This window comes from Nocardiopsis listeri NBRC 13360, assembly GCF_001570765.1.
In the GTDB taxonomy this organism is placed as follows: Bacteria; Actinomycetota; Actinomycetes; order Streptosporangiales; family Streptosporangiaceae; genus Nocardiopsis; species Nocardiopsis listeri.
The window spans coordinates 1-104,875 of sequence record NZ_BCSH01000023.1 but is presented as its reverse complement, the minus strand read 5'-3'; the positions used below and the strand labels follow the sequence as shown (position 1 = coordinate 104,875).

The 104,875-nt window shown below is 68.0% G+C and carries 84 protein-coding genes, 3 tRNA genes and 5 pseudogenes; 36 read left to right on the top strand and 56 right to left on the bottom strand.

Features of this window, described 5'->3' with window-relative positions:
- The first annotated feature begins 206 nt into the window (after nt 1-206).
- Nucleotides 207-956, top strand: a complete 750-nt coding sequence (locus NLI01S_RS08870) for an SDR family oxidoreductase (protein WP_067602107.1) — start codon at nt 207-209, stop codon at nt 954-956.
- 48 nt (nt 957-1,004) lie between these two features.
- Here NLI01S_RS08870 and NLI01S_RS08865 read toward each other — a convergent pair whose 3' ends face one another.
- From NLI01S_RS08865 to NLI01S_RS08790, 16 genes are all read right to left on the bottom strand, one after another.
- Nucleotides 1,005-1,892: an alpha/beta hydrolase fold domain-containing protein gene (locus NLI01S_RS08865; protein ID WP_190318401.1), complete on the bottom strand. Its 888-nt coding sequence runs from the start codon at nt 1,890-1,892 to the stop codon at nt 1,005-1,007.
- A gap of 159 nt (nt 1,893-2,051) precedes the next feature.
- On the bottom strand, nt 2,052-3,176 hold the full coding sequence (proB, locus tag NLI01S_RS08860) for a glutamate 5-kinase (protein ID WP_190318405.1): 1,125 nt from the start codon (nt 3,174-3,176) through the stop codon (nt 2,052-2,054).
- A 137-nt stretch (nt 3,177-3,313) separates the two neighbouring features.
- Nucleotides 3,314-4,678, bottom strand: a complete 1,365-nt coding sequence (obgE, locus tag NLI01S_RS08855) for a GTPase ObgE (RefSeq protein WP_067602104.1) — start codon at nt 4,676-4,678, stop codon at nt 3,314-3,316.
- 159 nt (nt 4,679-4,837) lie between these two features.
- Nucleotides 4,838-5,095, bottom strand: coding sequence for a 50S ribosomal protein L27 (rpmA, locus tag NLI01S_RS08850; RefSeq protein WP_067602101.1), 258 nt, complete (start codon nt 5,093-5,095; stop codon nt 4,838-4,840).
- A gap of 13 nt (nt 5,096-5,108) precedes the next feature.
- The gene (gene rplU, locus NLI01S_RS08845; RefSeq protein ID WP_067602098.1) at nt 5,109-5,420 is read right to left on the bottom strand and encodes a 50S ribosomal protein L21; all 312 of its coding nucleotides are present in this window, start codon (nt 5,418-5,420) and stop codon (nt 5,109-5,111) included.
- A 273-nt stretch (nt 5,421-5,693) separates the two neighbouring features.
- Nucleotides 5,694-8,861, bottom strand: a complete 3,168-nt coding sequence (locus tag NLI01S_RS08840; RefSeq protein ID WP_067602094.1) for an Rne/Rng family ribonuclease — start codon at nt 8,859-8,861, stop codon at nt 5,694-5,696.
- 163 nt (nt 8,862-9,024) lie between these two features.
- The gene (locus tag NLI01S_RS08835; RefSeq protein ID WP_067602092.1) at nt 9,025-9,804 is read right to left on the bottom strand and encodes a TIGR03936 family radical SAM-associated protein; all 780 of its coding nucleotides are present in this window, start codon (nt 9,802-9,804) and stop codon (nt 9,025-9,027) included.
- 644 nt (nt 9,805-10,448) lie between these two features.
- Complete coding sequence (locus NLI01S_RS08830) at nt 10,449-12,386, bottom strand: TIGR03960 family B12-binding radical SAM protein (protein ID WP_067602090.1); 1,938 nt, start codon at nt 12,384-12,386, stop codon at nt 10,449-10,451.
- Between the two features lie 189 nt (nt 12,387-12,575).
- Complete coding sequence (gene rodA / locus NLI01S_RS08825; RefSeq protein WP_067602087.1) at nt 12,576-13,754, bottom strand: rod shape-determining protein RodA; 1,179 nt, start codon at nt 13,752-13,754, stop codon at nt 12,576-12,578.
- Nucleotides 13,754-15,859, bottom strand: a complete 2,106-nt coding sequence (gene mrdA / locus NLI01S_RS08820; RefSeq protein ID WP_067602084.1) for a penicillin-binding protein 2 — start codon at nt 15,857-15,859, stop codon at nt 13,754-13,756. The genes rodA and mrdA overlap by 1 nt, the downstream gene beginning before the upstream one ends.
- Nucleotides 15,860-15,863: 4 nt before the next feature.
- On the bottom strand, nt 15,864-16,424 hold the full coding sequence (mreD, locus tag NLI01S_RS08815; protein WP_067602081.1) for a rod shape-determining protein MreD: 561 nt from the start codon (nt 16,422-16,424) through the stop codon (nt 15,864-15,866).
- Nucleotides 16,421-17,320 (bottom strand): rod shape-determining protein MreC, encoded by a 900-nt coding sequence (gene mreC, locus NLI01S_RS08810; protein ID WP_067602078.1) that lies wholly within the window; start codon nt 17,318-17,320, stop codon nt 16,421-16,423. Before mreC ends, mreD begins: the two co-directional genes overlap by 4 nt.
- Nucleotide 17,321: 1 nt before the next feature.
- The gene (locus NLI01S_RS08805; protein WP_067602075.1) at nt 17,322-18,356 is read right to left on the bottom strand and encodes a rod shape-determining protein; all 1,035 of its coding nucleotides are present in this window, start codon (nt 18,354-18,356) and stop codon (nt 17,322-17,324) included.
- A 254-nt stretch (nt 18,357-18,610) separates the two neighbouring features.
- Nucleotides 18,611-19,015, bottom strand: coding sequence for a nucleoside-diphosphate kinase (gene ndk / locus NLI01S_RS08800; protein ID WP_067602072.1), 405 nt, complete (start codon nt 19,013-19,015; stop codon nt 18,611-18,613).
- Nucleotides 19,016-19,173: 158 nt separating this feature from the next.
- The gene (locus tag NLI01S_RS08795) at nt 19,174-19,578 is read right to left on the bottom strand and encodes a DUF4233 domain-containing protein (protein WP_067602069.1); all 405 of its coding nucleotides are present in this window, start codon (nt 19,576-19,578) and stop codon (nt 19,174-19,176) included.
- A 34-nt stretch (nt 19,579-19,612) separates the two neighbouring features.
- Nucleotides 19,613-20,962, bottom strand: a complete 1,350-nt coding sequence (locus NLI01S_RS08790; RefSeq protein ID WP_067602066.1) for a bifunctional folylpolyglutamate synthase/dihydrofolate synthase — start codon at nt 20,960-20,962, stop codon at nt 19,613-19,615.
- A 111-nt stretch (nt 20,963-21,073) separates the two neighbouring features.
- Between NLI01S_RS08790 and NLI01S_RS08785 the strand changes: the two genes are divergently transcribed.
- Together NLI01S_RS08785 and NLI01S_RS08780 are read left to right on the top strand one after the other, a co-directional pair.
- Complete coding sequence (locus NLI01S_RS08785; protein ID WP_067602063.1) at nt 21,074-22,318, top strand: hypothetical protein; 1,245 nt, start codon at nt 21,074-21,076, stop codon at nt 22,316-22,318.
- Between the two features lie 150 nt (nt 22,319-22,468).
- Nucleotides 22,469-23,341 carry a hypothetical protein gene (locus tag NLI01S_RS08780; RefSeq protein ID WP_067602060.1) on the top strand — a complete coding sequence of 291 codons (873 nt, stop codon included), beginning with the start codon at nt 22,469-22,471 and terminating at the stop codon, nt 23,339-23,341.
- A 76-nt stretch (nt 23,342-23,417) separates the two neighbouring features.
- Here the strand turns inward: NLI01S_RS08780 and NLI01S_RS08775 are convergent, their stop codons facing one another.
- Together NLI01S_RS08775 and NLI01S_RS08770 are read right to left on the bottom strand one after the other, a co-directional pair.
- Complete coding sequence (locus tag NLI01S_RS08775) at nt 23,418-24,824, bottom strand: LVIVD repeat-containing protein (RefSeq protein ID WP_067602057.1); 1,407 nt, start codon at nt 24,822-24,824, stop codon at nt 23,418-23,420.
- A 131-nt stretch (nt 24,825-24,955) separates the two neighbouring features.
- The gene (locus NLI01S_RS08770) at nt 24,956-26,365 is read right to left on the bottom strand and encodes an LVIVD repeat-containing protein (protein WP_067602054.1); all 1,410 of its coding nucleotides are present in this window, start codon (nt 26,363-26,365) and stop codon (nt 24,956-24,958) included.
- 363 nt (nt 26,366-26,728) lie between these two features.
- Here NLI01S_RS08770 and NLI01S_RS08765 point away from each other — a divergent pair, with 363 nt between their 5' ends.
- On the top strand, nt 26,729-27,439 hold the full coding sequence (locus tag NLI01S_RS08765; RefSeq protein ID WP_067602051.1) for a DUF305 domain-containing protein: 711 nt from the start codon (nt 26,729-26,731) through the stop codon (nt 27,437-27,439).
- A gap of 132 nt (nt 27,440-27,571) precedes the next feature.
- Here the strand turns inward: NLI01S_RS08765 and clpX are convergent, their stop codons facing one another.
- From clpX to NLI01S_RS08740, 5 genes are all read right to left on the bottom strand, one after another.
- Nucleotides 27,572-28,849: an ATP-dependent Clp protease ATP-binding subunit ClpX gene (gene clpX, locus NLI01S_RS08760; protein ID WP_067602048.1), complete on the bottom strand. Its 1,278-nt coding sequence runs from the start codon at nt 28,847-28,849 to the stop codon at nt 27,572-27,574.
- 294 nt (nt 28,850-29,143) lie between these two features.
- Entirely contained in the window at nt 29,144-29,800 is a 657-nt protein-coding gene (locus tag NLI01S_RS08755) for an ATP-dependent Clp protease proteolytic subunit (protein WP_067602046.1), read from the bottom strand.
- Nucleotides 29,801-29,860: 60 nt separating this feature from the next.
- The gene (locus NLI01S_RS08750; RefSeq protein ID WP_067602127.1) at nt 29,861-30,409 is read right to left on the bottom strand and encodes a ClpP family protease; all 549 of its coding nucleotides are present in this window, start codon (nt 30,407-30,409) and stop codon (nt 29,861-29,863) included.
- 287 nt (nt 30,410-30,696) lie between these two features.
- Nucleotides 30,697-32,163, bottom strand: a complete 1,467-nt coding sequence (gene tig / locus NLI01S_RS08745) for a trigger factor (protein ID WP_067602043.1) — start codon at nt 32,161-32,163, stop codon at nt 30,697-30,699.
- 227 nt (nt 32,164-32,390) lie between these two features.
- Nucleotides 32,391-32,465, bottom strand: a tRNA-Pro gene (locus NLI01S_RS08740).
- Between the two features lie 117 nt (nt 32,466-32,582).
- Between NLI01S_RS08740 and NLI01S_RS08735 the strand changes: the two genes are divergently transcribed.
- Nucleotides 32,583-32,656: transfer RNA gene (locus NLI01S_RS08735), tRNA-Gly, on the top strand.
- Nucleotides 32,657-32,817: 161 nt separating this feature from the next.
- Here the strand turns inward: NLI01S_RS08735 and NLI01S_RS08730 are convergent.
- Nucleotides 32,818-33,084, bottom strand: coding sequence for a hypothetical protein (locus NLI01S_RS08730; RefSeq protein WP_067602040.1), 267 nt, complete (start codon nt 33,082-33,084; stop codon nt 32,818-32,820).
- 227 nt (nt 33,085-33,311) lie between these two features.
- Here NLI01S_RS08730 and NLI01S_RS08725 point away from each other — a divergent pair, with 227 nt between their 5' ends.
- Both NLI01S_RS08725 and NLI01S_RS08720 read left to right on the top strand, forming a co-directional pair.
- On the top strand, nt 33,312-33,821 hold the full coding sequence (locus tag NLI01S_RS08725; RefSeq protein ID WP_067602037.1) for an adenylyltransferase/cytidyltransferase family protein: 510 nt from the start codon (nt 33,312-33,314) through the stop codon (nt 33,819-33,821).
- Nucleotides 33,822-33,927: 106 nt separating this feature from the next.
- Nucleotides 33,928-35,790 carry an ABC transporter ATP-binding protein gene (locus tag NLI01S_RS08720; RefSeq protein ID WP_067602034.1) on the top strand — a complete coding sequence of 621 codons (1,863 nt, stop codon included), beginning with the start codon at nt 33,928-33,930 and terminating at the stop codon, nt 35,788-35,790.
- Between the two features lie 36 nt (nt 35,791-35,826).
- On the opposite strand, the gene NLI01S_RS08715 is transcribed toward NLI01S_RS08720, so the two are convergent.
- From NLI01S_RS08715 to NLI01S_RS08685, 9 genes are all read right to left on the bottom strand, one after another.
- Entirely contained in the window at nt 35,827-36,339 is a 513-nt protein-coding gene (locus NLI01S_RS08715; RefSeq protein WP_190318400.1) for a (2Fe-2S) ferredoxin domain-containing protein, read from the bottom strand.
- A 204-nt stretch (nt 36,340-36,543) separates the two neighbouring features.
- Nucleotides 36,544-36,810, bottom strand: a complete 267-nt coding sequence (locus NLI01S_RS08710; protein WP_067602124.1) for an Rv0909 family putative TA system antitoxin — start codon at nt 36,808-36,810, stop codon at nt 36,544-36,546.
- Between the two features lie 142 nt (nt 36,811-36,952).
- A complete protein-coding gene (mgtE, locus tag NLI01S_RS08705; RefSeq protein WP_067602028.1) occupies nt 36,953-38,293 on the bottom strand; it encodes a magnesium transporter in 1,341 nt (446 codons plus the stop codon).
- Between the two features lie 272 nt (nt 38,294-38,565).
- On the bottom strand, nt 38,566-39,669 hold the full coding sequence (locus tag NLI01S_RS08700; RefSeq protein ID WP_067602025.1) for a PP2C family protein-serine/threonine phosphatase: 1,104 nt from the start codon (nt 39,667-39,669) through the stop codon (nt 38,566-38,568).
- 489 nt (nt 39,670-40,158) lie between these two features.
- Nucleotides 40,159-40,626, bottom strand: coding sequence for a ribose-5-phosphate isomerase (locus NLI01S_RS08695; RefSeq protein WP_067602022.1), 468 nt, complete (start codon nt 40,624-40,626; stop codon nt 40,159-40,161).
- Between the two features lie 109 nt (nt 40,627-40,735).
- Entirely contained in the window at nt 40,736-40,882 is a 147-nt protein-coding gene (locus NLI01S_RS25990; RefSeq protein ID WP_190318399.1) for a hypothetical protein, read from the bottom strand.
- Nucleotides 40,883-41,031: 149 nt separating this feature from the next.
- Entirely contained in the window at nt 41,032-42,453 is a 1,422-nt protein-coding gene (locus tag NLI01S_RS08690) for an aldehyde dehydrogenase family protein (RefSeq protein WP_067602020.1), read from the bottom strand.
- A gap of 121 nt (nt 42,454-42,574) precedes the next feature.
- Entirely contained in the window at nt 42,575-42,730 is a 156-nt protein-coding gene (locus NLI01S_RS25985) for a hypothetical protein (RefSeq protein WP_190318398.1), read from the bottom strand.
- An 18-nt stretch (nt 42,731-42,748) separates the two neighbouring features.
- On the bottom strand, nt 42,749-43,381 hold the full coding sequence (locus NLI01S_RS08685) for a DsbA family oxidoreductase (RefSeq protein WP_067602017.1): 633 nt from the start codon (nt 43,379-43,381) through the stop codon (nt 42,749-42,751).
- A 224-nt stretch (nt 43,382-43,605) separates the two neighbouring features.
- Between NLI01S_RS08685 and pepN the strand changes: the two genes are divergently transcribed.
- Nucleotides 43,606-46,146 carry an aminopeptidase N gene (gene pepN / locus NLI01S_RS08680; protein ID WP_067602014.1) on the top strand — a complete coding sequence of 847 codons (2,541 nt, stop codon included), beginning with the start codon at nt 43,606-43,608 and terminating at the stop codon, nt 46,144-46,146.
- Nucleotides 46,147-46,460: 314 nt separating this feature from the next.
- Here the strand turns inward: pepN and malQ are convergent, their stop codons facing one another.
- The gene (malQ, locus tag NLI01S_RS08675; RefSeq protein WP_067602011.1) at nt 46,461-48,494 is read right to left on the bottom strand and encodes a 4-alpha-glucanotransferase; all 2,034 of its coding nucleotides are present in this window, start codon (nt 48,492-48,494) and stop codon (nt 46,461-46,463) included.
- 198 nt (nt 48,495-48,692) lie between these two features.
- Between malQ and NLI01S_RS08670 the strand changes: the two genes are divergently transcribed.
- The gene (locus NLI01S_RS08670) at nt 48,693-50,066 is read left to right on the top strand and encodes an MFS transporter (RefSeq protein WP_067602008.1); all 1,374 of its coding nucleotides are present in this window, start codon (nt 48,693-48,695) and stop codon (nt 50,064-50,066) included.
- Here NLI01S_RS08670 and NLI01S_RS08665 read toward each other — a convergent pair.
- Nucleotides 49,963-51,402, bottom strand: a complete 1,440-nt coding sequence (locus NLI01S_RS08665; protein ID WP_084392410.1) for an amidase — start codon at nt 51,400-51,402, stop codon at nt 49,963-49,965. The two genes, NLI01S_RS08670 and NLI01S_RS08665, sit on opposite strands and share 104 nt — an antisense overlap.
- Before the next feature lie 211 nt (nt 51,403-51,613).
- Here NLI01S_RS08665 and NLI01S_RS08660 point away from each other — a divergent pair, with 211 nt between their 5' ends.
- Together NLI01S_RS08660 and ilvD are read left to right on the top strand one after the other, a co-directional pair.
- Complete coding sequence (locus tag NLI01S_RS08660; protein WP_067602002.1) at nt 51,614-52,396, top strand: nuclease-related domain-containing protein; 783 nt, start codon at nt 51,614-51,616, stop codon at nt 52,394-52,396.
- Between the two features lie 277 nt (nt 52,397-52,673).
- Nucleotides 52,674-54,536 (top strand): dihydroxy-acid dehydratase, encoded by a 1,863-nt coding sequence (gene ilvD / locus NLI01S_RS08655; protein WP_084392409.1) that lies wholly within the window; start codon nt 52,674-52,676, stop codon nt 54,534-54,536.
- 140 nt (nt 54,537-54,676) lie between these two features.
- On the opposite strand, the gene NLI01S_RS08650 is transcribed toward ilvD, so the two are convergent.
- Nucleotides 54,677-54,883 carry an FmdB family zinc ribbon protein gene (locus NLI01S_RS08650; protein ID WP_067601998.1) on the bottom strand — a complete coding sequence of 69 codons (207 nt, stop codon included), beginning with the start codon at nt 54,881-54,883 and terminating at the stop codon, nt 54,677-54,679.
- Between the two features lie 158 nt (nt 54,884-55,041).
- The gene (locus tag NLI01S_RS08645; protein WP_067601995.1) at nt 55,042-55,542 is read right to left on the bottom strand and encodes an HNH endonuclease; all 501 of its coding nucleotides are present in this window, start codon (nt 55,540-55,542) and stop codon (nt 55,042-55,044) included.
- Nucleotides 55,543-55,920: 378 nt separating this feature from the next.
- Here NLI01S_RS08645 and NLI01S_RS08640 point away from each other — a divergent pair, with 378 nt between their 5' ends.
- A complete protein-coding gene (locus NLI01S_RS08640) occupies nt 55,921-58,017 on the top strand; it encodes a prolyl oligopeptidase family serine peptidase (RefSeq protein ID WP_067601992.1) in 2,097 nt (698 codons plus the stop codon).
- A gap of 175 nt (nt 58,018-58,192) precedes the next feature.
- Nucleotides 58,193-58,624 carry an acyl-CoA thioesterase gene (locus tag NLI01S_RS08635; protein ID WP_067601989.1) on the top strand — a complete coding sequence of 144 codons (432 nt, stop codon included), beginning with the start codon at nt 58,193-58,195 and terminating at the stop codon, nt 58,622-58,624.
- A 9-nt stretch (nt 58,625-58,633) separates the two neighbouring features.
- Here the strand turns inward: NLI01S_RS08635 and NLI01S_RS08630 are convergent, their stop codons facing one another.
- The 8 genes and pseudogenes from NLI01S_RS08630 to cobT all read right to left on the bottom strand — a co-directional run bounded on the left by NLI01S_RS08630 (nt 58,634) and on the right by cobT (nt 72,771).
- Complete coding sequence (locus NLI01S_RS08630; RefSeq protein WP_223809170.1) at nt 58,634-59,185, bottom strand: globin; 552 nt, start codon at nt 59,183-59,185, stop codon at nt 58,634-58,636.
- A gap of 170 nt (nt 59,186-59,355) precedes the next feature.
- The gene (gene ettA / locus NLI01S_RS08625; RefSeq protein WP_067601986.1) at nt 59,356-61,020 is read right to left on the bottom strand and encodes an energy-dependent translational throttle protein EttA; all 1,665 of its coding nucleotides are present in this window, start codon (nt 61,018-61,020) and stop codon (nt 59,356-59,358) included.
- Between the two features lie 100 nt (nt 61,021-61,120).
- Nucleotides 61,121-62,320 (bottom strand): DUF4192 domain-containing protein, encoded by a 1,200-nt coding sequence (locus tag NLI01S_RS08620; RefSeq protein ID WP_157090988.1) that lies wholly within the window; start codon nt 62,318-62,320, stop codon nt 61,121-61,123.
- A gap of 89 nt (nt 62,321-62,409) precedes the next feature.
- Nucleotides 62,410-63,759, bottom strand: a pseudogene (locus NLI01S_RS08615) (GGDEF domain-containing protein).
- A gap of 400 nt (nt 63,760-64,159) precedes the next feature.
- Complete coding sequence (locus NLI01S_RS08610; RefSeq protein WP_067601981.1) at nt 64,160-66,802, bottom strand: GTPase; 2,643 nt, start codon at nt 66,800-66,802, stop codon at nt 64,160-64,162.
- Nucleotides 66,799-68,691, bottom strand: a complete 1,893-nt coding sequence (locus tag NLI01S_RS08605; RefSeq protein WP_067601978.1) for a GTPase — start codon at nt 68,689-68,691, stop codon at nt 66,799-66,801. The genes NLI01S_RS08610 and NLI01S_RS08605 overlap by 4 nt, the downstream gene beginning before the upstream one ends.
- Before the next feature lie 72 nt (nt 68,692-68,763).
- Complete coding sequence (gene cobA / locus NLI01S_RS08600; RefSeq protein WP_067601975.1) at nt 68,764-70,044, bottom strand: uroporphyrinogen-III C-methyltransferase; 1,281 nt, start codon at nt 70,042-70,044, stop codon at nt 68,764-68,766.
- A 261-nt stretch (nt 70,045-70,305) separates the two neighbouring features.
- A complete protein-coding gene (cobT, locus tag NLI01S_RS08595; protein WP_067601972.1) occupies nt 70,306-72,771 on the bottom strand; it encodes a nicotinate-nucleotide--dimethylbenzimidazole phosphoribosyltransferase in 2,466 nt (821 codons plus the stop codon).
- A gap of 624 nt (nt 72,772-73,395) precedes the next feature.
- Here cobT and NLI01S_RS08590 point away from each other — a divergent pair.
- Both NLI01S_RS08590 and NLI01S_RS08585 read left to right on the top strand, forming a co-directional pair.
- On the top strand, nt 73,396-74,511 hold the full coding sequence (locus NLI01S_RS08590; RefSeq protein WP_067601969.1) for a peptidoglycan recognition protein family protein: 1,116 nt from the start codon (nt 73,396-73,398) through the stop codon (nt 74,509-74,511).
- A gap of 167 nt (nt 74,512-74,678) precedes the next feature.
- The gene (locus NLI01S_RS08585; protein WP_067601966.1) at nt 74,679-75,263 is read left to right on the top strand and encodes a GNAT family N-acetyltransferase; all 585 of its coding nucleotides are present in this window, start codon (nt 74,679-74,681) and stop codon (nt 75,261-75,263) included.
- A gap of 58 nt (nt 75,264-75,321) precedes the next feature.
- On the opposite strand, the gene NLI01S_RS08580 is transcribed toward NLI01S_RS08585, so the two are convergent.
- Nucleotides 75,322-75,609, bottom strand: coding sequence for a DUF6504 family protein (locus NLI01S_RS08580; protein ID WP_067601963.1), 288 nt, complete (start codon nt 75,607-75,609; stop codon nt 75,322-75,324).
- 465 nt (nt 75,610-76,074) lie between these two features.
- On the opposite strand from NLI01S_RS08580, the gene NLI01S_RS08575 reads away from it, so the two are divergent.
- Both NLI01S_RS08575 and NLI01S_RS08570 read left to right on the top strand, forming a co-directional pair.
- On the top strand, nt 76,075-78,258 hold the full coding sequence (locus NLI01S_RS08575) for a serine/threonine-protein kinase (protein ID WP_067601960.1): 2,184 nt from the start codon (nt 76,075-76,077) through the stop codon (nt 78,256-78,258).
- 106 nt (nt 78,259-78,364) lie between these two features.
- A complete protein-coding gene (locus tag NLI01S_RS08570) occupies nt 78,365-79,330 on the top strand; it encodes a quinone oxidoreductase family protein (RefSeq protein ID WP_067601957.1) in 966 nt (321 codons plus the stop codon).
- A 75-nt stretch (nt 79,331-79,405) separates the two neighbouring features.
- On the opposite strand, the gene NLI01S_RS08565 is transcribed toward NLI01S_RS08570, so the two are convergent.
- The 3 genes from NLI01S_RS08565 to NLI01S_RS08555 form a co-directional block, all read right to left on the bottom strand.
- Nucleotides 79,406-80,488, bottom strand: a complete 1,083-nt coding sequence (locus NLI01S_RS08565; protein ID WP_067601955.1) for an SPFH domain-containing protein — start codon at nt 80,486-80,488, stop codon at nt 79,406-79,408.
- A gap of 70 nt (nt 80,489-80,558) precedes the next feature.
- Nucleotides 80,559-81,062: an NfeD family protein gene (locus tag NLI01S_RS08560; protein WP_067601952.1), complete on the bottom strand. Its 504-nt coding sequence runs from the start codon at nt 81,060-81,062 to the stop codon at nt 80,559-80,561.
- A gap of 153 nt (nt 81,063-81,215) precedes the next feature.
- Nucleotides 81,216-84,101, bottom strand: coding sequence for a penicillin acylase family protein (locus tag NLI01S_RS08555; RefSeq protein ID WP_190318403.1), 2,886 nt, complete (start codon nt 84,099-84,101; stop codon nt 81,216-81,218).
- A 340-nt stretch (nt 84,102-84,441) separates the two neighbouring features.
- Here NLI01S_RS08555 and NLI01S_RS08550 point away from each other — a divergent pair, with 340 nt between their 5' ends.
- Complete coding sequence (locus tag NLI01S_RS08550; RefSeq protein ID WP_067601946.1) at nt 84,442-84,951, top strand: hypothetical protein; 510 nt, start codon at nt 84,442-84,444, stop codon at nt 84,949-84,951.
- Nucleotides 84,952-85,259: 308 nt separating this feature from the next.
- Here NLI01S_RS08550 and NLI01S_RS26290 read toward each other — a convergent pair.
- Together NLI01S_RS26290 and NLI01S_RS08540 are read right to left on the bottom strand one after the other, a co-directional pair.
- Nucleotides 85,260-85,752: pseudogene (locus NLI01S_RS26290) on the bottom strand (nucleotide-binding protein); the annotation flags it as partial.
- A complete protein-coding gene (locus NLI01S_RS08540; RefSeq protein ID WP_067602115.1) occupies nt 85,709-86,611 on the bottom strand; it encodes a cobalamin biosynthesis protein in 903 nt (300 codons plus the stop codon). The gene NLI01S_RS08540 and the pseudogene NLI01S_RS26290, both read right to left, overlap by 44 nt.
- Nucleotides 86,612-87,119: 508 nt before the next feature.
- Here NLI01S_RS08540 and NLI01S_RS08535 point away from each other — a divergent pair.
- A tRNA-Arg gene (locus tag NLI01S_RS08535) sits at nt 87,120-87,195 on the top strand.
- 502 nt (nt 87,196-87,697) lie between these two features.
- Here NLI01S_RS08535 and NLI01S_RS08530 read toward each other — a convergent pair.
- Nucleotides 87,698-88,567: a hypothetical protein gene (locus tag NLI01S_RS08530; RefSeq protein WP_157090987.1), complete on the bottom strand. Its 870-nt coding sequence runs from the start codon at nt 88,565-88,567 to the stop codon at nt 87,698-87,700.
- Between the two features lie 155 nt (nt 88,568-88,722).
- Here NLI01S_RS08530 and NLI01S_RS08525 point away from each other — a divergent pair, with 155 nt between their 5' ends.
- The 9 genes and pseudogenes from NLI01S_RS08525 (at nt 88,723) to NLI01S_RS08500 (ending at nt 94,288) form a co-directional block, all read left to right on the top strand.
- Entirely contained in the window at nt 88,723-89,874 is a 1,152-nt protein-coding gene (locus NLI01S_RS08525; RefSeq protein ID WP_190318402.1) for an IS701 family transposase, read from the top strand.
- Nucleotides 89,871-90,038 (top strand): hypothetical protein, encoded by a 168-nt coding sequence (locus NLI01S_RS25650; protein ID WP_157090986.1) that lies wholly within the window; start codon nt 89,871-89,873, stop codon nt 90,036-90,038. The genes NLI01S_RS08525 and NLI01S_RS25650 overlap by 4 nt, the downstream gene beginning before the upstream one ends.
- A gap of 79 nt (nt 90,039-90,117) precedes the next feature.
- Nucleotides 90,118-90,282, top strand: a pseudogene (locus tag NLI01S_RS26285) (transposase); the annotation flags it as partial.
- Between the two features lie 82 nt (nt 90,283-90,364).
- Nucleotides 90,365-90,586, top strand: a pseudogene (locus NLI01S_RS26280) (transposase); the annotation flags it as partial.
- Between the two features lie 302 nt (nt 90,587-90,888).
- Nucleotides 90,889-91,164: pseudogene (locus NLI01S_RS08515) on the top strand (phage tail tube protein); the annotation flags it as partial.
- Nucleotides 91,165-91,183: 19 nt separating this feature from the next.
- A complete protein-coding gene (locus NLI01S_RS25150) occupies nt 91,184-91,885 on the top strand; it encodes a phage tail assembly protein T (protein ID WP_084392402.1) in 702 nt (233 codons plus the stop codon).
- Nucleotides 91,886-91,956: 71 nt separating this feature from the next.
- On the top strand, nt 91,957-92,934 hold the full coding sequence (locus tag NLI01S_RS25645; protein WP_157090985.1) for a hypothetical protein: 978 nt from the start codon (nt 91,957-91,959) through the stop codon (nt 92,932-92,934).
- A gap of 123 nt (nt 92,935-93,057) precedes the next feature.
- Nucleotides 93,058-93,864 carry an arsenate-mycothiol transferase ArsC gene (locus NLI01S_RS08505; RefSeq protein WP_223809169.1) on the top strand — a complete coding sequence of 269 codons (807 nt, stop codon included), beginning with the start codon at nt 93,058-93,060 and terminating at the stop codon, nt 93,862-93,864.
- A gap of 13 nt (nt 93,865-93,877) precedes the next feature.
- On the top strand, nt 93,878-94,288 hold the full coding sequence (locus NLI01S_RS08500) for an arsenate reductase ArsC (protein WP_067601935.1): 411 nt from the start codon (nt 93,878-93,880) through the stop codon (nt 94,286-94,288).
- A 244-nt stretch (nt 94,289-94,532) separates the two neighbouring features.
- On the opposite strand, the gene NLI01S_RS08495 is transcribed toward NLI01S_RS08500, so the two are convergent.
- The 3 genes from NLI01S_RS08495 to NLI01S_RS08485 all read right to left on the bottom strand — a co-directional run bounded on the left by NLI01S_RS08495 (nt 94,533) and on the right by NLI01S_RS08485 (nt 97,420).
- Nucleotides 94,533-95,765 carry a tyrosine-type recombinase/integrase gene (locus NLI01S_RS08495; protein WP_223809168.1) on the bottom strand — a complete coding sequence of 411 codons (1,233 nt, stop codon included), beginning with the start codon at nt 95,763-95,765 and terminating at the stop codon, nt 94,533-94,535.
- A 294-nt stretch (nt 95,766-96,059) separates the two neighbouring features.
- Nucleotides 96,060-97,136 (bottom strand): ACR3 family arsenite efflux transporter, encoded by a 1,077-nt coding sequence (gene arsB, locus NLI01S_RS08490; RefSeq protein ID WP_067601929.1) that lies wholly within the window; start codon nt 97,134-97,136, stop codon nt 96,060-96,062.
- Nucleotides 97,136-97,420: an ArsR/SmtB family transcription factor gene (locus NLI01S_RS08485; RefSeq protein ID WP_223809167.1), complete on the bottom strand. Its 285-nt coding sequence runs from the start codon at nt 97,418-97,420 to the stop codon at nt 97,136-97,138. Before NLI01S_RS08485 ends, arsB begins: the two co-directional genes overlap by 1 nt.
- 123 nt (nt 97,421-97,543) lie before the next feature.
- Between NLI01S_RS08485 and NLI01S_RS08480 the strand changes: the two genes are divergently transcribed.
- Complete coding sequence (locus tag NLI01S_RS08480) at nt 97,544-97,963, top strand: arsenate reductase ArsC (RefSeq protein ID WP_067602109.1); 420 nt, start codon at nt 97,544-97,546, stop codon at nt 97,961-97,963.
- Nucleotides 97,964-98,291: 328 nt separating this feature from the next.
- Here the strand turns inward: NLI01S_RS08480 and NLI01S_RS08475 are convergent, their stop codons facing one another.
- The gene (locus tag NLI01S_RS08475) at nt 98,292-99,188 is read right to left on the bottom strand and encodes a helix-turn-helix domain-containing GNAT family N-acetyltransferase (protein ID WP_067601923.1); all 897 of its coding nucleotides are present in this window, start codon (nt 99,186-99,188) and stop codon (nt 98,292-98,294) included.
- A gap of 93 nt (nt 99,189-99,281) precedes the next feature.
- Between NLI01S_RS08475 and NLI01S_RS08470 the strand changes: the two genes are divergently transcribed.
- The 7 genes from NLI01S_RS08470 to NLI01S_RS25140 all read left to right on the top strand — a co-directional run bounded on the left by NLI01S_RS08470 (nt 99,282) and on the right by NLI01S_RS25140 (nt 104,859).
- Complete coding sequence (locus tag NLI01S_RS08470; protein WP_067601920.1) at nt 99,282-100,739, top strand: FAD-dependent oxidoreductase; 1,458 nt, start codon at nt 99,282-99,284, stop codon at nt 100,737-100,739.
- 576 nt (nt 100,740-101,315) lie between these two features.
- On the top strand, nt 101,316-101,642 hold the full coding sequence (locus tag NLI01S_RS08460) for a hypothetical protein (RefSeq protein WP_067601917.1): 327 nt from the start codon (nt 101,316-101,318) through the stop codon (nt 101,640-101,642).
- A 24-nt stretch (nt 101,643-101,666) separates the two neighbouring features.
- A complete protein-coding gene (locus NLI01S_RS08455; protein ID WP_307600856.1) occupies nt 101,667-103,085 on the top strand; it encodes an alpha/beta hydrolase in 1,419 nt (472 codons plus the stop codon).
- Nucleotides 103,021-103,308 carry an alpha/beta hydrolase gene (locus NLI01S_RS26670; protein WP_307600895.1) on the top strand — a complete coding sequence of 96 codons (288 nt, stop codon included), beginning with the start codon at nt 103,021-103,023 and terminating at the stop codon, nt 103,306-103,308. The genes NLI01S_RS08455 and NLI01S_RS26670 overlap by 65 nt, the downstream gene beginning before the upstream one ends.
- A 100-nt stretch (nt 103,309-103,408) precedes the next feature.
- Nucleotides 103,409-103,822 carry a hypothetical protein gene (locus tag NLI01S_RS25145; RefSeq protein WP_190318397.1) on the top strand — a complete coding sequence of 138 codons (414 nt, stop codon included), beginning with the start codon at nt 103,409-103,411 and terminating at the stop codon, nt 103,820-103,822.
- 61 nt (nt 103,823-103,883) lie between these two features.
- On the top strand, nt 103,884-104,345 hold the full coding sequence (locus NLI01S_RS08450; RefSeq protein ID WP_190318396.1) for a hypothetical protein: 462 nt from the start codon (nt 103,884-103,886) through the stop codon (nt 104,343-104,345).
- A gap of 100 nt (nt 104,346-104,445) precedes the next feature.
- Nucleotides 104,446-104,859, top strand: a complete 414-nt coding sequence (locus NLI01S_RS25140; RefSeq protein ID WP_223809166.1) for a hypothetical protein — start codon at nt 104,446-104,448, stop codon at nt 104,857-104,859.
- The last annotated feature ends 16 nt before the right edge of the window (nt 104,860-104,875 follow it).

The window sequence follows — 104,875 nt, the reverse complement described above, 5'->3', positions numbered from 1 at the left end:
GAGGCGTATCGGGCGGTCGTGGTCACTCGGGGGGATCCGACTCCGGCAGGACACGCGGGACGCGGACGCGGTGGCCCGCCTCGGTCGCGCCACCGACCCGGATCGTAGTGTCGACGCCATGGACTCGGCCCGCCCCCGGTGCTCGACATCGCGTGGAAGCTCGACCGGGGCGGATCCACCACCAAGAGCGGCACGGAGAAACGCACATGAGCAAGGGAACGATCCTGATCACCGGGGCATCAGCGGGCCTGGGCGCGGAGATGGCACGCCGGTTCGCCTCCCTCGGCTACGACCTGGGCCTGTGCGCCCGGCGCACGGAGAGGATGGACTCGCTCAGGGACGAGATCGTGACCGCGTGTCCCGACCGCCGGGTGGTGCTCAAGGCACTGGACGTCACCGACGACGAGGCGGTCTTCCGGGTCTTCGGGGAGTTCGCGGCCGAGTTCGGCACGGTGGACCGGGTCATCGTCAACGCGGGGCTGGGCAAGGGTGCCGCGCTCGGCAGTGGCCGCTACGACGCCAACCGGCGGACGGCCATGACCAACTTCGTGGGGGCGCTGGCCCAGTCGGAGGCAGCCATGGAGATCTTCCGTGCGCAGGGCCACGGCCACCTGGTACTGATCTCCTCGATGTCGGCCCTGCGCGGCATGCGCAAGGCCATGACCGTCTACGCCGCCACCAAGGCGGGTGTGGCCGCCATCGCCGAGGGTCTGCGTTCCGAGCGCGTCCCCGGTCTGGACGTGTCGGTCATCTATCCGGGCTACATCCGCTCGGAGATGAACGAGCACGTTCGACAGAAGACCAGGTTCATGGTGGAGACCGAGGTGGGCGTGCGTTCCATGGTGGCCGCCATCGAGAAGCGCAGGGTCAAGGCGTACGTCCCCGCGTGGCCATGGGTGCCGATCGGTTTCCTGATGAAGCGCCTGCCCTTGCCCGTGGTCAGGAGGCTGTCCTGAGCGACGGCCACGGCGCCCCGCCCACCGAACGCTTCCCCCGAGGGTGTTTCAGAGTTCCTCGACGGTCCGCATGATCCGCGCCCGCGCCTGACCCCCTTCGGGGATGGGGAGCAACGGGTGGATGTGGAGCGCCCCCTCCTCCTCGAACAGACGTACCTCTCCCCCGGCCCGGGTCACCTGCTCGTACAACCGGCGGGTGTCGGGCCAGAGCAGGTCGCGGGTGCCGATGTACAGGTCCATGGGCGGTAGGCCCGCCACCGGCCCATAGATGGGGCTCAGCCGGGGTTCGGTCAGGTCGTCGCCGCCCGCCCACTCCTTGGCGGCCTCCAGGAGCCCGACCGGGTTGAGCCAGGGGTCGGCCCCCTCCACCTCCAGGATGTCGGGGTTGGACATCGTCAGGTCGAGCCAAGGAGAGATCAGGACCAATCTCGTCGGGGCGGGCAGGGCGATCTCCGGCAGGGTCTGTGCCAGGGCCAGGGCGAGCCCTCCGCCCGCGGAGTCCCCGGCCAGCAACGTGCGCGTCGGATCGACGTCCACCAGCAGCTCCCGGTACACCTCGTGCAGGAACCCGAAGGCCTCCCGGTAGGTGTGTTCGGGGGCCAGCCCGTAGATCGGCACCTCCACCCGGCACCCGGCGTCGACCATGCGCGAGATCAGGACCCCGTGCCAGCCGGAGATCTCGCTGACGTAGGTGCCGCCGTGCAGGTACAGCACGGCCTTCTCCGGTTCCCTCACGCCGCGGGGACGCACGGTGAAGGTGGAGAAGCCACCGACCCGTCGACGCGTGATCCAGTGCCGTCGGGTGAGCCAGTGCGGAGCGGACGGTTCTTCCTTGGGCTCGTTCATCCACTCACGAGCGCCCTCCACCGATCCCATGGGGCCCTTGCGCGCCACCCGCAACCCCAACGCCAACAGGTGGGTCACCAGACTCGACATGGGTGTCACCCTCCTCAGGACATCTTGCCCCGACCCTTTCACGGACCGACGACGGTATTTGGAAGGGGCGTACACGGCAGGAAGAGATCTCGGGCACTTCGATCCGACCCCGCAGAGGAGCACCGGGTCGTCGGCCCCACGGCTCCGCACGGTCCCGCTCTAGAGCACCACGAGGTCGTCGCGGTGGACCAGCTCGCGTTCGTAAGTGGGTCCCATCTCACGGGCCAACCACCGAGTGGAGCGACCCATCAGGTCGGGGACCTCGGCGGCGTCGTAGTTGACCAGCCCCCGAGCGACCAGGGCGCCCGACTCGTCGCGCAGATCGACCGGATCGCCGGCGCTGAACTCGCCGTGCGCCTTGACCACACCGGCGGGCAGCAACGACGCCTTCTCCTCTACCACCGCCTTCACCGCTCCCGGGTCCAGGACCAGGCTCCCCCGACCGGCGGTGGCGTGCGCCAGCCACAACTGGCGAGCGGAGGGGCGGCGGCCGTCGGCCGGAGCGAAGAACGTGCCCACCCTCGCCCCCTCCAGGGCGGCCCGTGCGTTGGTCGCCGAGGTCAGCACGGTGTGCACTCCGGCCTCGGTGGCGATGCGCGCCGAGTCCACCTTGGTGACCATGCCACCGGTACCGACACCGCGTTTTCCGCTGCTGCCGATGTCGATGCCGTCGAGGTCCGCCCGGCTACGGACCAGGTGGACCACCGAGGTTCCCTCGTCGGCCGGGTTCCCGTCGTAGAGGGCGTCCACGTCCGAGAGCAGTACGAGCGCGTCGGCGCGCATCAGGTGGGCGACCAGGGCGGCCAGGCGGTCGTTGTCGCCGAATCGGATCTCGTGGGTGGCCACGGTGTCGTTCTCGTTGACGATCGGCACGGCACCGATGTCGAGCAGTCGGCGCAGGGTCCGCTGGGCGTTGCGGTGCTGCACGCGCCGCATCATGTCCTCGACGGTGAGCAGGACCTGGGCCGCGGTGAGTCCGTGTCCGGCGAGTTCGGCGGTGTAGGAGGCCACCAACAGCCCCTGGCCGACACTGGCGGCGGCCTGCTGGGAGGCCAGGTCACGAGGGCGCCGGGCCATGCCCAACGGGCTCATTCCGGCCGCGACCGCGCCGGAGGAGACCAGGATCACCTCCTGGCCGAGGGCGCGGCGCGCGGCCAGTACCTCGACCAGGTCCCGGATACGGCCGGCGTCGATGAGTCCGTCGGGGGTGGTCAACGAGGAGGACCCCACCTTGACCACGACCCTGCGGGCCTGGGCCACGGAACGGCGACCGGCCGCCTCCATGGGTTCGACGTGTTGGTTCGGGGTGTCTGGGCTGTGCACCACGAGGGACTTTCCATCCGTGGCACGGCGCCCCTCCGGACGCCGTGCGCTTGCCTGTATGGGTTCGGCTGGTGTGGAGCGGTCGGTCCCCGCGCGGGTCAGCCCAGCCGGGCGTCGGTGCCGCGCGGGCCGGACGGGACGACCTCGGCGTCGAGCGAGTCGTCCCAGTCGAAGACCACCGAGTCCTCTTCTGTGCCGATGCGCACCTCGGCCCCCTGTGTGGCGCCGGCCTTGGCCAGTGCCGCCTCGATACCGAGCCGGTTGAGTCGTTCGGCCAGGTAGCCGACGGCCTCGTCGTTGGAGAAGTCGGTCTGGCGCACCCAACGGGCCGGCTTGTCGCCACGCACCCGGAAGGTGTTGTTCCCCAGCGGGACCACCTCGAAGGGCGTGTCACCGATGAGCTTGGGCCGCAGCACGATGCGGGTGGGCTCGGCCGCCGGTTCGCTCTGTCGCGCGGCGGCGACCTGCTCACCGAGGGCGTAGGAGAGTTCGCGCAGGCCCTCACGGGAGGCCGCGGACAGCTCCATGACCTTGTAGCCGCGCTCCTCCAGCATGGGACGGACCATGTCGGCGAGCTCGCGGGCGTCGGGCACGTCCACCTTGTTCAGAGCGACCACGCGCGGCCGGTCGGACAGGTCGACCCCGGTCTGTTCCCCGTAGGCGGCCAGTTCGGCCTCCAGGGCCTCCAGGTCGGTGACCGGGTCACGGCCGGGCTCGAAGGTGGCGCAGTCCAGCACGTGCAACAGGGTGGAGCAACGCTCGATGTGGCGCAGGAACTCCAAGCCCAGGCCCTTGCCGTCGCTGGCGCCGGGGATGAGCCCGGGCACGTCGGCGATGACGTACTGGACCGTGCCCGCCTCCACCACGCCCAGGTTCGGGATGAGGGTGGTGAACGGATAGTCGGCGATCTTGGGCCGGGCCGCGGACATGGCCGCGATCAGCGAGGACTTACCGGCGCTGGGGAAGCCCACCAGACCCACGTCGGCGATGGTCTTCATCTCCAGGCGCACGTCGACGGCCTCCCCCTCCTCACCCTTGAGGGCGAAGCCGGGGGCCTTGCGCTTCTTGGAGGCCAGCGCGGCGTTACCGAGACCGCCGTTGCCGCCCTGGGCCAGCACCAGACGGGTTCCGTGACCCACCAGGTCGGCGATGACCTCGCCGTCCGTCCTGGTGACCACGGTGCCGTCGGGCACGGTCAGGACCATGTGCTCGCCGTTGGCCCCGGCCCGGTGACCGCCCTGGCCGGGCGTCCCGTTCTCAGCGGTGCGGTGCGGTCTGCGCTGGTAGTCCAGCAGGGTCGCGGTCTGGGTGTCGACCTCCAGGACGATGTCGCCGCCCCGGCCGCCGTTCCCACCGTCCGGTCCACCCAGCGGTTTGAACTTCTCACGGTGCACGGAGGCGCAGCCATGCCCGCCGTTCCCGGCCTTGACGTGCAAGACCGCCTCGTCGACGAAGTCAGGCATTGCTCTCCCCGTAACTCGTGGGGCCACCGCCTCCTGGCGGGGCCGTGATGCGACGTGCCACCCGCGCTATGCGCCGTCCGCAAAGGGACTCCTTAGTGACAACGCGAAGGGCGGGCCAGTGTTCCCTGGCCCGCCCCGAAGAAACCGTCGCGGCTCGACCTAGACGGCGGCCGGGACGATGTTCACGGCCTTGCGGCCGCGGAAGTTACCGAACTTGACCTCACCGTCGACCAGGGCGAACAGCGTGTCGTCGCCACCGCGACCCACGTTGGCGCCCGGGTGGAACTTGGTGCCCCGCTGGCGAATGAGGATCTCGCCGGCGGAAACGGCCTGGCCACCGAAGCGCTTCACGCCGAGGCGCTGGGCATTCGAGTCGCGACCGTTCTTAGTGGACGAAGCGCCCTTCTTGCTTGCCATTTCTCCAGGCCTCCTACTTCGCCGCGATACCGGTAACGCGCACCTGGGTGTGCTTCTGGCGGTGACCCTGGCGCTTCTTGTAACCGGTCTTGTTCTTGTACTTCATGATGTTGATCTTGGGGCCCTTGGTCTCACCGAGGACCTCGGCGGTGACCGTGTAGCCGCTCAGCTTGTTCGCCTCGCTGACCACGTTGTCACCGTCGACCACAAGGATGGGCTGCCACGTAAGGGTGGCACCGGTCTCCTCGGGGACCCTGTCGATGTTCAGGACGTCGTCGACAGACACCTTCTCCTGTCGGCCGCCCGCTCGCACGATCGCGTACACCGGGGAACTCTCTTCCTGCTCGCTCAACGAAAAATGCGCTCACTGATGACCGTGATGCCACGATCCACGAATCGCCTGTAGCGGGGCGTGGGGATCTGAGGGAAACAAACCCACCTGGTGGAGAGCACTGCGGTCTCGGGGCGCGCGAACACTTGGGGCGCGCCGACGCACCGTCCATCAGATTACCATTGCCCTGGTACAGACCCGCACAGTCGGTCCGGTCCGGACCCGGTCGTCACCGGATCCGGACCGAATTCTCATCCCGCCTCGACCTCAGTCCGCGTCGACGGCGGAACCACCGGCCGGTGAGGTCACCGTCGTCTTGGTCCGCCGGGTGCGGCGACGCTTGGGCCGTTCGGTGGCGCCTTCGGCGTCATCGTCGGCGGGACTCGGGGTGGCGTCGGCCGATTCGGACTCGTCGCCGTCCGCCGTCGCCCGCTCACCCTCACCGCCGTCGGCCTCTGCGGCCTTGCGGGTGGTGGTGCGCCGGCGGGTCCTCTTGGCCGGGGCCTCGGCGACCTCGGCAGAAGCCTCCTGCGTCTCGGCGGCGGCACCGGCCTCCTGGGGAGCCTCCGCGGTCTCCTCGGCGGCCTTCTTCGCCTTGGACGCGCGCTTGCGGGTCCTCTTTACGGGGGTCTCCTCGGCCGTCCCGTCCGAACCCGCGGTGTCGTCCTGGTCGGCGTTCACGGTCGGCTCGCCGGTCTCCGCCACCGTGTCGGTCTGCTCGCCCTTGGCGGCCTTACGGCTCCGAGTGCGCCTGGCGGGCTTGTCGTCCTTCCCCGCGGTGTCCTCGGCGACCTCGGTGGGACGGTCGACCTGATCGTCCTCGGCCGCGGGCCGTTCGGCCTTCTCGTCCTTGGCGGGCTGCTCGGACTTCTCCGACCTGTCGCCCTTGTCGCCGGATGCGTCGGACGCGGACTCGGAGTCCCCCTTGCCCTTCTTCTTCTTGCGACCGTTGCCGTTGCCGTTACCGTTGCCACCGCCGTTGCCGCCGCCCTTGTTCTCCACCGGCTCGGAGGAGATCACCAGGCCACGGCCGTTGCAGTGGTCACAGTTGTGCGAGAACGCCTCCAGCAGCCCCTGGCCGACCCTCTTACGAGTCATCTGGACCAGTCCGAGCGAAGTGACCTCGGCCACCTGATGCTTGGTGCGGTCCCGGGACAGGCACTCCAGCATCCGACGCAGCACCAGGTCACGGTTGGATTCCAGCACCATGTCGATGAAGTCGATGACGATGATGCCGCCGATGTCGCGCAGCCGCAGCTGGCGGACGATCTCCTCGGCCGCTTCGAGGTTGTTCTTGGTGACCGTCTCTTCGAGGTTGCCGCCCTGACCGGTGAACTTGCCGGTGTTGACGTCGACCACGGTCATGGCCTCGGTCCGGTCGATGATCAGCGAACCACCGCTGGGCAGCCACACCTTGCGCTCGAGGCCCTTGTTGATCTGCTCGTCGATCCGGTACGCGGAGAAGACGTCCCGGTCCTCGGTCCAGTGCGAGAGCCGCTCGGCGAGGTGGGGCGCCACGTAGTCGACGTACTCGTGGACGGTGTTCCAGGCCTCGTCACCGGAGACGACCAGACTGGAGAAGTCCTCGTTGAACACGTCACGGACGACCCGGATCGTCAGGTCCGGCTCGCTGTTGAGCAGGGACGGGGAGCTCGCCGACTTGGACTTGCGCTTGATGGAGTCCCACTGCTTGGCCAGGCGCGTGATGTCGCGCTCCAGCTCCTCCTCGCTGGCGCCCTCGGCCGCGGTGCGCACGATCACGCCGGCGCCGGAGGGCATCACCTTCTTGAGGATCTGCTTGAGGCGGGCACGCTCCTTGTCGGGGAGCTTGCGGCTGATACCGGTCATCGAACCACCGGGCACGTACACCAGGTAGCGGCCGGGCAGACTGATCTGGCTGGTCAGGCGGGCGCCCTTGTGCCCGACCGGGTCCTTGGTGACCTGCACCAGGACGGACTGGCCGGACTTGAGCACCGATTCGATCCGCTTGGGCTGCCCCTCCAGACCGAAGGAGTCCCAGTTGACCTCACCCGCGTACAGGACGGCGTTGCGGCCCTTGCCGATGTCGACGAAGGCGGCCTCCATCGACGGCAGCACGTTCTGCACTCGGCCCAGGTACACGTTGCCCACGTAGGAGCGGTGCGTGGCACGGTCGACGTAGTGCTCGACGAGGACGTCGTCCTCCAGGGTGGCGATCTGGGTGCGGTCGCCGATGTTGCGGATCACCAGGTCGCGCTTGACCGCCTCACGGCGGGCCAGGAACTCCGACTCGGTGACGATCGGGGCGCGGCGTCGGCCCTGCTCGCGACCTTCGCGGCGGCGCTGCTTCTTGGCCTCCAGGCGTGTGGAACCGCGGACCGCCTGGACCTCGTCCTCGATGGGACGTTCCTGGCGGGGCTCGCGCACCTTGACCACGGTGTTGGGCGGGTCGTCCGAGGTGCTCTCGCCGCTTCCGGACGAACCGGAGCCCGAACCGGAGCGACGGCGACGCCGACGGCGCCGACGGCTCCCCCCGTTCTCACCCTCGTCGTCGGAGTCGTCATCGGAGTCGGCGGACGACTCGTCGTGTCCTTTGTCGTCCCCGGCGTCGGAACCCTTGGTGTCCTTGTGGCGCTCTTTGTCGGTGTCCTCGACGGAGTCGAAGTCCTCACCACCGTTGTCCTCGGGCCCGCGTGACCGACCACGGCCACGACCGCCCCGGCGACGGCGCCGGCGGCTGGGACGCTCCTCGGAGCCGGTCTCCTCCGCAGGGGCCTGAGCCTCGCTCTCGGAGTCCTCGTCGGGCTCCTCTTCCTCGACCCGGACGACCTTGCGGGTCTTGGCCGGGACGTTCTGCTGAGCGACCGGAGGTTGGAAGAGCATGCCTCCGGGCGGGGAGAAGAGGGAGCCGGAGGTGCCGGGGGTGTTCTCCTCGGTCTCCTCTTCCTCGACCGCTTCCGGGGCGGGTGCCTCGACGGTCCTGGGTGCGCGCGAGCGCGCTCGGGAGCGGGTGCGTCCGCGGGGGGCGCTTTCCTCGGCGCCGCCCTTCCCGTCATCGCCGGAGTTCCCCCTGGGGGCGTTCTTGTCGGCCGAACCGCGGGAAGCGTCGTCGTCCTCGGAGGCCACCCGGGTGCGTCGACCACCGGTGGCGGCGGGGACGTCCGCGGGCCGGCCCGCGGCACGGACCGTGCGCCTGCGCACCGGCGTGGGCGAAGAGGTCTTGACCGTTCCGCCCTCACCCGAACCGGCGAGCTTGGTGCTCGGCGTGGTCGGTGGCGTGAAGACGTCGTCGGGTTCGGGGGGTGGTCCGGCGGCGCGGCGAGCACCCTTGGTGGGCGCGGGCGTGGTCACCCGAACCCCGCCGTTCCCCACCGGGGGTGTCCCCACCGTGTCCTCGGTTGTTTCAGTTGTACCCGCGGTGCCGTCGGCACCGCTCTTGGGCTCGTTGTCGAGCATCCGGGCGGTCTCCCGTCAAAGTTCTCGGGCGCGCCGTCGGGCCGCGTACGGTCCGACGCTGCGGCTCACGAGAACTGTCGTCGCTGTGTCGGCGCCGGCGGCACCAGGGTGTCGCCGGGGCAAAGTCCTGTGGTTTCGCCCATGTACCCCGCGTTGGGATCGCTCATGGGCGCGATCCCGTCATGGACGACGGCCGTGGTGCTCGGGTGCGTCGATCATTCGTCTCATCGTGTGCGGACCCGGTGCTCTTTGTGGTGTGAGCTTCGGGTCGGTCCGCGTCGAACGGGTCGGCGATCGCACCTGTCACCTCGTCCAGCGGCCCCTGCGCCAGCCGGGTCATCGTGGGTGATGACGGCGGCGCGAGGTCGGCCACGTGGCGAAGGCCGGTCAATACGTCGTCTGGTCGGACAGCAGGTGTCGTGTGCCGTACGACCATTCGAAGTATGGCATATGTCGTGTGTCGCTCCCCTGGGGCGCGCCCATGGAGACCGTCGCACACGTCGATATCGAGTACGGCCGAGCGGATGTCGAAGCGGCGTCGGCCCTTCTTCGTCATCCGTTCCACCTCGACGCTTTCGGCGGCCAGAAAGTCGGCCACCGCCTTGGCGGCGTCGCCGGGGTCGACGTCCGTCATCTCCACGCGCCATACGGAGGCCTGGAGCCGGTCGGCCAGGCCCGTCATCCGAGCCTCGACGACCTCGAGCACGTCGATCCCGTCGGGCATGGCCGCGTCGATCGCGTCCCTGACCTGATCGGGTCGGCACTCCTCGGCCATGGTGAGCTCGAGATACTCCGCCTCACTGGCGACCCCTGTGGGAGCCGCACCCGTGTAGGAGATCTTGGGATGTGGTGAGAAACCGGCGGAGAACGCCACGGGTAGGGAGGCCCTGCGTAGAGCTCTCTCCAAGGCCCGGGCGATGTCACGGTGACTCGCGAATCGCATGCGTCCGCGTTTGGCGTAGCGGACTCGGAGTCGTTGGCCGGGTTTGGCGGTGGAGGGTGAGGTGGTGCCCTCGTGTGCGGGGGGCAGCTCAACTCCTTTCCTCATGCCCCCTCTGTGCGGGCCGTCGGTGGCGACCCGAAAGGGGCTGTTCCTCGTCCTGTTCAGCGTACGGTGCGCCGTGGTGCACATGCGCCGGCAGGACTGCACGTACCGGTTCCTGCCCCGTTGACCTGGAATCGAAAAGTCTCGAACAGATCCCGAGGGGTCCTTCGAACCGGCGTCCACCACCTGAACACGGAGGGCCGGAAAAAAAATCCAAAGAAAACCCGCAACCGATGGCAACCCACCGGCACCCCCGCGAGTCTTACTTTACGTACGGCCCGGCGCGAGCGGGGCGCCGGGCCGTACACCTTCCTCCCCGGGCGTTCCGGCCTCACGCAAGCGCGACACGGACACAGCGAACGCGAGCGCGCCGCAGGACGAAGACACCCGGAGCGCGAATTTTACTCTTCCACCCCAGGACACACCAGTGCCCTGGGGTTCTTTGTGTCCACCCCGCGCACACGGTCCTTCGTCACCTCCCACGCGAGCGCACCGGAGTCCTGAGACGGTGCTCCGTGCGCCCGCATCACACCAGGGGCAGGTCAGAGCACGGTCAGTGGCAGCGTCGGACGCCCCTCGGCCGCGTCGTTGATCTGGATCTCGGTGCCCATACTGGGGCACACTCCGCAGGCATAGCAGGGGGTCCAGCGGCAGTCGTCGATCTCCAGCGACTCCTCGCCGTGCAGGGAGTCCTGCCAGTCCTGCCAGAGCCAGGACCGATCCAGCCCGGCGTCCAGGTGGTCCCAGGGCAGGACCTCGTCTTCGTCCCGGTCTCGGGTGGTGAACCAGTCCAGGTCCACCCCGGTACCGGCGAGGCCGACCTCGGCCGCCTTCTCCCAACGGTCATAGGAGAAGTGCTCGCTCCAGCCGTCGAAGCGGCCGCCCTCCTCCCAGACCTGTTCCACGATCCGACCCACACGGCGATCGCCGCGGGAGAGCAGTCCCTCGATGATCGATGGTCGGCCCTCGTGGTAGCGCAGACCGATCGACCTACCGTACTTGCGATCACCGCGCAGTCGGTCCCGCAGCTTGCGCAGCCTGGCGTCCACGTCCTCGTGGGAGGTCTGGCCGACCCACTGGAACGGTGTCTGCGGCTTGGGCACGAACCCACCGATGGAGACCGTGCAGCGGATGTCCTTGCGCCCGGTCACCTCTCGCCCGGTCCGAATGACCTCGGTGGCCAGGTCCGCGATGGCCAGGACGTCCTCGTCCTCCTCGGTGGGCAGCCCGCACATGAAGTACAGCTTCACCTGTCGCCACCCGGCCGCGTAGGCGGCGGTGACGGTACGGATGAGGTCCTCTTCGGTGACCATCTTGTTGATCACCCGGCGCATGCGTTCGCTGCCGCCCTCGGGTGCGAAGGTCAACCCGGAACGGCGGCCATTGCGCGTGAGTTCGTTGGCCAGGTCGATGTTGAAGGCGTCGACCCGGGTGGAGGGCAGCGACAGACCGGTGTTGGTGCCCTCGTACTCGTCGGCGAGGTTCTTGGCGATGTCACCGATCTCGCTGTGGTCGGCGCTGGACAGCGAGAGCAGGCCGACCTCTTGGAAGCCGGAGTTGCGCACGCCCTCCTTCACCATCTTCTGGACGGTGTCCTGGTTGCGCTCGCGTACCGGGCGGGTGATCATCCCGGCCTGGCAGAAGCGGCAGCCTCGGGTGCAGCCGCGGAAGATCTCCACGCTGTAGCGCTCGTGCACGGACTCGGCCGTGGGCACGATGGGGTTCCTGGGATAGGGCCACTCGTCCAGGTCCATCACGGTGTGCTTTTGCACCGTGCCCGGGACCCCCGGCCGGTTCGGAGTGTAGGCGGCGATCCGGCCGTCGTCGTGGTAGCCCACGTCGTAGAAGCGTGGGACGTACACCCCGCCGGTGGCGGCCAGGCGCAACAGCAGTCCGTCGCGCCCACCCGGTGCGCCCTCCTCCTTGAACTCCCGGATGATCTCGGTGACGGCCAGGGTGATCTCCTCGCCATCGCCCAGCACCACGGCGTCCAAGAAGTCCGCGATGGGTTCGGGGTTGAAGGCCGCGTGCCCGCCGGCCAACACGATCGGGTCGTCCTCGGTGCGGTCGGCGGAGCGGCGTGGGATACCGGCCAGGTCCAGCGCGGTGAGCATGTTGGTGTAGCCCATCTCGCTGGCGAAGCTCAGTCCGAGCACGTCGAAGGCGCGTACGGGGCGGTGACCGTCGACCGTGAACTGCGGGATGCCGTGTTCGCGCATCAGCCCCTCCATGTCCGACCAGACGGCGTAGGCGCGCTCGGCCAGGACCCCCTCGCGTTCGTTGAGGATCTCGTACAGGATCTGCACGCCCTGGTTGGGTACGCCCACCTCGTAGGCGTCCGGGTACATCAGCGCCCAACGGACCCGGGTTTCGTCCCACTCCTTGACCACGGAGTTGAGCTCACCGCCCACGTACTGGATGGGTTTGCTCACCCGATTCAGCAGGGGTTCGATACGCGGGAAGAGACTTTCGACGGACATGGTGTGGGCCTTCGATCGGCGGACATCGTGTCTGCCCGGCTCCTGGCCGGATACCCGCGGGCCGGTATCGCCCACGCGCGGTGGATCTCCCAGGTTACCGCCGAAGGGGGCTTCCGGCCGGTTATCCACAGGGCCTTTCGTCCGGGCCCCTTTCGGATGCGCCCCTGACGGGGCCCGGACCGGACGGGCTCAGTACTCGAAACCGCGGTCGCGGGAGTTGACGCCCAACACCAGCCCCAGGGCGAGCATGTTCGCCATGATCGCGGTGCCGCCGTAGGAGACGAACGGCAGTGGAAGGCCGGTCACGGGCACCACGCCCAGGCACATGCCGATGTTGATCAGGCCCTGGAACGCGAACCAGGCGGCCACTCCCACGCACAGCATCCGTGGGTAGGGCAGGTCGCACCCCAGGGCGATCCGCAGGATCCGCCAGATGACCACGCCCATCAGCACGATGATCGCGGCGGCCCCGACGAACCCGAGTTCCTCCCCCGCCACGGTGAAGATGAAGTCGGTGTGCTGTTCGGGTACGAACCGGCCGTGGGTCTGTTCACCCTGGAACAGGCCGGTGCCATCGAATCCGCCGGACCCCACCGCGATGAGGGCCTGCGCGGAGTTGTATCCCGAGCCCTGCGGGTCGGCGGCCGGGTCCATCAGGGTGGCGATGCGGTCGACCTGGTAGGGCTCCAGCAACTCGAACCACCACACGGCGAACGCACCGGCGGCCCCGACGGCGAGCATGCTCCCCACCCACACCAGGGGCGCCCTCGACAGGGTGAGCATTCCGAGGAAGGTCGCGCACAGCACCAGGGTGGTGCCAAGGTCGGGTTGGAGCATGACCAGGGCGAGCGGGATCGCCACGACCAGCACGCACAGCAGCACGTCGCGGCTCATCGGCCGGGTCTCGCCGTCCCGGGGTTCACCCAGGAAGGTGGCCAGGACCAGGATCAGCCCGATCTTGGCGAGTTCGCTGGGCTGGAACTGGAACCCGGCGATCACGAGCCAACCACGCGACCCGTTGATGACCGCACCCAACGGGGTGAGCACCAGGACCAGGGCGATGACCGTCACCGCGTAGACGATGGGCGCGTAGGCACGCACCGTCCGATAGTCGATCGTCGCCACGACCAGGCACACCACCCACGCCACCGCCAGGTGGACCAGATGGCGCAGGAGCGCGTCCATGGAGTCACGGGGGTCTCCCCCGTCACCCGGCAGGGTCGCCGACCACACCAGCAGCGCCCCGATGGCTCCCAGGAAGAGCACCGAGAGAACGAGGACCCAGTCGAGGCGTCGAGCGCTCCCCGCGGCGGTGGCGGCGGTGCGGCCGAGGTTCCGTTGCCGAGACGTTCCGCTGTAGGTGTCCATCAGGGCTCCAGCGGGTCGATGGAACCGTCCGAACGAACGGCGGGCAGGTCGGAGTGGGGCTCCCCACCGGGAAGCAACTCCTCGCCGTCCCCGAGTCCGTAGATGGCCTTGTAGATCTCACTCGCGATGGGCGCGGCGGTCTCGCCACCGGTACCGCCCTGGGAGACCAGGACGGCCACCGCGTACTGCGGGTCGTCGGCCGGGGCGTAAGAGGCGAACCAGGACGACACCTGACGCTGTTCGGCGTCGGCGCTACCGGTCTTGCCCGCCACGGACACCTTGTCCTGCGGGAAGTCACCGAAGGCGCCGCCACCGGTACCGGTCTTGGTCACCTCGGTCAGAGCATCCTGCAGGTAGCGGAGAGTCTCCTCGCTGACCGGGAGCTCTCCCTTGACCGTCGGTTCGATGGGCTCCACGTCCGATCCGTCCGCGGCGACCAGGGCCTTGGCCACGCGCGGCTCGTACAGGGTGCCGCCGTTGGCGATGGCGGCGTAGGCGGAGGCCAGCTGCAACGGGCTGACCAGGACGTCACCCTGACCGATGGAGAAGTTGACGGCCTCGTTGGCGCGCCACTCGAAACCCTGGACGCAGTGCTCGTGCGCGAGCCGCTGGAGGTAGGAGGCGTGCGACGGGTTGGTCTCGGCGATGTCCGGGTACCCCTCGTCGGCCCGGGCGCAGTTCGCCTCCCGGGTCTCCTCCCAGAAGGTGCGCTTCCACTCACGGTCCGGGACACGGCCACCGGTCTCGTAGGGCAGGTCCACCCCGGTGGGCGAACCGAATCCGTAACCGCGGGCCATCTCGGCCATGGCCTCCTTGGGCTCTCCGTCGGGATGCAGGCCACCGTCCTGTTGCCACATCTGGTAGCCGAAGTTGTAGAAGACGGTGTTGCAGGACTTGACGATGGCCTGTTTCAGGGAGATGCTCCCCTGTCCGGCGCCCGCGTAGTTCTCGTAGCTCTGCCCCGCCAGGTTGACCGAGCCGGGGCAGGCGTAGCTATCGTGCAGCGAGTAGCCGTTCTCGGCCGCCGCCGACATCGACGACACCTTGAAGGTGGAGCCGGGCGGGTAGGTGCCCTGGACCGCTCGGGACAGCAGGGGTTCACCCGCCTCCTCGCTGAGGATCTCGTCGAAGGTCTCCTGGTCGATACCGCCCTGCCAGATGCTCGGATCGTAGGTGGGCAGGCTCGCCATGGCGACGACTCCGCCGTTGGTGACGTCGAGGACCACGGCGGCGCCGGAGTCGGCCCGGTACTTGGGTCGTGCGCCCGCCATGCCCTCCGCGAGCGCCTTCTCGGCGGCCTTTTGCACTTCGACGTCCATGTGGGTGACGATGTGGCGGCCGGCCACGGGCAGTTCGTCGGAGATCACGTCCATGACCTCACCGTGGTTGTTCACCCCGAGGGTGCGCAGACCAGCGGTGCCGCGCAGTTCCTGGTCGTAGATGGCCTCCAGACCGTCCCGGCCCACCTGGTCGATACCGGTGAAGCGGGTGCGCAATTCCTCGCGTGCGTCGAGTTCCTCCTGCGTGACGGGCTGGAGGTAGCCGAGCATCTGTCCGGCGTGCTCACCCTGCGGGTATTCCCGCACGGCTTGGGCCTGGGCGGTGATGCCGGGGAAGTCCTCGGCGCTCTCCATGATCTGCAGCGCCACCGCCCCTTCGATCCCCTCGGCGAGGGTGACGGGCTGGTAGGGCGAACCGGGCCAGCAGGGACGCTCGACCTCGGGGCTGCACAACCGTACGCGCTGCTGGAGTTCCTTCACGGGGACGTCCAGGACCTCGGCCAGGTCCGTCAGGACCTTCTCGCCCCCGTCCTCCATCGCCTGGAGCTCGTGGTAGTCGGCGGAGACGACGAGTTCGGTGCGGTTGTTGACCAGGGGTCGCCCTGCCGAGTCCAGGATCTGGCCTCGGGTGGCCGGCACCACCAACTGCTGGTGATGGTTGGCCACCGCGAGCTCGCGGTAGTGGTCGGCCATGGGCACCTGCAGGTACCAAAGACGACCCACCAGGGCGGCGAACATGATCAGCACCATGAACTGAACGAAGAGCAGACCGACCCTACCGAGTTTGGGGCCGGGGAGCGTGGGGTCGATCGGTGGCTTGCGCACGACGTCACCACCTGCCCGCGGAGATCGGCCCCTGGATGGTCGCGAAGTCGTCCTCGGCGAGCAGCGATCGCACGGCGAGGACGGGCAGGGTCACCAGCGGAGCGACCAGGGTGGTGGCCAGGGTACCGATGCCGACGTTGACGGCCACCGCGCCGACGGTCACGTGCGCATCGCCCATGACCAGCCCGATGAACGCGTATCCGAGTCCCACACCGAGGGACGCCACGGCCACGACGCCGAGGGCGGCCCACCGGGAGAGCCGACCTCCGCCGGAACCGCCCAGGCCGGTGTTGGCGTGCAACAGACTCACCACGTAGGCGGCCACGCACAACATCAGGGCGTATCGGCCCATGGGGTGTTCGGCGGGTGGCAGGACGTCCATGGCCAGCCCGGCCGCGAAACCGCAACCGGCCGCCGTGGCGGGGCTCGTGGTCAGGGCGACCGCCACCACGGTGGCCAGTACCAGGTCGGGACCCGGCCCCCAGTCGAACGGGAGCCGGTTGACGATGGTGGCCTGGACGAGCACCGCGACGGCCACCATGAGCAGGGTTACGACGGGCCTCACTGGTCTCCCTCCGGGTCGGACTCGGGCGGCAGGACGGAGTCGCGTGGGTCCTCGGCGGGGCCCTTGACGACCACTCCCACCACATCCAGGGCGGAGAAGTCCACCGCCGGGGTGATACGGGCGATACGGCTGAGCGCGCCGGGCGCCACCTGCACCTCGTCAACGGTTCCGATGGGTACCCCTGGCACGAAGGGCGCGCCTTCGAGCGAGCCGAGGGTGACCACCCGGTCACCCTGGTCGATGGGCGCCTCCATGTCGAAGAGCTCCAACGTCATGTCGGCATCGGGACCGCCGGGGACGCTGCCCCCGGTGATCGCGCCGATCTTGCGGGAGGCCTCCAGGCGTGCGCCCACCGAGGAGTTGACGTCGGTGGCGAGTTTGACGGTGGCGGTGCGCGGCCCCGCATCGGTGACGCGACCCACCAGGCCGTCGCCGTTGACCACGGTCATGTCCGGCTCGACACCGGAATCCGTGCCGATGTCCAGGGTCGCGGTGTGGGCGTAGCCACGTGCGGTGGTGCGGGTGACCGCCTGGGCCGCAACGACCTCGTAGGCGCCCCGCCCGGACAGGTGCAGCATGTCATCGAGCTTCTCGGCACGGTGACCGTCGAGCCGGGCGGCCTGGAGTTCGGACTCCAGTTCGGCGTTGGCCTCCTCGAGTTCGGTGATGCGGTCGGCCGCCTCCGGGCCCGCGCTGAGTCCCTCGTAGACGCGGGTGAACGGTCCGGAGACCAGACCGACACCGGCGGCGGTGGGTGCGAAGACCAGCTCGCCACCGTTGCGGGCGATCGAGGTGACCGGGTCACTGCCGGGACGCGCGTCGACGACCAGCAGGACCAGAGCGACCGCGACCAGCACGGCGAGTACCAGCCGGGACCGCGTGGTGTCGCTCAACATGTCAGCGCCGCCGTTCCGGAACGAGGACCTGGTGGAGGCGCTCGTAGTTCTCCACGCAGGTGCCGGAGCCGATGGCGACCGAGTCGAGCGCGTTCTCGGCGACGTGGATGGGCATCCCGGTCTCGTGGAGAAGCCGCTCGTCCAGGCCGCGCAGCATCGCGCCACCCCCGGTCACGGCGACACCGCGGTCCATGATGTCGCCGGACAGTTCCGGCGGGCACTTATCGAGACTGGTGCGGACCGCGTCGATGATCGCGATGACCGGTTCCTCGATGGCCTGGCGCACGTCCGACTCGGACATGACGATGGTCTTGGGCAGGCCGCTGACGAGGTCGCGCCCGCGTACCTCGGCGTGCAGCTCCTCCGCACCGGTCGGGTAGGCGGAGCCGATGGCCACCTTGAGCTCTTCGGCGGTGCGCTCCCCGATCATCAGGGAGTACTCCTTCTTCACGAAGGTCGCGATGGCCTGGTCGAGTTCGTCGCCGCCCACCCGGATGGACTGGGAGGTGACGATGCCGCCCATCGAGATGACGGCGACCTCGGTGGTACCACCGCCGATGTCGACGACCATGTTGCCGGTGGGCTCGTGTACGGGCAGCCCGGCGCCGATCGCGGCGGCCATGGGCTCCTCGATGATGTAGACCCGACGGGCCCCCGCCTGGTAGCCGGCCTCCTTGACGGCCCGGTGCTCGACGGAGGTGATTCCGCTGGGCACGGCGACGATGATGCGGGGCTTGGCGAAGTGGCGGCGGCGGTGGATCTTCTGGATGAAGTAGCGCAGCATCCGCTCGGTGACCTCGAAGTCGGCGATGACGCCGTCCTTGAGCGGTCTGATGGCGGTGATGTTGGCGGGCGTGCGACCGATCATCTGCTTGGCCTCGATACCGACCGCCACGATCTTTCCGCTCGAGGTGTTGAGTGCGACCACAGACGGCTCGTTCAGCACGATTCCGCGCCCGCGCACGTACACCAACGTGTTGGCGGTACCCAGGTCGACGGCCATGTCCCGGCCGAGAAATGCAAGGTTGTTCGGCATGTAACGTCCTCAGAGGCGCCGTACGGGCGTGGAAACGTGGGCGACCATAGGTAGTCGTTCCGACACGTTATGTACGCAGTCCCCCGTATCGTAACCCTGGGCACTTGTCTCGTTACGCAAACACACCGAATTGTTGTTTCCACGCCGGAACATGGCGCGAAGAACGCCACCGAACGCCCCGGAAACGACGAACGCGCCCCCGAAGGGACGCGTCGCGTCGATACTCGTCGTCCACGAGGGACGCGCCGGAACCCTTACAGGTCCGGGAAGAAGAGCTTGATCTCGCGCTCGGCCGAGTAGGTCGAATCCGAACCGTGCACGATGTTCTGCTGCACCTCCAGGGCGAAGTCGCCACGGATGGTGCCCGGGGACGCCGTCACCGGGTCCGTGGCACCGGCCAGGGCGCGGAAGGCCTCGATGGCACGCTCACCTTCGACCACCATGGCGACCAACGGTCCACCGGTGATGAAGTCGACCAGCGACTCGAAGAACGGACGCGTGGCGTGCTCCTCGTAGTGCGTCTTGGCGGTGTCGGCATCGAGCGTGCGCAGCTCCATGGCGGCCAGGTTCAGGCCCTTGCGCTCGATACGCGAGATGACCTCACCGACGATGTTGCGGCGGACACCGTCCGGCTTGATGAGAACGAGAGTGCGCTCCACGTGCGTTTCAACTCCTCACTGGACCCCCGCGCGGCACAGGCGGGGCCGGGCCCTCGGCGAGGTCGCGCGCGGTGGGGTGTACGGGTGTGCGTCCGGGACCGGCGGTTGGGGAGAGGCCCGCTCGACGCGGCTCCTGGCCCGCCCGGACGTGCGTCACACTATCGCGTTTGCGGCCCCGACGACGCGGTGCTCACGTCCTCACCACCGGAAGCGTCCTCGCCGGCCACGGACTCCGCGCGCGCGGCGTGGGCCGCCCGAGTCTCGTCGACCCGACGGCCCAGGATCACCGCGATCACCCACAGGGACACGAACACGACCGCGACCAACAGCGCGCCGCTGACCATGAACGAGCTGAACAGGAAGGCGGCTTGCAGGGCCCAGGACGCGTAGTGCGCCCAGGTGTGCCTTTGCAACCCGGACAGCAGCAGCGCGGCCACGGCCATGCCACCCCACACCCCGCCGGCGATGGACGGGTCCACCCCTTCCAACTGGATGGCGATGGGAATCGCCAGGCCGATCACTATGGCCTCGAACACGAGCACTACGGCACAGACCACGCGCATGGTGTTTCCCTTCGTAGGAGGATCGTGTCGCCCGCTACCCGCCGGCGCCGCGCAACAGGTGCACGACGTCTCCGGAGGTGACCACGGAACCGGTGACCAGCACGCCGACCCCACCGAACTCGCCTTCCGCCTCGGCCAGGCCCACGGCCCGGTCGATGGCGTCGTCGAGTCGGGGAGCCACGTGCACCCGGTCCTCACCGAAGATCTCTTCGGCGAGCGCGGCCAGCCTCTCCGGTTCGAGGGAACGCGGCGAGGAGTTACGGGTGACGACGATCTCGTCGAGCAGTGGTTCCAGGGGATCCAGAATCCCCTCGACGTCCTTGTCGGCCATGATGGCCACCACACCGATCAGCCGGGAGAAGGCGAAGGCCTCCTCGACGGCGGCGACGGTGGCGATCATCCCGGCCGGATTGTGCGCGGCGTCGGCGATGACGGTCGGGCTGGTGCGCACGACCTCCAGACGCCCGGGTGCTTCCAGCCCCGCCAGAGCCTCGGCCACGATCATGGGATCGAGCCCGATGGCGTCCTCGGCGGCGGAGAAGGCTTCGACGGCGGCGATGGCGACGGCGGCGTTGCCGGCCTGGTACTCGCCGAACAGCGGCAGGAAGAGGTTGTCGTAGGTCCCGGTGAGACCCTTGACGACGATCTGCTGACCTCCGACGGCCACCTCACGGGAGGTCACCCCGAACTCCAGGCCCTCGCGCGCGACGGTCGCACCGACCTCGGCCGCGTGCCGGAGCAGGACCTCCGCGGCGGGCAACGGCTGCTGCGCGACCACGGCGAGGGAGTCGGGTTTGATGATGCCCGCCTTCTCCTCGGCGATGCCGTCGAGGGTGTCGGGCAGGTAGTCGGTGTGGTCGATTCCGATGGGTGTCACCACCGCGACGTCTCCGTCGACGACGTTGGTGGCGTCCCAGGTCCCGCCCATGCCCACCTCCACCACGGCGACGTCCACGGGGGCGTCGGCGAAGACGGCGTAAGCCATGACGGTGAGGATCTCGAAGAACGACAGAGGGGCGTCGTTCATCGAGTCGGCCATCTCGATGTAGGGGTGGATGTCGTCGTAGGCCTCGACGAACCGCTCCTGGGAGATGGGCTCGCCGTCCACGACGATGCGTTCGCGTATCGTCCGCAGGTGCGGGCTGGTGTAGCGGCCCGCGCGCAGGCCTCGTCCACGCATCAAGGCGTCGATCATGCGTGCCGTGGACGTCTTGCCGTTGGTCCCGGTGACGTGGATGACCCGGAAGTTGCGCTGCGGGTCGCCCAAGAGGTCGAGGACTGTACGGACCCGGTCCAGGCGTGGATCGATGTCGGTCTCCGGGGCGCGGGAAAGGATCTGCGCGGTGACCTCGGCGTAGCGCTCATGGGCGCCCTGGCCGCTCACAGGGTCTCGTTGGTCGGGGTGTACACCCGCGTCAGTGTACGCGGCCTCACCTGGGTCCGGGCTCCGGGTCGGTCGTGCTAAGCCCGATGTCACCGAGACCATACTTGGAGCATGCCAAGCCTTGACCCCTTCTTCTCCGAGTGGGCCGGCCGCACCCCGGGACAGGCTCGGAGCCTGGACCGGGCGGCCGCCCTGCTGACGGCCCTGGACCTGCACGACGAGCGCACCCCGGTGCTGGGGGTGGTGGGTTCCAAGGGCAAGGGGAGCACGGCGACCGTGGCCGCGGCGACCCTGTCCGCCGCGGGGGCGCGCACGGTCCTGGTGACCGGGCCGAGCTTCCGGGGGTACCGCGAACGCGTGCGGGTGGACGGGACCTCCGTCACCGACACCGAACTGGACGGCTTGGGCGCGGAGATCGAGAACGCCCGGAAGACTCTCCCCGAACACGACGGCTACCTGGCACCGAGCGGGTTGTTCCTGGTGGCGGGACTACTCAAGGCGCGTGAGATCGGCGCCGACGTCTGCGTCCTGGAGGCCGGCATGGGCGGTCACCGAGACGAACTGCGTCTGGTCGGCCCCGAGGTCGTGGCGCTCGGCATGGTCTTCGCCGAACACCTGGGTGTCCTCGGCGACACCGTGACCGAGATCGCCCGGGAGAAGACCCGGGTGGCCGGTGAGCGCACCCGGGCCCTGGTCTGCCTGCCGCAGAGCCCCGAGGTCTCCCCCGTCGTCGAACGGACCCTGTCGGAGGTCACCGCCGATCGTGTCCTCCCCGAGATCGTCGACCCGGAGCTCCCCGGTTCAGAGCCACCTCCGGCCCTGCGTCCCCCGGGCCTGTCGGCCGCCTCGGGCGTCCTGGGCGTGGCCGCGGGGACCCGCGCGCTCGAACTCCTGGGGCACGTGCCCGCCCCCATCGACCGTCTGCACCATGTGCTGGGAACCCTGAACCTGCCCGCTCGGCTGTCCGAGCACCCCGTGCCCGGTGACGCGACCGCCCGCGTCCTGGTGGACTCGGCCATCGACCGCGTGGGGGTGAGGACCGCCCTGGAGCGGGGCCGCGTCCTCTGGGGCGGTGTCGACCACGTGCTGCTGTGCCTGCCGGACCACAAGGACGTCTCCGGCGCCATCGGTGCCCTCGGTGGCACGCCGGTCACCGCCGTGCGCCTGCCCGAGGCCCACCTGCGCTTCGAGCACGACCTGCCCGCCCACTGGGACCGGGTCGACGCCGAGAGACTCACCCCGGACTTCGTGGCCTCGCTCGGCGATCGCGTCCTGGCCCTGGGCACCGTGTACTTCACCGGCCGGATGATGGAGGTCTTGGACGCCCCCACCGACCGCCTCTTCGACCCCCGCTGACCTCGGGTTCCGGTCACGCCCGTATTCGTCGATTTCTCGAAAACACCGACTCGGCCCCGGAAATCACGGCATGCTCACTCTTGGTAACTCCTCACAGGTCGGAATGTCTTCAAGGCGTTGTTCGACCGTGTCCGAACCCCAGGAACCCGCATGCCCACACGAGAACACGAAATTCCTCTGTGGTTGGTACAGAACCAGCCCGCTATGGCCCCCGCGCTGTTGGAGTCCCTCGGTTTCGAGGTCCCACGACACACCGAAGTGCTCAACACCAGTTCGGCACTGACCAACTGCGATCCCAAGGAGTTCAACAGCGACGGTGCCGTGGTACTACGTGATGGCTCCAAGAACGTCATGGCGGTGGTGGTCGAGCGTCAAAACGGCCACGACTCGGACAAACGGCAAAGTTGGCCCGCCTATCTGGTCACCCTCCATGTTCGATTGAAATGCCCCGCCATGTTGCTGGTCCTGTGCCCGAGTGACGCCATGGCCCGCTGGAGCGCCGCGCCCATCCGGACGGGACATCCGGGCTTCGATCTCGTACCGCTCACGATCGGGCCGAGCCGGATGCCCAAGATCACCGATGAACAACAGGCTCGGCTCCTCCCGGAGCTGAGTGTGTTGTCGGCCCACGCTCATGGCAACAGCGATCCCGGGATGCTCAAGGTGGTGGTGGAGGCGCTGAACTCCACGGCCGCGACGAACCGAACGTTTTACTATGACTACGTGCTGTCCGGTCTCAACGAGGCCGCTCGGAAGGAGTTGGAGGGCTTGATGGCGGTGGGAACCTACGAGTGGCAGAGTGACTTCGCCCGCGAGTACGTCGGAATCGGCCGAGAGGAAGGCCGAGAGGAAGGCGCCGCCTTGGGGGTGGCGCGGAGCGTGATCGCCGTCCTCGAAACCCGGGGGCTCGCTCCCTCCTCAGAAGTCCGTGAACGGGTCGAGGCCTGCACCGACCTACAGACCCTCGACCAGTGGCTCCGTGCGGCGATGAAGGTGGATCGGCCCGAGGACCTCTTCGACTGACGTCTTCGAACACACCCTGACACGGGCGCGGGGTGGGGGACGTTCCCCCACCCCGCGTCTTCGTCTCGTCAGCGGATCAGCGGCCGGGTCGGTAGCTCGGTTGGGTCTGCGGGTTGAACTCGTCGTAGGTGACGCGTTCGGCCGGGCGCAGGCGCGGGTCGGTCAGCTCCAGGACGTCCAGGCCCCGGCGCATGTCCGAGGAGTAGACGTGGCCGTTGTAGTAGTAGGCCGACCAGGAGCTGCCGTTCTCGATATCGGGGTCGATACGGTCGTCCGGGTCCCAGTGGCCGATCTCGCGGGGGTTCTTCGGGTCGTTGAAGTCGATCACCGAGACACCGCCCTGGTACCAGGCCTGCACGAAGTAGTTCTGGCCGGGCACCGGGATCAGGGAACCGTTGTGCGCCACGCACACCTGCTCGTCGCCCTGGTGGCGTTCCAGCTTGTAGTAGGACTCGAAGTCCAAGGTCGCGTCGGCGCCCTCTCCGTCCAGGGTGTAGATGGCGTTCGCGCCGCGTTCCGGGCCGATCTCCTCGGTGCAGGTGGCCGCGCCACCGCCGCCGAGCTCGTCGGTGAAGATCACCGTACCGGCGTCGTTGGTGAAGGTCGCCGAGTGCCAGAACGCGAAGTTCTCGTCCTGGACGACCTCGGTCACGACCGGTTCGACCGGGTCGGAGATGTCCATGAGCACGCCGTCGCCCATGCAGGCGCCCGCGGCCAGGTCCTTCTCCGGGTAGGCGGTGATGTCATGGCAGCCCTCGGTGGGACGTAGCAGGCCGTCCTGGTCGTGGTTGCCGCCGTCGGGGAAGAGCACGGGTTCGTTGACGAGCGCGGCCGAGGCCGGGTCGTCCAGCGGTACCTCGATGACGGAGATCTTGTCGTGCGGCGGCTGACAGTTCGGGAACTCCTCGGCCGGGGCGTAGGAGGACACGTACACGTACTCGCGTTCGTCGTCGCCGGGCACGAGGGTGAGGGTGTGCGACCCGCAGTCGGTGCGCACGGCCGCCACGTACTGGGGATTCGCCTTGTCGGAGATGTCGAAGACGCGCACGCCCTCGAAACCGTCCGGGTCGGTCACCGGGACCGCGGGGGCACCGCACTCGTCGCTCGCGTTGGGGTAGTCCACGGCGAAGTACACCAGGTCGCCACTGACCGACAGGTCCCCCTGGCCACCCGGGCACAGGACCTCGGAGACGATCTGCGGATCGGACGGCTCGGAGACGTCGTAGATGACGAACCCGTCGTAGTTGCCACCGATGACGTGGTCGCCGGTGAAGGCCAGGTCCGAGTTGGTGTTGCTGACCGCCTCGGGCTTGGGCAGGTTGGCGATGTGCTCGACGTTCTCGCTGGTGACGTCCTCGGAGGGCGGTGCGTCGGCCTGGGCGCTCGCCGGGCCGAGCAGCCCTGCGAGCAGGGTCGCCGCCGCGGTGAGTGCGACGACGGTCGACCGTCGAACTCCTCCGAGTCTCGGGGAAGCTGCGGGCATGCTTTCTCCTGTTGGTCGCATAGAGGGCGGGGGCTGTATGCGGCGGGGCCGCGGCGTTCGCCGCGGCCCCTGGTCCTCCCGTTTGCCCTGGCTCCCCAGGAGGAGCCACCGGGAGGGATTCGTGGGGTCGGTCAGCGGCCGGGTCGGTAACTCGGCTGCGACTGGGGGTTGAACTCGTCGTAGGTGACGCGTTCGGCGGAGCGCAGACGCGGGTCGTCGATCTTCAGGACGTCGAGCCCACGGGTGATGTCGGAGGAGTACACGTAGCCGTTGTAGTAGTACGCCGACCAGGAGCCACCCAGGACGAGCTGATCGTCGTCGATCGGGTCACGGTCGAAGTGGCCGATCTCGCGGGCGTTCTTCGGGTCGTTGAAGTCGATCACCGAGACACCGCCCTGGTACCAGGCCTGCACGAAGAAGTCCTGACCCGGGACCGGGATGAGCGAGCCGTTGTGGGCGACGCAGTTCTCGGTGGCGGTCTGCACGCGCGGGAGCTTGTAGTAGCTCTCGAAGGTGAGTTCGGGATCGACGTCGGTGCCGCCGATGGTGTAGATGGCGTTGGCGCCGCGCTCCTGCCCGTACTCCTCTGTACAGATGGCGCCGCCGCCACCGCCGAGCTCGTCGGTGAAGATCACCGTGCTCGCGTCATTGGTGAAGGTCGCCGAGTGCCAGAACGCGAAGTTCTCGTCCTGGACGACGTCGGTCACCACCGGGTGGGCCGGATCGGAGGTGTCCATGAGGATGCCGTCGCCCATACAGGCGCCCGCGGCCAGGTCGATCTCCGGGTAGGCGGTGATGTCGTGGCAACCGGTGGTGCTGGTGTTACCGCCGTCGGGGAACAGGATCGGCTCGTTGACCAGGGCGGCTTCGGACGGTACGTCGATGGGGATCTCGACGATGGAGATCTTGTCGTGCGGCGGCTGACAGTTCGGGAAGTTCGCGTTGGGCGAGTAGGAGGACACATACACGTAGTCGTGTTCGCCGTCCTCGCCCGGGACGAGGGTGTGGGTGTGCGACCCACAGTCGGTGGCCACGGCCGCCACGTACTCGGGGGCGGCCTTGTCGGAGATGTCGAACACTCGAATGCCCTCGAACCCGTCAGGGTCACTGGTGGTCACGGCCGGCGCGCCGCACTCGTCGCTCGCGCGCGGGTAGTCGACGGAGAAGTACACCAGGTCGCCGCTGACCGACAGGTCGCCCTGGCCACCCGGACACAGGACCTCGGAGACGACCTCGGGGGCCTCCGGCTCGGAGATGTCGTAGACGACGAAGCCGTTGTAGTTGCCACCGATGGCGTAGTCGCCGGTGAAGGCCAGGTCCGAGTTGTAGTCGTCCATGGCCTCGGACTTGGGGAGGTTGGCCACGTGGGTGACGTTGGGACTGGTATCGGCGTCGCTTTCGAAGGGGGCGGTGTCGGCGGCCGCACCGGCGGGGCCGAGGAGGCCCACGGTCAGGAGCGCGGCGGCGGTGAGGGCGACACCGGTGAGTGCTCTGCGGTGAAGCGGGCGTCCTGCACGGGGGTGGGTGGGGGATGACGCCATGTGTACTCCTGATTCCTAATGGAGCGAAACAGAAAGAACGTACACAGTTCAACATCAATATGCATAGAGGGAAACAAAGGAAATATAGGTCTTAACAGTTCGAAGGCGCGGTACCACGGGCCTCTCCGACGGTGACATCCCCCTGCCCTCTGGGACACACGACCGTGGCCCTCAGGGCATCCCCACGAATCCGCCGCCCTCGCCTCCGCCCGACGGCGGACACCGGGAGACGGCCGGACGAACACCGATTCCGCACTGGACAGAACACCCACGGAGTGAGTAGAAAACCCGCAGGATGTCGCATACCACCGACACCGGCGGTCCCCACCCGGCCCGTCCGTCCACCCCCTTGGAGGAGACCACGTGCGTCGCCTGGCACTCGCCGCCGGAACCGTCCTCGTCCTACTCGCCGCCCCGGCCTGCAACGCGGACGACGACGGACAGTCCGCCAACGTCATCGCTCCCGGCGCCCCCGGAGAGTCCTCCACCCCCGCGACCGCCGAGGAGATCGCCGCGCTCGCCGAGGAACAGGGGCACAACGAAGCCGACGTCACCTATCTGGTGATGATGATCGAACACCATTCCCAGGCCCTGGAGATGACCGACCTGGTCCCGGACCGTTACCGGCGCGACGGCGTCGAACGCATCGCCGACCGCATCGCCGCCGCCCAGGAGCCCGAGATCTCAGCGATGGAGAGCTGGCTGGAGGAGAACGTCTTCGGTCCGGCCCGGGACAACCCCGCTCACCAGAACTTCTGTGGCTTGGAGGGCGAGGGCGGCCACCACTCGGAGGGCGAGGACGTACCCCTCTGTGATCTGGAGGTCGACCACGACGACATGCGGGGCATGGTCTCCGATGAGGACATGCGACGGCTCACCGACGCCGAGGGCGACGAGTTCGACCGCCTGTTCGTGGAATTGATGACCGCCCATCACGAGGGCGCGGTGGCCATGGCCGTGGACGTCCTCTCCCATGGACACGACCAGACCGTGATGCGAATGGCCAACGACCTCATCGCCGAGCAGAACACTGAGATCGCCCGCATGGAGTCGGTCCTGGAGGACGAGGACTGATCCTCCCGGGACCGCACACCTCCCCCGGGGCGGCCCGGGCCCCAGGCGGTCGCACACACGACGGGGCGCCCTCGCTCGAAGGCGAGGGCGCCCCTTGTCGTGCAGGAGCGGTTCAGGGCCGCACGGGATCGATCAGGCCGACTTCTCCTGACGATCGTCGTCCTCCGGCTTGCGGCGCGGGACGATCGTCGGATTCACGTGCTGCTCCACCGACTCGCGCGTGATGATCACCTGGCCGACGTCCTCCCGGCTGGGCACCTCGTACATCACCGAGAGCAGGACCTCCTCGATGATGGCGCGCAGACCACGGGCACCGGTACCGCGGATGATGCCCTGCTCGGCGATGGCCTCCAACGCGTCCTGGGTGAACTCCAGCTCCACGTTGTCCAGCTCGAACAGCCGCTGGTACTGCTTGACCAGGGCGTTGCGCGGTTCGGTGAGGATCTGGATCAGCGCGGCCTTGTCCAGGTTGTGCACGCTGGTGATCACCGGCAGACGACCGATGAACTCCGGGATCATCCCGAACTTGAGCAGGTCCTCCGGCATGACCTCGCCGAACAGCGCCCGCTCCGAGTCCTCGGTCTTGGGCCGCAGCACGGCGTTGAAGCCCATGCCCTGCTGCCCGGTACGGGACTCGATGAGCTGCTCCAGCCCGGCGAAGGCGCCACCACAGATGAACAGCACGTTGGTGGTGTCGATCTGGATGAACTCCTGGTGCGGGTGCTTGCGGCCACCCTGCGGCGGAACACTCGCGGTGGTGCCCTCCAGGATCTTCAGCAGCGCCTGCTGCACACCCTCCCCGGAAACGTCCCGGGTGATCGACGGGTTCTCGCTCTTACGGGCGACCTTGTCGACCTCGTCGATGTAGATGATCCCGGTCTCGGCCTTCTTGACGTCGTAGTCCGCGGCCTGGATCAGCTTCAGGAGAATGTTCTCGACGTCCTCGCCGACGTAACCGGCCTCGGTCAGCGCCGTGGCGTCGGCGATGGCGAAGGGAACGTTCAGGATCTTGGCGAGGGTCTGCGCCAGCAGGGTCTTGCCCGAACCGGTCGGACCCAGCAACAGGATGTTGGACTTGGCGATCTCCACGTCCTCGTCACCGGGACGGTCACCCTCGGAACGGACCCGCTTGTAGTGGTTGTACACCGCCACCGACAGGGCCTTCTTCGCCTGCTCCTGACCGATCACGTAGGAGTCGAGGAAGTCGAAGATCTCCCGCGGCTTGGGAAGGGAATCCCACGTGAGCTCGGTGGCGTCGGCGAGTTCCTCTTCGATGATCTCGTTGCACAGATCGATGCACTCATCGCAGATGTATACGCCGGGGCCCGCGATGAGCTTTTTCACCTGCTTCTGGCTCTTACCGCAGAATGAGCACTTCAGCAGGTCCCCGCCGTCGCCGATGCGTGCCACCCAGCCACTCCTCAAAACTAAGGCCGCCCCGCCCCCGACGCGTTTCGCGTCGGACGGCACGGAAGCGAACTCCCGTGAATCTTCCGTCCACGACCGACCGGTCACGAACGGGGCGATCTGTGTGTCGCTCCCCGCCAGGGTAAGCGAAAAACCGGACCGGCTTCACCACCGGGTTGTTCCAGGCGGGTCCCGAACCGGTCCGGCGCATGCTTTACAAGGCCGGAGAACCCCTACCGGAACACCCACGCGAATGCGTGGAGTCCGGTTCGGCTCGGGGTTTCTCCGGCGAGTGCCCTACTTCTGGGAAGCCTTGCGGTAGGGCAACACGAAGTCGATGAGACCGTACTCGACGGCCTCCTCCGCGGTGAGGATCTTGTCGCGCTCGATGTCCTTGGACACCTGCTCGGGCGAGCGACCCGTGTGATTGGCCAGGGTCGTCTCCAGCTGCTGCCGGATCCGGGTGATCTCGTTGGCCTGGATCTCGATGTCACTGGCCTGGCCGTGCATGCCCTCGGTGGCGGGCTGGTGGATCATCATGCGGGCGTTGGGCAGCGCGCCGCGCTTGCCCTTGGTGCCGCCCGCCAGCAGGATCGCGGCGGCCGACGCGGCCTGTCCGATGCACACCGTCTGGATGTCGGGGCGCACGAACTGCATGGTGTCGTAGATCGCCATGAGGGAGGTGAAGGAACCACCCGGCGAATTGATGTACATCTGGATGTCCCGCTCGGAGTCGAGCTGCTCCAAGGTGATGAGCTGGGCCATCAAGTCGTTCGCGGAGACATCGTCGATCTGCACGCCGACGAAGATGATCCGCTCCTCGAAGAGCTTGTTGTACGGATTCATCTCCTTGACGCCGTACGACGTGCGCTCCACGTAGGACGGCAGCACGTAGCGGCTCTGGGGAGCCATCGAGGCCGCGCCGCCGATCAGACTGGGGTTGAACTCGGTCATTTCACGCCTTCCACGCACTACGCCGATCCATGGACTGGGTCAGGACAGCACTGAGTACGGTCAACTGGTCACATCGAGGGTGCCTTCGAGCACCTCGTCGATGAAGCCGTACTCCAGCGACTCCTGGGCCGTGAACCAACGGTCCCGGTCGGCGTCCTTCTCGATCTGCTCGACCGTCTGCCCGGTGTGCTCGGAGATCTTCGTGATGAACATCTTCTTCACGTAGAGCAGCTGGTCCGCCAGGATCCGGATGTCGGAGGCGGTGCCCCCGATGCCACCGGACGGCTGGTGCATCATGACGCGGGTGTGCGGCAGCGCGTAACGCTTACCGGCCGCACCGGCGCACAGAAGCATCTGCCCCATGGACGCGGCCATACCGATACCCACGGTACGAACGTCGTTGGGGATGTACTGCATGACGTCATAGATCGCCATGCCCGCCGTCACGGAACCACCCGGCGAGTTGATGTACATGGTGATGTCCCGCTGGCGGTCCTCGGCGGACAGCAGCAGGAGCTCACCGACAAGGCGGTTGGCGATGTCGTCGTCGACCTGTTGGCCGAGGAACACGATTCGCTGGCGCAACAGGCGCTGAGGCGTCTGCTCAATAAAAGGGGAAAGTTGCGGGTCCGACGTACGAGCGTCGAATCCCGGGGACTCATCAAAGGTCGGCGGCACTCTCGTCACCTGCTCCGGAATCGAAACGGTTGCGATACAGCGACACTAACGCCGCTGGGCGTCGGGCTCGTCCGTATAACGTCCCTGTTCGCTTTGAGCGCAGGGTGCGGGAGGGGTGGAAGACACCTTTTCTCCTAGCAGCGAACAAAACACCACGGGCCCCGGACGACCCGGTTCCGGGTCGTCCGGGGCCCGCGCGAACGCTACGGACCGAAGGACTACTTGCTGTCGTCCTTGGCGTTCTCGTCGGCCTTCTCCGACTCGGCGGCGTCGTCTTCGACGACCTCGACGGTCTCGACGACCTCGACGTCCTCGGTGGCGGCGGCGGCGGCGGCCTTGGCCGCGTCCTCTACCACGTCGGTGTCGTCGGCCGCCTCGACCTGCGGGGTCTCGATGACGTTGCCGTCCTCATCGGTCACCTTGGCGTCGGCCAGGACCAGGTCCATGGCCTTGCCGCGGACGACCTCGGTGAAGGCGACGCGGATCTGGTTCGACTCGACCAGGTGCTGGGCCAGCTGGTCCGGGCTGACGCCCATGCGCTGGGCCTGCTCGAACACGTACTGGCTGAGCTCGCCCTGGTCGGCGCTCAGGTCCTCCTGGAGGGCCAGCTGGTCGAGGATGAAGCCGGCCTTGACCGCCGAGTTGGCGCCGGTCTTCAGCTCCTCCTCGAACTCCTCCTCGGTCTTCTCCTGCGACTCGAGGTAGGCCTCCTTGGTCAGACCGCTCTGGGCGAGCTGCTGCTCAAGGCTCTGGCGACGACGGGTGATCTCCTCGTCGACGACCGCGTCGGGCAGCGGCACCTCGACGGACTCGATGAGCTTCTCCAGCGCCTTGTCGCGGGCGGCGGAGAGCTGCTGCATGCGACGCACGTCGGCCATGCGCTTGCGCACGTCGTCGCGCAGCTCGTCGATGGTGTCGAACTCCGAAGCCAGCTGGGCGAACTCATCGTCCAGCTCCGGCAGCTCCTTCACCTTGACCGAGTGCACGGTGACGGTGACGTCGGCTTCCTCGCCCTCATGGTCGCCACCCACCAGGGTGGTCTTGAAGGTGGCCTCGCCATCGGCCTCCATGCCGCGCAAGGTCTCGTCGAGGCCCTCCAACATGGTGTTGGTGCCGACCTCGTAGGAGTAGCCGCTCACGGCCACGTCCTCGAGCTTCTCACCATCGATGGAGGCCGCCAGGTCGATGGACAGGTGGTCCCCGTCCTCGATCGGACGGTCGGCGCCAACGAGCGTGGAGAAGCGCTCGCGCAGGGTGCCGATCTGCTCGTCGACCTGCTCATCGGTGACGGCCGCGTTGTCGACGGTCACCTCGATGCCCTTGTAGTCCTTCACCTCGAACTTGGGGCGAACGTCGACCTCGGCGGTGAAGGCGAGCTCGTCGTTGTCCTCCAGCTTGGTGACCTCCACGTCGGGCTGACCGAGCGCGAAGATCTCCTCCTTCTGGATGGCTTCGTTGTAAAGCTCCGGAACGGCGTGGTTGACCGCTTCGCTGATCACCGCACCTCGGCCGACGTAGCGGTCGATCAGCCGCGCCGGTGCCTTGCCCGGGCGGAAGCCCTTGATCCGAACCTGCTTCGCGAGCGACTTGTAGGTCACGTCGAAAGCGTGCTCGAGCTCCTCGAAGGGCACCTCGATGGTCAGCTTGACCCGGGTCGGGCTGAGCTCCTCGACATCGGTCTTCACGGGGCGGTACTCCTAGGTTTGCCGGCTGGTGTCCGCGTCGGCCCGCAGTCGCACCACACGAACGGCGAATGCACGCGAGCACCCCGGACCGTGGAGACCACGTTCTACTGGGGTGCCCTGCGACGGGCTGGGACTTACAGTTTCCTGCTGATCGCACCAAGTCTAGGGCAGATACGCAGGGGGCCACGGCCGCCGGCCGAGAGGCCGGACGGCCGCGAAAGATTTCGTCGGGGTGGCGGGATTCGAACCCGCGGCCTCATGCTCCCAAAGCATGCGCGCTAACCAAGCTGCGCCACACCCCGTTGCCCGGCGAGGACACACCAATCCGAAAACGAGTGTGCGACCACCGCCCTGGAGACTGTACTCTTATCTCCAGCGGCAAGACGAGTCTAGAGGAAACTCGAGGGCTCTGAAGCCATGCGGGCGTAGTTCAATGGTAGAACCCCAGCCTTCCAAGCTGGTCATGCGAGTTCGATTCTCGTCGCCCGCTCCACTCGAAGCGAGCCGTGTGTGCCGAGCACACCGGCTCGCTTCGCCGTTCCACCAGGGAGAACGACCCCCTGACCCCCGCACCACTCGAAACGAACCATGCGTACCGACCACACCGGCTCGCTTCGCCGTTCCACCAGGGAGAACTTCACCAGGGGGCCGGGTCTACTCCACTCGTTGGGCGACGCCGACCCGGAAGGGGAACGTGGCCGTGGCGCCGTGGACGTCGACCAGGTAGGAACCCTCCGACGTCTGGTAGATCTCGCGCCCGTTGTCCGACCAGGGGTGGTTGGGGACGTACTCCCTGGCCAGAGCCAGCGCGGCCTCCCTCGCCTGTTCCCACTCGGGATAGGTTCCCTGCACCCGGCCCACGCCCCACCGCATGGACTGCCCGGATCCGACCGTCTCCTCGATGAGGATCACCCAACCCATCGCCGCACCACTTTTCCGTTCCACTTCGCGAACACTTCACGTGGTGGGACACACATACCTCTCACGCGGTTCCAGGTAACGTCCGTCACACCCGTGGTGAACACCGTTCGGTTCCCCTCCCGGAGGCGGAATACCCCCGCCCGGCAGGTACGTTGACCTTTCGGGTGAGCCCGTCCACGCGAGCGGACGCGGACACCCCTCGGTCGTATGGAGGGAACGGGGGCCACATGCGGGAATCTGGCAGGGACGAGGCGTACCAAGCGGCCACGCCGCTGGTTCTTCGTTGGTTCGAGCGACCGGAGCCCCTCGAAGGACCGGTCGTGGTCACCGGGGTCTTCGACGTACTGCACGTGGGACACATCCGATTCCTTGGCACCATCGCCGAACGCGGCCACCCCTTGGTCGTGGGCATCGAGTCCGATGAGCGCGTGCGAGCCTGGAAAGGCCCCGAACGGCCGGTCAACCCGGCCGAAGAACGGGCCGAGACCATCGCCGCGCTCGCCTGTGTGACCGGTTCCTTCATCATCGACGGTCCCCCCTCGGTCGCCGACTGGGCCGCCTACGCCGACCTGCTGCGCCCCCTGGCCCCCGCGGCCCTGGCCTTCACCGCCGGCGATCGCTACACCCAGGCCAAGATCCGCGGTGCGGAGGCGCTCGGCGCCCGCTCCTGGGAGTTGCCCTTCACCCCGGGCCGCTCCACCACGGCGGCGTTGGGTCGCCTCTCGCACTCGCTCTGAACCCTCCGGTTCCCCACCGTCCCCTCCCCCATCTGCTCGGGAAGTGGCACGGCCCCATCGGTGTTGACACATGCGTGGCGAACCGATGTACGAAACGAGGCCGTCGATGATGTCAGGAAGGCCCTCCTACAGGGCTCTGGTCAACGATGGGAGCGCGCGGGGACAGAGGCTGCCCCCGGGTATCACCCGACGCATCCTGTCGTACGCCCGACCGCATTGGCGGTCGATCCTGCTGTTCCTTTTGGTCACCTCGATCGGCGCGGGCGTGGTGGTGGCCAATCCCCTGCTGCTGCGAGCCATCATCGATCAGGGGATCATCCCGGGGAACGCCTCGGTGGTGGTGTGGTTGGCGGTCGCCGCGGGTGGTCTGGCTCTGATGGAGGGCGTCATCACCCTGACCGGCAGGTGGTTGTCGTCCCGGATCGGGGAAGGCGTCATCTACCTGCTGCGCACCCAGGTGTTCGCCCACGTGCAGCGGATGTCGATCTCCTTCTTCACCCGCACCCAGACCGGTTCGCTGATCAGCCGTCTGAACACGGACGTGGTGGGTGCCCAGCGGGCGATCACCTCGGTACTGCAGTCGGTGGTGTCCAACCTCATCAGCGTGGTGGCCGTGCTCATCACCATGCTGGCCCTGTCCTGGCAGGTGACCCTGCTGGCGTTGGTACTGGTGCCGCTGTTCATCGTGCCCGCGAAACTGCTGGGCCGCAGACTCGCGACCATCTCGCGCGACGCCATGGACAACAACGCGTCGATGAGCTCACTGATGACCGAACGGTTCAACGTCGGCGGCGCCATGCTGGTGAAGCTGTACGGCCGTCCGGACGAGGAGAACCGCGGGTTCTCCGAGAAGGCCGCGCGCGTGCGCGATCTGGGGATCCGGCAGGCGGTGTTCGGTGGCCTGCTGTTCACCATGCTCTCGACCATCACCGCGCTGGCCGTGGCGATGGTCTACGGCGCGGGCGGCCTGCTCGCGGTACGGGGATCCTTCGAGGTCGGCACCCTGGTCGCGCTCACCACCCTGTTGACACGGCTGTACGGTCCGGTGACCACCCTGTCCAACGTGCACGTGGAGATCATGACCGCCCTGGTGTCCTTCGACCGGGTCTTCGAGGTGCTGGACCTGGAACCGCAGATCAAGGAGGATCCGCACGCCCGGCCGTTGCCGGAGGGACCGTTGAGCGTGGAGTTCGACCAGGTTTCCTTCCGTTACCCGGGCGCCGCGGGGGCGTCGGTGGCCTCCCTGGAACTGGCCCCGCGTGCGGAGGAGGACGAGGACACCCAGGTGCTGAGCGGGGTGTCGTTCCACGCCGAACCGGGCCGGATGGTGGCGTTGGTCGGTCCCTCGGGTGCGGGAAAGAGCACGCTCACCCACCTGGTGTCACGGCTGTACGACCCGACCGAGGGGCGGGTGCGGGTGGGCGGCCTGGACCTGCGGGAGGCGACCGGTGACTCCCTGCGTTCGGCGATCGGCGTGGTGACCCAGGACGCGCAGCTGTTCCACGACACCGTCGGCGCCAACCTGCGCTACGCGCGGCCGGAGGCCACCGACGACGAGTTGGTCGAGGTGCTGCGCATGGCACGGCTGGGCACGCTTTTGGAGCAGCTGCCCCAGGGCCTGGACACCATGGTGGGAGATCGCGGTTACCGGCTGTCCGGGGGCGAGAAGCAACGGTTGGCGATCGCTCGGTTGCTGTTGAAGGCACCGTCGGTGGTGATCTTGGACGAGGCCACCGCCCACTTGGACTCGGAATCGGAGGCCGCGGTCCAAGAGGCCCTGGCGGTGGCCTTGGAGGGACGTACCTCCCTGGTGATCGCGCACCGGTTGGCGACCGTGCGGGAGGCCGACCAGATCCTCGTGCTGGAGGACGGGCGGATCCTGGAACGCGGATCGCACGAGGAGCTCCTGGACGCGGGTGGCCTCTACACGGCGCTGTACCGCACCCAGTTCGCCCCGCAGAGTCGCTGACGGTTCCACGGCGCGGTCCGGTGCCGCCGGACCGCGCTAGACCTTCTCCGGCTTCTTCTTGGACTTCTTGGACTTCTTCTTGTCCTTGCCGTCCTTCTTGCTCTTCTTCTCCGCCTTGGCGTCCTTGCCCTTGGCGTCCTTGCCCTTGCCGTCCTTGGGCTTCTTACGTTTCTTCGGCTTCTTCGCGTCCTTGGAGGTGACGTGGTCCGCCAAGGCCGCAGGGAGCGGGGACAGACCCGGACCACCCTCGAAGATCCAGTCGTCGACGGATTCCAGCAGGTCGTCCTCGACCATCTCCCCGAGCCAGACGGGTCGGCCACCGGCGGCGCGGCCCGTCGCGGAGGGCTGTACCACGACGACGTTGGCCTGGAAACAGATGCCCAGACACTTGCTGGTTCGGACGGGAACACGGCGGGCGGAGTGGTCGTCGATGGCACTCAGGCGGGCGAGCTGGGCGTCGTGGTCGACGCCGGGGACCTTCTTCTTCGTGCCGCAGCAGCATCCTCGACAGACCGTGAGTTTGCAGGGCGCGTCCTCGACCGCACTCATCACCCACCCCCTCACCCTTTGGTCAGGTTCGCCTTACCTGACCAGGGTAATCATTCGTAGTGCCGCTCTGACCAGCGGTAACCCGATCGGGTGGGTGATCTTCCGATGTCGGGGCACCGAAGCGGCGAGGAGCGGACGGGGTGCCCACCTTCGTGGACCCGCCCCACCCGCTCCGTGTTCCGAGGGTTCTTCTCCCGGCCCGAACTATCGGCGTCGGCCGTCCTCGTCGGGACGGCCCTGCCCACGGTCCTTCGAATCGCCCGAGCCCTCCTCCGTGCGCCCCTCCCCGTCACCCTGCTTGCGCAGGTAGTCGGTGGCCGCGCCGGAGGCCTTGTCGATCTTGTCGTCGTGGGCGCCGCCCGTGGCCTTCTTCGCGGCGTCGGCGGCCTTCCCCACCAGGCCCTCGGCCTTGTCGGCGTTGTCCTCGACCGTCTTGCGCAGCTTGTTGAACGCGTCACCAGCACCGGCCATGGTCTCCCCCTGAGGTCGTCGTCGATCGTCCGAGCTCACCCCGGGTGTCTCCAGGGCCCGCCCTGGTCACCCATCGTACGGAAGAGGGCACGGTTCAAACACCTCTTCGACCGACGAGTTCATCGGAGGGGCCCGTTCCCGGTCAGATCCCCAGCACCGCGCGCGCGATCGCGAAGTAGATGAGCAGACCGGTGGCGTCCACGAGCGTGGCCACCATCGGGGAGGAGACCACCGCCGGGTCCACGCCGACCTTGCGGGCGAGCAGCGGCATCGACGAGCCGATGATCGCCGCCCAGGTGCAGATCGCGACCACCGACAGGGCGACCGCCACCGCGACCGCGAAACCCACGAGCAACGAGCCGATGGCCAGGGCCAGGAGCGCGAGGATCACGCCCAGCAACAGACCGACCCTGCTCTCCTTCCAGATCACCGATGGAAGGTCGCGCACCCGTACCTCGCCGACGGCCAGGGCACGCACGATCGCCGTCGCCGACTGGGCGCCGACGTTACCCCCGGTGCCGATGAGCATGGGCACGAACATGGCCAGCGCCGTCACCTGCTCCAACGTCGCCTCGTACACCTGCATGACGTTGACGGTGAACGTGGCGGCGACGATGAGCAGCATCAACCACACCGACCGGGCTCCGACCAGACGGAACACCCCGACCGAGGCGTAGTGGTCGTCGATGGGGCTGGCACCGGACTGGAGAGCCATGTCCTCGGAGTCGGCGGCTTCGATGACCTCGAGGGCGTCGTCGACGGTGAGCATGCCGACGAAACGGTCCTCTGAGTCCATCACGGGCAGGGCGACCAGGTTGGCTTCCTGCATGAGCCGGGCAGCGTCCTCGACGGGTTCGTAGGCGCGCACACGAGGCGCGAACACGTCCACGAGGTCCTTGAGGAGCATGTCGACGTCGCTGATCACCAGGTCGCTGAGGGTGACGGTGCCGACCACACGACGGCCGTCACTGACCACCGGCAACGTATAGATGATCTCGGCGCCGGCCCCCTTGGCGCGGATCACCTCCAGCGCGCGACCGACGGTGAGGTCACGGTGCAGGACGACCGTCTCGGGCGTCATGTACCGACCGACGGAATCCTCGGGGTAGCCCAGGAGCGCGGCGGTCATCCTGCGTTCTGAGGGGCTCAGTCCGGCCAAGGCGCGGGTGGCGATCTTGGCGGGGGCCTCGCCGATGAGCCTGGCGCGGTCGTCGGGCTCCATCTCCTCCAGGAGGTCGTGGAAGTCGGTTCCACGCAGGCCGAGGAGGATGTTCTGCTGCTGGCTCGAATCGAGTTCCTCGAACACCTCCAACTCCCGGTCCTTGTCCAGGAGCCGGAAGGGGATGATCGCCTCGCGGCCGGTCATGCGGGATAGTTCGTCCGCGATCTCGTGGGGCCTGTGTTCGGCCAACCAGAGTCTGATCCCGGTCAGGTCGTTCGTCTCGACCAGATCGATGAGTTCTTCAGCGCGCTCGCCGTCCATGCGAAGCACCCCCTTGCATCGCCGGGGCCCGGTGCACACGTCCGCCGGGCCGGTGGTTCGGGAAAGGTCCGGCCCCTCGCCGCTGGTGGGGTCGGCCGTGCGGGCGTCGGCGCCTGGGGGCGGGGAGGGCGGGCACGGCGATCCGGGGACGTGTACGAAGGACTTCGTACGGGGTCGGGGAACATGACGACCCTACCGCCGGCGGTGGCCGTCCGGTCTCACCCGGGGTCCGTCGGCGCGGGACGGCCACCCGCGAGCGCGCGGTGGGGGCTTCAGGTGCGCCAGAGGACGACGAGCGCGCAGTCGTCGTTCTTGTCCTTGCTGAGGGTGTCGACGATCTCGCTCGCCCCGGTGGCGAATCCCTGGGTGACCAGGGTGTCCGCGGCGCCGAGGAGTTTGTCGATGCCGGCGTCCAGGTCCTCACCGGGGGTCTCGATGAGCCCATCGGTGCAGAGCATGATGGCGTCGCCGGGACGGAGCCTGCCCTCGACGAAGGTGTAGGTCATCTCCGGGATGACGCCCAGGACCACGCCCTTGGCCTCGGTGGTGCTCCATACCCCGCCACCACCGTCGTAGTGCAGGGCGGGCGGGTGTCCGGCGGAGGCGACCTGGTACTCGCCACTGTCGATGTCCACACTCAGGTGGACGGCCGTGACGAAGCCCTCACCACCGCTGTTGCGCATGAGGTAGTCGTTGCAGTGGGCGAGGAAGTCGCGCGCGGGCACCGCGCCGATGAGTCCGCTGAAGGCACCCGACAACAGCAACGCCCGGGTTCCGGCGTCCACCCCCTTGCCGGACACGTCCACGACGGCGACGTCGAGTCGGTTCTCCCGCAGGATGGAGACCACGAAGTCGCCGCCGAAGGAGGAACCGCCGGCCTGACGCAGCACGGCGGTGCGACCCCAGCCCCTGGGGAGCTTGGGCAACCGTCCCTGGTGCCGCAGTCGGTCGCGCAGGTCCAGCAGCATCATCTCACCGCTGAGTCCCTGCACTCCGAGGCGTTCGCGCAGCCCGGACAGCAGGTAGGAGAGCACGGCGGTGACCCCGATGGTGACCAGCAGACCCGGCCCCACCTGACCGAAGTCGAGCATGTAGGCCACGAACACCAGGACCGCGGCGACCACGACCAGCAGGAACGCCAGGCTCTTGCGTTTGAGGAGCAGGCCACCGGCGAGAACGGTGAGGATGGTGGAGCTGGGCGGGAACCAACCGGGGGGACCCCAGACGGCCCCCACACCGATCCCCACCGCCAGGGTCACCAGGGTGATGAGGACGAGGCGGTACCGGAACAACACCTTGCGCCGGAGCACCGCGACGAGCCGCTGCGCGGTAGAGCGCAACAGCCGGGTGGTCTTGGCGGTCGGTGTGGAGTTCATCGGTCCTCGCGATCGGCACGCCCGCTTCGCTCGCGGGGGGTTACTCCTGGTCGTCGTACGGCGCACCGTCGCGGCCGGGGTCGCGTCGGGGCGGATCTCGCGTCGGCGGGCCGGGGGCTCGTGGGGGATCACCCGAAAGGAGTGGCGGTCGCTTGGAGGGCGACACCATCGCACCGCGGATGGCTCTGGCCCGCCGCTGTGCACGAACTGTAGCGCTTGGGGCGTCGAAGTGGCACGCGCATCCGGGACGGATCCACCCCACTATCCCGGGTTTGGGTTCCGCCTAAACCCGGGAGGACGCGTCCTCCGCGGAGCCGTGCCGTACCTGGTCACGCGCCAGGACCCCGCCCACCACCGGTTGTCGGTGACGATCCCGCGGGGGTGACCGCCCCGGTCCCCGACGACACGGAGTGTCCCGACCCGGAAACACGAAGGGCCCCCACGGTGGGGGCCCGGTCCGGCCGCTCGTGGCGGGCCGTCGACGAGACGTTACGGAAGCGGGGGCAGTTCGCCGGTCCGCTCATAGTCACCGAGCATCGCGATGCGGCGGGTGTGCCGCTCCTCGTCGCTGTAGGGGGTCGCCAGGAAGAGTTCCACGAACCGGGTGGCCTCCTCCAGTGAGTGCATCCGCCCGCCGACACCGAGCACGTTCGCGTCGTTGTGCTCGCGCGCCAGCTTGGCGGTGTCCTCGCTCCAAGCCAGGGCCGCACGAACGCCCTCGACCTTGTTGGCGGCGATCTGCTCGCCGTTGCCGGAGCCACCGATGACGATTCCCAGGGAACCCGGGTCCTTCGCCACGCCCTCGGCGGCGCGCAGGACGAACGGCGGGTAGTCGTCCACCGCGTCGTAGACGGCCGGTCCGGCGTCCACGACTTCGTGGCCCTGCTCCTTCAGCCAGGAGACGAGGTGTTCTTTGAGCTCGAAGCCCGCATGATCTGATCCAAGGTAAACACGCACGTCACCAGTGTGACAGCTTCCACGCACGAAAAACGCCGCGCCCCACCCGTGAACGTTCGGGTGGGGCGCGGCGGAGAGTGGGGAGGCGTGCGCCTCGTCCGTGGGCCGATCAGGCTCCGGCCGCGGCGGCGGCGACGCTCAGACCGAGGGCGGCGAAGCCCGCCATCGACAGGATGGCGATCACATTGCTGAGAATGATCGACTTGAGGTCCTTGCTCAGAGGACTTGCTTTGGAGACCGCGGGCTTGTTGCTCAACTCACACCTCGTTTGGTTTCGACCAGGGATGCCCGATCGGGATCTTCCCACACCGCACAACGCACTCTTCACCGGGGGTGATTCCCCGCGAACGTGGGCCCACGAGGTGACCCCTCCCACAGACATCCCGGCCACCACGTCCCCGGGTACTACATCTGCACGGCCTTGACCTCGCAGAACTCCACCAGGCCGGGCAGACCCCACTCACGTCCGTTACCCGAGCGCTTGTAGCCGCCGAAGGGCGCGAGCGGGTTGAGGGCTCCTCCGTTGAGCTCGACCTGGCCGGCGCGCAGCCTGCGGGCCACCTCCAGCCCCTGCTCGGAGTCGCCCGACCACACGGCCGCGCTGAGGCCGTAGACGGTGTCGTTGGCGATGGTGACCGCCTCCTCCACCGTGTCGTAGGGGATGAGCGCCAGGACCGGGCCGAAGATCTCCTCCTGGGCGATGCGCATGTCGTTGCGCACGTCCGCGAAGACCGTCGCCCGCACGAAGTAGCCCTTCTCGTGGCCCTCCACCGGCTCGGAGCCGCCGGTGACCAGGCGAGCTCCCTCCTCCACACCGAGGTCGATGTAGGAACGGACCTTCTCCAACTGGGCGGCGGAGACCAACGGGCCCAGACGGGTGCCCTCGTCGGTCGGGTCGCCCGGGACGTACTTGGCGACGGACGCGGCGGCCAGTTCCACGGCCTCCTCGTAGGAGTCGCGGTGTACCAACATGCGAGTGAGCGCGTTGCAGCTCTGCCCGGTGTTGCGCATGACGTCGGCGACACCGCGCTTGACCGCCTGTGTCAGGTCGGCGCCGGGCAGGATCACGTTGGGCGACTTTCCACCCAGTTCCAGGGCGACCCGCTTGACCGTCTCGGCCGCCACCTGGGACACCCGGGTCCCGGCGCGGGTGGAGCCGGTGAAGGAGACCATGTCGACCTTCGGGTGCGCGGCGATCGCCTCGCCCACCACCGGTCCCGTTCCGCTGACCAGGTTGAACACACCGGCCGGGAGTCCGGCCTCGTCGAACACCGCGGTCAGGGCGTAGGCGCCCAGCGGGGCGACCTCACTGGGCTTGAGCACCACGGTGTTGCCCGCCAACAGGGCGGGAATCACCTTGAGCACGATCTGGTGCAGCGGATAGTTCCACGGGGTGATGGCGCCGACCACGCCGATCGGTTCGTGCACCACCAGGGAGTTGCCGACCTTCTCACCGGTGAAGTAGTGCTCCCCGTGCTGCTCCACCAGGTCGATGTAGGTGCTGAACATCAGGGAGGGGAGGCCGACCTGCACCTTGGCTGCGAAGCCGGCGGGCGCGCCCATGTCCTCGGTCATGATCGCGGCTATGTCCTTCTGCCGCGCGGTGAACAGCTCCAAGGCCTTGGTCAGGTGGGTGACGCGCTGCCCCGGGGTGAGCGCGGACCACCCCTCGAACGCGGTGGCCGCGGCATCGACCGCGGCGTCGACATCAGCGGTGGATCCGGCCGGAACCGTGTCGATGACCTGCTCGGTCGCAGGATTGATCACGTCCACGGCCTCGTCGGAGGTGGACTCGCGCCAGGCGCCATCGATGTAGAGGGATCGCATGGCACCACCTTCGCAGAACGGGATTCGGGTTGGCCATACCCTCGGCGGTGAACGGCCCGGTATCCGTGCTTTGACGGATACCGGGCCGAGGCGTTCCGCTTCCAAAGAGCGTCGGGCCGGCTCAGCCCCAGTGCGGGGGGCGGTCGGCGATCAGTCGCGCCGTGGAGTCCTCCTCGGTGTCGCCCCATCCCTCGGCGCGCTCGTCGCCGGTGATGTCGGGCAGGATCTCCAGGTCGTCGAAGAAGTCGACGCGACGGTCCTCATCTGGCCCGGGCATGGGTTCCTCCAGGGTGGGTCAGTCGAAGATGGGGTCGCGGGTGCGGGTGCGCTTGAGCTCGAAGAACCCGTCGGTCCCGGCGACCAGACGCACGCCGTCCCACAGCTTCCCGGCCTCCTCGCCACGCGGCGTGGGGGAGACGACGGGGCCGAAGAACGAGACACCCTCGACCTGGACCACGGGGGTACCGACGTCCTCCCCGACCAGCTTCATCGCCTCGGCGTGCGAAGCGCGCAGGGCCTCATCGTACTCGGCGGAGTCCGCGGCCTCGGCCAGGTCCACCGGCAGGTCGGCGTCGGCCAACGCGGCGCGGATCGTCTCGATGGACTGGGGCTCGCCCTTGTTGTGGAAGCGGGTACCCAGCGCCGTGTAGAGGCGGTCCAGGACCTCGGATCCGAAGCGCTGTTCGGCGGCGACGCACACGCGCACCGCGTTCCAAGAGCGTTCGATCCCCTTCTTGTACTCCTCGGGAAGATCCCGCCCCTCGTTGAGGACGCCCAGGCTCATCACGTGCCAACGCACCCTCACCTGTCGCACCTTCTCCACCTCCAACAGCCAGCGAGAGGTCATCCAGGCCCACGGGCACGCGGGATCGAACCACATGTCGGCCCAGGCGACCTGATCGCCCTGCTGTTCGGGGGTCTGCGTCATTTTCCGGTACTCCTCGTCGAATGGGTCGCGAACTTTCACCGCGTAGATCCACAACCCCGCCCATCGGTTGCGCATTCCGCACCCGCGCGTGACAGGATCGAAGCCGATGGACGACCTCCGGCCCGACGAGGCCCGCCCCCGGCTGATCCGCTGGTCGGTGGGCTCGCCGTGACCGGCAATGAGACTCCGGCCGGCGAAGACGGCGGCCGCGAAGGGAGCTTTGCGTGGCAGGGAACCTCACAAGGGACGAGGCCCGGGAGCGGGCGCGCATCCTCAGCGTCGACTCCTACGACGTGGAGCTGGACCTGACGACCGGGGGCGAGACCTTCCGGTCCACCACCACGGTGCGTTTCTCCTCCTCCGAACCGGGTGCCCGTACCTTCATCGACCTGGTCGCGCCCACGGTGCGGAAGGCCAATCTCAACGGCGTGGAGCTCGACGTGGCCGCGCTGTTCGACGGTGAGCGGTTGGCCCTGCCCGACGTCGCGGCCGACAACGAGCTGACCGTGGTCGCCGACGCCGCCTACATGCGCACCGGCGAGGGTCTGCACCGATTCGTCGACCCGGTCGACGAGGCCGTGTACCTGTACTCACAGTTCGAGACCGCCGACGCGCAGCGGATGTTCACCTGCTTCGACCAGCCCGACCTGAAGGGCACGTTCGAGCTGACCGTGTACGCGCCGCCGTCCTGGGAGGTCGTGTCCAACAGCGCTCCCGACGTCGAGCGCGAGGCGGCCGGGGACGAGCGCGTGCGCTGGCACTTCCCCGCCACCCCGGTGATGTCCACCTACATCACGGCGCTCATCGCCGGCCCCTACCACGTGGTCCGTGACGAGCACGACGGCATCCCGTTGGGCCTGTACTGCCGCGCGTCCCTGGCCGAGCACCTGGACTCCGACGCCCTGTTCGAGGTCACCAAGCAGGGCTTCGACTTCTTCCATGGCCTGTTCGACGTGCGCTACGCCTTCGGCAAGTACGACCAGCTGTTCGTGCCGGAGTTCAACGCCGGGGCGATGGAGAACGCCGGCGCCGTCACCTTCCTGGAGGACTACGTCTTCCGGTCCCGGGTCACCGACGCCCGCTACGAGCGTCGCGCCGAGACCATCCTGCACGAGATGGCGCACATGTGGTTCGGTGACCTGGTCACCATGCGCTGGTGGGACGACCTGTGGCTGAACGAGTCCTTCGCGACCTACGCCAGCGTCTACTGCCAGGCCAACGCCACCAAGTGGACCGACGCGTGGACCACCTTCGCCAACGTCGAGAAGGCGTGGGCGCTGCGCCAGGACCAGCTGCCCTCCACCCACCCGATCGCCGCCGACATGGTCGACATCCAGGCGGTCGAGGTCAACTTCGACGGCATCACCTACGCCAAGGGCGCCTCGGTGCTCAAGCAGCTCGCGGCGTACGTGGGCGTGGACGACTTCTTCGCGGGCGTTCGCGCCTACTTCAAGGAGAACGCGTTCGGAAACACCGAGCTGAAGGACCTCTTCAAGCATTTGGAGGCCGCTTCGGGTCGGGACCTGTCCGGTTGGTCGCGCGAGTGGCTGGAGACCACGGGCGTCAACACCATGCGCCCGGAGTTCGAGGTGGACGCCGACGGGAACTTCACGTCCTTCGCGGTCCTGCAGGAGGCCCCCGCCGAGCACCCGACTCTGCGCTCGCACCGTCTGGCCGTCGGCCTGTACGACCGCACCGAGAACGGCGTCGTGCGTCGTGAGCGCGTGGAGCTGGACGTGAGCGGCGAGCGTACCGAGGTGCCCGAGCTGGTCGGTAAGGCCCGCCCCGACCTGGTGCTGATCAACGACGACGACCTCACCTTCACCAAGATCCGGTTGGACGAGCGTTCCCTGCGCACCGTGGTCGAGAGCGTCGGCGAGATCCGCGAGTCGCTGCCCCGGGCTCTGGCCTTCGGCGCCGCCTGGGACATGACCCGCGACGGTGAGATGGCCGCCCGCGACTACGTCGAGCTGGTCATCGCCGGAATCAGCGGCGTGAGCGACGTCATGGTCGCCCAGACCCTGCTGCGGCAGGCCGCGGGCGCCATCGTCAACTACGCCGACCCGGCCTGGCGTCCCGTCGGCTTCGAGAGGCTGGGGACCCGCCTGCGCGAGCTGCTGTCCTCCGCCGAGCCCGGTGGCGACCTGCAGTTGGCCTACGTCAACGCGCTCGCGGCGGTGGCGGTCACCGAGGCCGACCTGTCGCTGCTGCGTGGGCTGCTGGACGGCGCGCTCACCGTGGAAGGGCTGACCGTCGACACCGACCTGCGCTGGACCCTGCTGCACCGTCTGGTCACCGCCGGTGAGGCGGGTGAGACCGAGATCGCCGCCGAGCTGAAGGCCGACCCCACCGCCGCGGGTCAGCGCAACGCCGCCGGTGCCCGGGCCGCCGTGCCCACCTCGGAGGCCAAGGAGGCCGCCTGGGAACGGATCGTCGGTGGCGACCTGGCCAACGCCGAGTTCCGCTCGGTGCTGCTGGGCTTCACCGAGCCGCTGCAGTCGGACCTGTACCGTCCCTTCCTGGACCGGTACTTCACGCAGTTGGCCCCGGCCTGGGACAAGTGGACCGGTGAGTTCGCCCAGACCTTCGCCGAGGTCGCCTACCCGAGCCACCTGGTCGAGGAGGGGACCCTGGAGCGCACGGACGCCTACATCGCCGAGCGCTCCCCCGCCCCCGCGCTGCGCCGGCTGTTGATCGAGGGCAAGGCCGGGGTGGAGCGCGCCCTGCGCGCTCGCGCCACGGACATCGCCGCCGGTCAGGCCTGACGCCGGGTCGAACACACGACGGCCCCGGAAGGGATCTTCCCCCTTCCGGGGCCGGAGTCCTTCGGGTCCAGGTTCTGTTTTGTGAGCCACGGGGGTCACCCGTTCGGGCGCCGTCAGGCCCTGTCCTCCGCAAACCCGGGGAGGTGTCGTAGGTGGGATCCGAGGAACGAGGATCACACCGTAGGCACCGAAGGTTCCTGACTTTTCGGGGGTGCCCGAAAGAAGGAGGATCATCGGCCGTCAGGCCGTCCGTTGAGGGTGGTGGCGGGCGATGGTCGGGCCGAAGCGCTAGCGGAGGCTCTGAAGAACACTGCCTAAAGGAGGCGCCCGGGGCCACCCAGTGGGCCCAGGGTGCGCCGGATCCGGCCCACCGTCCGCGGATCGGCGAGCAGCTCGTCCACCAGCACCGGTTCGCCCTCGCCACTGGTCAGTGGAATCCGCCAGTTGGGGTACTCGGTGCTGGTGCCCGGCTGGTTCTGCATGCGTCGCTCCCCCACCACTTCGGTGAGTGCGACCCCGAGCATGCGGGCCGGGGTGGCCTCCAGGTAGGCGTGCATGGCCGCGATCACCGCCGCCGGATCGGTCAGCGGGTCGACGTCGGCGTCCAGGAAGCCCAGTTCCACGAGCGTCCGGCACCACCGGCCCACGCGTTCCTCGGAGTCCGCCCGTTCCTCGGCCACGGGCCGGTCGAGCAGTCCCAGACGGTCGCGCAGCTCCACGTGTTCGGCCGACAGGAACGACGCCACCGGCGGCAGGTCGTGGGTGGCGACGGTGGCCAGGCAGTCGGCACGCCAACGGTCGGGGGTGCGCGGCCGCCCCTGTTCGTCGTTCTCGAACCACAGCACCGAGGTGCCGAAGATCCCCCGGTCCGACAAGTGTTCGCGCACCCACGGCTCCACCGTGCCCAGGTCCTCGCCGACGATGACCGCGTCCGCCTCGCGCGCGGCCAGGGCCAGGACGCCCACCATGCCCTCGTGGTCGTACTCGAGGTAGGTGCCCTGGTCGGCGGAGGCTCCCTCCGGTACGCACCACAGCCGGAACAGACCCATCACGTGGTCCATCCGCAGGCCGCCCGCGTGCCGCAGGTTGTGGGCGAGGATCTGGTGCAACGGACCGTACCCCTGGCGGGCCAGGGCCGTGGGGTGCCAGGGCGGCTGTCCCCAGTCCTGCCCGAGGCGGTTGAACTCGTCCGGGGGCGCGCCCACGTGCAGCCCCCGCACCAGCGTGTCCTGGAACATCCAGGCGTCGGCGCCGCCGGGCTGCACCCCGATGGCCAGGTCGTGCACGATGCCCAGACTCATCCCGGCGTTGAGGGCGCCGTTCTGGGTGAGGGCGAGTTGCTCGTCGAGGATCCACTGCAACCAGCGGTGGAACTCCACCCGTGGCCAGCGCCGGAGCGCCTCCTTGCCGACGGCGAGCGCGCCGACGTCGCGTAGGTGCGCGGGCCAGGCCCGGTGGTCGGAGCCGTACTCCTCGGCCAACGCGGACCAGGTGGCGAACTCGACCAGTGCCTGCCCCTCATCGTCCAGGTACCGGCGTAGGACCTCCTCGCGGCCGGGTGCGCGCGGCACCTGGAAGAGGACCTCCAAGGCGGCCTTCTTGGCCTCCCAGACGGCGTCGCGGTCGAGGAGATCGGCGGTCCGTCCACGTTCGCGCAGCGGCCGGGCCAGGCGTTGGACACCTTCGCGTTGGGCCGGATCGAGCCGCGCGTACTCGGGCACGTCCTCGATCCTGATGTAGAGCGGGCTCCCGTAGCGACGGCTCACCGGCAGGTACGGCGAGGGTTCGATGGGGGCGGTCGGTTCGATGGCGTGCAGGGGGTTGATCAGGGTGAAGTCGGCGCCCAGGTCTCGGGCGCTCCAGTCCGCGAGTTCGGTGAGGTCGCGTAGGTCGCCGGTGCCCCAGGACGCGCGCGAGCGCACGCTGTAGACCTGGGCCATCAGGCCCCACAGTCGCGGGTTCCGGCTCAGCGCGGTGGGTTCGATCCGGTCGGGGACCACCAGTAGTGGAGCGGCGTGGTCGGCGCCGTTGTCGGTGACCCGCAGGGTGTGCACGCCCAGTGGCAGGCCCGGGTCGAAGGGCAGCAGCGCCCCGTCCGTGGTCTCCACGACGGCATGCGCGCCGTCGGGCAGCACCAGGTCGGGTGCCTTTCGCTCGCGGAGCACGACCGCCGGTGGCAACGGCCCTCTCTTCGGGCCCGGCTCGGGGTCGGCCGGGTCCACCCCCATCGCCGCCAGGACATGACGGATCGTGTCGAGGCCGACGGGCACATGTCGTCCCCGCCAGTCCTCGTACGTCGTCGCGATCCCGTACTGCTCGGCCACCCGGGCCAGCTGAACGTCCCTCACAGAAACCGATCATGCCCCACCAGGACGTGCGTACACCGGAGGTCGCCCCGGCGTGGGGCGAAAGCCCGTCGTCGATTTTCCGACCGGCCCGAACGTGACTCCGACTTTTCGGTGGCTTTCCGGTACGAGCGGTGGCCTCGACCACACGGTCCGCTCGTTCCGTCTCGGCCCTCCCCGACCGACTGCATAATCGGGAGCGTGCTCGCCAACTACCGACGGCTCTTCGCCGTGCCCCACGTCACGTCCCTGCTCATGTGGTCCCTCATCGCGCGGTTCTACACCCCGGGGCTGATGATCGCGGTCACCTTCCTGGTGCAGGGATGGACCGATTCCTACACCCTGGCGGGCCTGGTCGCGGGCGCCTTCACCCTGGGCATGGCTCTGGTGGGGCCGCTACGAGGGCGCATGGCGGACCGTGGCGGCGGCGACCGGCTGGTACTGGTGTGCGGCGTGGTGTTCACCGTGGGTTCGACGACCATGGCGCTGCTGCCCGCGTCGTGGTGGTGGCTGTCGTTGCCGTTGGCGCTGGGTACCGGCCTGTTCGGCACCCCGGCCAACCAGATCGTGCGGGCGCTGTGGCCTCGGTTGACCCGGGGGCCCGAACGTCAGGCCATCTACGCGGCCGAGGCCACCACCCAGGAGTTGTTGTTCGTCTTCTCCCCGATCCTCACCGCCGCCGTGGTGGCGATGGCCGGCCCCCGATACGCCCTGTTGATGTTGGGGCTGCTGGGGTTGGCGGGTGCTGTGGGGTTCGCGTGGGCGCTGCGGCGCGCCGGGGTCACCGGCCCGGGGCCGGTCGGGCAGGAGGCGTCCGACGGTGCCGGAGCCGATCCCGCTCGGAAGACGGCGCGGCGACGGAGTCTGTTGTCCTCCCCCGCGCTGTGCCTGCTCTTCGTGATGTGCCTGCTCATCGTCTCCGGTGTGGTGGGCATGGACCTGGTGATCGTGGCGTGGGCCAACGAGCTGAACGCACCCCGGTACGTGATGGTGCTGGCCTCGGTGTTCGCCCTGGGCTCGTTGGTGGGCGGTGCCGTCGCCGGCGGGTTGAAGGGCGTGCCGCGTCTGCCGCTGCGGGCGTTCGGCGCCGCGGCCGGCATCGCGCTCCTGGTTCCGTTCGTGCCGCCCATCACGCATCTGCCCACGCCCCTGCTCATCACCCCGCTGCTGTTCGTGGCCGGGCTCGCGCTGGCCCCGACGTTGGCCGCGGTGATGGGACGGCTGGGCGACACCGCGCCCTCGCACCGGCGGGCGGAGGCGTTCGGGTGGATGGCCACGGCCATGAGCACGGGTGGCGCCGTGGCCGCTCCGCTGACCGGCGCGCTGGTGGACTCCAACGGCATCGTCGGCGGAGTGTCGGGCGCTGTCGGTCTGGTGACGCTGGCCGCGGTGCTCACCCTGTTCCTGCGCCGTCCACCCACCGGGGAGGAGGCCTTGTCCGTGGCGGAGGCCCCAGGCGACCCTTCCGAGGTCAGTCCTCCCAGCCCGGCGGGAAGCGGTGCGCCCATGGACGCGCCCTCTCCAATTGGGCCGACAGGGACAGCAGGGTCCCCTCTGCGCCCATGCGACCCGTGAGCATCACACCGATCGGCAGACCCCGCTCGGACCAGTGCAGCGGCACGTTCACCGACGGCTGCCCGCTCACGTTGTAGACCGAGGTGAACGGTGTGAACTCCGTCATCCGTCGGAATTCGGCCTCGGGGCCGTCGCCGGTGAAGTGGCCGATGGGGACCGGGGGCGCGGCCAGGGTGGGGCTCAGGACCGCGTCGTAGGGCTCGGTGGCGGCCGACAGTGAACGCACGCCGCGTTGGAGCCGGGCCCAGGCGGCGACGAGGTCGGGCGCGGAGGTGGCCCCGGCGCGTTCGCGCAGCCAACGGTTGATGGGGGTGAGTTCGCCCTCGCGGGCGGGGTCCACGGGGGTGGCCGCGCTCATCGCCTCCCACAGGTACTGGAAGTCGTCGGCGTAGGTGCCGGCGAAGTGGGCGTCGACGGGGGCCTCGATCCGCGTCACCTCGTGCCCCAATTCCACCAGGAGCGTGGTCGTCTCCTCGTAGGCGTCCAGTACGTCGGGGTGGACGGGGATACCAGTGGAGCCGGTGTCGGCGTAGCGGCCGATCCGCAGCCGCCCCGGTTCGCGTCGGGCGTGGTCGGCGAAGGTCTCGCCGGGCGCCAGGGGCGGGGCCGCGTATACGTCGCCGGGGTGATCGGCGGTCATGACGTCCAGGAGCAGGGCCGCGTCCAGGACGGTGCGGGCGATCGGACCGGAGGTGGACAGGCCGAACAGGTCCACCCGGTCGGGGCCACCGGAGACCCGACCGCGAGTGGGTTTGAGTCCGAACAGTCCGCAGGCCGAGGCGGGGATGCGGATCGACCCGCCACCGTCGCTCCCCTGCGCCGCCGGGGCGAGTCCGGCGGCCACCGCGGCCGCGGCGCCCCCGCTGGAGCCACCGGCCGACAGCCGGGTGTCCCAGGGGTTGCGGGTGGGCGGGGCGATGTCGTTCTCGGTGTAGCAGGTCGATCCGAACTCGGGGGTGTTGGTCTTGCCGAGGAAGACCGCGCCGGACTCGCGGAGTCGGGCGACCACGGCGGAGTCGGTGGGGGCGGTGAGGCCGGTGTACAGGCGCGAGCCGAAGGTGACGGGTGCACCGGCCAGGGGGTCCAGGTCCTTGATGGGCAGGGGGATCCCCAGCAGGGGTGGAAGAGTGGCCGGCGTGTCGGACACGACCCGCCTCTCCGCATTTCGGGCCTGCTCCAGCGCGCTTTCTTCAAGGACCGAAATATAGGCGCCGGAACGTTCGTCGAACCTGCGAATCCTCGTCAGATAGTGCTCAGTGATCTCAACAGGCGACAGCTCACGACTGCGGACCAATGCCACGAGCCGATGAAGGGGAAGTTCGTGCATCCGGGTCATACCGCCAGAGATTAACGGGGTAAGGCAACGGGCACCACGCGAATGAGGTCGGTCTTCTCTAGAGAGACGACAAAAAAGCAATCCTTCCCCTTTTTCGGCATCCGAACACGCGCGACAGCAAGGGCGCAAGGTAAGAAAAGTGTGAGAAGTAATGCACTAGGACTCGGATATGGATGGAACTAACCTGTCCGTCGTGGAATCGGCAACCAGAGTGAACAGTCACAACTCATCTTCCGGAGGGTCCGAACCCGAAGGAAACAACGCCCTCTTCTTCCCCAACCAACGCAGGACCGACGGAATCGGCGGCAAGGCCCTGTACGGGGCCCTCAAGTCCAACGACGCCCTCCGCCGGTGGATCATCCGGAGCACGATCGCCGCGATCGTCGCCGGCGGCATCGGCATGCTCACCGGGGACTGGCGGGTCGGCGTCACTTTCGGGTTGGTCGCCCTGGTCTCCGTCATGGTCTGGAGCTCGCGCCGGGAGTCGGAGATCCCGCGCTGGCGCAAACCCTCGGCGGCACAGCGTCGCACCGAGGCCCAGCTCAAGGTCATGAAGCAGCTCGGCTACCGCGTCCTGCACGCGCGCGCCGTACCCGGCGGCAACGGGCAGATCGACCACTTCATCGTCGGCCGCCGCGGCGCCTTCGCCATCGACTCCGAGTCCTGGGACAAGCGTCTTCCGTTGCGCAACAAGCTGGAGAAGCTGTACCACGGTCGGTTCAGCAAGAACGAACGGATCGACGAGGCCCTGGAAGAGGCCGAGCGCGCGGCGGAACTCGTCGGCAAGGAGCTCGGCCGCGAGATCAAGGTCCGCGCCTCGCTCGCCATCTACGGTCCCGGTATGCCCTGGGACAGCCACCGCCTGCGCGGAGTGGACATCATCACCGGCACCAAGGTCCGCAAGTGGCTGCGCACCGGCCGCGACCGGCTCAGCGAATCCGAGATCGAGGAGATCTACCAGGCCGCGAGGAAGGCCCTACCACCACGATATTGACTTCGATCCCCCGCCGCCACTCGGCCCGGAAAAGCCCCACAACGCCGTGGTTCCGGGCCTTACGTATGCCCGGGACCGAAGGGACACCGGCCGGTGAGCAGGGGTCGTCCGGTGCGCGAACCAGACCGCCGCCGGACTGGAGGCCAGGGACCTGACCGGGGAGAATCCACCCCGATGTCTCATTATCCGGAACACCTGTCTTCCCGGGCGAGACCGAAGCGGCCCTGAAAGGGGACTACCATCGCAGGGAAACACCCGTAACGATGGGAGTCCACCCATGCCGCCCCTACGTTCACGTACGGTCACCCACGGCAGGAACATGGCCGGCGCACGCGCTCTCATGCGCGCGACCGGTGTGGAGCGCGAGGACTTCGGCAAGCCCATCGTGGCCGTGGCCAACAGTTTCACCGAGTTCGTGCCCGGCCACGTGCATCTGCGCGAGGTCGCCGAGGTCGTCGCCAACGCCATCCGCGAGGCCGGTGGCGTACCGCGCGAGTTCAATTCGATCGCCGTCGACGACGGCATCGCCATGGGGCACGGCGGGATGCTGTACTCGCTGCCCAGCCGCGAACTCATCGCGGACTCACTGGAGTACATGGTCAACGCGCACTGCGCCGACGCCCTTGTCTGCGTGTCCAACTGCGACAAGATCACCCCGGGCATGCTGCTCGCGGCGATGCGCCTGAACATCCCCACCGTGTTCGTCTCCGGCGGCCCCATGGAGGCCGGTAAGGTCACGGTGGTGAACGGTACCGCCACCACCGTCAAGAAGCTCGACCTGATCAACCCGATGATCGCCGCCGCGGACGAGAGCGTCTCACAGGCCGAGCTGGACGAGATGGAGGAGAACGCCTGCCCGACCTGTGGTTCCTGTTCGGGCATGTTCACCGCCAACTCCATGAACTGCCTCACCGAGGCGATGGGGCTGGCCCTGCCCGGAAACGGCACGGTGCTGGCCACCCACACCGCTCGTCGCGCCCTGTACGAGGACGCCGGTCGGCTGGTCGTGGAGGCCGCCAAGCGCTACTACGAGGACGACGACGACTCGGTGCTGCCGCTGTCCATCGCCACCCCGGCCGCCTTCGGCAACGCCATGGCGCTGGACGTGGCCATGGGCGGTTCCACCAACACGATCCTGCACCTGCTGGCCACCGCCACCGAGGCCGGAGTGGACTTCGGGCTGCCCGAGATCGACGAGGTCTCCCGACGCGTCCCGTGCCTGTGCAAGGTCGCGCCGAACACCGAGAAGTACCACGTCGAGGACGTGCACCGGGCGGGCGGCATCCCCGCCATCCTGGGTTCACTGGCCCGTGGCGGGCTTTTGGACACCTCCCTGCCGACCGTGCACGGCAAGACCATCGGTGAGTTCATCGCCGAGTGGGACATCACCACCGACACCGCCAGTGACGTGGCCGTGGAGCTGTTCCACGCCGCGCCCGGTGGCCGCCGCACCACCAAGGCCTACTCGCAGAGCACCCGTTGGGAGACCCTGGACACCGACCGGGAGAAGGGCTGCGTCCGCTCGGTGGAGCACGCCTACACCAAGGACGGCGGCCTGGCCGTGCTGTTCGGCAATCTCGCCCCCGACGGCGCGATCGTCAAGACCGCCGGCGTGGAGGAGGAGCTGTGGACCTTCTCCGGTCCCGCCAAGGTGTTCGAGTCCCAGGAGGACGCCGTCGACGGCATCCTCAACAAGCGGATCGAGCCCGGTGACGTGGTCGTCATCCGCTACGAGGGCCCCAAGGGCGGCCCCGGCATGCAGGAGATGCTGTACCCGACGAGCTTCCTCAAGGGACGCGGCCTGGGCAAGGCGTGCGCGCTCATCACCGACGGACGCTTCTCCGGCGGAACCTCGGGGCTGTCCATCGGTCACGCCTCCCCCGAGGCGGCGGCCGGCGGCGACATCGCCCTGGTCGAGGACGGCGACACCATCAGCATCGACATCCCGAACCGGGGTCTGGTGCTGGAGGTCCCCGAGGACGAGCTGGACACCCGGCGTGAGCGGCTGCTCAAGGAGCTGGGCCGGTTCCAGCCGCGCGACCGGCAGCGTCCGGTGACGGCGGCGCTGCGCGCCTACGCCGCGATGGCCACGTCCGCTTCCACCGGGGCCGCTCGCGACGTCACCCAGATCGAGAAGTAGAGGACGAGTCCGAGCATGGATAGGGGGCGGTCCCACCGGGGCCGCCCCCTTCGTCCGTGGGCAACGGGTGGCCACGGACGACGCGCTGCCGTGGGCAACGCGTGGTCGCGGGCGCCCCGGACACGGGAACGGCGTAGGGCTCAGCCGCAGCAGCCACCCCCGCAGCAGCCACCTCCCCCGGAGGGAGCCGGTGCCGCGGCACGACCGCCCACGGCGACGGTGGACAGAAGACGCACGGTGTCGTCGTGCCCCTGCGGGCAGGCGGCGGGGCCGTCGGACTCGGCCATCGGGCGGGACAGTTCGAAGGTGTCGCCGCACTCACGGCAGCGGAAGTCGTATCTGGGCATGTCCCCAGAATAGGACGCCGCCCACCACGTGTGGGAGGCCTACGGGCCCGAACCTCCGGGAAAGGGGGACGCCCCCGGGGTCGAAGGGAATTCGATCCCGGAGGCGTCTGAGGGGCCGGGTGTTGGGACGCCCGGTACTCCGACCCTCACAGGCCGCGTCAGGCGGCCAAGTGCGCCATGTACGGCTCCCACTGTGGGTCACCGTGCAGGTCGCCGTTGATCAACCGCCAGTGGGGACCCTTGGGCACCTTGGGGGTGATGTGCAGTTCCCAGCCGATCTCGTCGAGGAACTTGTCCGCCTTGCGGTGGTTGCACGGCTTGCAGGCGGCCACGACGTTCTCCCATACGTGCGCGCCACCGCGGCTGCGCGGGATGACGTGGTCGATCGTCTCGGCCTTCTTTCCGCAGTACCCACACGTGTGCCGGTCCCGCCGCATCAGTGCGACGCGGGTGAGCGGGACCCTGCGGCTGTACGGAACACTGATGTAACGCCGCAGCCTGATCACGGACGGCACGTCGTAGGCTCGCGTCGCCGAGTGCAGCATCGCTCCGGTGCCGTCCTCGTGCACGACGTCCGCCTTCTCTCGGAGCACGAGCAGAATCGCTCTGCGCAGTGGAAGTGTCGTCAGTGGTTCAAAACTGGCGTTGAGCAGCAGCACGTGGCGTCGAGCGGCGCCTGGACCGCCCTCCCTGCCGCACCGGCCGCTCATCGCGTCACCTCGGCCGTCGCGAACGACCGCCGTGTCTCTTCCCCGGCCAGCCGATCGGCCAGCCAGGAGACCTCCCTGTGCACCGATCCCAGGATCGGTGTCTTCTTACGCCTTGCCACACGGACCTCCCGGTGGTTCCCGCCGAGTTGCGTCCCGCAATCAGTCTGCTTGGTGGAAGCACTCCAGCGCCACCCCAATTTACGCTGGGCTGCCCAGAAAACGTCTGTTGTCGCTTTCTCGAACCCATTGTGCGGCCGGCACGGTGAGTTCCATAGTGACGCCGCGCCGAACACGCAGGGTGAGATATGGGTGGATAGGGTGCAAAGCATGCGCGAACTCCGCTATCCCCCGGCCGAACGGCTGGACATCGAAGAGAACCTGCACGGCCACACGGTCCACGATCCCTACCGGTGGTTGGAGGACGCCGACGCCGCTTCCACCAAGGAGTGGGCCTCGGCGCAGGACACCCTGTATCAAAGGATCGGCGTCGACCAAGACTCCCGTGAGGTGTTCGCGGAACGGCTGCGTTCCCTCATGGGAGCCGGCGGCGTCGGTGTACCACTGTGGCGGGGCGACCGCCGTTTCGGCGTACGACGCGACCCCGGTCAAGAGCACGCCGTGCTGTACGTGCGCGACGGCGAGGGGCCCGAACGTACGCTCATCGACCCCGGAGCGATGGACCCCTCCGGGCTGACCACCCTGGACTCCTGGCGGCCCTCTCCTGATGGCCGACTGCTCTCCTACCAGCTCTCCGAGGGCGGTGACGAGGAGTCACTACTGCGGATCATGGACGTGGAGACCGGCGAACCCGTCGACGTCCCCATCCCCCGCACCCGGTACAGCCCGGTGGCGTGGCTACCCGACGGCTCGGCGTTCTACTACGTGTGTCGCCTACCCGAGGAACAGGTTCCCGACGGTGAGGAGGCCTACCACCGCCGCGTCTACCTACACCGTCTGGGCACCCCGGTGGAGGAGGACCCCATCGTCTTCGGCGAAGGCCGGGACAAGACCGACTACTTCGGTGTCTCCCTCAGCCGCGACGGTCGCTGGCTGACCCTGACCTCGGTACGGGGCACCTCGTCCGCCACCGAGGCGTGGATCGCCGACCTGAGCATGAGCCCGCTGGAGAGTCCCCTCCTGCGCACCGTCCAAGAGGGTGTGGACGCCGACCTGAGCCCCCATGTGGGTCGGGACGGACGTCTGTACCTACTCACCGACCGTGACGCCTCGCGTGGGCGCCTGTGCGTCGTCGACCCCGCCGATCCGGCCTATGAGAACTGGACCACGCTGGTCGCCGAGGACCCCGAGGCCGTCCTGGACGGTTTCGCCCTCCTGGACGGGGACGGGCTCGAATCGCCCGAGCTCCTGGCCACCTGGAGCCGGCACGCGATCAGCGAGATCACCCGGCACGACCCGGCCGACGGCACCCTCCTGGGTGCGGTGCCCATGCCGGGTCTGGGCAGCCTCGCCGGTCTCACCTCACGCCCCGAGGGCGGCCACGAGGCGTGGTTCGGCTACACCGACAACACCCACCCTTCGTCGGTGTACCACTACGACGCCCGCACCGGCGCGGTGGAACTGTGGGAGCGCGCACCCGGTGACATCGACGTTCCGGAGGTGCGCACCGAACAGGTCGCGTTCACCTCCAAGGACGGAACCACGGTGCGGATGCTGGTGGTTTCCCCACCCGAGGCGGCGGACGGGCCTCGGCCGACCATCCTGTACGGCTATGGCGGCTTCCAGATCTCGCTGACCCCCGCCTACTCCGCGACGATCCTGTCATGGGTGCGGGCAGGCGGCGTCTACGCGGTCGCCAACCTGCGCGGTGGGTTGGAGGAGGGCGAGGCCTGGCATCGCGGCGGCATGCTCGCCGCCAAACAGAACGTGTTCGACGACTGCGCCGCGGCCGCCGAGCACCTCATCGACACCGGAGTGACCGACCGCGACCGGCTCGCCGTCATGGGCGGCAGCAACGGCGGGCTGCTCGTGGGCTCGATGGTGACCCAGCGCCCGGACCTGTTCCGCGCGGCCGTGTGCTCGGCGCCCTTGCTGGACATGGTGCGCTACGAGCGCTTCGGCCTGGGACAGCTGTGGAACGTCGAGTACGGCACCGCCGACGACGCCGAACAGCTGGGCTGGTTGTTGGGCTACTCGCCGTACCACAACGTGCGCGAGGGCACCCGGTACCCGGCGATCCTGTTCACGGTGTTCGACAACGACACCCGGGTGGACCCACTGCACGCCCGCAAGCTGTGCGCGGCACTTCAGCACGCCACCTCGGCCCCGGTCGAGGAACGCCCGGTGTTGCTGCGCGCCGAGGCCCAGGTCGGACACAGCTCCCGCTCGGTGAGCCGGAGCGTGGCGCTCAGCGCCGACCAGTTGGCCTTCCTCGCCCACCACCTGGGGCTGGAAGTGGGCCGGTAGGTCCGGTCATCGCATGGTTCGGGGCCCGGGGAGAGCAAGGACACAAGCTCACCCGGGCCCCGTGGCCTCCCCCTTTGCGAGAATGGGCGGATGGCCGTCCCCGTGCGCACCGCGCCGGGCGACGCCCGCGCACGGCTCCCGTTCTCGGGGGCTCCCCAGGGAGAGGACCCCAGAAGTGACCCAGATCCAGGACGAGGTCGCCACCACCGCCCCCAAGCGGCACGTGCACCACCAGCAGGTGCGCTACGCCGACCTGGACCCGCAGCAGCACGTCAACAACGTGCGGATGCTGACCTACCTGGAGGACGCCCGGGTCTCGTTCCTCAACTACGGAGGGATGGCCGGCGGCGAGGGGTTCGGCGCCATGGTGGTGGCCCGGCAGGAGGCCGACTACGTCGCCCCGCTACTGCCCCGCGGCGAGCCGGTGCGCGTGGAGCTGTGGGTCACCGAGGTGCGCAACGCCAGCTGCACCCTGGCCTACGAGATCCTGGACGACGAGAAGGTCTACCTGCGCGCCAAGACCGTCCTGGTCGGTTTCGACGTACCGACGCAGAGCGCTCGGCGTCTGAACGACACCGAGCGCGCCCTGCTCGCCGAATACTCCTGAACCGACCGGTCACCGCTTCAAGGAGATGGTGATGGCCTCACCATCGTCGTCGCCGTCGTCGCGGCGGCTCTCCTTGCGGGCCTGGCCGTCACTACCGATGGTCATCGAGGTGGGTCGGGCCACCGCCGGCGGCGTGGCCTCCTCCGCGACGTTGACCATGCTGTGCGCGGCCATGACCATGTACTCCCACATCTGGCGGTCCAGAGCCTCGGGCAGCTCCAGGGAGTCCATGGCCACACGCATGTGCTTGAGCCAGATGTCCCGCTCGGCGGCACCGATGCGGAACGGGACGTGGCGCATGCGCAGGCGGGGGTGCCCACGCCTCTCGTTGTAGGTACGGGGCCCACCCCAATACTGGATGAGGAACAGCCGGAGGCGCTCCTCGGCGGGGCCGAGGTCCTCCTCCGGGTACATGGGCCGAAGTTCGGGGTCCTCGGCCACTTCCTCGTAGAAACGACGGACCAGGCGGACGAAGGTGTCCTCGCCGCCAACGGCCTCATAGAACGTCATCTGCGCGGGCTCTTCGCCGGCGCCCTGGTGGTCATCACGCGCGGAACTCATCGTCACCAGGGTATGCGACGTTCACCGAGCCCCTCCGGGGCCCAGGGCCCGGGGAACGACAGCACAGGTCACCTCCGCACCAGGGCCGAAGTTCCCTCGCTTCGGGACGACGAAGGCCCCGCCGACCGGATGGTTCCGGGTGGCGAGGCCTTCGTCGTCGGCTACCGCGATCAGTCGCGGGTGAGCTTGCGGTGGGTGACCGCGTGCGGGCGCGCGGCTTCGGGGCCCAGGCGCTCGATCTTGTTCTTCTCGTAGGACTCGAAGTTGCCCTCGAACCAGAACCAGTTGGCGCCACCCTCCCAGGCGAGGATGTGGGTGGCGACGCGGTCCAGGAACCAGCGGTCGTGGGAGGTGATCACTGCGCAGCCCGGGAAGTCCAGGATGGCGTTCTCCAGCGACCCGAGGGTCTCCACGTCCAGGTCGTTGGTGGGCTCGTCCAGGAGCAGCAGGTTGCCCCCCTGCTTGAGGGTGAGCGCCAGGTTGACCCGGTTGCGCTCACCACCCGAGAGCACACCGGAGGCCTTCTGCTGGTCGGAGCCCTTGAAACCGAAGGCGGCCACGTAGGCGCGGCTGGGGATCTCGACCTTGCCGACCTGGATGAAGCTCTCGCCGTCGGAGATGCTCTCCCAGACGTTCTTGGTGTCGTCGATCCGACCCCGGTACTGGTCGACGTAGGAGATCTCGACGGTGTCACCGACGGTGATCTTGCCCTCGTCCGGAGTCTCCTCCCCCACGATCATCTTGAACAGGGTGGTCTTACCGACACCGTTGGGGCCGATGATGCCGACGATGCCGTTGGGCGGCAGCGAGAAGCTGAGGTCCTCGATCAGGACACGGTCGTCGAAGCCCTTGGTGAGGTTCTTGACCTCGACCACGGTGTTGCCCAGACGCGGACCCGGAGGGATCTGGATCTCCTCGAAGTCCAGCTTGCGGGTCTTGTCGGCCTCGGCGGCCATCTCCTCGTAGCGGGCCAGACGGGACTTGCTCTTGGTCTGGCGGGCCTTGGCGTTGGAGCGGACCCACTCCAGCTCCTCCTTGAGGCGCCGGGACTTCTTGGCGTCCTTTTGCCCCTCGACCTTCAGGCGGGCCTGCTTGGTCTCCAGGTAGGTGCTGTAGTTGCCCTCGTAGGGGTAGAACTGGCCGCGGTCCAGCTCCAGGATCCAGGTGGCGACGTGGTCCAGGAAGTACCTGTCGTGAGTGATCGCGATGATGGTACCGGCGTAGTTGGCCAGGTGCTGCTCCAGCCAGTTCACGCTCTCGGCGTCCAGGTGGTTGGTGGGCTCATCGAGAAGCAGCAGGTCGGGGGCCTCGAGCAGGATCTTGCACAGGGCGACCCGGCGCTTCTCACCACCGGAGAGCTGGGTGACGTCGGCGTCCCCGGGCGGGCAGCGCAGCGCGTCCATCGCCTGCTCGAGCTGGCTGTCCAGGTCCCAGGCGTTGCGGTGGTCGAGCTGCTCCTGGAGCTTGCCCATCTCCTCGAGCAGGGCGTCGGAGTAGTCCGTCGCCATCTGCTCGGCGATCTCGTTGAAGCGGTTCAGCATCGCCTTGGTCTCGGCGACACCGTCCTCGACGTTCTCCAGGACGGTCTTGGTCTCGTCCAGGTGCGGTTCCTGGGCGAGCAGGCCCACGGTGAAGCCGGGCATGAGTCGCGCCTCGCCGTTGGACGGCTGCTCGATGCCGGCCATGATCTTCAGCAGCGTCGACTTACCCGAGCCGTTGGGGCCCACGACGCCGATCTTGGCTCCGGGCAGGAACGAACCCGAAACGTTGTCCAGGACGACCTTGTCGCCGTGCGCCTTGCGCACGTTTTGCATGGTGTAGATGTACTCCGGCATGCCCCCAGCCTAGGCCGTGTCGGACCGTGCCCCCGCCACTTCCGTCTCGGAGCGCGGAACCCGTGCCCACACCCGGCCGACGCCGGATGCGGGCACGAGGTCAACGTGACGGTGGGACCCGACCCGAACCGGGTTCCTCCCCGTCCTCGACCCCTGGCTCGAACTCGAACCGGTCAGCGTTCTCGGCCATGTGCCGGGCCCAGCGCTCGGCCGACAACCCCCAGCCCAGCGCCCGTTCCATCAACACCGCCATCGCGTATCCGGGTCGCGCCGCCAGGGCGCTCTGGACCGCGGCCCGGGCCAGGGCCATGTCGCCGGCCTGCCAGGCGGCCACGGCCAGCAGGGAGGCCGGCCCGGCCCGGTGCCGGTGCGGGACGTGCCGGGTCACCCGGGACCACAATCGCCGGTGCAGCGGGGCCTCCTCCGGGGTGATCCGGGCCCACACCGCGTCACGTACCCGCAGGTCCAGGAGGGCGACGCCGAGCATCGCCAAGGTGTCGGGGTCGCGAATCCGCTCGCTCACCTCCCGGCGCACCACCGACCGCACCCGCCGGATCCGACTCCGTGAGGCCTCCCGGCCGCGTTCCGCTCGGAACCGTTCCTCCAGGAGCGCCGCGGACTCGGCGACGGCCGCCCGTTGCTCGCCCACCACGGGTTCCAGCAGCGCCCGGACCCGGGCCGGGTCCGTCTCCTCCGACTCCACGGCCTCGGACTCCACGGCTTCGCGCTCCATCGGTCGCGCCGACCCGTTGCGTCGTTCGGCTACCGGGTCCGGAGGTTTCCACAGGGTGGTGCGAGCTTGCGGTTCGAAGGACGCCCCCTCCGCGGGGCAACAGTCCTCGTCCTCGCACAGGTAGGACCAGAACCGGTCCCCCGTCGCTCGGTAGGCCGCCAGGACCGGCAGGCCCGCCGCGGCCGCCTCGGTCAGGAACGACCTGACATGCGGGTCCACCCGTTCGGGCGGGCCGAACCCGGCCACCAGGGCCGCGCCGCCGGACAGTTCCAGCGCGGCCCGAACGGCCACCGCACCGCTGCGCGCGGCGGTCAGGACATGGTCCAATCGGTCGAGGGTGCCGTGCAGCAACCCGCGGGGGTCACCCCGGTCGACGACCAGGACCAGCACGGAGTCACGCACCGAACGCCGTGCCATGGTGGGCAGGGCGGCCAGGAAGGCCCGTGGGTCGGCCAGGTGGGCGGGTGGGGTAACGAAGCGGGGTGGAGGGACGGCCCGCGCACCGGGGCGGGCGTGACCGTGTCGGGAGGATGCGCCGTCGTCGTGTCCATGCTGATCACAGGGCATGTATTCACGTTCGGTCACCGAAGCCCACACGGCAAGCGGCGTCCTCCGAGCCTGTGGAAAACTCACACCGGCCCGGAGGCGACAGCGGGTCAGGGCCGGTTATCGGCGCTTCCGCCATCGTAGACGCCGCCCTCGCGCGGTCCGGGTATCCGCCTGCTCACCTCGGGCCGACCGGCGGGCAGGCACACACGGTCGCGGCCGGTCTCCTTGGCCCGGTACAGCGCCAGATCGGCTGCGGTCAGCAACTCGACGAGGTCGTCTCCGTGGTCGCCGACCACCGCCACACCGATCGAGATGGTGATCGAGACGGGGACCTCATCCACCGCGATCTCCATCCGGCCGACCTGGGAACGTAGCCGCTCCGCCGCCTGCCAGGCCTCGGTGACGTCGGAGCCCGGCAGCAGGACGACGAACTCCTCGCCACCGAACCTGCCCAGCAGGTCCGATTCCCGCAGCTGTTGGGAGATCGTGGTGGCCACACCCAACAGGACCTGGTCACCGAACAGGTGTCCGTAGGTGTCGTTGACCCTTTTGAAGTGGTCGATGTCGACGATCAGCACCGCGGCCCGACCTCGGGACTCCCGTGCCCGAGCGATCTGACTCGCCGCCTCCCGCTCCCAGGTGGGCGCGTTGAGCAGCCCGGTCTTGGGGTCGGTCCGCGCCGCGGTCTGCAACTGCTGGTAGACGAGGCTCCGCTGTAGCAACAGGACCGGCGGGACGGCGATGACCAGGAGGAACAGGGAGAGCTGGGCCAGGATGGCGACGGTGACGCCGACACATAACTCAACGCAGTCCACCAGGAAGGCCTCACGGTCCCACAGGCTCGGCGCCCCGCCGTCGGGGCTGAGCCGGGCCGCCAGGAACACCAGCGCCGTGTTGAAGAGGGTGAAGACGACGCAGCACAGCAGGGCGAGGAAGACTCCGTTGACACTGGCGAGGGTGGCGTGCGCGGTGGTGGATCCCCCTAGCCCCGCGACCGGTCCGCTCTGCGCACCGTGCCAGAGCAGCGAGGCCACGAACCCGGAGACGCCGACCGCGGCCATGTTGAACATCTGGCGGTGCAACATCGCGCGCCGTTTGCGGCGTTAGAGCAAGAAGACCGGGATGGGGATGAGCAGGGAGTACAGGGGTGGCAGCAGGAGCATGGCGGGGAGCCACCACGCGCCCAACAGATCGCGGCTCAGCCCCTCGGGCACGCCGATACGACGTATCGCCTCCAGGCACACCAGTGCGCACAGGACGAGGGCGGCGAAGAGTACGACGTCGAAGCTCGTGATGGTCGTCTGGGCGACGGCCACGCCGATCAGGAACAGTGCCGAGGTCACCAGCAGGACGAGGTAGACGACCAGCCCACGGGGCTGTTGGAAGACCTGCCAGGACCGTCGTCGCTGCCCGGGCGGATTCTCCTCGGGGGCCATCGGCTTCTCCGAGATGCTCACCGCTCCGTCCTCCCTTCCCGCCACGCCCTCTGTCGTCCGTACGCGACTACCGACTCTGATGTGCCCACCGCCTCTCACGGTTCTCACTACGACGAACCGGACTCGCCTCCCGTTCCCCCGCGGTGCCGCTCGGTCACCGGGTCCGACGGAGAAACTCCGATTCGAAGACCGGCAAGCACACCCCCCTCACTTTACATTACTTTGGGTAATAACTTAATCGCCGATTGTATGTAGCCCGCAGGTTGAGCCTACGGTAGCCGTCACCCTGTGTCTCTGGGGCATTTACAAGCGTCACGATTTGTCCTCTACTGGCCGTGAATCTTCCCCGGACACACGAACGGGGACGGTGCCCATCGGCATCCGTCCCCGTCCGCACGGCGATTCCTCGAACCCGCCCGGGTCAATCCCTGGGTCGAGCCACCTCGTAGGCGGCACGGAAAGCACGGTGTCGCGCCAACTCGTCCTCCATCGGTGTCACCACGCGCACTCCCGCGATCTCGCGGACCCGTTCCCGGGCGTCACGCTCCACGTCCTCTCGGCGCTGGACCGCGGCGACCTCCACGAGGTTGCCGCACCCCACCCCCGTCAGCCAGCCCACCAACAGGCTCGCCACGGCCACCGCGCCCGCGTAGGCCATCGCGGCCGGGTCGTCGAACAACACCAGACCGGTGATGCCACCGCCCGACCAACTGGCCAAGGACGCCAACGTCCACAGCAGACCGACACCGGCCACGGTCAACAGCGCGTACTGCACCATGCGCGCGATCTTCCACCAGGAAGGGCTGCGATCCGGATCGCCGACCGCGGAGGTCACCGCCTCACCCAGCTCCGCCGGCAGCTCCGACACCCCGCTCCGGGCGGCGCCGCGCATCCGCCGACGCCACACCGCGGGCATACCCTCCGACACCTCGTCGGCGACCTCGCCCAGGACCGTCTCCAGTTCGGCCTCGTGCGCGTCGACCGGGCCACCCACACCGGGGGTGTCCCGGCGCAGGAACTCCAACCGCACCGCGGTGAGCGGGTCCTTGCGCAGCTTCATCGCACGGCGGGCCACGGGCCAACCGACCCGGCGTCGCCCGCGACGCACGTCGTTGGTCTCCACCACGTCCGCCACGGCGGACACACCGGCGGCGTCGGACAGCCCCTGCTGGATCCGTGACCGCACCTGGGCGGGCACGGTCCCGTCGGGTTCGGTCCCGCCGTGGAACTCCTCGAACGGTTCGACGACCTGGTCCAGGTCGGCGACCAGGCGGTCCACCAGGGCGTGCTTCTCGGTCACCGACTCGCTGAGGAACTCACGCAGCTCGTCGATGCCGTGGTCGGTGATGGTGGAGGTGGTGATCACCCGCGGGTGCACCCCGGACTCGGTCTCCAGCAGGCGACGCAGGTCGGTGAGGAGCTCCTCCAGTTCCTCCGGCTCGACCTTGTCGACCTGGTTGAGCACCGCGACGGTGACGGCCCCGTGCCCGGCCATGTTGGCCAGGTAGCGGTGGTGCACGGCCGCGTCGGCGTACTTCTGCGGGTCCAGCACCCACACCAGAAGGTCCACCGAGCCGATGAGCCGGTCCGCCTCGGCGGTGTGCATGCTGCGCACCGAGTCGTGGTCGGGCAGGTCCAGCAGGACCAGGCCGGTCAGCCCGGATTCACCGCTGTCCAGGACGCTGGTGCGGGAATGACGGTAGCGGGTGGGCACGCCCAGCCAGCTCAGCAGGGCGTCGGCGCCCTCGTGTCCCCACACGCAGGCGTGCGCGTTGGAGGTGGTGGGGCGGGTGACGCCGGTCTGCGACAGTTCCAGCCCGCACAAGGCGTTGAACAGGGAGGACTTACCGCTCCCGGTTCCCCCGGCCAGGGCCACGACCGTGTGGTCGCCGGACAGGCGCAACCTCGCCCCGGCGTGGTCGAGCAACTGTCCGGCCCGACCCAGCACCTCCTCGGGCAGATCGTCCTTGCCGATCTCGACCAGGGTGCTCAACGCGTCCAGGCGTTCGATGAGTTCGGCGCGGCTGGTGTTGCTGGTGGGCTGCCACCGGTCGTGGTTGGTGGGCCGGTACTCCTCGTCGTCGGTGGAGGGGGCCTCGTCGGCCGCGGAATCCTCCGCCGCCGAAGTGGCGGTGTCGTTCCCGATGGCCCGGAAGGCCCCGGATACCGCGGAGGGTCCGGGGACCCTGCGTGGCAGCGGCGGGGGCGCGTCGTCCGCGGCCTCGCCGGTCTCGTCGGCCGATTCGGCGACCTCGACCCGTTCCGGGCGGGACGCGCTCGTGTCCTCGGAGGGCGCCAGGACGTCACCACCGTCGGTGTGGGCGACGCTCGTCCCCTCGTCGACGTCGCCGGGTCCCACCCGAGTGACGACGGTGGCCTCGGGTTCGGCGTGCCCGGACCCGGAGCCCACCGTGCGGCCCCGCTCGGCACGGGGAACGTCGCGCTCGGATCCCTCGCCCGAGGCCTTCTCGGTGTCGGGATCGCCCGGGGAATCCACCTCGTCGGGGCACACGACCGGGAAGGACCCGGTGTGACGACCGGCGATGCGAGTGTCGTCGGCGGCCTTGCTGAGGCTGCCGACCCAACCCGCGAGGTTGTCCGGATCATCCTCGCGCGCCTCGTCACCCGGGGCACGGCGTCCGGCACCGGGCTGCCCCGCGGCGAGACGGGTGTGCCGGCCGCGCCGCTGCGCTCCCCGGTCCCGCTCCTCGGGCTCTTCCCTGGGCTCGTCCCGACGCTCGTTCTCGGCGGGGTTCCGTGACACACCGGGGTTCTGGAGTCCGCCGAGGGCGGCACCCGCCCCGGACGGATCCGGGTAACCGGTGATGCCGTCGTAGGCGGCGGGTTCCTCCACGCCGCGAATCCTTTCCCGAGCATGCTCGGGATGTTCGGGCACCGGCATGGTGTAACCACGCCATGGGCCACTCTGATAAGGCTCCGGCGCCTGCTCGTCCGCCCAAGGTTCGGGGGTCGACGAGCTCTCGCGCTCGGTGTCCTCACCTGGGGTGTTCGACTCCCCGGGGCCGCTGTCCCCCGCCTGGGCGGAGTTCCACTGAGTCGTCATCTGGCAATCTCGAGGTTGTACGTGGCCTGATAGAGCTGGACGGCGCTGTCGTCGGACGGAATGCCGGCGGAGGACAGGGCGGTGTCGAAGGGGACCCGTTCCCGGGCGAGCAGACCCAGCACGCGTCGGTGCAGGTTCTCCCGCGCCGACCGGCCGATGCCGCGCAGCGACTGCGCGGCGAAGAGCCCCTTCAACAGACGTTGCGGAGACGCACCCGAGGTGTCGGCGGCGTGGGCGCCGCCCCCGGAGTGTGAACGTTCGTAGCCCAGTAGGTCGATGATCATGACCAGGGCGACGACATCGTGGTCGAAGGTGACGAAACGGGCGACCGAACGCTTGGTGGCGCCCTCGGCCGTGGTCATCTCCGCGATCTCGCCCCGCCACTCGTCGATCTCCTGGCGGATCTCCTGGGCCAGCATCCCGCTTCCGGGCATCTCCAGCGCCTTGGTGGCCAGGTCGCCGCCGCCGGCCACCTGACGCCAACGCTGTTCGACCTGTTCGGCGGCGCGCTCACTGCTGGAGACGATCAGCGCCTCCAACGAGTCGCGCACCGCGCGTTCCAGGGCCTGGATCCGCTCGCCGCGCTCCACCTGGACCTCACGGGCCTTGCGGGAGCGCTTCTTCTTGCGTGGACGCATGCTCTTGGCGAGTTCTCCGCCCGCGGCGAGCTCCTGCCAGCGGGCCGACAGCGAGCCGCGCAGCAGCGAACCGTCGGCCAGGGAGGTCTCGATGTGCTTCTCGGCCGCCGCGTAGGCGTCGTCGACGGCGGACCCCAGAGTGCGGCCGGTCTCGATCTGCGCCTCGACCTGGCGGGCCAGTTCCGGCACCCGGGTGCGGAAGCTGTCGATGACACCGATGAAGGTACGCCGGGAGACCCGGTCACGCTGCTCCGCTTCTCCGGCCACGTTCGCGAGGAAGTCGCGAACGTGGTCGGCGACGTTGGAGGTGAAGCGTTCGCCCTCGATCTGGTCGGTCTCGGGGATCGCGAACCGGGAGGCGTTGCTCAGACCGTTGGCCTCCAGCATGGCGCCGAAGTGGTCGAGCAACTGGCGACGGCCCTTGCGCGGCACTCGGGAGAGCACCACGGCCAGGGAGGTGTCCCGGTCCCTGGCGACCTGGAGGAACTCCCAGACCCGCGCGTCGGCGTAGCGGCCGCTGGTGGTGACGAACACCCACAGGTCGGCGGCGTCCAGGAACTTGGCGGCGAACTCGTGGTGGGCGGCCACCGCGGAGTCGACGTCGGGGGTGTCCAGCAGCGCCACCCCCGCGGGCATGGCCTCGGTGGCGGCCAGCACCAGCATGCCGTCCTTGCCTGGCATGGCCAGACCCTGCTGGCGTACTCGCGGCAGGGTGGGAATGAAGGAGGCCTCGCTGAACCAGTCCACGTCGGCCGGATTGCAGGCCAGTACCGGACTGTTGGTGGTGGGGCGACGCACTCCCGTGGTGGTCACCTGCTCGCCGACCAGGCTGTTGACCAGCGTGGACTTACCGGCGCCGGTAGAACCGGCCACGGCGATGAGCAGGGGGATGTCGGGGCGGCGCACCCGCGGCAGTACGTAGTCGGACAGCTGGGCGAGCACGTCCTCCTGAAGGGCCTTGCCATCGTCGGCGCCGGCCAGTCCCTCGGCGAAACGCAGATCGCGGATCTGCTTGCGCAGCGACTCCAGGACCTGCTCGAAACGGTCGTCCTCGTTGCCGGGCGCCCGATGTTTGGCCGGCCCGGAGGGCACGGGGACGGTGGGACCCCGGCGACCGCTGTCCGGGGTCTCGGCCCCGTACACGGCTGAGGGGTCCGCGGTGGATCGCGCGGAGGTGGCGTCCGGTCCGGTGGTGAACCGGTCCGGGGCATCGGAACCGGAGGTGTCCGGTGCGGCCGACGGCCGGGTCATGATCGGTATGCCCTCCTCATCACTGCTGATGGTCCCCGTCGACGGGCCTGGCGTGCTCCGCCGTCGGAGGTCTCACTCGAGATCGCGCCCGGTCGCCAGACGATCCAGCTCGCTCTGGGTTCCCGTGTGCAGTATGTCAAGTTCCCGCGCTGTTCGGACCACTTCTCCGATGATCACCACCGCGGGGGGCCGCATTCCGGCCGATCGAACCGTGGCTGCGATGTCCGCCAGCGTACCGGTCACGGTTCGTTGCGACGGCAGGGTCGCTTCCTGGACCACGGCGACGGGGGTGTCCCCGCAACGACCGTTCGAGGTCAACGCCTCGACGATCGCCTCGATCCGTTCCAGACCCATGAGAGCGACGATCGTACCGTTGGAACGGGCCAGGCCTGCCCAATCAACGGTCGAGCGCGCGTCGCCCGGGGCGACGTGCGCGGAGACGATGTGCACGTCCTGCGTCACTCCGCGGTGGGTGGCGGGGATGCCCGCGCCGGCCGGGGCCGCCAGCGCGCTGGTGACCCCGGGGACCACGATGACCGGGACGCCGGCGGCGGCGCACGCGGCCGCCTCCTCTCCACCTCGACCGAACAGGAAGGAGTCACCGCCCTTGAGCCGGACGACGAACTTCCCCTCCTTGGCCCGTTCGACGAGGACGGAGTTGATCTCCTCCTGGGCCATGGAACGGCCGTAGGGGATCTTCGCGGCGTCCACGATCTCCACGTCCGAGGGCAGGGCGTCCAACAGGGAGGTGGGAGCGAGTCGATCGACCACCACCACGTCCGCCTGGGACAGGAGCCGGCGGCCACGGACCGTGATCAGGCCCGGGTCGCCCGGGCCACCACCGACGAGGGCGACGCCGCTGAGGCGTTCACGCCCGCGCCGGTCGTCCAGAGCGCCCTCGGCCAAGCCCTCGATGATGGCGTCGCGTACCCCGGCCGAACGCTTGGGGTCGCCGGAGGCCACCACGCCCACGGTGATCCCACCGGAGTCACCACTGGCCGGGGTCCAGGCGGAGGAGGTGTGCCGGTCGTCGGCGCGCACACACCAGATCCGGGAGTCCTCGGCCTCGGCGGCCACGGCGGCGTTGACCTCGGCGGAATCGGTGGCGGCGTGTACCAGCCAGTAGGCGGGGGCGTCGGGGCCGACCACGTCACCGGGTTCGAAGGGGCGACGCACCCAGGTGAGACGTCCCGCGTCGGCGAGGTCCTCCAGCGCGGCGGACGCCTTCGGAGAGACGAGGGTGACCCGGGCACCGGCCCCAAGGAGGACGGGTACCCGACGTTGGGCGACCCTTCCGCCGCCCACAATCAGCACATCACGGTCCCGCATGCGCAGGCCAAGGAGATAGGTCACGGATCGTACCCCTCATGGTCGTCCGTACCGGCCCCCGACATCGGCGGCGGGGTGCGCGCGGGACCGATGTCCCGGCACGCCGCCGGAGAATTTCGGCGATTACTCCAAAACACCTTGTCAAAGCGGTGTTACAGCCGGGTAAAGGGGTGAGCACAGAGCGGGGTGACTCCCGCCGCATCGACGCGAGGGCGCCCCACCACCTCCTCTGGTGGCGGGGCGCCCTCGTTCCAGGGCACGGACCACCGTCACGGCCCGACCGGATCACCGGTCCGTGGAGACCCCCGCGGAGTCGAAGGTGGCGACGGTGCGCAGCGCCCGCGCCGAACCCTGCAGCAGAGGCAGCGCCAGCAGCGCACCGGACCCCTCGCCCAGCCGCATCTCCAGGTCCACCAGCGGGGTCAGACCCAGGTGGTGCAGGACCACACCGTGACCGGGCTCGGTGGAACGGTGCCCGGCGAAGCAGGCGCTCAGCGACTCCGGGGAGATCGCGGCGGCGGCCAGCGCGGCCGAACCGGCGATGACCCCGTCCAACAACACCGGGATCCGCAGCGCCGAGGCGCCCAGGATGAATCCGGCCAACGCGGCGTGCTCCAAGCCGCCCAGGGCCGCCAGGGTTCCGATCGGGTCCTCGGAATCCACCGGGTTGGCCGCCAAGGCCTTGCGAACCACCTCGACCTTGTGTTCGTAGGTGGCGTCGTCCACACCGGTGCCCCGCCCGGTGGCCTCGGCCGGATCGGCTCCGGTGAAGGCGCACACCAGCGCCGCGGCGGGGGTCGTGTTGCCGATCCCCATGTCCCCGGTGATCAGGCAGCGATTGCCCGCCGAAACCAGGTCGCGGGCCACCTCGATTCCGCCTTCCAGGGCCTGTAGCGCCTGCTCGCGGCTCATCGCCGGCCCCTGGGTGAAGTCGGCGGTCCCCCGCGCGACCTTGCGGGGCAGCAGACCGGCGGCCGGGGGCAGGTCACCGACCACACCCACGTCCACGACGGTCACCTCGGCGCCCACCTGCTCTGCGAAGGCGTTGACCACGGCACCGCCGTCGATGAAGTTCTGCACCATCTGCGCGGTGACCTCCTGTGGCCAGGCGGTCACCCCCTGGGCGTACACGCCGTGGTCACCGGCGAACACCGCGACGGCGGCCGGTTCGGGGATGGGCGGAGGGCACTCCCCCGCCAACCCGGCGAGCCGTACCGACACGTCCTCCAGCACGCCGAGGGACCCCAGCGGCTTGGTCATCCTGGCCTGCCGGTCCCTGGCCTCCTCCACGGCGCGGGCGTTCAGCGCTCCGATGGCGGTGATGGTCTCCTCCAGGAGGGTGGTGGGCTCCTGACCGGGCAGACCGCGGTGACCGTAGCGGTCACGGTGCACCGCCCAGGACAGGGGACGTCCCTTCACCCAGCCGCTGAGGCCGAGCTCGGGTTCGGTGGGGAACTCGTCGACGTAGCCGACGCACAGGTAGGCGACGACCTCCAAGTGGGAGGGCAAGGCGAGCACGTCGGCGACACCGCGCTCGTCGGTGATCCCGACCCAACCTACGCCCAGTCCCTCGGCGCGGGCGGCCAGCCACAGGTTCTCGACGGCGAGCGCGGCCGAGTAGGAGGCGGGCTTGGCGTGGCGTCCGGGCGCCTGCGCTCCGCGGGTCGGGTCGACCGTCACCGCGATGTTGAGCGGGCTGTCCAGGATCGCCTCGACCTTGAGACCGGAGAAGGCGTGGGCGCGAGCGCCGGGACGGTCCCCGGAATGGGAGTCCCGTTCCTGTTCGGCGAGGTCACGGACCCGTGCGCGCAGTTCCGTGTCGTCGATGACCAGGAAGTCCCAGGGCTGGGTGTGTCCGATGCTGGGCGCCTGGTGGGCTGCCTCCAGGACGCGGGTGAGCACTTCGGCGGGGATCGGGTCGGGCCGGAAACCCGCTCGGACGTCGCGACGTTCGCGGATGGCACGGTAGACGGCGGCGCGTTCGGCGTCGTCGAAGTCATGGCCGGTGTGTCGCCAGGCGTCGTCGGCGGGCGCTTCGGGGGCCGGGGCGGGTCGGCCGCGGACGTCCCCGGCCGGTTCTCCCACCCGGGGCGGCCCGGTGTGCTGCGGCTCCGAGAAGGAGGCCGCTGCTTCGTGTGCGTGCACGGTGTCGCTCTGCTCCGCTGGTTCGGCGGCCGCGGGGACCTGGTCCACGTGGCCGGTGTTCGTGGCTGCGTCGGATTCGGTGGAACCCTGCGCGGGGGTTGGTTCTTGTGCGGGTTCTCCTCCCGGGGGGTCGGCCTCGGGTGCGAGGGGCTCCTGTGGCCGTGCCGCCGGGTGGGGGCCGCCGCGGAAGGGGATGACGTTCGGTCGCGGATCGCGGGCGGTGACCGGCGCCCGTGTGGACACGGGTTCGGGCTCGGGTTCCGGCGCGGCCTCGGGTTCCGGCTCCGGAGCGGGTTCGGGTTCGGGTTCGGGTGTCACGTTCCCGGGCGGCGCGGGTGGCGCGGGCGGGTTCGCCGGACGCACCTGCCGGGTGGGCGCCGCCGGTTCCTGGAGGGGTCTGCGGAAGGGGTTGCCCGGTACGGACCGCGGCTCCTCCCCCTGCGGGGCCGGTACGGAGGGAGCGCCCTGGGCTCCCTTGCCGCTCTCCGGCAGCCCGTCGAGCAGACCTCCCAGGCGCGGGCCGAGGCCCGGCGAGGGCTTGCCGCGTCGTGGTTCGGAGGGATCGCCCTCCGTGTGACGGGCTTCCTCGCGGTCATCGTTGGTCATGGTCGCTCCCCGAAGGCATGAGGTCCGTGGGCTGCCCGTTCGGGCCCTGTCCGAGATGGATCCGGACCAGCGTAGTCCGCGGCGTTCGCGCCGCTCAGCGGGGGTCCTGCCGACCCCGGGCAACCCGTTCCCGGCACACCGCCGGGCCCTCAAGTCACCGTCAACTGTGCCAGAGTCCGCGTCAGCGCGCGCCGTGTACCGGAGTCCCGCACCATTCCACGGAACCGTTCCGGCCCCAGGACCGGAAAGCCGTCACCGCGGCGGACCGCGATGCCCTCCTCGCTCGAGCGAAGCCACAGCGATTCCCCGCCCAATGCTTTGACCAGCGAAAATGATGCTCTCGAGCAAGGGATGACGGTGGGTCCGTGGTTTTCCAGGTCCTCGGTGGGCACGCGACGTTCCCCGGTCAGGTCGATCAGACCGGGTCCCCCTCCGTGTCGCCGTGGTGGCGCAGGTCGTGGTGGCCCTCTCCTCCGTGCTCGCCGTCTCCGCCTCCGGTCACTTCGGACCCCCAGGAAGCACTCACGTGTCGTACGTCACAGGCATGTGGCAGGCTGTTGCGGTCCCCGTCCCCCTGACGCCCTGCCCCGCGATGAACACAGTCGGCGAACAGAACGGACACACATGCGACGGCGCACCTTCCTGACCACCGCCACGGCGGCGGGCCTCGGCTCCTTGGCCCCCGCGTTGCTCACCCCTACGGCCGCTTCGGCGCAGGGCTCCGACACCCGGGCCGTCCCCCGCGTGCTCACCGAGACCACCACCTCCACCGGCTCCCCCGTACGCCCCGACCGCCGCTTCGACCTGGTCTCCGTCTCCCGGTCGCCGGAGCGGGTCTCCGGCGCGTCGGTGCGCTTCGAGCTCCCCGACGGGTGGGGGTCCTGGCGTGACCTGCGCTTCCACACAGAAGGACCGGACCACCTCGACCCGGACTCGACCGCGATGGTGCGCGCCCCGGAAGGCGCGATCGGCTACCAGGTACGCGGCGCCGACGGTTCCGACCTGACCGCGGTGAACGTCCGCGACGGCGAACCGCTCGCCTTCGGTGGGCCGGAGCGGACCACGCTCCGCGCCGAGGGCGGCGAGTACCGGTCGTTGTCGGGCACCTCCCTGTTGCCGGTGCGCACGCGGGCGGGCTGGGGCGCGGACGAATCCCTGCGCTTCGACGAGGACGGCGACGACCTGTGGCCGGCCGAGTTCCACCGGGTCCAGGCGTTGACCGTGCACCACACGGCCATGGCGACCACCGACGACCACGCCGCCGACGTGCGTGCGGTGTATCGGCTCCACGCGGCCGAGCAGGCTTGGGGCGACATCGGTTACCACCTGCTCATCGACCCCGACGGCGTGGTCTACGAGGGTCGGCACTCGGGCGAGGACGGGATCCCGGTCTTCTCCGGAGTACCGCTGCCCGGCCGCGCCCGTTCGGTGACCGCCGGCCACGCGGCGGGCTTCAACCACGCCAACGTCGGGGTGTGTCTGCTCGGCGACTTCACCCACGAGGTGCCCACACGTGCCGCCCAGGATTCGCTGGTGACGGTGCTGCGGGTGCTGTGCGCGCTGACCGGCGTGGACCCGGCCCGGGAGATCGAGTACGTGAACCCGGACACCGGCGCGGTCACCCCGCAGGAGGCACTGGCCCGGCACCGGGACTGGTTGGACACCGAATGCCCCGGCAACGCCTTCGCCGACGTGTTCGACTCGGCCATCCGAGAGCGGGTGGCACACGGCCTGCTCTAGGGAACGTCTCGCGCGGCCCCTGTGGCGGATTTCTCCCACCGCAGGTCACGGCGGTGATCCTCGCGATATCCGGTTGCGCCGGCCATGGCCGGCGCGGCTATCGTGAGCAGCCGCCGCCACGCCGTGGGTGCGCGGCGCGATTCGAGGAAAGAGGGTTCGACTCCACCATGACCACCGTTCAGAGCACGCCGACCATGCCCTCGGTCATCCTGGAGACCGAGCGGCTCCGGCTGCGATCGGTACTCGAACGCGACATCGACGACGTGTACACATCGTGTGTGGACCCCGACCTTCAGCGGTGGGTTCCGCTGCCGGCCCCCGGAGAGCCCTACACCCGGGAGAACGCGGAGGACTTCTGCCTACGCCTGGCGCCGGGCATCCGTACCTCCGGTGACGGCCAGCACTGGGCCCTGCTGGAGCGCGAGGGCGGCCGGTTCGTCGGTTCGTTGGCCCTGCTGCGCACCGAGTGGCCTGCGAAGGTGACCGAGGTCGGCTACTGGATCTCGCCGTGGGGGCGGGGCCGTGGCTACGCCGCCGAAGCGGTCGTGGCGGTGTCCCGCTGGGCGATCGACCAAGGATTCCAACGGATCGAACTGAAGGCCGCGGTGGGCAACATCGCCTCTCGTCGGGTGGCCGAGTCCACCGGATTCGTCCACGAGGGGGTGGAGCGCAACGCGATGCCGTTGAACGAGGGCCGCACCGACCTGGCCGTCTACAGTCTCCTGCCGACGGACCTGAAGACGACGCCATAGACGGGGACGGCCGGGTCGGTGGTGGCACCGGCCCGGCCGTCCCGTCTTACCTCCCGGATCATCCCCACACCCGGGAGAGCAGCCACCCACCGGTGGTGGTGTCGTGCCGGAGTTCGTACACCCCCTGGGAGTAGGCCGAACCGGCCTCGACCCTCCAGTGCCGGCATTCGGGCACCTGGGAGCTCTCACCCGGTGTCCAGTCACGACGCAGGGTCACCCACTGGTCGATGATCCTGCGCACCCCGTAGACCCGCCCGTCCCACACGAAGCGGGTGGGTCTGCCGTCGTCCTCCACGACCGTGACGTCCGATCCGTAGTACCGCCCCACAACCGTTCCCCCAAGCATCGACCGACTCCTCGTTCGGCGTCCGGCGGCGTCAGGGCGCACCGCCGGGGTGCCCACCCGCGGGGAAGTACGAACAGGCATTCGAACGTGTGATCGAATACTAGCGAAGGGGAAGCCTCCGTGGAACTGTTTCCACCGCGACGACGTCACCACCCGTGGAACCATCCGTGGAACCGAGGAACCCCCGGGCCACGGACCCGCGATCACCCTGGAACCCGGCGCCAGGCCGTGCCGTTCTCCCGGGACCAGAGCACGTCACCGCTCCGGATGCTGTTCGAGAGCTTCCGGGGCGATGAGATCCTCGACGACCGGCCACGGCACCACCCCCGCTTTCCCCCACCTCGACGACCACCGCGGACAGAACCGTTTCGACTTCGGTGGGATCACACCCCTTCGGAACACGCCCGGTGCCGGCGTCGGTACGCTGATAAGCGCTTATCACACGATTTGTGAGGACCCTCGACTGTGACGTCCAACGGCCACTCAAGCGGCAAACCCCTGCGCGCGGGCGACCCGCGTGAACTCGACGGTTACCGCATCGTCGGTCGGCTCGGACGCGGTGGCATGGGCACCGTCTACCTCGCCGAGGGTCCCGGCGGCCGCCCCGTCGCCGTCAAGCTGATCCACCCGGACCTCGCCGACGACGAGTCGTTCCGCAAGCGGTTCGCCCGCGAGGTGGACTCGGCGCGACGGGTCGCCCGTTTCTCCACGGCCGGGGTCATCGACGCCCGGTTGGAGGGCGAGCCACTGTTCATCGTGTCGGAGTACGTGGCCGGCCCGAACCTGGACGAGGCGGTGCGCGCGCAGGGTCCGATGCACGGCGGCACCCTCGAAGGTCTGGCGATGGGCGTGGCCGCGGCGTTGACCGCCATCCACGGTTCCGGGGTGGTCCACCGCGACCTCAAGCCCGCCAACGTCCTCCTGTCCACGGTGGGCCCGAAGGTGATCGACTTCGGCATCGCCCGCGCCATGGACGACGCCGGCGGCGGCATCACCCGTTCCAGTCAGCTCATGGGTACGCCCTCCTACATGGCACCGGAGCTGATCCTGGGCGAGCGGGCCACACCGGCCGCGGACATCTTCGCCTGGGGGTGCCTGGTGGCGTTCGCCGGCACCGGCGAGGCACCCTTCGACGCGGCGACGGTCCCGGCGGTCCTGCACAACATCTCCTCCGCCGCACCCAAGCTGGACGGGTTGGACCCGAGCCTGTTGGAACTGGTCGGGACCGCGCTGGACAAGAACCCCGCCAACCGTCCCTCCTCCCAGCAACTACTGGCCAAGCTGACCGGCCAGGAGGACCCTGAGGAGTCGGAGGTACGACGGACCATCAGCACCTCCTGGGCCCCGCCCAGCAGCGCTCCGGTGGCGGGCACCCCGCCGCCGGAGGAATCCGGTCCGCAGCGAACGGCCCCCGTCCCCGGCGACCAGGGAAGGGCCCCCGTCCCTGCCGTACCGCCCACCATGGTGCGGCCGACCGCACCGAACACACAGCAGACGCACCAGAACGGTCCGGCTCCACAGGGACCGCCCGGGTTCCAGGGGCCGTCCGGGGCCCAGGCCTTCCCACAGCACCAGGCCCACCAACAGGGAGCGCAGGGACCGCAGGCTCCGATGGGGACGCACGGCGCCAACCCACGGTCGGGTCCCCAACACGGCCAAGGGCCCCATGGCGGACACGTTCCGGCCCCCGGACAGGGTCGGCAGTGGCCCAACGGCGGCCACGCGCAGCCCGTGTACGGGATGCACGGAGGTCCGGGCGGACCCGGTGTTCCCAGCGGCCCGAACGCTCCCGGACGGCCGGTGAACGGTGCCTCCGGTGGCGGCCGCCGCAAGCTCATGCTCGTCGGCGGTGGTGTGGCCGCGCTGCTGCTGATCGCCACGGTCGGTGGCGTCGTGTTGTTCTCCGGCTCGGAGTCCCCTCCGGAGAACAGCACGAGTATCTACACGACCGATTTCGCCACGGATCCCGACTGGCCAGGAGCCTACAACTTCGATCCCCAGATCTCCGACATGAACAACGTCGGATACTGGGACGAGCAGAACGCCATGCTGCTCGCGATCAACTCCTCCTTCCAGGAAAGCCAGAGCACGCTCGTCCCCTTCAACGGGGAGACACCCCCACGGGTCCTCATCAGCACCACCTTGGCGCCCCTCTCGGGCCCGAACGAAGCCACCACGGGCGCCTACTGCTGGGGCCAAGAGAGCGATGAGGACACCCTGTACGAAGCGCAGGTCCGCCTGGACGGCGGCGAGGCGCAGATCCGTCGGGTGACCGAGGAGAGCGGCAGCACCGCGCTCGCCTCCAGCACCGAGATCAAGGGTTTCCGAACCTACGACCTGTTCGACGAGGAGACCGAGGTCACCGGTCTGCCCTATGACGCGAACCTGAGCGACCTGGTCACCAACAACCTCAAGTTCTCCTGCGAGCACGTGAGCGAGGAGGGCGATGACCCGTACATGGACCTGCGGCTGTGGATCAACGACGAGCTCGCGCTGAGCACCGTGGACGAGCAACCGCTACCGGACGACACCGACCTGGACGATGAGGAGCGACGCCAGATCGGGCTGATCCAACGGGCCGCCTCCGGCAACGAATCGATCGTCGTGGCCTACACCGACTTCGCACTGCACCGCATCGACGCCGAGTAGCGGGCCCGTCCTCGATACCGCCCGGCCCCGAGGTGAGCGTTCCATCCCGGCGGCGGGCGCGTTAGCGTCGGGGCCACGGTCACCGCGACAGGGAGGACGAGACGACATGCGCGCCATCGTGATGGAGGAGTTCGGCGGACCCGAGGTCCTACGCACACAGGAGATCGACGACCCGACCCCAGGACCGGGCCAGGTCCTCCTGGACGTGGCCGCCCGGGGCGTCAACTTCATCGACGTCTACCAACGCAGCGGCGTCTACAAGGTGGACCTGCCGTTCGTTCCGGGCATGGAGGCCTCGGGCACGATCACGGCGGTCGGTGATGGTGTCACCGACCTGAAGGTGGGGCAACGCGTAGGCTGGGCGATGTCACCCGGCGGGTACGCCGACCGCGCCACCGTCGACGCCGACCTGGCGGTCCCCGTCCCCGACGGGGTCGCCGACGAACAGGCCGCCGCGCTGCTGCTCCAGGGCATGACCGCCCACTACCTCACCTACTCGGTGCACCCGGTGGCCGAGGGCGAGACCATCCTGGTGCACGCAGCCGCGGGCGGCACCGGACTGCTCATCACCCAGCTGGCCAAGGCCCGTGGCGCCCGGGTGATCGGCACCGTCTCCACGGAGGCCAAGGAGGCCATCGCCCGCGCGGCCGGCGCCGACGAGATCGTTCGTTACACCGAGACCCCGGTGGCCGAAGCCGTCCGTGACCTCACCGACGGCGAAGGCGTCGCGGCGGTCTACGACGGCGTCGGCAAGGACACCTTCGACGCGAGCCTGGCCTCGCTGCGCCCACGCGGGGTGTTGGCCCTATTCGGGCAGTCCAGCGGCCTGGTGGAACCGGTGGACCCGCAGCGGCTCAACAGCGCCGGTTCGGTCTACCTCAGCCGCCCCTCCCTCGCGCACTTCGTCACCGACCGCGAGGAGCTGCTGGGCCGGGCCCGCGACCTGTTCGAGCTGGTCGAGCAGGGGCGTCTGGACGTGCGGGTCGGCGGCCGCTACCCGTTGGAGGAAGCGGCCCGGGCACACGAGGACCTCACCTCGCGCACCACCACCGGCAAACTGCTGCTGGTCTGAGGACCCACGCGATGGCGATGGCCGCCCGTTGTCGGGGCGGCCACCGTCATCGTCGTCGTTTCCGTCCGGTCGGCCTCACTCGCCCTTGCGCTGGGACGGGGTCGAACCCATGTTGGCCCCGGCCCGGCGAACGTCGTCCCGGGCATCGGCGACCGCCTTCTCGGCGGCCTCCGCCGCCTGCGCCGCCGCCTGAGACGAGGTGGACCTGGCCGGGTCCGGTCCGGTGATCTGCGCGGGGCCCGAGTCACCCTCCTCCCGCTGTCCCTTCTCCGTGGACGGAGCCGTCTTGGCGGCGTCGCCGGCGAAGGCGTGGGAGACGTTCTTGACCGCCTCGGTGAACTCGCCGGGGATCACCCAGAACGTGTTGCCCTCGCCCTCGGCGAGGCTCGGCAGGGTCTCCAGGTACTTGTAGGCGAGCAGCTTGGCGTCGGCGTCGTTGGCGTGCACGGCCTGGAAGACCTGCTCGATCGCCTTGGCCTCACCGTCGGCGCGCAGGATCGCCGCCTGCTGGTCACCCTGAGCCTCCAGGATGGCCTGCTGGCGGGCGCCCTCCGCCTTGAGGATGCGGGACTGGCGTTCACCCTCGGCGTGCAGGATGGCCGCGCGCTTGTCGCGGTCGGCCCGCATCTGCTTCTCCATCGCCTCCTTGATGGTCGGCGGCGGGTCGATCGCCTTGATCTCGACCCGGTTGATGCGAATGCCCCACTTGCCGGTGGTCTCGTCGAGAACCCCGCGCAGGCGGGTGTTGATCTCCTCCCGGGAGGTCAACGTGCGTTCCAGGTCCATGGAACCGATGACGTTGCGCAGCGTGGTGACGGTGAGCTGGTCTATGGCCTGGATGTAGTTGGCGACCTCGTAGGCGGCGGCCTTGGGCTGGGTCACCTGGTAGTAGAGGACGGTGTCTATGTTGACCACCAGGTTGTCCTCGGTGATCACGGGTTGGGGACGCGAGCTGAAGACCTGTTCGCGCAGGTCGAACTTGGAATTGACCCGGTCCACCCCCGGAATGATGAAGTTCAGTCCGGGGTCGAGGGTGCGGATGTAACGGCCGAAGCGCTCGATGTTGTAGGCGCGGGCCTGGGGAACGATACGGATCGCCGACAAAGCGATGGCGACCAGGAGAACGGCGATGATGATGAGCGGTATCGCAGGGTCCATCTTCTGTACCTGTGCCTAGGTCGATTGGTGGCTTGCGCGGCTCGGTCTCGGATGGTCGTGGTGGCCGGGTTCAGTCCGCTTCCGGGCGGTCCTGTCCCGGCCTGGTCTGGTCGGGCCCGTTCGGCTCGATGGGTTCGGGCAACGCCTCGCGCGGATAGACCAGGGCGGTGGCTCCGTCGATCTCCACGACGTCGACGTGCGCGCCCACCGGGATGACGAGGTCCTCGTCGATGGATCGCGCCGACCATTCCTCCCCGCCGAGCTTGACGAGTCCGTGATCGGCGTCGACCGGTTCCAGGACCAGGGCGGATCGCCCCACCAGAGCGGCCGTGCCGGAACGAACGTCCGGGCCGCGGGTGATCTGCCGGTCCATGATCGGTTTGACCAGCCAGACCCCGGCGGCGGAGGCGGCGGCGAACCCGATGATCTGCACGACCACCGGTAGTCCCAGGGCCCCCAGGAGGCCGGCGACCAGTGCGGCGGTGGCCAGCAACCCCAGGACGAAGGTCAGGGTGAAGAACTCGGCGGCCCCGAGGGCGGCCGCGAGGATGATCCAGATCAGCCAAGCAGGCATGTTCCTGTCGGCCCTCCCGCTGTGGTTTCGGGTAGTCCTTAAGCTACCCACACAACCCTGGCGAACCACAAGAATCCGGTAATGGATACAGGATCGCGGCCCGTGGCGGGACGCCACGGGCCGCTCTCGTCCCCTATGTGCCTGCGGTGGGTGTCACCGACCACCGGAGAACTCGTAGACCAACTGGTAGGTGGGCCGGTTCTGCCAGGCGATCGGCCACATGTCGATCCCGCCCACCGACTGGTGGATCACGGTGTCCGCGCACAGCTGGTCACCTGCCGCGCAGTGTTCGTCCCCGGGGTAGATCTCCTCGGCCGGGGTGGCCGCGGCCTCGGCGAGGCTGTCCAACACCACCGTCCGGCAGTCGCCGAGGTCGCCCTCGCCGCAGTAGGCCCGGTCACCGAGCGCGCCGTCGACCTCTTGACCCAAGGCCGTGCGCAGGTCCTTGTGCACGTACGACCACCAGCCGTACTGGAACGCCGAACCACGGTGCGGCTGCCCCTGGTCGACACTGCCCGGTTCGCCGCCGCCGATGGAGCCGGAGGGCGACTCATCGGTCTGGACGGCGTGGGTCAACTCCTCGTACAGGCCCTCACCCAGACCGGGTTCGAACTGGGCCCGCACCAGGATCGGCCACCAGGCGTCCAGTACCCGGATGGCGTCGGCGTGCTCGTAGTGCCCGGCGTCGCGTCGGGGTTCGCGGCGCAGGGCCCCCGAGTCCGCCCAGGTGCGCAGGGACTCGACCGTCTCGGCGAGTTCGGGGTCCTCCACCTGCGCGGTGTCGATGACCTCCAACAGCAGCGGAAGGACCTGTTCGGCGCGCAGGTCGGCGACCCCGGCATCCATCATCGCGCCGGTGAGGGAGGCCGTGGTGAAGCGGTGTCCGTCCTCGATGAGACCGGAGACGCGACCGTCCAGCAGGTCGTTTCGGTGCACCGAACCGGTCGACCAGCCCGACGTGTAGCCCTGGGCCGGCTTGTTGTTCCAGTTGACGATGTAGTCCGGGTTGATCTGCTGCGGGTGGTCGGACTGTGGGTGGTAGTCGGCTCCGTTGGTGGCCGGGTCCCAACCGGACCAGCCTGCGTCGGAATAGGCGTCGATGGGCATGTTGGGGTCGGTGCCCTCGGTCCGGACGGGGTTGTCGCCGGAGTTGATGAACGCGATGTCCTGGTCGTCGACGTAGTGCCAGTTGAACGCGTAGGCGATGTCGTAGGCGGCCTCGGTGAAGGTCTCCGCCGAGTCGATCAGGTCGGGGTCGTTGAACTTCTGGAACCCGATGATGGAGTCGACCTCGCGCATGTAGGTGGACCGCAGCTCGGTGAAGGCCACCGGTGCTCCGTCGACAGTGGCGAAGGAACTCACCAGGCCGTGTTCGGAACGCAGCGAGGTGAGCGTGTATCCACCCACCTCGGTGCCGTCGGCGACTGTGGGCGTCCAGTCGTTGCTGACGCTCAGGGCCTCGAAGTCCACGCAGTCGCCGGAGGAGTCCACGTAGGAACGCGATGCGGTGGTGGGCTCGGAGCCGTCGGTCTCGCACAGGTCCACGGCGAAGGTGTCGGTGATGTCCTGGCCCGCCGAGGTGGCGCTCCAGGCGTAGTCGACCCCGCGACCCATCTGGACGTAGAAGCTCACGCCCGCGAAGGAGGCGCCGCGCGCGCTGATGCCCGGCCCCTGGAGCTCCTGGAGCATGAGCAACTGCGGGGAGAAGTAGCCGGTCTGCGGCCCCATCACCGCGACGGGGTTACCGCTCTCGGTGTGCTCGCCGGACACCAACAGGGCGTTGGACATGCCGCGCGGGTCCATGAAGCCTTCGGGCAGCACTCCGTCGTCGAAGATGCCCTCGGCGGCGGACAGGTCGCCCTCCTCGACCATCTCCTCCAGTTCGGCCTGTTGATCCTCGGTGAGTTCCTCCACGGTGGGCGCCTCGGCCTCGGGGACCTCAGGGGCCTGGGAGGTGGCGGCCCGGGACGCGGCGTCCGGGGCCGCCGAACCGTACTCGTCGTGGACGATGTCGTAGGGCTCGACCGAGCCGGGGTCGGGGACGACCTGACCGACCGGATCGTCGGGGGTCTGGGAGTAGGGGAACTCGCCATCGACGGTCACGGAGGCCTCGGGATCGTTCTCCATGCGCCAGGCCCGCCAGAGCTCCAGGCCCTCCTCGGCACCGTAACGATCCTGGAAGTTGGCCAGGACGATCGCGGAGTGGACCTCACCGCCGCCACCACCACCGAAGATGCCACCGACCATGGCGGCGATGCCCACGACGTCCGTTGTGGTGAAGGGCTCGATCTCGCCAGCGTTGGTGATGGCGTCCTTGTGCCCGGTCAGCACGTACTCGCCGGGAAAGTAGCGCCCGCTGTCGGCCTCTTCGATGTAGGCGTTGACGCCCTCCAGGTAGGAGTCGACGTCGGCGAGGGCCTGAACGCCACGTTCGCCGCCCTCGCTCGCGACCCGGTCGACCTGGGCCTGCTTGTCCTCCTCGGTGTAGGGGGCGGTGGCCCACAGGTCCTGTTCGAGGCCCCGGTTGCCCTCCGCTCCGCCGGCGAAGGAGGTGAGCTCACCGCGACCGACCCGGCGCAAGATGTCCATGAGGAAGAGGCGGTCCTCACCGGCCGCGTACCCGGCACCGAACATGGTGCCCTCGCGCGTGGTGCCGGTGATGTGCGGAATGCCGTGCGCCGCGTCGCGGACGATGGTGACGTCATCGCGTGGCCGGTACTCGCGGTCGACCTCGTCCTCGTCGACACCGTAGGAGGCGTCCTGGAAGAAGTCGTCGAGACCTTCCTCGGTGAGTCCGTCGTAGTGGTGCACGAGGTCGTCGTACATGTCGAGTTGGCTGGAGGAGTGCTCGGGGCGGGTACCGAAGACCTGGTGGCCGAGGATCTCGGTCAGGGTGGCGCCGCCGTTCTGGCCCGGGGGAAGGACGTCGTGGCACCCCGAGGGCGCGCAGTAGTCCTCGTAGGTGACCGACTCGGCTATGACCGGAGTGGCCGGTAGGGCGGCGGCGAGGGAGGCCGTGGCGGCCAGGGCCGCTCCCATGGCGCCGGCGCGGAAGGGGGCCCTGCGCGAGGAGGGTCGAAGGGGCGGGGGTGCGGGAGACATATACGTCACCACCTGGGGGTGCGGGCGATGGATCAGCGAAAGGCTACGCACGAGTAAGGAAATCGCGAAAGACTTTCATGTTTTTCGGGAGGGTCCATCGCGCACGGGTTCGGAGCGTCACGTTTGCGGTGACGCACGCCACACCAGCCGAAACGTCTGCGTACAGCCCGTACCCGCCACACCACTCAACGTCGAAGATTGGCCACAACCGGCCACGATCCACACCCGACCGTCCGCCGGGCATCGACCGGGACAGGGGCTTTGACACAATCCCCACATGAACGAGTACCCCGAGCAAGGCCGCCCCTGGCAGCAACCGGACGGCCAGGCCCCCGGCTGGGACCTTCCCCCGCAACAGCACATCGGAGGGCAACTGGAGCCCTACGGCAACCCCACCGGTGGTTACCTGCCGGCCGATCCGGGAGGACACCCGGCCCCCGAGCCCACCCTGCTCACCATCGGGGACATCGCCGTCACCCAGACGAGTGTCATCACCCCCGCCGGCCGCTTCCCCATCAAGGGCAGCGTGTGGACCCTGTCGGACATGAGCCGCACCGAACAGTCCACCCCCACCTGGGCCATCATCGTCGCCATCCTCATCTTCTGGTGGACCTGCCTGTTGGGCCTGTTGATCCTCCTGGTGAAGGAGACCAAGACCACCGGGCACGTGCAGGTCACGGTGCAGGCCGACGGCAGGTACCACGCCACGCAACTCCCGGTGAGCAGCCCCGTGCTCGTGCGTCAGATCAACCAGCAGGTCAACTACGCCCGATCCCTGGCGGCCTGACCCCTCGCGTGTCCCGGGGCGCCCTGGATCGGGCGTCCCCGGTGACCACGCGCAGGGCGCCTCCGGTGGAATGAAGAAGACCCCCTTCGGAACCCCCTTCCCGAGCAGTCGCCACACCGCGGCGGTGTCCACGTGCCCCGCCACCCGATCCCCAAGGCGTCCGGTCCTCCTCCCCCCCCGTGAGCGGCCGCGAACCCCACCGTCGTGGGCAGCAGACCCGACTCCGCCACCGAACCCACGTTCGACTCCACCTCGTCGCGGACGGACTCGGCCGGTACCTGGTGACCGCCGCAGATCTCCGACGCCGGGCGTCCGGTCAGGTTCCACGACGTCTCCGGGTCGGGTTCCAACAGCGAACGGTCGACCCTGAATCGGTTCACGACGAGGCCCGCGACCAGTACCCGGTCCTCCTCCAGCATCGTCGGCGTCTCGAACATCGACGCGAACACCCCGCCACGGTCGATATCGCCGACCACCACCGGTAGACCGGCGGCGCGCGCCAGTCCCGTGTTCACGATGCCCCGGCCCTCAGGACGGTCTCGGTCGGGCCGCCCGCGCCGGACTCGAGCAACACCGGCTTCACGGCGGTGGTGGGTTCGATCCCGCCGGCGGCGACCTGCATCGCCTGGGTACCGCCGATCTCCGCCCCACCCGAGGTCACCATGGAGTTCAACGACATGTTCTGCGCCTTGAACGGGGCGACGAACCGCCCCCCCTGTCGGGCCGGCCACCTGCACAGCCCACCGTGACCACGCTCTTACCCGCGTCCGAGGTAGTACCGGCGACCAGAGCCGCGTTCACCGGCCACCGCCACCGACAACGCGCCCAGGTTCACCACGCGTGCCAGACGCACGGCCCGCCGGATGTCGGCCACGGTCACCTCGGGCCCCTCCCCCATCACCGGCCGGTGCTCCACCCGGTCCCCGTAGACGTTCGTGCCACCCAACCTGCGCCCCAACGCCCCAGCGAACGCGGCCTCGCACTGCCCGGCGTTCGGGCTCGGATGCGCGTCACCGTCCCTTCGCCACACCCGCCACGCCCGTGCGGGGCTTCCACCCACCACCGGTGCCGCCGCGATCGCGAGCAGCGCGGTCAGCCTCGACGGCGCCCAACCGGCCACGTCGTCCGAGCGCGCGGCGGCCTTGCCGAACCGTTCATAGCGCTCATTTCGGTGTCCGACCATGGCGTCCAGGGTGTTGACCGCCCGGAACCCCACCAGTCCGGCGGGGCCGCCCAGCGCTCCCCACAGCAGCGGCCCGACCACCGCGTCGGAGGTGTTCTCCGCGACCGACTCGACCACGGCCCGCGCCACCCCGTCCGCGTCCAGGTGCTCGAGCTCGCGCCCGCACAGCCCACCGGCCAACGTGCGTGCCTCGTCCAGGTCCCCACGTTCCAAGGCGTCGGCGACCCGTTCGGCTTCTCGCCCCAACATGCTGCCGCCCAGGACCGCCCAGGTCGCGACGGCCGTAGGCACAGGACCCCGCAGCCGCGACCCCGCCACCACCACCGGAAACACCGTCGCCCCGACGAACAGAGCGCCCGCGGCAACGGAATCCCGGTAAAGTCGACGTTCACACCATCCCGCGGCCGCCCCGAAAAACGCCACGGGGTGCCCCCTCTTAGGGTCCGGCACCAGCCTGTCCAGCACGAATCCCGCGATCAGTCCCCGTCTCACCCCCTCAGTCAACAGCACCTACGAGGGTGCCCAAACCACAGCAAACCCGGGTTTACCACACAATGCAACGGCCCATACACCTAGAGGCTCTAGAGTCGAGGGGAAGGGGAGTGCATGCTGTTCGCGGTGGCGTCATTGATGGTCCTGGCAGGTCAATGGTGGGTCTTCTGATCCTCCCGGCCGCCCCCGCGCCGGGGCGGCCAGTTCACGAAACACCGACCGCGCAGCGGCACACCCGGGGTTAATCACGGGTAACGTGGGGCTCGAAGCCCATAGCGACCGGTTTGGTGGAGCGCGCGTGGTAATGAGACGCAACGGCGAATCACCGTAGTTGGTGAAGCTTTGCCCTCCCGTGGGCGACATCTGACGAATACCCTAGAATGTCTGCCCGGGACACCACTGCCCAGACCAGCCACCCATTGGACCGCCACCCCACCCCACAAAGCGTCACACCCTGATCACGTGCAGCAATGTCAGGTCACAACCAAATCGAGCACCCGTAGCTCAGTGGATAGAGCACCGGACTTCTAATCCGACGGTCGCAGGTTCGAATCCTGCCGGGTGCGCCACAAAACCCCAGTTCAGAGGGGACGCTTCGCCTCACCTGAAACGGTCTTCTCTACTGATGGGACCAGGATGGGACCGAAGTGGGGCCAGATCTTCCCTCATGCCTCGCCAATACCCTTGTCGGCGGGCTCTGTCGACGCCCCGCGGCGTCAGTCACGAAGACCAGCCAGTCGTCTCCTGTGCGGTCAGCAACGAGACACCACGCGACTTTACCTCCTAGCAGCAGCCCACTCCCGTGAGTGGCAGAAGGCCGTCCTGGCACACACCGCAGGGCCCTCTCAGCCCCAGTGAGCGGTGGTCTTCATGGTGACCTTGCCAGTCTGATCACGTAAAACAGGCAGCGGAGAACCTCATACGAGACCCACTAGAGCAAACCAGGCAGGGCGTGATGTCCTAGCTCGTCACCGATGAGCAGGGGTCGTTCCAGGTCCTTCAGGAGGCCGAAGGAAATGAGTTCTGGCTGGTCAAGCCGGTGCGCTGAGGTTCGTGCCCTGGGGTGAAGGCTCACAGGCCCAGCTTGGTGTGCATTTCCACGACTTCGAGGCCCACCTTCTGGGCTTCGAGTAGTGAATTCAGGGAGGCGTCCTGCTGGAGTCCGGCGGCGGTTTCGATCTGGAGCTCGGTGAAAACGTCGTTGTAGTCCTCGACCCGGTGGTCGTCGTCCAGGAGGTTCCCTGCGTACCTCACCTGATCGGCATACTCGACGATCTTGGTAACGCGTTCCTCGATCTCGCTACGGAGGGTTTTTAGAGCTTTCTGGGCCTGCTCGTAAGAGTCCTTGGCCTGCGGGTGGTCACTCTTCGGTTGGCCGATCTCCCGCAGTTTCTGTTCGGCCCTAGTCGCGCGAAGGGAATCTTTCGCTATTCTCCACTCCAGGTCTCGTAGGACGACTTGGTTGCGTGTGGTGTCAAGGATCTGGCCGGACCTGTGGATTTCGCTTGTCAGGATGTAGTCCACGGACTTCTGAACCCGGCCCAGCCTGGAACGATCCTCGGAGGCGAGGTTCTGGCTGTCTACGAAGGCATCGCCGGAGAGCTTCTCCAGATTCCTTTGGTAGCGGCTTCTCTCCTTTTCGAATTCAACGTGCGACTGCCGGTGCCAGCCAAGCCTGTAGTTGTACCAACCCCCTCTCACAATGCGAGCCACGATATAGATCCCGATAAATATTGGCAGGAAAGGGAGGAACAAGAGACCAGGATTGTCATCCGCCATGTTCACGGCTGTCACAAAAGAGACCAATGAGACAACAAGGAGCAGGAGATGTGAGCCGATACTGAAATTTTGATAGGAAGCCGGAATTTCCAGCGGTTTGGGGGGAGCAGGCTTTACAGGGAACTTGAAGCTGGGGTCAAAAGTTCTCGTGCGGCTTGACACGGGGCCTCCTGCACATGCACGTTGCGTTTCTGAGTGGGGGAAGAGCAGCGGACCCCCGGGGCGCCCCGAGACCCGCTACTGTGGGTTTTCAGTTTAGTACTGCAACGACAGGTTGCGATGTGATAGCCGCGCACAGTAGGTAACCGTGTGTGGCCATCACTGACCTTGACACCTGGTCGCGGTGCTTCGCCGAGTTCACCGCCTCCTTCGCGCACCGCTTCCCCCGCGTCGAATCCCGCCGCCAGGCCACCTCCTACCTGCGTGGACTGCTCAGCGAACTGGAACGCAAGAACGGGTGGACCCTGGCCGAGATGTGCGGCGAACAGGGCCCCGAACGCCTCCAGCGCCTGCTGAACTTCTATGCCTGGGACACTGACGGTCTGCGCGATGACGTGCGCACCTTGGTGGTGGAGGCCCTGGGCGACCCCCACGACGGGGTGCTGATCCTGGACGACACCGGATTCCTCAAAAAGGGCACGAAGTCGGCCGGGGTGGCCCGTCAGTACTCGGGTACCGCGGGGCGGATCGAGAACTGCCAGCTCGGTGTGTTCTTGGCCTACGCCGCACCCCAGAGGCGGGCGTTGATCGACCGGGAGCTGTATCTGCCCAAGGCCTGGACCCAGGACCGCGACCGGTGCCGGGCCGCCGGTATCGGTGATGAGGTCGCCTTCGCCACCAAGAACGAACTCGGCCTGGTCATGCTGCAAAGAGCAGTCCAAGCCCAGATCCCTTTCGGATGGGTCACCGCGGACGAGGCCTACGGGCAGGTGAGCCGGTTGCGGATGTGGATGGAGCAGCACGGTATCCATCATGTGGTCGCGGTGCCCAAGTCCCAGACGGTCGTGGCGATGGACCTGCGCATGCCCCGAGCGCACCAGGTGATCGCCGGCCTTCCCGGACTGGCGTGGGAGCGGCTGAGCTGCGGTGATGGGGCGCACGGGCCACGCGTGTATGACTGGGCCCGAGCCGAGATCCGCCCTTGGCGTGAGCCGGGCAAGGGGCATTGGCTGTTGGCTCGTCGGAGCCTCACCGATCCCGCTGATATCGCTTACTACATCTGCTTCGCAGCAGAACACACGACGCTGGCGGAATTGGTGCGGGTGGCCGCATCCCGGTGGGCGGTCGAGGAATGCTTCCAGGCCGCGAAGAACGAGACCGGGCTGGACCACTACCAAGTGGGTGGTTATCGGGCGTGGTACCGACACATCACCTTGTCCATGGCCGCACTGGCGTTCCTGGCCCGGCTCCGCCAGGCCGTTCAAAAGGGGGGGCAGAACACGCCTTGGGTGTGTGTCTGGTCCCCGTGAGTGTCAACGAGGTCCGCCGTTTGTTCAACCGGGTGGCGGCACGGATCTCTCATCCGGTCGAGCACGTGCTGGCGTGGTCGTTGTTCAGACGCCGATCCCAGCAGCGTGCCCGCATGAGTCACTACCGCAGACGCACAGGCAACAACCTGTCGTTGCAGTATTAGATCGTGTTTGAGAAGGGGTAACAGTCCGGGTGCTTCGCCCCTACACTGCTTCCCCAGGCCGCGAGCATGACGCTATGCCATGACGACCGGTCTACCCCTCCCTCTGGTGGGCCCTGATCGAGCCCTGCTCCCACCGGCCGACACCGGCGGCCGTCCCGAGAAGCACCCCCGCCGCAGCGTGGTGGACGCAATCTTGTACGTGGTGCGTACCGGCTGCTCCTGGCAGCACCTGCCCGTGGACTTCCCGCCCTGGCAGAGGCGTGTACTGGTGCTTCTCCCACTGAGGACACCAAGGTCATCGAGCAGATCATGTCCGCTTTGCGCCGCTGACTGCGCACCGCGCACGGACGTGGGGGCGAGCTCTCGGCGGGATCATCGACTCCCAGAGCACGAAGGGCGCCAACACCATAGGCCAGGGGCTCCGGAGCTATGCCGCGTGCAAGAAGGTCAACGGCCGCAAGAGATTCATCGTCGCCGACGCCCTGGGGTTGTGGCTGTTGGTGTGCGTGATGGCCGCGTCTGTCCAAGACCGGGACAAGGCCAGGACTACCCACCGCCCCCACATCCCGCTCGTCACCGAGTGTGGACGACGTGCTGGACTGGCCGGGCTTTCCTGTACTGAGGCAGGTACACGAACTCAAGCTCGTCACCAGCGTCTTGCCGGTCCTGAACACCAACCTCGGCCTGCGCGCCCAGTGGTACCACCGGCCTCACCACCCTGCAGACCGGGGATACTACCGGCCACTGGTCCGCTTACAGATGACCGTGTTCCGGTACCTCGAGTGACGGGAGGCGATCCCGGCACACGCTCAAGCCTCCAACACACTCGGCGCGAGACACCCCGTCGAACTTCCGCGAGTTCATCGGCGGGTTGGTCGACGGCGGCGAGGTGTCCGTCGAGTGCCACTACGACCCCGACAAGCACGACGTCATCTATGGCGACTTCAAGAACCCGAACCCGGTCGCCTACGAGATGGAGAGTCCGGCCGGCGAGCTCTGGGCTTTCGAGGCTCTGCTGACCGGGTTCGAGCGCGAGATGCCCATCGACGGGCAGATGGCCGCAACTCTGACGTGGCAGGTCTCCGGCGAACCCACCATCACCCCCGCCCCGACTCCTGCGCCCTGACCGAAAGGACGACTGACCGATGACCACACAGACCGCCGAGTTCCTCGGCCGCGACGCCATCCTCGGCGCCGACGACCTCGCATATGACACCGTCCCCGTTCCCGAGTGGGGCGGCACTGTGCGGATCAGGGCGCTGGCCGGAACCGAGAGGGACCGGTTCGAGACCGAGATCGCTGGCAACACCAAGCGTCTCAAGCTCGACAACGTGAGAGCCAAGTTCGTCGCGAAGTGCATCGTCGACGCCAAGGGCAACGCTGTGTTCAGCAACTCGGACGTCGCCGCCCTGGGTCGCAAGAACGCTGCAGTCTTGAACAGGGTGTTCGAGAAGTGTCAGAGGCTTTCCGGGCTGACCGACGAGGACGTCGACGAGCTCTTGGGGGGAATGAGGCGCCGGCCCGAGCGGGAGTTCTATTTCCGCTTGGCCGGCCACCTCAACATGGCCGTCGCCGAACTGCTCGCCCGGATCAGCTCGCGTGAGCTGACCGAGTGGGCCGTCTACGAGCGCCGCGCCGGACCCCTCGGCGCACGCCGGGGAGACATTCAGTCCGCGATCATCGCCGCAGCCGTCTACAACGTCAACCGGCGCAAGGGCACGAAGCCCATCGACCCCGAGAAATTGCTGCCCACCTGGGACGACTGCCAGTCCGAGGAACAGATGTGGGCGGCGATCCGGGAAGCCAACGCAGCCATGGGGGGTACTGAAAATGGACATATCGCCTAAGTGGATGACTCTCGGGCAACTGTCGGTAGCGGTCTGTATGGTGAGGCTCCCAGCGCCTTACGGAGACTGCATTGCCATCCCCAGAACATGAGTTCCTTACATGGGCCGCCCTTGATGCGATTTCCAATGCATCAAAATCCCAGCTCTTTAAGTATTGCGAAGCCGGACGCAAGAAGTTTGACTTCGCATGTGACATAACCAGGGTTTGGTCAAAGGCGATATCTGGACAGACCATCTGGAAGCACGATCGAGACGGAATAGACAAGGACCTAAGAACTCTTCTTTCCGACCCAGATTCTTCGGCGAACGTCTATGTCGCCAGAGACTCAATGAAGACTAGAGCCAGGCTTTCTGAAGTCGTGTCCGACTACAGGAACTCGCCAATGCGTGATCGCTTGGCTCGCTTACGAGTTTTCTGGATTCCCGAGGATTTCGACGCAGACAATGAAGTCGCTCGACTCCAAGTCAAGGGAATCCTGGACGAGGAGATAAGACGAGACCTCTTGATGCATGTAGCACTCGGAGGCCTCAATTCTGAAGATGTTTTGAATGTCACCTTGTCTCGTAGATTCGGAATGCCGATCTGGATGCTGGCTTACCTGGCAAGCAATCCCGTAGGCAACTACACGCGATGGAAAAAGGATACGGACTTCAGCGTGGCCATCCTCAAAGAGGAAGCCCTTCGCCTTGAACTATCGGGCATGGTTGACCGCGCAGGCGGGTTCAATTCCCACGAATGGGACTTCGCCGGATGGCCGAGCATCTATCGCCTAACCGAAAAAGGCAAGGCAATGCTCGACATCGCATCGCGACTTCATGACCAGATGCAAAACGAATTCTTTCGCAATAAAGAATTCGAACACATCTGCAGACTACTGGGAATTCACCACCGTGAATATGACCTGAGTGCATTCTACGAACAGACAGAGGCGTCTTTGGATCTTGCGCTTCATCACCCTACAGCCATGCTGCTTGCTCATATAGCGCACGCGTCAGAATCCGACCGCGTAGACTGGCCCGTCGCTTACTACGATCTCCCAGAAGCGTAGCAAAACACCCCCTTCTTCGACAGATTAATACTGGCCTTGATTTCTGCTAAAACCACATGGTTCAGCTGATCAATAAAATCTTATAGCGAGACCCTGAATAGACCGTGCGGGAGGTGATCCCGCATGGCGACCGTTGCATCCCTGCTCGTCAGGCTGGGTCTCGACTCGAAGAGGTTCGACAAGGGCGTCAAACGGGCCGCCCGTGGACTCGACAACCTGATCAAGAGGTTCGACCGGGTCGGCGACATCGGCAAGATGACGGCGATCGCAACCGCCGTCAGCGCGTTGACCTCCCTCACCGCCGCAGCCGGACCCGCCGCAGGCGCCGTTCTCGCCTTACCTGCAGCCGCCCTCGTCGCCGGCACAGGGGTCTCCACGCTCGCCGCCAGCCTGTCCGGCATGGGCGACGCGCTCACCGCCACCGCCACGGTGACCACTCACCTGAATGTGCTCGCCGAACGCCTGGGCGCCCTGATCGCCGCGCAGCAGACGCACGCTACCCGGCCCGTGCGCGTGCTGTTCGTGTGCGGCCACAACTCCGGACGCTCTCAGATCGCCGACGCCCTGCTCACTCACCGGGCCACCGAGCCGATCACGGTTTCTTCCGCGGGTACCGACCCCGCCTCTGAACTCGAACCCCACCTGGCCGAGATCCTGGCCGAGGTCGGCGTGGACCTGGGCCGGGCCTACCCCAAACCGCTGACCGAAGAGGTCGTCGAGGCGGCCGACTTCGTCATCACTCTGGGCTGCGGTGACGCCTGCCCCGTGGTCCCCGGGCGTCGCTACCTGGACTGGCCCACACCCGACCCCCACGGCGCCTCACCCTCCGAGCTGCGACGTATCCGAGACGTGATCGACACCCACGTCAGCGACCTGTTGTCCCTGATCGCAGCACCTACATCCGTGCCCACCACCGTCGACCCGAAGTAGGGGAACACCCGCCATGACCGGTACCGACCAGCCGTCCGTCCTGTTCGTCTGCGTGCACAACGCCGGACGCTCCCAAATGACCGCTGCCTGGCTGCGCCACCTGTCCGAGGGACGGACCGAGGTCCGCTCGGCAGGATCAGCCCCCGCCGACACGCTCAACCCCGCGGTCGTCGAGGCCATGGCCGAGGTCAGTATCGACATCACCGACCAGAACCCCAAGGTCCTCACCGCCGACTCTGTCGAGGCCTCCGACGTGTGCGTGACGATGGGCTGCGGCGACACCTGCCCCATCTTCCCTGGCAAGCGCTACCTCGACTGGGAACTCCCCGACCCCGCCGGGCAGGGTGTGGACGCCGTCCGCCCTATCCGAGACGACATCCGCAAGCGCGTCGAAGAACTCATCGGCAAGTTACTTCCCCACTAACCGTTTCCACCACAGGCGCAACAGCAACATCCAGGGCCACCTACCCCGCACCCACAAGGCAGGACACCTTGTACGAGAATCCGAAAAACTCGCCCTGCACCATCGGACGCATCCCCTGCTTGCGTGCTCCGTTCGTGCTCTGCAGTTTTGGACCGGGGCAACACCGGGCTTCTAATCCGACGGTCGCAGGTTCGAATCCTGCCGGGTGCGCCACAAAACCCCAGTTCAGAGGGGTCGCTTCACCTCACCTGAAACGGTCCCTTCTACTGATGGGACCAGGGTGGGACCGAGGTGGGACCAGCCCCTTGTTCACCCTGCGCACACTCCCCCTCCGATGGGTTCTACCCGCATCACGTAGCACCAGCCACGCGGTCCGCTCCGCCGCCTCCCGCGCCACCTGAGGCAACACGCTGGAATAGGTGTCCGCGGTCAACACGATGCTCGCGTGCCCCAGCATCGCCTGGACCACCTTCAACTCCACCCCCGCCGCCAACGCCAACGTCGCTGCCCCGTGCCGCAGATCATGCAACCGCACCGGCGGCAACCCACTCTCAGAATTGAGTGTGCGAAACAGGCGGGACAGACGATCAGGAGCCATCGGTCCACCCCGCACAGCCGTGAACACCCACCCGCGCGGGTCCCACACCCGCCCCTGGGTTTCGGCCTCGTTCTGCTGATGCCACTGGTGACGTCGCAACACCCCCAAAGTGGTGTGGTCCAACGCCACCACACGGCGACTCGCCGCGCTCTTGGGCGCCAACTCCACCAACCCACCCCGGTGACACTGGAGTTGGCGCACCACCCGCACCGTGCCGCCCACAAGATCAACCTCAGGCCAGCGCAGGCCCACCACCTCACCGCGCCGCAGCCCGGTCATCACCGCCAGGTGGAACAGCGCGTACAACCGATGCTCACCCACATGCTGCAGGAAGTGGCGGGTCTGCTCCACCGTCCATACCGCCACCGCCGGCCGAACACCACCGTGGGCCCATTCGGCCACGGCCTGCTCGGTCCACACCACCGGCCGCTCCGCCGCCCCAGGTTCCAACCGCAGCCCTTGGGCGGGGTTAGAGGCCAACAACCCTTCGCGCACGGCGGTGTTCAACGCCGCCCGCAACGTGGCACGGATCCGCTGCACCGTGGCCGCAGACACTTGTCCTCCTGCCGGTGTGGTGCGGTGACGGATCTGTTCGAAGGCCTCCTGCACCAGGGTGGGGGTCAGCTCCTCCAACGGCACCGCACCCAGATGGGGTGTGAGGTAGCGGTGGATGTGCTCGGCGTAACTGGTGCGGGTCAAAGGCCGCAACCGGGTACGGGTGGCCAGCCACCGCTCCAACCACGCAGACAGCGTCAACACCGCCGGGTCGGCATCGACCCCCTCCAGTTCCCGGGCCTGGCGCAGCCCTTCACGCGCGGCTTCCCGGGAAACGAACCCGCCCCGGCGCACCCGCCGCCTACCGCCCGGTGTGTGTTCCAAGTCCAGGGTGAAGTACCAACTCCCATGACCGCGCCTTGCCAGTCCAGAGCAGCGCCCCTCTCTGGCCTTCGCGCTCTTGGTTCCTCGGCACCCGCACCGCTTGTACACCGAACCCGATCCGGACATGACCAACACCCCTGAAACCAGTATCAGCCCAAGGACCAGAATCCGGCTTCAGAGCGTCATCTTCTCCTGTCCAGTCCCCCTTACCCGGATGTGAGGAAGGCGCCCAGTGTTTGCCGGGGCCTCCCTCGCACGAGACACGACACCCACGCCAGGTGAGCGAGTCTCGCCTTACCTTCGGTCTGCGGTGAACCGTTTGCGCCAGGCCAGCGACACATAGACCAAAGCGACGAGGACGGGAACCTCGATCAGCGGCCCGACCACCCCTGCCAGGGCCTGACCGGAGGCCACACCGAAGGTGGCGATGGCCACCGCGATGGCGAGTTCGAAGTTGTTGCCCGCTGCCGTGAACGCCAGGGTGGTGGTGCGGTCATAGGACATGCCGATCATCTTGGCGAAGGCGAAGGTGCCGAACCACATGAGCACGAAGTAGATCAGCAAGGGGGTCGCGATGCGCGCCACGTCCAGGGGCCTGCTGGTGATGGTGCCGCCTTGGAGGGCGAAGAGCAGCACGATGGTGAACAGCAGCCCGTAGAGCGCCCATGGGCCGATCTTGGGCAGGAAGTGCGCTTCATAGCGTTCCCGGCCCATCCGACGCTCGCCCAGGAAACGGGTCAGGAACCCCGCGGCCAACGGGATGCCGAGGAAGATGACGACGTTGAGCGCGATCAGCCAGGGCGAGACGTCCAAGCCGTCGGTGTCCAGCCCCAGCCATCCGGGGAGCAGATCCAGGTAGAACCAGCCCAGCACGCCGAAGGCCAGGACCTGGAAGAGGGAGTTGAGGGCGACCAGGACGGCGGCGGCCTCGCGGTTGCCACAGGCCAGATCGTTCCAGATGATGACCATCGCGATGCATCGGGCCAGGCCGACGATGATGAGTCCGGTGCGGTATTCGGGGAGGTCGGCCAGGAAGATCCAGGCCAGTGCGAACATCACCGCCGGGCCGATGACCCAGTTCACCACCAGGGAGGAGATGAGCAGGGATCGGTCACCGGTGACGGTGTCCAGGCGGTCGTAGCGGACCTTGGCCAGGACCGGATACATCATCACCAGCAGGCCTAGGGCGATGGGCAGGGCGATACCGCCGATCTCCATCGCGGCCAGAGCCTGATCGATGCCTGGGACCAGGCGCCCCAGTCCTAGACCCACGGCCATGGCGAGCAGGATCCACACGGCCAGGAAGCGATCCAGGGTGGACATTCGCGCGGCGACCGAGGCGGTGGTCGGTGCGGTGTCGGCAGAGGCCATCAGCAGGGTCTCCTGTTGTCTGCGGCGGCATGGGAGCGGGCGGTGCGGGCCAGTTCGGCCATCGATCCCGCGAAGGTTTCCAGGGCTTCGGGCAGGAGCCGGTAGTAGGTGTAGCGCCCACAGGGTTCGGTCGCGACCAGGCCCGCCTCGCGCAGGACGCGCAGGTGGTTGGACAGGTTGGTCTGGCCTGCGCCGGTCTCCTCGATCAGGTGTGTGGTGCACAGGGTCTCGTGAGCGAGCAAGGAGACGATGCGCATGCGCAAAGGGTCCGCCAGCACCCTCATAAAATCAGTGTCGACTGATATCAGCATGCCCTGATATTGACATAGCATTCGATGCCGACGCGAATTCCCCTCCGGCCTGAACCGACCATCGAACCGGGCCCGAGATAGAAGGTGGAGGCCTCCATGACCGAGACACCATCCGTACTCTTCGTGTGCGTGCACAACGCGGGCCGCTCCCAGATGGCCGCTGCCTGGCTACGGCACCTGGCCGGTGAGCGGGTACTGGTGCGTTCGGCGGGATCGGCCCCGGCCCAAAGCATCAACCCCGCGGTGATCGAGGCCATGAACGAGGTGGGTATCGACCTCACCGACCAGCGCCCCAAGGTCCTCACCACCGAAGCGGTCGAGGTCTCCGACGTGTGCATCACCATGGGTTGCGGCGACGTGTGCCCGGTTTTTCCTGGCAAGCGTTACCTGGACTGGGACCTGCCCGACCCGGCCGGGCAGGGCGTGGAAGCCGTACGTCCCATCCGGGATGACATCGAGCAGCGTGTTCGCGGGCTCCTGAAGGAGCTGGGAGTGACCGCTCGCCCCCGCACCTGAGGAGCACCGTGGCAGTGGGCCATCCGGTGTGGTCGGTCCTTGGCACGGACGCGTCGCGTACATGCTGTCCGGCACGGCGGGTGGCCGAGCAGGGAGAGTTCGGGTGGGCTTCTCGTCCTAGGAACCCGTGTGCGAGGCCTCGCCCGAAGACGACAAAGCAGGAGTCCGCATCTCCCAGGATCCGTCCTTTGCCATGAAAGTGGACCAGGATGGGTGGGACCGTCTTGGTTCCGGGCGGGTACAGGCGATCCGGCGGGTCGGCGACTTCAACGTCGCGGCTACGTGGCAGGCGAAAGCATGCGTCTCCTGGTGGAAACGATGGCCGAGGTCAGGGGTTGAGGTCGCCGGAGCCCTTGTGAGCAACCGCGTCGGGGGCGATCTCCTCGTCCGGGCGGCGCCTCTCCAACAGCACGATGTCGCGCCAGGTGCCGTGGTGGCGGGCGATGCGTTCGCGTACGCCCACCGTGCGAAAGCCGGCCTGATGATGCAGGGACAAGGAGGCGCGGTTCTCAGGGAAGATCGAGGTCTGCAACATCCACAGACCAGCGGTGTCGGCCTCGGTGACCTGCCGGTACAGCAAGGTTTTGCCCACACCACGGCCACGCGCGTCCTCAGCCACGTACACCGAGGTTTCAGCCACCCCGGAATAGACCTCGCGGGTGGAGACCGGTGAAGCAGCGGCCCAGCCGACGACGCGATCATCGGTCTCGGCCACCCATCGGTGTCCCGTGAGCCACTTGTTCTTCAGTTCTTCCAGATCAGGGACTCGGGTCTCGAAGGTCGCTTCACCGGTGGCGATGCCTTGGGCGTAGATGTCGCGTACCCGTTCCAGGTCGGCTTCGACCATGGTTCGGGTGGTGACGTCGCCGGGCAGGTCGGTGGGGCAGCAGGGACGGGCGTTGAGTACACCCATCACCGCGTCCGCGGCATGCGGCAGGCCGGTGCAGCAGGCCGGGTTGACCGCGACTTTGGTGGAGGTACCCACCTTGGTGAGGGTCACGAACCCCACGTCGGCGAGTTTGCGCAGGTGGTGGGAGACCGTGGGCTGGCGAACATCCACCATCTGGGCCAACTCCCCCACACTGACCGCTTGGGGAGTGGTGGCGATGGCGTGCAGCAGGCGAACGCGCATGGGTTCGGCCAGGCAGGCGAACCAGGCGGCGTAGGTCTCGGCGTCGGCGGCGGGGAGCAGGTGGTCGATGTGTCCGAGTGTCGTCGCAGTCATGCACTCATTATCGACCAAGACCTATGGTTGCTTCCATCGATTCCCATCGATAAAGTCTCAGATCATAGATCCTCGTCGATGAAAGGGAGTGTCATGGGTGACGAGCGTCCCGTTGTGGTGATCGGTGCGGGCCCCACGGGTTTGGCGGCGGCTGCGGAGTTGGTCGAGCGGAAGGTGCCGGTCCTGGTTCTGGAGAAGGGGGACTCCGCTGGTGCGGCGGTGGCCGGGTGGGGGCACGTGCGTCTGTTCTCGATGTGGCGCGACCTGGTCGCCCCGGCCGCAGAGAAGCTGCTGACCATCACGGGTTGGCAGCGTCCGGACGACAGCCACTATCCGACCGGCCGTGAGTGGGTCGAGGCCTATTTGGTCCCGTTGGCCCATACCCTCGCGGATCGGGTCCGGTTCCGCACCGAGGTGACCGGCGTGAGTCGCAAGGGTCGGGATCGCGTGGTGGATTCCGGGCGCACCGACCAGCCCTTCACCGTGCGGGTACGCACACCGAAGGGTGAGGAGCAGATCCTGGCTCGCGCGGTAGTGGACGCCTCGGGCACCTGGGGGTCACCCAATCCGCTGGGGGGCGACGGCTTGCCCGCGCTGGGCGAGGGGACGGCCGCCACGCACGTTTCCTACCGCATCCCCGATCTGACCGTTCCGGGTACTCGAGCGCGATACGCTGGCCGGACCACGGCGGTCGTAGGCCGAGGGCACTCGGCACTGACCGCTCTGGTCGCCTTGTCCGCGTTGGCCGAGGAAGAACCCGGGACCAAGGCGGTGTGGGTACTGCGCCGCGGAGAGATCGGTGACGCTTTCGGCGGTGGAGCGGCCGACCAGCTCGCCGCGCGTGGTGCACTCGGACAGCGCGCCAAGGCCGCGGTCGAGGCCGGGCATGTCGAGGTCGTGACGGGGTTCCGCACCGGCCGGGTGCGCGCAGAGAATGATCGCTTCGTACTGATCGACGATGACGGTCGACAGAGCGAGCCGGTGGACGAAGTCGTGGCGCTGACCGGGTTCCGCCCCGACTTGGCCTTCCTCTCCGAGATGCGCTTGGGCTTGGATCCCACTCTCCAGGCGCCGGTGGAGCTGGCCCCGCTCATCGATCCCAATGCGCACTCCTGTGGCACCGTCTACCCCCATGGGGCCAAGGAACTGTCCCATCCCGAGGAGGGTTTCTTCCTGGCCGGGATGAAGTCCTACGGACGCGCCCCCACCTTCTTGGCGCTGACCGGGTTCGAACAGGTGCGCAGTATCGCCGCCCGGTTGGCCGGTGACCATGAGGGTGCAGCCCGCGTGAAACTGACCCTGCCCGAGAGCGGAGTCTGCGGTGGAGCCGGGTTGTTCGAAGACTCCACCACCGACACAACCGACACAGCAGGTTGCTGTGGTCCTGTCCCGGAGACGGTGCAGGAGCCTGTGGCCGAGGGGAGCGGTTGCTGCACCGCCCCGACCATCTCCGAATCATCCGTGGTCTCTGCTGGTGGCAGCGGCGTGGTGTCCTCAGAGCCGGCTACCTCATCTGATGAGGGTGACTGCTGCGTCGACGCATCGTCGTAGAGGATCTCCTTGGCCGTACCCGGCCGTCTCTCGTGCCGCCCGTGAAGAATGCCTCGCCAGTGGATCGGTGTGGCTGCGGGGCTTCGAGGTCGATCTCGGGTACGGCCTTTTCCTCGTGAGGATTTCGCGAGGTGCCATCGGACGCTCTTTCAGGCTTGCGTGCTCCGTTCGTGCTCCGCAGCTTTGGACCGGAACAACATCAGACGGCCCATCGTGGCACAGGACGGCACCCGGATGCGGATGGTGTGGGACACAACGGCATGAAGTGACACGTGACGGTACGTGACCATGGAACTTCTAATCCGACGGTCGCAGGTTCGAATCCTGCCGGGTGCGCCACAAAACCCCAGGTCAGAAGGGGTAAGCGAGGATCTCGAAAGAGGTCCTCACGGCGTTTTCGGGGCTTGTGTGCTCCTGGTGTGCTCCCCAGTACAAGGTGGGTGCAGGTGGGGGCGCACCTCGCGGAGCCATGGCCGTTTCCGGACAGCAGTAAACACCGTTTCGCCCTGAATCGTGGCTGCTACGTACGGTAACGTCCTGGTTGCTCCCTCACGCCTTGAACCAGTAGGAATCCCTATGTCCACCGCCACCGGGGTCAACCCCATCGAAGCGATGAACGAAGCCGAACAGGCCGAGGAACTCGCCATCCGCACCATCTCAGCGGCCCCCGCCCTCGAAGACATCACCGATGAACTCAAAGAAGCCGTCTCCTCCTACGTCGCCTCCGGCGTAGAGAGCTTTGAGATCAAGACCTTTGAAAACATCAGCCAACTCGCCCAGAACTCCGTGAACCTCGCCCAAGACGTACAAGGAGCCGACCTGGAGATCGCGGCCACCGATCACGAGGCCTCGGACGAGTTCCGCGACGGCCTGGACCTGCTGGACATCCCCGTCAACTTCTGACCCCGACCAGAAGAGCACACCGACATGACGACTGGATCCACCCCCACGCTGGGGCTTCCCGGCGACATCGACGCCGACCCCGCCACCATCCGCACCGGCGCCGAAGCCCTGGTAGAGCTGCGTCTGTCCCTCACCGGACAAACAGAGGAGACCGACGCCGGTTTCCGTAGCAGCGCGGGCGAGTTCACCGACCTGGTGGCCTGGGACATCACCACGGCCGCCGCCGACGAACTCATCCTGTGGGAGGACACCACACGGGACCTGACCTACGGGGCCGCCACCTTGAAACAGTGGGCCCAGGACATCGAGGACTACCGGGCCAAGCGCACCAACCTCGAGGACAGGTTCAACACGGCCCTTGCTGATTCCGCAGAGGCCGTCAAAGATCCTTTCGCCGTGGCCAAACCCCTCGATCGGACCAAGGAACTTCTTCTGGAGGAACACCAGGGTTACTGGAACACCCTGATGGACCAGGCCGAGGAAACCTCCGACTCCCTGCGGAACGGACCCTCAGCAGATGCCTTGGCACGCATGGCCCAAACCGGGCTGTTGACCGGCACCCAGCTCTCCTACTTCGGCGACAGCTACCCCGGCATGCTCCCCGACGATCTTCCCAGCCCGGACGATCACCCCTCCACCGTCAACACCTGGTGGCACTCCCTGGACGAATCCGAACAACAACAGGTCATCGAGGACCACCCCGACCTCCTGCGCGACCTGGACGGGGTCCCCACCACCATCCGCGACCAACTCAACCGGGACCACCTGGACGAGGAGATCGAACGGTTGGAGGAAGAGATCGAGGACATCGAACAAGAGCGCGCAGAGGCCGTTGAAGTCATCGGTGATTCCGATGGTGATGGAGATGAGAACGTCTACATCCCCCCGACCGACCCGGCCAAGCTCCGAGAAGAACTCGACACGCTGACCAGGCTGCACGGGGACCTCAACGCCGAGGGCGCCGACAGGTACCTGCTCGCCCTCGACCCCAACGATCGCGGGCGAGCCATCGTGTCCAACGGCAACCCCGACACCGCCGACAACGTCGCCACCCTCGTCCCGGGCACCACCACCACCTGGCAAAGCATCGACGCCCAAATGGGCCGAGCGAACTCGCTCATGGAGTCCGCGAACGACGCAGCGGAGAACGATGAGCATGCCGTGATCAGCTGGATCGGCTACGACGCTCCCAACTTCGCCGAGGCGGCTGGAACCGGGCGCGCCGAGGGTGCGGTCGATGAGCTGAGCCGGTTCCAGGACGGTCTTCGTGCCACCCACGAGAACACCACACACTCGAACAACACCGTCATCGGGCACAGCTACGGCTCCTGTCGTCGGACACACCGCTCAGAGCGAGGCTGGCCTCAACGCCGACGAGATCGTCCTGGTAGGCAGCCCCGGCACGAACGCCCAGCACGCGTCCGAACTCGGGTTCCTCCCTGAGAACGTACACGCCTCAACAGCGAAGAACGACGGAATCACCGGCCTCACCGATCTGACACACGGCGCCGACCCCACCAGCCCCGAATTCGGAGCAACCGTGTTCGAATCCAACGAGGGCAGCGAAGGAGGCCAACGGCCACTCGGAGCCGCCCACTCGGAATACTTTAAGGATGGTTCGCTCTCTCTGAAATACATGGGAGAAGTCATCGCTGCAGAACATTAGAATGATTATGAAAATGAACCGACTAAAGATTACGGCCTGTGCCACCCTGACCTCCCTCACATTTACAGCCTGCAGTACCGAACCCGGACAGAGAGCAACGATGGAAGAAACAATTACTCAAGACGAAGCCGCCGACAAGGTCAAGGAGCACATTGATGGAGTGATGTCCTCACTCCCAGACGAAGCCGAACTCGAAACACGGCAAGGCATGAATTATGCTTCCTGCGACGATCCAACTGATGGTGGACCGAAGGACCGAGTTACCGTCAGCGAAAGACTATGGATCCGGGGGCTCCCAAGCGAGGAGAACGAGTCCAACATCGAACTAATGCACGACTACTGGGCCAATAACGGATATCAGGTAATTCACGATCTACGTCCAGACGAGCTGTTCGTGACCGTGGAAAATGAAACAGACGCTTTCAACGTATCCGTCCAAGTCAGCGACGAGGGCAGCCTCTCGATTGGCGCTTCTTCCCCTTGCGTGTGGCCAGAGGGAACTCCAAAGCCCTGAGGATGATTGCGCCCGGCCGGGCATGCTCTTGGCCGGGGAACTCCCTGCACTGCAGATAACGATGGCCGAGACGCTCACGACCGCGACCGTGTCCAACGACAATCCCGACACCGCCGACAACGTCGCCACCCTCGTCCCAGATGCCACGACCACCTGGCAGAGCACCGATACCCACATGGGCCGAGCGAACTGGCTTGTGGATACTGCCAACGAGGCGGACGATAACGCCGACGAGATCGTCCTCGTGGGCAACTCTGGTACGAGCGCTCAGCACGCGTCCGAACTCCGGTTCCCTCCTGCGAACGTGCACGCCACAACAGCGAAGAACGACGGAATCACCGGCCTCACCGATCTGACACACGGCACCGGCCCCACCAGCCCCGAATTCGGAGCAACCGTGTTCGAATCCAACGAGGGCAGCGAAGGAGGCCAGTGGCCGCTCGGAGCCGCCCACTCAGAATACTTCCAAGAAGGTAATGATTCATTGGAGTACATGGGTGAAGTCATCGCTGGAAAACACTAGGACGCCTAAAATGATGAACCAATGGAAAGCGGTGGCATGCGCCACCTTGACCGCCCTTGTTTTGACTGGCTGCAACATCGGATTCGGACAGAGAGCAGACATGGAAGAAACGATCACCCAGGACGAAGCCGCCGAGAAGATCGAACAACACGTCACCGACGCCGTAGCTGCTCTACCTGACACTGTTGAACTCGAACCCCTCGGACCGGTCGCCTTCGCCTCCTGCGACGATCCCACAGACGGCGGCTCTAAAGACCGAGTCACGGTCAGTCAGAGGCAGTGGCTAACTGGGCTTCCCGCAGAGGACAACGAACAGAACGCCGAACTTCTTTACGAGCATTGGACCACTAACGGCTATCGCGTACTCCACGACAAACGTCCTGGAAAACTGTCGATCAGCGTTGAAAACGAGGAAGATGCTTTCAGAATGTCCCTTAGAGTAAGCGACCAGGGGAGTCTTTCTATCGGCGCTTCTTCCCCTTGCGTGTGGCCAGAGGGAACTCCAAAGCCCTGAGGATGATTGCGCCCGG

Excerpts from the sequence above, each read along its gene's own strand:
- NLI01S_RS08480 (WP_067602109.1), top strand. The coding sequence starts at position 97,544 with ATGACCGAGACACCATCCGTACTCTTCGTGTGCGTGCACAACGCGGGC.
- NLI01S_RS25140 (WP_223809166.1), top strand. The coding sequence starts at position 104,446 with ATGGAAGAAACGATCACCCAGGACGAAGCCGCCGAGAAGATCGAACAA.
- NLI01S_RS08500 (WP_067601935.1), top strand. The coding sequence starts at position 93,878 with ATGACCGGTACCGACCAGCCGTCCGTCCTGTTCGTCTGCGTGCACAAC.
- NLI01S_RS08585 (WP_067601966.1), top strand. The coding sequence starts at position 74,679 with ATGACCACCGTTCAGAGCACGCCGACCATGCCCTCGGTCATCCTGGAG.
- rodA (WP_067602087.1), bottom strand. The coding sequence starts at position 13,754 with ATGGACACCTACAGCGGAACGTCTCGGCAACGGAACCTCGGCCGCACC.
- NLI01S_RS08590 (WP_067601969.1), top strand. The coding sequence starts at position 73,396 with ATGCGACGGCGCACCTTCCTGACCACCGCCACGGCGGCGGGCCTCGGC.
- NLI01S_RS08580 (WP_067601963.1), bottom strand. The coding sequence starts at position 75,609 with ATGCTTGGGGGAACGGTTGTGGGGCGGTACTACGGATCGGACGTCACG.
- NLI01S_RS08640 (WP_067601992.1), top strand. The coding sequence starts at position 55,921 with ATGCGCGAACTCCGCTATCCCCCGGCCGAACGGCTGGACATCGAAGAG.
- NLI01S_RS08555 (WP_190318403.1), bottom strand. The coding sequence starts at position 84,101 with ATGGGAGCGGCCCTGGCCGCCACGGCCTCCCTCGCCGCCGCCCTACCG.
- NLI01S_RS08715 (WP_190318400.1), bottom strand. The coding sequence starts at position 36,339 with ATGAGTGCGGTCGAGGACGCGCCCTGCAAACTCACGGTCTGTCGAGGA.
- NLI01S_RS08725 (WP_067602037.1), top strand. The coding sequence starts at position 33,312 with ATGCGGGAATCTGGCAGGGACGAGGCGTACCAAGCGGCCACGCCGCTG.
- NLI01S_RS08865 (WP_190318401.1), bottom strand. The coding sequence starts at position 1,892 with ATGTCGAGTCTGGTGACCCACCTGTTGGCGTTGGGGTTGCGGGTGGCG.
- rpmA (WP_067602101.1), bottom strand. The coding sequence starts at position 5,095 with ATGGCAAGCAAGAAGGGCGCTTCGTCCACTAAGAACGGTCGCGACTCG.
- NLI01S_RS08505 (WP_223809169.1), top strand. The coding sequence starts at position 93,058 with ATGGCGACCGTTGCATCCCTGCTCGTCAGGCTGGGTCTCGACTCGAAG.
- NLI01S_RS08665 (WP_084392410.1), bottom strand. The coding sequence starts at position 51,402 with ATGACCCGGATGCACGAACTTCCCCTTCATCGGCTCGTGGCATTGGTC.
- NLI01S_RS08685 (WP_067602017.1), bottom strand. The coding sequence starts at position 43,381 with ATGACGCAGACCCCCGAACAGCAGGGCGATCAGGTCGCCTGGGCCGAC.
- NLI01S_RS08690 (WP_067602020.1), bottom strand. The coding sequence starts at position 42,453 with ATGCGATCCCTCTACATCGATGGCGCCTGGCGCGAGTCCACCTCCGAC.
- NLI01S_RS08650 (WP_067601998.1), bottom strand. The coding sequence starts at position 54,883 with ATGCCCAGATACGACTTCCGCTGCCGTGAGTGCGGCGACACCTTCGAA.
- NLI01S_RS08710 (WP_067602124.1), bottom strand. The coding sequence starts at position 36,810 with ATGGCCGGTGCTGGTGACGCGTTCAACAAGCTGCGCAAGACGGTCGAG.
- NLI01S_RS08730 (WP_067602040.1), bottom strand. The coding sequence starts at position 33,084 with ATGGGTTGGGTGATCCTCATCGAGGAGACGGTCGGATCCGGGCAGTCC.
- NLI01S_RS08610 (WP_067601981.1), bottom strand. The coding sequence starts at position 66,802 with ATGACGACTCAGTGGAACTCCGCCCAGGCGGGGGACAGCGGCCCCGGG.
- NLI01S_RS08870 (WP_067602107.1), top strand. The coding sequence starts at position 207 with ATGAGCAAGGGAACGATCCTGATCACCGGGGCATCAGCGGGCCTGGGC.
- NLI01S_RS08775 (WP_067602057.1), bottom strand. The coding sequence starts at position 24,824 with ATGCCCGCAGCTTCCCCGAGACTCGGAGGAGTTCGACGGTCGACCGTC.
- NLI01S_RS08720 (WP_067602034.1), top strand. The coding sequence starts at position 33,928 with ATGATGTCAGGAAGGCCCTCCTACAGGGCTCTGGTCAACGATGGGAGC.
- NLI01S_RS08550 (WP_067601946.1), top strand. The coding sequence starts at position 84,442 with ATGAACGAGTACCCCGAGCAAGGCCGCCCCTGGCAGCAACCGGACGGC.
- NLI01S_RS08475 (WP_067601923.1), bottom strand. The coding sequence starts at position 99,188 with ATGACTGCGACGACACTCGGACACATCGACCACCTGCTCCCCGCCGCC.
- NLI01S_RS25150 (WP_084392402.1), top strand. The coding sequence starts at position 91,184 with ATGACCACACAGACCGCCGAGTTCCTCGGCCGCGACGCCATCCTCGGC.
- NLI01S_RS25145 (WP_190318397.1), top strand. The coding sequence starts at position 103,409 with ATGGAAGAAACAATTACTCAAGACGAAGCCGCCGACAAGGTCAAGGAG.
- NLI01S_RS08570 (WP_067601957.1), top strand. The coding sequence starts at position 78,365 with ATGCGCGCCATCGTGATGGAGGAGTTCGGCGGACCCGAGGTCCTACGC.
- NLI01S_RS08470 (WP_067601920.1), top strand. The coding sequence starts at position 99,282 with ATGGGTGACGAGCGTCCCGTTGTGGTGATCGGTGCGGGCCCCACGGGT.
- NLI01S_RS08700 (WP_067602025.1), bottom strand. The coding sequence starts at position 39,669 with ATGAACTCCACACCGACCGCCAAGACCACCCGGCTGTTGCGCTCTACC.
- NLI01S_RS08840 (WP_067602094.1), bottom strand. The coding sequence starts at position 8,861 with ATGCTCGACAACGAGCCCAAGAGCGGTGCCGACGGCACCGCGGGTACA.
- obgE (WP_067602104.1), bottom strand. The coding sequence starts at position 4,678 with ATGCCTGACTTCGTCGACGAGGCGGTCTTGCACGTCAAGGCCGGGAAC.
- NLI01S_RS08605 (WP_067601978.1), bottom strand. The coding sequence starts at position 68,691 with ATGACCCGGCCGTCGGCCGCACCGGACACCTCCGGTTCCGATGCCCCG.
- NLI01S_RS08785 (WP_067602063.1), top strand. The coding sequence starts at position 21,074 with ATGCCAAGCCTTGACCCCTTCTTCTCCGAGTGGGCCGGCCGCACCCCG.
- cobT (WP_067601972.1), bottom strand. The coding sequence starts at position 72,771 with ATGACCAACGATGACCGCGAGGAAGCCCGTCACACGGAGGGCGATCCC.
- NLI01S_RS08455 (WP_307600856.1), top strand. The coding sequence starts at position 101,667 with ATGACGACTGGATCCACCCCCACGCTGGGGCTTCCCGGCGACATCGAC.
- mgtE (WP_067602028.1), bottom strand. The coding sequence starts at position 38,293 with ATGGACGGCGAGCGCGCTGAAGAACTCATCGATCTGGTCGAGACGAAC.
- NLI01S_RS08460 (WP_067601917.1), top strand. The coding sequence starts at position 101,316 with ATGTCCACCGCCACCGGGGTCAACCCCATCGAAGCGATGAACGAAGCC.
- NLI01S_RS08770 (WP_067602054.1), bottom strand. The coding sequence starts at position 26,365 with ATGGCGTCATCCCCCACCCACCCCCGTGCAGGACGCCCGCTTCACCGC.
- NLI01S_RS08835 (WP_067602092.1), bottom strand. The coding sequence starts at position 9,804 with ATGCGATTCGCGAGTCACCGTGACATCGCCCGGGCCTTGGAGAGAGCT.
- NLI01S_RS08780 (WP_067602060.1), top strand. The coding sequence starts at position 22,469 with ATGCCCACACGAGAACACGAAATTCCTCTGTGGTTGGTACAGAACCAG.
- NLI01S_RS08805 (WP_067602075.1), bottom strand. The coding sequence starts at position 18,356 with ATGCCGAACAACCTTGCATTTCTCGGCCGGGACATGGCCGTCGACCTG.
- ettA (WP_067601986.1), bottom strand. The coding sequence starts at position 61,020 with ATGCCGGAGTACATCTACACCATGCAAAACGTGCGCAAGGCGCACGGC.
- proB (WP_190318405.1), bottom strand. The coding sequence starts at position 3,176 with ATGGAGGCGGCCGGTCGCCGTTCCGTGGCCCAGGCCCGCAGGGTCGTG.
- NLI01S_RS08830 (WP_067602090.1), bottom strand. The coding sequence starts at position 12,386 with ATGTCCGTCGAAAGTCTCTTCCCGCGTATCGAACCCCTGCTGAATCGG.
- NLI01S_RS08755 (WP_067602046.1), bottom strand. The coding sequence starts at position 29,800 with ATGACCGAGTTCAACCCCAGTCTGATCGGCGGCGCGGCCTCGATGGCT.
- NLI01S_RS08560 (WP_067601952.1), bottom strand. The coding sequence starts at position 81,062 with ATGCCTGCTTGGCTGATCTGGATCATCCTCGCGGCCGCCCTCGGGGCC.
- NLI01S_RS08795 (WP_067602069.1), bottom strand. The coding sequence starts at position 19,578 with ATGCGCGTGGTCTGTGCCGTAGTGCTCGTGTTCGAGGCCATAGTGATC.
- mreC (WP_067602078.1), bottom strand. The coding sequence starts at position 17,320 with ATGTTGAGCGACACCACGCGGTCCCGGCTGGTACTCGCCGTGCTGGTC.
- NLI01S_RS25985 (WP_190318398.1), bottom strand. The coding sequence starts at position 42,730 with ATGCCCGGGCCAGATGAGGACCGTCGCGTCGACTTCTTCGACGACCTG.
- NLI01S_RS08485 (WP_223809167.1), bottom strand. The coding sequence starts at position 97,420 with ATGAGGGTGCTGGCGGACCCTTTGCGCATGCGCATCGTCTCCTTGCTC.
- NLI01S_RS08620 (WP_157090988.1), bottom strand. The coding sequence starts at position 62,320 with ATGCCCTGTGATCAGCATGGACACGACGACGGCGCATCCTCCCGACAC.
- arsB (WP_067601929.1), bottom strand. The coding sequence starts at position 97,136 with ATGGCCTCTGCCGACACCGCACCGACCACCGCCTCGGTCGCCGCGCGA.
- NLI01S_RS08630 (WP_223809170.1), bottom strand. The coding sequence starts at position 59,185 with ATGAGTTCCGCGCGTGATGACCACCAGGGCGCCGGCGAAGAGCCCGCG.
- ilvD (WP_084392409.1), top strand. The coding sequence starts at position 52,674 with ATGCCGCCCCTACGTTCACGTACGGTCACCCACGGCAGGAACATGGCC.
- NLI01S_RS08450 (WP_190318396.1), top strand. The coding sequence starts at position 103,884 with ATGGCCGAGACGCTCACGACCGCGACCGTGTCCAACGACAATCCCGAC.
- NLI01S_RS08565 (WP_067601955.1), bottom strand. The coding sequence starts at position 80,488 with ATGGACCCTGCGATACCGCTCATCATCATCGCCGTTCTCCTGGTCGCC.